The 112,449-nt window shown below is 69.1% G+C and carries 100 protein-coding genes (1 of these 100 only partly in view); 51 read left to right on the forward strand and 49 right to left on the reverse strand.

The features are described from left to right. Window positions 1-271 precede the first annotated feature (271 nt). The 7 genes from gshB to AC3A84_RS11260 form a co-directional block, all read right to left on the reverse strand. Window positions 272-1,222: a glutathione synthase gene (gshB, locus tag AC3A84_RS11230; RefSeq protein WP_487970060.1), complete on the reverse strand. Its 951-nt coding sequence runs from the start codon at window positions 1,220-1,222 to the stop codon at window positions 272-274. Between the two features lie 234 nt (window positions 1,223-1,456). Beyond that, on the reverse strand, window positions 1,457-3,325 hold the full coding sequence (locus AC3A84_RS11235; protein ID WP_487969709.1) for a potassium transporter Kup: 1,869 nt from the start codon (window positions 3,323-3,325) through the stop codon (window positions 1,457-1,459). A 182-nt stretch (window positions 3,326-3,507) separates the two neighbouring features. Further along, a complete protein-coding gene (gene gshA / locus AC3A84_RS11240; RefSeq protein ID WP_487969710.1) occupies window positions 3,508-4,803 on the reverse strand; it encodes a glutamate--cysteine ligase in 1,296 nt (431 codons plus the stop codon). 116 nt (window positions 4,804-4,919) lie between these two features. Continuing rightward, a complete protein-coding gene (locus tag AC3A84_RS11245) occupies window positions 4,920-6,386 on the reverse strand; it encodes a TrkH family potassium uptake protein (RefSeq protein ID WP_487969711.1) in 1,467 nt (488 codons plus the stop codon). Window positions 6,387-6,398: 12 nt separating this feature from the next. Beyond that, on the reverse strand, window positions 6,399-7,856 hold the full coding sequence (trkA, locus tag AC3A84_RS11250) for a Trk system potassium transporter TrkA (RefSeq protein ID WP_487969712.1): 1,458 nt from the start codon (window positions 7,854-7,856) through the stop codon (window positions 6,399-6,401). Between the two features lie 85 nt (window positions 7,857-7,941). Beyond that, window positions 7,942-9,222, reverse strand: a complete 1,281-nt coding sequence (locus tag AC3A84_RS11255; RefSeq protein WP_487969713.1) for a glutamate-5-semialdehyde dehydrogenase — start codon at window positions 9,220-9,222, stop codon at window positions 7,942-7,944. 53 nt (window positions 9,223-9,275) lie between these two features. Further along, entirely contained in the window at window positions 9,276-9,965 is a 690-nt protein-coding gene (locus AC3A84_RS11260; RefSeq protein ID WP_487969714.1) for a dienelactone hydrolase family protein, read from the reverse strand. Between the two features lie 161 nt (window positions 9,966-10,126). Between AC3A84_RS11260 and AC3A84_RS11265 the strand changes: the two genes are divergently transcribed. Together AC3A84_RS11265 and AC3A84_RS11270 are read left to right on the forward strand one after the other, a co-directional pair. Next, window positions 10,127-10,891, forward strand: coding sequence for an SDR family oxidoreductase (locus AC3A84_RS11265; protein ID WP_487969715.1), 765 nt, complete (start codon window positions 10,127-10,129; stop codon window positions 10,889-10,891). Beyond that, window positions 10,891-11,529, forward strand: coding sequence for a MarC family protein (locus AC3A84_RS11270; RefSeq protein WP_487969716.1), 639 nt, complete (start codon window positions 10,891-10,893; stop codon window positions 11,527-11,529). Before AC3A84_RS11265 ends, AC3A84_RS11270 begins: the two co-directional genes overlap by 1 nt. Window positions 11,530-11,543: 14 nt before the next feature. Here AC3A84_RS11270 and AC3A84_RS11275 read toward each other — a convergent pair whose 3' ends face one another. The 4 genes from AC3A84_RS11275 to AC3A84_RS11290 form a co-directional block, all read right to left on the reverse strand. Beyond that, the gene (locus AC3A84_RS11275; protein WP_487969717.1) at window positions 11,544-12,083 is read right to left on the reverse strand and encodes a hemerythrin domain-containing protein; all 540 of its coding nucleotides are present in this window, start codon (window positions 12,081-12,083) and stop codon (window positions 11,544-11,546) included. 426 nt (window positions 12,084-12,509) lie between these two features. After that, the gene (locus AC3A84_RS11280; protein ID WP_487969718.1) at window positions 12,510-13,088 is read right to left on the reverse strand and encodes a hypothetical protein; all 579 of its coding nucleotides are present in this window, start codon (window positions 13,086-13,088) and stop codon (window positions 12,510-12,512) included. Window positions 13,089-13,197: 109 nt separating this feature from the next. Continuing rightward, the gene (locus tag AC3A84_RS11285) at window positions 13,198-13,416 is read right to left on the reverse strand and encodes a CsbD family protein (protein ID WP_487969719.1); all 219 of its coding nucleotides are present in this window, start codon (window positions 13,414-13,416) and stop codon (window positions 13,198-13,200) included. 259 nt (window positions 13,417-13,675) lie between these two features. Beyond that, window positions 13,676-14,296 carry a phosphoadenosine phosphosulfate reductase domain-containing protein gene (locus AC3A84_RS11290; RefSeq protein WP_487969720.1) on the reverse strand — a complete coding sequence of 207 codons (621 nt, stop codon included), beginning with the start codon at window positions 14,294-14,296 and terminating at the stop codon, window positions 13,676-13,678. A gap of 325 nt (window positions 14,297-14,621) precedes the next feature. On the opposite strand from AC3A84_RS11290, the gene AC3A84_RS11295 reads away from it, so the two are divergent. Further along, a complete protein-coding gene (locus AC3A84_RS11295) occupies window positions 14,622-16,784 on the forward strand; it encodes a TonB-dependent receptor (RefSeq protein WP_487969721.1) in 2,163 nt (720 codons plus the stop codon). 105 nt (window positions 16,785-16,889) lie between these two features. Here AC3A84_RS11295 and AC3A84_RS11300 read toward each other — a convergent pair whose 3' ends face one another. The 4 genes from AC3A84_RS11300 to AC3A84_RS11315 are packed head-to-tail and all read right to left on the reverse strand — an operon-like array spanning window position 16,890 to window position 20,614. Continuing rightward, window positions 16,890-17,591, reverse strand: a complete 702-nt coding sequence (locus AC3A84_RS11300; protein WP_487969722.1) for an ABC-type transport auxiliary lipoprotein family protein — start codon at window positions 17,589-17,591, stop codon at window positions 16,890-16,892. Between the two features lie 41 nt (window positions 17,592-17,632). Next, the gene (locus tag AC3A84_RS11305) at window positions 17,633-18,619 is read right to left on the reverse strand and encodes an MlaD family protein (RefSeq protein ID WP_487969723.1); all 987 of its coding nucleotides are present in this window, start codon (window positions 18,617-18,619) and stop codon (window positions 17,633-17,635) included. After that, complete coding sequence (locus AC3A84_RS11310) at window positions 18,619-19,482, reverse strand: ABC transporter ATP-binding protein (protein WP_487969724.1); 864 nt, start codon at window positions 19,480-19,482, stop codon at window positions 18,619-18,621. Before AC3A84_RS11310 ends, AC3A84_RS11305 begins: the two co-directional genes overlap by 1 nt. Window positions 19,483-19,486: 4 nt before the next feature. Continuing rightward, complete coding sequence (locus AC3A84_RS11315) at window positions 19,487-20,614, reverse strand: MlaE family ABC transporter permease (protein ID WP_487969725.1); 1,128 nt, start codon at window positions 20,612-20,614, stop codon at window positions 19,487-19,489. Between the two features lie 308 nt (window positions 20,615-20,922). Between AC3A84_RS11315 and AC3A84_RS11320 the strand changes: the two genes are divergently transcribed. The 7 genes from AC3A84_RS11320 to AC3A84_RS11350 all read left to right on the forward strand — a co-directional run bounded on the left by AC3A84_RS11320 (window position 20,923) and on the right by AC3A84_RS11350 (window position 28,355). Next, window positions 20,923-22,608, forward strand: a complete 1,686-nt coding sequence (locus tag AC3A84_RS11320) for a GMC family oxidoreductase (RefSeq protein ID WP_487969726.1) — start codon at window positions 20,923-20,925, stop codon at window positions 22,606-22,608. A 326-nt stretch (window positions 22,609-22,934) separates the two neighbouring features. After that, window positions 22,935-23,693, forward strand: coding sequence for a sulfite exporter TauE/SafE family protein (locus AC3A84_RS11325; RefSeq protein ID WP_487969727.1), 759 nt, complete (start codon window positions 22,935-22,937; stop codon window positions 23,691-23,693). Window positions 23,694-23,734: 41 nt separating this feature from the next. After that, window positions 23,735-24,658 carry an arginase gene (gene rocF / locus AC3A84_RS11330; protein ID WP_487969728.1) on the forward strand — a complete coding sequence of 308 codons (924 nt, stop codon included), beginning with the start codon at window positions 23,735-23,737 and terminating at the stop codon, window positions 24,656-24,658. A gap of 209 nt (window positions 24,659-24,867) precedes the next feature. Continuing rightward, window positions 24,868-25,632, forward strand: coding sequence for an ABC transporter substrate-binding protein (locus AC3A84_RS11335; RefSeq protein ID WP_487969729.1), 765 nt, complete (start codon window positions 24,868-24,870; stop codon window positions 25,630-25,632). Window positions 25,633-25,698: 66 nt separating this feature from the next. Further along, a complete protein-coding gene (locus tag AC3A84_RS11340; RefSeq protein ID WP_092938047.1) occupies window positions 25,699-26,481 on the forward strand; it encodes an amino acid ABC transporter permease in 783 nt (260 codons plus the stop codon). Continuing rightward, on the forward strand, window positions 26,478-27,230 hold the full coding sequence (locus tag AC3A84_RS11345; protein ID WP_487969730.1) for an amino acid ABC transporter ATP-binding protein: 753 nt from the start codon (window positions 26,478-26,480) through the stop codon (window positions 27,228-27,230). The genes AC3A84_RS11340 and AC3A84_RS11345 overlap by 4 nt, the downstream gene beginning before the upstream one ends. A gap of 228 nt (window positions 27,231-27,458) precedes the next feature. Beyond that, window positions 27,459-28,355: a DMT family transporter gene (locus AC3A84_RS11350; protein ID WP_487969731.1), complete on the forward strand. Its 897-nt coding sequence runs from the start codon at window positions 27,459-27,461 to the stop codon at window positions 28,353-28,355. Between the two features lie 87 nt (window positions 28,356-28,442). Here AC3A84_RS11350 and mrdA read toward each other — a convergent pair whose 3' ends face one another. The 4 genes from mrdA to AC3A84_RS11370 form a co-directional block, all read right to left on the reverse strand. After that, window positions 28,443-30,386 (reverse strand): penicillin-binding protein 2, encoded by a 1,944-nt coding sequence (mrdA, locus tag AC3A84_RS11355; protein ID WP_487969732.1) that lies wholly within the window; start codon window positions 30,384-30,386, stop codon window positions 28,443-28,445. A gap of 116 nt (window positions 30,387-30,502) precedes the next feature. Beyond that, on the reverse strand, window positions 30,503-31,021 hold the full coding sequence (gene mreD, locus AC3A84_RS11360; protein WP_487969733.1) for a rod shape-determining protein MreD: 519 nt from the start codon (window positions 31,019-31,021) through the stop codon (window positions 30,503-30,505). Next, window positions 31,018-31,941 carry a rod shape-determining protein MreC gene (gene mreC, locus AC3A84_RS11365; RefSeq protein ID WP_487969734.1) on the reverse strand — a complete coding sequence of 308 codons (924 nt, stop codon included), beginning with the start codon at window positions 31,939-31,941 and terminating at the stop codon, window positions 31,018-31,020. The genes mreD and mreC overlap by 4 nt, the downstream gene beginning before the upstream one ends. A gap of 134 nt (window positions 31,942-32,075) precedes the next feature. After that, the gene (locus AC3A84_RS11370) at window positions 32,076-33,119 is read right to left on the reverse strand and encodes a rod shape-determining protein (RefSeq protein WP_092938035.1); all 1,044 of its coding nucleotides are present in this window, start codon (window positions 33,117-33,119) and stop codon (window positions 32,076-32,078) included. A gap of 213 nt (window positions 33,120-33,332) precedes the next feature. Here AC3A84_RS11370 and gatC point away from each other — a divergent pair, with 213 nt between their 5' ends. The 3 genes from gatC to gatB are packed head-to-tail and all read left to right on the forward strand — an operon-like array spanning window position 33,333 to window position 36,610. Further along, window positions 33,333-33,632 carry an Asp-tRNA(Asn)/Glu-tRNA(Gln) amidotransferase subunit GatC gene (gene gatC, locus AC3A84_RS11375; RefSeq protein WP_487969735.1) on the forward strand — a complete coding sequence of 100 codons (300 nt, stop codon included), beginning with the start codon at window positions 33,333-33,335 and terminating at the stop codon, window positions 33,630-33,632. A 13-nt stretch (window positions 33,633-33,645) separates the two neighbouring features. After that, complete coding sequence (gatA, locus tag AC3A84_RS11380) at window positions 33,646-35,148, forward strand: Asp-tRNA(Asn)/Glu-tRNA(Gln) amidotransferase subunit GatA (RefSeq protein ID WP_487969736.1); 1,503 nt, start codon at window positions 33,646-33,648, stop codon at window positions 35,146-35,148. Between the two features lies 1 nt (window position 35,149). Continuing rightward, the gene (gatB, locus tag AC3A84_RS11385) at window positions 35,150-36,610 is read left to right on the forward strand and encodes an Asp-tRNA(Asn)/Glu-tRNA(Gln) amidotransferase subunit GatB (RefSeq protein WP_487969737.1); all 1,461 of its coding nucleotides are present in this window, start codon (window positions 35,150-35,152) and stop codon (window positions 36,608-36,610) included. Between the two features lie 65 nt (window positions 36,611-36,675). Here gatB and AC3A84_RS11390 read toward each other — a convergent pair whose 3' ends face one another. Both AC3A84_RS11390 and pyrE read right to left on the reverse strand, forming a co-directional pair. Then, a complete protein-coding gene (locus AC3A84_RS11390) occupies window positions 36,676-37,377 on the reverse strand; it encodes a DUF4124 domain-containing protein (protein WP_487969738.1) in 702 nt (233 codons plus the stop codon). Continuing rightward, on the reverse strand, window positions 37,374-38,078 hold the full coding sequence (gene pyrE / locus AC3A84_RS11395) for an orotate phosphoribosyltransferase (RefSeq protein WP_487969739.1): 705 nt from the start codon (window positions 38,076-38,078) through the stop codon (window positions 37,374-37,376). The genes AC3A84_RS11390 and pyrE overlap by 4 nt, the downstream gene beginning before the upstream one ends. Window positions 38,079-38,088: 10 nt before the next feature. On the opposite strand from pyrE, the gene AC3A84_RS11400 reads away from it, so the two are divergent. Then, window positions 38,089-38,892 (forward strand): exodeoxyribonuclease III, encoded by an 804-nt coding sequence (locus AC3A84_RS11400; protein ID WP_487970062.1) that lies wholly within the window; start codon window positions 38,089-38,091, stop codon window positions 38,890-38,892. A 33-nt stretch (window positions 38,893-38,925) separates the two neighbouring features. Here AC3A84_RS11400 and AC3A84_RS11405 read toward each other — a convergent pair whose 3' ends face one another. Beyond that, complete coding sequence (locus AC3A84_RS11405) at window positions 38,926-40,089, reverse strand: YeiH family protein (protein ID WP_487969740.1); 1,164 nt, start codon at window positions 40,087-40,089, stop codon at window positions 38,926-38,928. Between the two features lie 125 nt (window positions 40,090-40,214). On the opposite strand from AC3A84_RS11405, the gene AC3A84_RS11410 reads away from it, so the two are divergent. Then, window positions 40,215-41,165, forward strand: coding sequence for a LysR family transcriptional regulator (locus AC3A84_RS11410; RefSeq protein ID WP_487969741.1), 951 nt, complete (start codon window positions 40,215-40,217; stop codon window positions 41,163-41,165). A 57-nt stretch (window positions 41,166-41,222) separates the two neighbouring features. Here AC3A84_RS11410 and AC3A84_RS11415 read toward each other — a convergent pair whose 3' ends face one another. Next, on the reverse strand, window positions 41,223-42,143 hold the full coding sequence (locus AC3A84_RS11415; RefSeq protein WP_487969742.1) for an MBL fold metallo-hydrolase: 921 nt from the start codon (window positions 42,141-42,143) through the stop codon (window positions 41,223-41,225). Window positions 42,144-42,226: 83 nt separating this feature from the next. Here AC3A84_RS11415 and AC3A84_RS11420 point away from each other — a divergent pair, with 83 nt between their 5' ends. From AC3A84_RS11420 to AC3A84_RS11430, 3 genes are read left to right on the forward strand one after another with little or no spacing between them, the layout of a single operon-like run. Then, the gene (locus AC3A84_RS11420) at window positions 42,227-42,613 is read left to right on the forward strand and encodes a metalloregulator ArsR/SmtB family transcription factor (protein ID WP_487969743.1); all 387 of its coding nucleotides are present in this window, start codon (window positions 42,227-42,229) and stop codon (window positions 42,611-42,613) included. After that, a complete protein-coding gene (locus AC3A84_RS11425; RefSeq protein ID WP_487969744.1) occupies window positions 42,610-43,062 on the forward strand; it encodes a YeeE/YedE family protein in 453 nt (150 codons plus the stop codon). Before AC3A84_RS11420 ends, AC3A84_RS11425 begins: the two co-directional genes overlap by 4 nt. Window positions 43,063-43,065: 3 nt before the next feature. Next, window positions 43,066-43,512: a DUF6691 family protein gene (locus AC3A84_RS11430; protein ID WP_487969745.1), complete on the forward strand. Its 447-nt coding sequence runs from the start codon at window positions 43,066-43,068 to the stop codon at window positions 43,510-43,512. A gap of 102 nt (window positions 43,513-43,614) precedes the next feature. On the opposite strand, the gene AC3A84_RS11435 is transcribed toward AC3A84_RS11430, so the two are convergent. Continuing rightward, a complete protein-coding gene (locus tag AC3A84_RS11435) occupies window positions 43,615-43,932 on the reverse strand; it encodes a DUF4148 domain-containing protein (protein ID WP_487969746.1) in 318 nt (105 codons plus the stop codon). Window positions 43,933-44,261: 329 nt separating this feature from the next. On the opposite strand from AC3A84_RS11435, the gene AC3A84_RS11440 reads away from it, so the two are divergent. From AC3A84_RS11440 to AC3A84_RS11475, 8 genes are all read left to right on the forward strand, one after another. Then, the gene (locus AC3A84_RS11440; RefSeq protein WP_487969747.1) at window positions 44,262-44,621 is read left to right on the forward strand and encodes a hypothetical protein; all 360 of its coding nucleotides are present in this window, start codon (window positions 44,262-44,264) and stop codon (window positions 44,619-44,621) included. A 91-nt stretch (window positions 44,622-44,712) separates the two neighbouring features. Continuing rightward, the gene (locus tag AC3A84_RS11445) at window positions 44,713-45,993 is read left to right on the forward strand and encodes a TolC family protein (protein ID WP_487969748.1); all 1,281 of its coding nucleotides are present in this window, start codon (window positions 44,713-44,715) and stop codon (window positions 45,991-45,993) included. After that, entirely contained in the window at window positions 45,990-47,285 is a 1,296-nt protein-coding gene (locus AC3A84_RS11450) for an efflux RND transporter periplasmic adaptor subunit (RefSeq protein ID WP_487969749.1), read from the forward strand. The genes AC3A84_RS11445 and AC3A84_RS11450 overlap by 4 nt, the downstream gene beginning before the upstream one ends. A gap of 8 nt (window positions 47,286-47,293) precedes the next feature. Further along, complete coding sequence (locus AC3A84_RS11455) at window positions 47,294-50,461, forward strand: CusA/CzcA family heavy metal efflux RND transporter (RefSeq protein ID WP_487969750.1); 3,168 nt, start codon at window positions 47,294-47,296, stop codon at window positions 50,459-50,461. A gap of 117 nt (window positions 50,462-50,578) precedes the next feature. Continuing rightward, a complete protein-coding gene (locus tag AC3A84_RS11460; protein WP_487969751.1) occupies window positions 50,579-51,271 on the forward strand; it encodes a heavy metal response regulator transcription factor in 693 nt (230 codons plus the stop codon). Beyond that, complete coding sequence (locus AC3A84_RS11465) at window positions 51,271-52,650, forward strand: heavy metal sensor histidine kinase (protein ID WP_487970063.1); 1,380 nt, start codon at window positions 51,271-51,273, stop codon at window positions 52,648-52,650. Before AC3A84_RS11460 ends, AC3A84_RS11465 begins: the two co-directional genes overlap by 1 nt. A gap of 217 nt (window positions 52,651-52,867) precedes the next feature. Next, complete coding sequence (locus AC3A84_RS11470; RefSeq protein WP_487969752.1) at window positions 52,868-53,506, forward strand: MBL fold metallo-hydrolase; 639 nt, start codon at window positions 52,868-52,870, stop codon at window positions 53,504-53,506. A gap of 189 nt (window positions 53,507-53,695) precedes the next feature. Continuing rightward, complete coding sequence (locus AC3A84_RS11475; RefSeq protein WP_487969753.1) at window positions 53,696-55,213, forward strand: SLC13 family permease; 1,518 nt, start codon at window positions 53,696-53,698, stop codon at window positions 55,211-55,213. Window positions 55,214-55,235: 22 nt separating this feature from the next. On the opposite strand, the gene AC3A84_RS11480 is transcribed toward AC3A84_RS11475, so the two are convergent. The 3 genes from AC3A84_RS11480 to AC3A84_RS11490 form a co-directional block, all read right to left on the reverse strand. Continuing rightward, window positions 55,236-56,123, reverse strand: a complete 888-nt coding sequence (locus tag AC3A84_RS11480) for a M48 family metallopeptidase (protein WP_487969754.1) — start codon at window positions 56,121-56,123, stop codon at window positions 55,236-55,238. A gap of 54 nt (window positions 56,124-56,177) precedes the next feature. Next, the gene (locus tag AC3A84_RS11485; protein WP_487970065.1) at window positions 56,178-57,047 is read right to left on the reverse strand and encodes a DMT family transporter; all 870 of its coding nucleotides are present in this window, start codon (window positions 57,045-57,047) and stop codon (window positions 56,178-56,180) included. A 123-nt stretch (window positions 57,048-57,170) separates the two neighbouring features. Continuing rightward, entirely contained in the window at window positions 57,171-57,995 is an 825-nt protein-coding gene (locus AC3A84_RS11490) for a helix-turn-helix domain-containing protein (RefSeq protein WP_487969755.1), read from the reverse strand. A 139-nt stretch (window positions 57,996-58,134) separates the two neighbouring features. Here AC3A84_RS11490 and AC3A84_RS11495 point away from each other — a divergent pair, with 139 nt between their 5' ends. From AC3A84_RS11495 to AC3A84_RS11510, 4 genes are all read left to right on the forward strand, one after another. Beyond that, window positions 58,135-60,273, forward strand: coding sequence for a putative bifunctional diguanylate cyclase/phosphodiesterase (locus tag AC3A84_RS11495; protein WP_487969756.1), 2,139 nt, complete (start codon window positions 58,135-58,137; stop codon window positions 60,271-60,273). 167 nt (window positions 60,274-60,440) lie between these two features. Continuing rightward, complete coding sequence (locus AC3A84_RS11500; RefSeq protein ID WP_487969757.1) at window positions 60,441-61,880, forward strand: AmpG family muropeptide MFS transporter; 1,440 nt, start codon at window positions 60,441-60,443, stop codon at window positions 61,878-61,880. Between the two features lie 140 nt (window positions 61,881-62,020). After that, complete coding sequence (locus tag AC3A84_RS11505) at window positions 62,021-62,737, forward strand: response regulator (protein WP_487969758.1); 717 nt, start codon at window positions 62,021-62,023, stop codon at window positions 62,735-62,737. Continuing rightward, a complete protein-coding gene (locus AC3A84_RS11510) occupies window positions 62,738-63,964 on the forward strand; it encodes an ATP-binding protein (RefSeq protein ID WP_487969759.1) in 1,227 nt (408 codons plus the stop codon). A gap of 18 nt (window positions 63,965-63,982) precedes the next feature. On the opposite strand, the gene AC3A84_RS11515 is transcribed toward AC3A84_RS11510, so the two are convergent. Continuing rightward, a complete protein-coding gene (locus AC3A84_RS11515) occupies window positions 63,983-65,251 on the reverse strand; it encodes a YbfB/YjiJ family MFS transporter (protein WP_487969760.1) in 1,269 nt (422 codons plus the stop codon). A gap of 74 nt (window positions 65,252-65,325) precedes the next feature. Here AC3A84_RS11515 and AC3A84_RS11520 point away from each other — a divergent pair, with 74 nt between their 5' ends. Further along, entirely contained in the window at window positions 65,326-66,195 is an 870-nt protein-coding gene (locus tag AC3A84_RS11520; protein ID WP_487969761.1) for a LysR family transcriptional regulator, read from the forward strand. A gap of 58 nt (window positions 66,196-66,253) precedes the next feature. Next, entirely contained in the window at window positions 66,254-67,348 is a 1,095-nt protein-coding gene (locus AC3A84_RS11525) for an NAD(P)H-dependent flavin oxidoreductase (protein WP_487969762.1), read from the forward strand. Window positions 67,349-67,401: 53 nt separating this feature from the next. On the opposite strand, the gene AC3A84_RS11530 is transcribed toward AC3A84_RS11525, so the two are convergent. Genes AC3A84_RS11530 through AC3A84_RS11545 form a run of 4 tightly spaced genes read right to left on the reverse strand, consistent with a single transcriptional unit; the run spans window position 67,402 to window position 71,947 of the window. Then, window positions 67,402-68,424 carry a glycosyltransferase family 32 protein gene (locus tag AC3A84_RS11530; RefSeq protein WP_487969763.1) on the reverse strand — a complete coding sequence of 341 codons (1,023 nt, stop codon included), beginning with the start codon at window positions 68,422-68,424 and terminating at the stop codon, window positions 67,402-67,404. Further along, a complete protein-coding gene (locus AC3A84_RS11535; RefSeq protein WP_487969764.1) occupies window positions 68,421-69,476 on the reverse strand; it encodes a glycosyltransferase family 2 protein in 1,056 nt (351 codons plus the stop codon). The genes AC3A84_RS11530 and AC3A84_RS11535 overlap by 4 nt, the downstream gene beginning before the upstream one ends. After that, window positions 69,473-70,606 (reverse strand): glycosyltransferase, encoded by a 1,134-nt coding sequence (locus tag AC3A84_RS11540; protein WP_487970067.1) that lies wholly within the window; start codon window positions 70,604-70,606, stop codon window positions 69,473-69,475. Before AC3A84_RS11540 ends, AC3A84_RS11535 begins: the two co-directional genes overlap by 4 nt. A gap of 36 nt (window positions 70,607-70,642) precedes the next feature. Continuing rightward, window positions 70,643-71,947: an O-antigen ligase family protein gene (locus tag AC3A84_RS11545; protein WP_487969765.1), complete on the reverse strand. Its 1,305-nt coding sequence runs from the start codon at window positions 71,945-71,947 to the stop codon at window positions 70,643-70,645. A gap of 170 nt (window positions 71,948-72,117) precedes the next feature. On the opposite strand from AC3A84_RS11545, the gene AC3A84_RS11550 reads away from it, so the two are divergent. After that, window positions 72,118-73,071: a glycosyltransferase family 32 protein gene (locus tag AC3A84_RS11550; RefSeq protein WP_487969766.1), complete on the forward strand. Its 954-nt coding sequence runs from the start codon at window positions 72,118-72,120 to the stop codon at window positions 73,069-73,071. A gap of 46 nt (window positions 73,072-73,117) precedes the next feature. Here the strand turns inward: AC3A84_RS11550 and AC3A84_RS11555 are convergent, their stop codons facing one another. From AC3A84_RS11555 to radA, 4 genes are all read right to left on the reverse strand, one after another. Then, on the reverse strand, window positions 73,118-73,324 hold the full coding sequence (locus AC3A84_RS11555; RefSeq protein ID WP_092937951.1) for a zinc-finger domain-containing protein: 207 nt from the start codon (window positions 73,322-73,324) through the stop codon (window positions 73,118-73,120). Window positions 73,325-73,329: 5 nt separating this feature from the next. After that, window positions 73,330-74,268: a branched-chain amino acid transaminase gene (locus AC3A84_RS11560; protein ID WP_092937949.1), complete on the reverse strand. Its 939-nt coding sequence runs from the start codon at window positions 74,266-74,268 to the stop codon at window positions 73,330-73,332. A gap of 43 nt (window positions 74,269-74,311) precedes the next feature. Next, complete coding sequence (locus tag AC3A84_RS11565) at window positions 74,312-74,758, reverse strand: glycerate kinase (protein ID WP_487969767.1); 447 nt, start codon at window positions 74,756-74,758, stop codon at window positions 74,312-74,314. Window positions 74,759-74,819: 61 nt separating this feature from the next. After that, window positions 74,820-76,196 carry a DNA repair protein RadA gene (gene radA, locus AC3A84_RS11570; protein ID WP_092937947.1) on the reverse strand — a complete coding sequence of 459 codons (1,377 nt, stop codon included), beginning with the start codon at window positions 76,194-76,196 and terminating at the stop codon, window positions 74,820-74,822. A 236-nt stretch (window positions 76,197-76,432) separates the two neighbouring features. On the opposite strand from radA, the gene AC3A84_RS11575 reads away from it, so the two are divergent. Then, window positions 76,433-76,774, forward strand: a complete 342-nt coding sequence (locus tag AC3A84_RS11575; RefSeq protein WP_487969768.1) for a hypothetical protein — start codon at window positions 76,433-76,435, stop codon at window positions 76,772-76,774. A 93-nt stretch (window positions 76,775-76,867) separates the two neighbouring features. Beyond that, the gene (locus tag AC3A84_RS11580) at window positions 76,868-77,488 is read left to right on the forward strand and encodes a glutathione S-transferase family protein (RefSeq protein WP_487969769.1); all 621 of its coding nucleotides are present in this window, start codon (window positions 76,868-76,870) and stop codon (window positions 77,486-77,488) included. A 52-nt stretch (window positions 77,489-77,540) separates the two neighbouring features. On the opposite strand, the gene AC3A84_RS11585 is transcribed toward AC3A84_RS11580, so the two are convergent. Together AC3A84_RS11585 and alr are read right to left on the reverse strand one after the other, a co-directional pair. Beyond that, a complete protein-coding gene (locus tag AC3A84_RS11585; protein ID WP_487969770.1) occupies window positions 77,541-79,139 on the reverse strand; it encodes an ABC transporter substrate-binding protein in 1,599 nt (532 codons plus the stop codon). 205 nt (window positions 79,140-79,344) lie between these two features. Further along, the gene (alr, locus tag AC3A84_RS11590) at window positions 79,345-80,442 is read right to left on the reverse strand and encodes an alanine racemase (RefSeq protein WP_487969771.1); all 1,098 of its coding nucleotides are present in this window, start codon (window positions 80,440-80,442) and stop codon (window positions 79,345-79,347) included. A 142-nt stretch (window positions 80,443-80,584) separates the two neighbouring features. On the opposite strand from alr, the gene lplT reads away from it, so the two are divergent. Then, complete coding sequence (gene lplT / locus AC3A84_RS11595; protein WP_487969772.1) at window positions 80,585-81,865, forward strand: lysophospholipid transporter LplT; 1,281 nt, start codon at window positions 80,585-80,587, stop codon at window positions 81,863-81,865. Between the two features lie 95 nt (window positions 81,866-81,960). Further along, window positions 81,961-82,845: a DMT family transporter gene (locus AC3A84_RS11600; protein ID WP_487969773.1), complete on the forward strand. Its 885-nt coding sequence runs from the start codon at window positions 81,961-81,963 to the stop codon at window positions 82,843-82,845. Between the two features lie 40 nt (window positions 82,846-82,885). Here the strand turns inward: AC3A84_RS11600 and AC3A84_RS11605 are convergent, their stop codons facing one another. Beyond that, window positions 82,886-83,815 carry an N-formylglutamate amidohydrolase gene (locus AC3A84_RS11605; protein ID WP_487969774.1) on the reverse strand — a complete coding sequence of 310 codons (930 nt, stop codon included), beginning with the start codon at window positions 83,813-83,815 and terminating at the stop codon, window positions 82,886-82,888. A 21-nt stretch (window positions 83,816-83,836) separates the two neighbouring features. Then, complete coding sequence (locus AC3A84_RS11610) at window positions 83,837-84,799, reverse strand: Bug family tripartite tricarboxylate transporter substrate binding protein (RefSeq protein ID WP_487969775.1); 963 nt, start codon at window positions 84,797-84,799, stop codon at window positions 83,837-83,839. A gap of 133 nt (window positions 84,800-84,932) precedes the next feature. Between AC3A84_RS11610 and AC3A84_RS11615 the strand changes: the two genes are divergently transcribed. The 4 genes from AC3A84_RS11615 (at window position 84,933) to AC3A84_RS11630 (ending at window position 90,173) form a co-directional block, all read left to right on the forward strand. Further along, complete coding sequence (locus AC3A84_RS11615) at window positions 84,933-85,862, forward strand: LysR substrate-binding domain-containing protein (RefSeq protein WP_487969776.1); 930 nt, start codon at window positions 84,933-84,935, stop codon at window positions 85,860-85,862. Window positions 85,863-85,865: 3 nt separating this feature from the next. Continuing rightward, a complete protein-coding gene (locus AC3A84_RS11620) occupies window positions 85,866-88,037 on the forward strand; it encodes a PAS domain S-box protein (RefSeq protein ID WP_487969777.1) in 2,172 nt (723 codons plus the stop codon). Further along, on the forward strand, window positions 88,034-88,675 hold the full coding sequence (locus AC3A84_RS11625; protein ID WP_487969778.1) for a response regulator transcription factor: 642 nt from the start codon (window positions 88,034-88,036) through the stop codon (window positions 88,673-88,675). The genes AC3A84_RS11620 and AC3A84_RS11625 overlap by 4 nt, the downstream gene beginning before the upstream one ends. A 178-nt stretch (window positions 88,676-88,853) precedes the next feature. Beyond that, window positions 88,854-90,173, forward strand: coding sequence for an MFS family transporter (locus tag AC3A84_RS11630; protein ID WP_487969779.1), 1,320 nt, complete (start codon window positions 88,854-88,856; stop codon window positions 90,171-90,173). 30 nt (window positions 90,174-90,203) lie between these two features. Here AC3A84_RS11630 and AC3A84_RS11635 read toward each other — a convergent pair whose 3' ends face one another. Continuing rightward, entirely contained in the window at window positions 90,204-90,920 is a 717-nt protein-coding gene (locus AC3A84_RS11635; RefSeq protein WP_487969780.1) for a Crp/Fnr family transcriptional regulator, read from the reverse strand. A 92-nt stretch (window positions 90,921-91,012) separates the two neighbouring features. Between AC3A84_RS11635 and AC3A84_RS11640 the strand changes: the two genes are divergently transcribed. The 4 genes from AC3A84_RS11640 to AC3A84_RS11655 all read left to right on the forward strand — a co-directional run bounded on the left by AC3A84_RS11640 (window position 91,013) and on the right by AC3A84_RS11655 (window position 93,973). Next, window positions 91,013-92,185: a 2Fe-2S iron-sulfur cluster-binding protein gene (locus AC3A84_RS11640; RefSeq protein ID WP_487969781.1), complete on the forward strand. Its 1,173-nt coding sequence runs from the start codon at window positions 91,013-91,015 to the stop codon at window positions 92,183-92,185. A gap of 18 nt (window positions 92,186-92,203) precedes the next feature. Further along, the gene (locus AC3A84_RS11645) at window positions 92,204-92,707 is read left to right on the forward strand and encodes an adenylate/guanylate cyclase domain-containing protein (protein WP_487969782.1); all 504 of its coding nucleotides are present in this window, start codon (window positions 92,204-92,206) and stop codon (window positions 92,705-92,707) included. A gap of 132 nt (window positions 92,708-92,839) precedes the next feature. Continuing rightward, window positions 92,840-93,193 (forward strand): DUF4148 domain-containing protein, encoded by a 354-nt coding sequence (locus AC3A84_RS11650; RefSeq protein ID WP_487969783.1) that lies wholly within the window; start codon window positions 92,840-92,842, stop codon window positions 93,191-93,193. Between the two features lie 387 nt (window positions 93,194-93,580). Beyond that, complete coding sequence (locus AC3A84_RS11655; protein WP_487969784.1) at window positions 93,581-93,973, forward strand: DUF4148 domain-containing protein; 393 nt, start codon at window positions 93,581-93,583, stop codon at window positions 93,971-93,973. Window positions 93,974-94,081: 108 nt separating this feature from the next. Here the strand turns inward: AC3A84_RS11655 and AC3A84_RS11660 are convergent, their stop codons facing one another. From AC3A84_RS11660 to AC3A84_RS11670, 3 genes are all read right to left on the reverse strand, one after another. Continuing rightward, a complete protein-coding gene (locus AC3A84_RS11660) occupies window positions 94,082-95,524 on the reverse strand; it encodes a sensor histidine kinase N-terminal domain-containing protein (RefSeq protein WP_487969785.1) in 1,443 nt (480 codons plus the stop codon). A gap of 98 nt (window positions 95,525-95,622) precedes the next feature. Beyond that, the gene (locus AC3A84_RS11665) at window positions 95,623-96,318 is read right to left on the reverse strand and encodes a response regulator (RefSeq protein ID WP_487969786.1); all 696 of its coding nucleotides are present in this window, start codon (window positions 96,316-96,318) and stop codon (window positions 95,623-95,625) included. A gap of 82 nt (window positions 96,319-96,400) precedes the next feature. After that, on the reverse strand, window positions 96,401-96,919 hold the full coding sequence (locus tag AC3A84_RS11670; RefSeq protein ID WP_487969787.1) for a MarR family winged helix-turn-helix transcriptional regulator: 519 nt from the start codon (window positions 96,917-96,919) through the stop codon (window positions 96,401-96,403). Window positions 96,920-97,062: 143 nt separating this feature from the next. Here AC3A84_RS11670 and recA point away from each other — a divergent pair, with 143 nt between their 5' ends. The 3 genes from recA (at window position 97,063) to AC3A84_RS11685 (ending at window position 99,908) form a co-directional block, all read left to right on the forward strand. Then, a complete protein-coding gene (recA, locus tag AC3A84_RS11675; RefSeq protein ID WP_487969788.1) occupies window positions 97,063-98,160 on the forward strand; it encodes a recombinase RecA in 1,098 nt (365 codons plus the stop codon). 121 nt (window positions 98,161-98,281) lie between these two features. Then, entirely contained in the window at window positions 98,282-98,779 is a 498-nt protein-coding gene (recX, locus tag AC3A84_RS11680) for a recombination regulator RecX (protein ID WP_487969789.1), read from the forward strand. A 148-nt stretch (window positions 98,780-98,927) separates the two neighbouring features. Next, window positions 98,928-99,908, forward strand: coding sequence for a tripartite tricarboxylate transporter substrate-binding protein (locus tag AC3A84_RS11685; protein ID WP_487969790.1), 981 nt, complete (start codon window positions 98,928-98,930; stop codon window positions 99,906-99,908). Between the two features lie 22 nt (window positions 99,909-99,930). Here the strand turns inward: AC3A84_RS11685 and AC3A84_RS11690 are convergent, their stop codons facing one another. The 5 genes from AC3A84_RS11690 to AC3A84_RS11710 form a co-directional block, all read right to left on the reverse strand. Beyond that, window positions 99,931-102,291 (reverse strand): DUF1631 family protein, encoded by a 2,361-nt coding sequence (locus tag AC3A84_RS11690; RefSeq protein ID WP_487969791.1) that lies wholly within the window; start codon window positions 102,289-102,291, stop codon window positions 99,931-99,933. Window positions 102,292-102,422: 131 nt separating this feature from the next. Next, a complete protein-coding gene (gene secF, locus AC3A84_RS11695; RefSeq protein ID WP_487969792.1) occupies window positions 102,423-103,376 on the reverse strand; it encodes a protein translocase subunit SecF in 954 nt (317 codons plus the stop codon). Window positions 103,377-103,388: 12 nt separating this feature from the next. Beyond that, entirely contained in the window at window positions 103,389-105,281 is a 1,893-nt protein-coding gene (gene secD, locus AC3A84_RS11700) for a protein translocase subunit SecD (protein ID WP_487969793.1), read from the reverse strand. 140 nt (window positions 105,282-105,421) lie between these two features. After that, window positions 105,422-105,757: a preprotein translocase subunit YajC gene (gene yajC, locus AC3A84_RS11705; protein WP_092938150.1), complete on the reverse strand. Its 336-nt coding sequence runs from the start codon at window positions 105,755-105,757 to the stop codon at window positions 105,422-105,424. A 267-nt stretch (window positions 105,758-106,024) separates the two neighbouring features. Then, window positions 106,025-109,591 (reverse strand): indolepyruvate ferredoxin oxidoreductase family protein, encoded by a 3,567-nt coding sequence (locus AC3A84_RS11710; protein WP_487969794.1) that lies wholly within the window; start codon window positions 109,589-109,591, stop codon window positions 106,025-106,027. A 176-nt stretch (window positions 109,592-109,767) separates the two neighbouring features. On the opposite strand from AC3A84_RS11710, the gene AC3A84_RS11715 reads away from it, so the two are divergent. The 3 genes from AC3A84_RS11715 to AC3A84_RS11725 form a co-directional block, all read left to right on the forward strand. Then, the gene (locus tag AC3A84_RS11715) at window positions 109,768-110,256 is read left to right on the forward strand and encodes an Lrp/AsnC family transcriptional regulator (RefSeq protein WP_092937891.1); all 489 of its coding nucleotides are present in this window, start codon (window positions 109,768-109,770) and stop codon (window positions 110,254-110,256) included. Window positions 110,257-110,365: 109 nt separating this feature from the next. Next, window positions 110,366-111,565, forward strand: a complete 1,200-nt coding sequence (locus tag AC3A84_RS11720) for a threonine ammonia-lyase (protein ID WP_487969795.1) — start codon at window positions 110,366-110,368, stop codon at window positions 111,563-111,565. A 142-nt stretch (window positions 111,566-111,707) separates the two neighbouring features. Next, on the forward strand, window positions 111,708-112,449 hold the start of the coding sequence (locus tag AC3A84_RS11725) for an OpgD/OpgG family glucan biosynthesis protein (RefSeq protein WP_487969796.1). 860 nt of this gene lie beyond the right edge of the window; 742 of the gene's 1,602 nt are visible here — the first part of the coding sequence; its start codon is at window positions 111,708-111,710; its stop codon lies beyond the right edge, outside the window.

The raw sequence follows: 112,449 nt of genomic DNA on the forward strand, positions 1-112,449 counted from the left end.
AGCGAAGCCTTCGATTATAACAGCATTTTTTAAACACCGTCAAGACCGAAGGTCTTTATTTCACTTCACAGAACCGATCGCATCAGCAATCAACCCCGTCCAGCGAAGCCTTGAATTCTACACCGATTTTTCAACCAGTCGCAACTCAAAATCAACCTTTTTTCAGCATTTCCGAAGCTCCTTTCGTTGCCTCGACAGCGTCAAGAGAGCTAGTGTATGACAACTTCAAGACGGTTTCAGCCATCTGGCGCAATTTTTTCGCGTTGTGCCGTCAGGCTCCCTTCAGGGCCTCTTCCAGCGCATCTATATAGAGAGAGGCGACATCGCACCCGGTCTGGTCATGGATCTCCTGGAAGCAGGTGGGGCTGGTGACGTTGATCTCGGTGACGCAGTCGCCGATGACGTCCACCCCCGCCAGCAGCAGGCCGCGCTCCTTGAGAACCGCGCCCAAGGCTTCGCCGATCTCCTGATCGCGTGTAGTCAGGGGGCGTGCCACGCCCTTGCCACCTGCTGCCAGGTTCCCGCGCACTTCGCTGCCCTGGGGGATGCGCGCCAAGCAATAAGGAACCGGCTTGCCGCCGATGATGAGCACGCGCTTGTCGCCCTCGGCGATCGCCGGCAGGAATTTCTGGACCATCACGCTTTCGGCGCCGTCCTTGTTCAGGGTTTCGATGATGCTGCCCAGGTTGAGTCCGTCGGACTTGACCCGGAAGATGCCCATGCCGCCCATGCCGTCCAGCGGCTTGAGGATGATGTCGCCATGTTCGGCATGGAAGCGGCGGATGTCCTGCGCATCCCGCGTGACCAGCGTGGGGCCGATGAATTGCGGGAATTCCATGATCGCAAGTTTTTCGGGATGGTCCCGCAGCGCCCGGGGCTTGTTGAAGACGCGGGCGCCATCGCGCTCGGCCTGCTCCAGCAGATGGGTCGCGTAGAAATACTCGCTGTCGAAAGGCGGATCCTTACGCATCAGCACCGCGCCAAAGTCTGCCAGGGCCGCAGCTTTAGGGGCCTGAGCCGTGTACCACTCGTCAGCCTGGCCGGTGAGCGTGATGTCTCGCACGGTGGCGGTCACACGCCCTCCCCGTTCCCAGTGCAGGTGCCGGGGTTCACACACCGCCAGAGTGTGGCCGCGCCTGTGCGCCTCCCGCATCATGGCAAAGGTCGTGTCCTTGTAGATCTTGAATTGCTCGATGGGATCGGCGATGAAGAGGAGTTGCATGGTCATCCGGAAAGAGGTTCGGGCCGACGCGTCGCGCGCCGCTGGCCCTACTGTTGCACAAGTGGCACCACTTTGCCGGCCAAGGGCTGACCGAGGACCATCATGCGGGATTTGCTACTGAATTGATAGCTGACAGCCTTCATACCATCAGGACTCAAGGCTGAAAACGCCCCAAAACTGCCAGCATGGCACTGAATGAAGAAGGCCCCGCCCCTCGGCGCAAGGGCCTCACATTCAAATTTCGATCTTGGAACCCAGTTCCACCACCGCGTTGCTGGGGAGGTTCAGGAAACTCGCCGCGCCACTGGCGTTGTGGTGCATCTGGGCGAAGAGCTTTTCGCGCCACGGAGCCATGCCGCTGCCGATGGTGGGAATCACAACATCGCGCGACAGGAAGTAGCTGGTGGTCATGGCGTCGAGTTCGCAGCCCCGCCCACGCATGGACTCCAGCGCCCTGGGCAGGTCGGGGTCGTTCTTGAAGCCGTAATGGACGACCACCTGCCAGCAGTCGCTGCCCAACGGCTCGACCTGCAGCCGCTTGTCCAGCCCGACCCACGGGGTTTCGTGGCTGCGCACGGTGACGAAGAGGTTCTGCTTGTGCAACACCTTGTTGTGCTTGAGGTTGTGCAACAGCGCGTTGGGCACGGAGCCTGGTTCGGCGGTGAGGAACACCGCCGTGCCCTCCACCCGCATCGGAGGGCTGATGAATACCGCCGTGAGAAAGTCCCGCAGGTCGAGCGACTCTTCCCGGAGCTTGTCGTTGAGCAACTCGCGGCCCCGCTTCCAGGTCATCATCAGCATGAACAGCACGGCGCCGATCATCAGCGGGAACCAGCCGCCCTGGAACAGCTTGAGCAGGTTGGAGGTGAAGAAGGCGATGTCCACCAGGAAGAAGAAGCCCGTGGAGAGCACGCACAGCGCCAGCGGATAGCGCCAGCCATAGCGGATGACGAAGAAGGTGAGCACGGTGGTGATCAGCATGTCCAGCGTCACCGCGATGCCGTAGGCGGCCGCCAGATTGCTGCTGGAGCGGAACATCACCACGGCCAGCACGATGGCGACGAACAACCCCCAGTTCACGAAGGGCATGTAGATCTGGCCGGTATCGCGCACGCTGGTGTGCTGGATGTTCAGGCGCGGCAGGTAGCCCAGCTGGATGACCTGCTTGGTCACGCTGAAGGCTCCGGTGATGAGCGCCTGGGACGCGATCACCGTCGCCATGGTGGCCAGCACCACCAGCGGGATCAGCGCCCAGTCGGGCGCCATCAGAAAGAAGGGATTGCTCACCGCCTCGGGCTGGGCCAGCAGCAGCGCGCCCTGGCCGAAGTAGTTGGTGACGAGCGCCGGCATGGCGACGCCGAACCAAGCCAGACGGATGGGCTTCTTGCCGAAGTGGCCCAAGTCGGCATAAAGCGCCTCGGCCCCCGTCACGCACAGCACCACGGCCCCCAGGATGATGAAACTGATGCCGGGGTCGTTCCAGATGAAACGCAGCGCATGGTGCGGGCTGACGGCACCCAGGATCTCTGGGTGGCCCACGATGTGCGGAACGCCCAGCGCCGCGATGGAGCAGAACCACACCAGGGTGACCGGCCCGAAGTACCGGCCGATGCCCGCCGTGCCGCGCTTTTGGACCGCGAACAGGCAAAACAGCACGACGAGCGTCAAGGGGATCACCGCCGTGCGGAAGTGCGGCGAGACCACTTCGAGGCCTTCGACGGCCGACAGCACCGAGATCGCCGGCGTGATGACGCCATCGCCATAGAACAGGCAAGTGCCGAAGATGCCCACGCCCAGCAGCACCGCGCGTAGCTGGGGCTTGTCCTTCACCGCCTGGGACGCCAGCGCCAGCATGGCGATCAGTCCACCCTCGCCGTTGTTGTCGGCTCGCAGCACCAGCACCACGTATTTGATGGAGACGATGACGGTGAGCGTCCAGAACAGGATGGACAGCACGCCGTAGACGTTGGCGGGCGTGAATGGCACGTGGCCGGAACCGAACACTTCCTTGACCGCGTAGAGGACGCTGGTGCCGATGTCGCCGTAAACGACGCCGATGGCGCCCAGCGTGAGCGCTGCGAGCGAGGATTTGGAGCTTTGCACTATGGAGACCCGGCCACGCCTGCCGACGCCTCCGGGTTGCTGTTCTTGCGGGGACCGCTATTGTGCGCCGGGTCCCCGGTGGCGCATGGATCGGCGATGGCTTGTTGCACAGCAACAACTACCCACGATTTCCTCTGGCTTGCCGCGCCCGCACGTGGCAGGGGTCGCCGGTTGCGGGTGGCTCAGTCGTACACCTCGGCCTCGGGGTCGGTGGCCTCCAGCTCGTAGCTGGCGGCCAGCATGGCCAGACGCGCGACCACCCCATACATATAGAAGCGGTTGGGTGCGCTGGCCCCGGGGCGGGCGCCAGGCTGGGGCATCTGGGTGCTGTGCTTGAAGGCCAGCGGCACGAAGCTGGCACCAGGGGCATTGAGGTTCTCGTCCACGCCGCGCTCGGCATGCATGCGGTAGAAGCCGCCCACCACGTAGCGGTCCATCATGTACACCACCGGTTCGGCCACGGCCTCGTGCACGCGCTCGCGGGTGAGCACGCCCTCCTGGATGATGAGGTCGTGCACGGTCTGGCCTTCCTTGATGCCGGCCAGCTTGTGGCGGGCCTTGCGGTTCAGACCGTCGAGGTCCTTGGCGTCGCGCACCGTGATCACGCCCATCCCCTGGGTGGCGTTGTCGGCCTTGACGATGACGAAGGGCTTCTCGTTGATGCCGTATTCCTTGTACTTGCGACGCACCTTGGTCAGTTGCGCGTCCACGGCACTGCGCAGCACCTCCATGCTGGCGTCGTCGTCGAAGTCCACGCTCTCGCAGCGGCTGAAGAGCGGGTTGATGAGCCAGGGGTCGATGCCCAGCAGCTTGCCCAGGCGCTTGGACACCTCCTCGTAGCTCTGGAAGTGCCGGCTCTTGCGGCGCACGGTCCAGCCCGCGTGCAATGGCGGCAGCAGGTATTGCTGGTGCAGGTCTTCCAGAATGCCGGGCGCGCCGGCCGAAAGATCGTTGTTCAGCAAGATGGTGCAGGGGTCGAAGTGCTTGAGCCCCAGCCGGCCCTTGGTGCGTATGACCGGCTCGAGCGTCACCGTCTCGCCATGGGGCAGCGTGACCACGGTGGACTTCTTGATCTCGGGGCTGATGGAGCCCACGCGCACGTTCAGGCCGGCCATGTTGAAGATGCGCTGCAACTGCAGCACGTTCGACAGATAGAACGTGTTGTTGCAGCGGCTCTCAGGAATGATGAGCAGATTGCGCGCCTCGGGGCAGATCTTCTCGATCGCGGCCATCGCCGCCTGCACTGCCAGCGGCAGCATCTCATTGGTCAGGTGGTTCCAGCCGCCGGGAAAGAGGTTGGTGTCCACGGGCGCCAGCTTGAAGCCGGCGTTGCGGATATCCACGGAGGTATAGAACGGCGGCGTGTGCTCCATCCACTCCAGACGGAACCAGCGCTCGATAGCGGGCATCGAGTCGAGGATGCGCTGTTCAAGCTCGTTGATGGGCCCCGTGAGGGCGGTGATGAGATGCGGAACCATGGAAGCCCTCGGGGATTGGCGGGGAAATGGATCGATGCCGGGGATTGTAGGGAGGACACGTGGGGCCGGATGCGCAATCCGCAAGCCCGAGCCGCCTCGCCCGCACGGTCACCCCATCACCGCCGCCAGAAGGCGGGCGTGAGCAAGGCCATGAAGCTCAGGATTTCCAGCCGCCCCAGCAGCATGGCGAGGTTGCACACCCAGAGCTGGAAGTCCGTCAGTACGGCATAGGAAGACGCCGGACCCAGCTGGCCCAGGCCCGGCCCCATGCAATGCACGCTGGCCAGGATGGCCGAGAACGCGGTGACCGGGTCCAGGTCGGTCAGCAGCAGCACCATGCTGAGCGTGAGGATGGTGGCGCCATAGACCAGCATGAAGGCCAATACCGAGAAGATCATGCGCGGGTCCACCACCCCATCGCCCAGCCGGACCGGCTGCACGGCGCGCGGATGCACGATGCGGGTGAGCTCGCGCCGCGCCTGCTTGAGCAGGATCAGCATGCGCACCATCTTGATGCCGCCGCCGGTCGATCCCGCACTGGTCGCCACGCCCGAGAGCAGCAGCATGAAGATGGGAGCAAACACAGGCCAGGCGAGGTAGTCGGTAGTGGCAAAGCCCGTGGTGGTGGCCACCGATACAACGTGGAACATGCCGTAGCGCAGCGCGTCGGACAGCGTATAGACGTTCTTGGCCCAGAGCAGAAGCGCCACCACCAGCCCCCCGCCGATCAGCGCCATCATGGTCGCGCGCATCTCCGCGTCACGCCAGAAGCCGCGCAGCGTGCGCTTGCGCACGGCGACGAAATAGAGCGCGAAGTTGCAGCTGGCCAGCAGCATGAACACCACGGCGATGACTTCGAGCAGCGGCGAGCGGAAGTGGGCGAAGCTCAGGTCGTGGGACGACAGCCCGCCCAGGCTGACCGTGGTGAACATGTGCATCAGCGCGTCTTCCGGCGTCATGCCGGCCGCCCAGTAAGCCAGCGCGCAGGCGACCGAGAACAACACATAGACGCCCCAGAGGCCCTTGGCCGTCTCGGTCATGCGCGGAGTGAGCTTGGTGTCCTTCACCGGGCCGGCCGCCTCGGCCTTGAAGAGCTGGCTGCCGCCCACGCCCAGCAGGGGCAGCACGGCCACGGCAAGCACCAGGATCCCCATGCCGCCGATCCACTGCATGAAGGTGCGCCAGAGGTTGACCGAGAGCGGCAGCGTATCGAGATGCGTCATCACCGTGCTGCCGGTAGTGGTCAGCCCCGAGACGGCCTCGAAATACGCATGCGTGAACGATAGCGGCCGGCCCAGCTGGTGCGTGGCTAGCAGCAACGGCAGCGCCGCGAAGAGGGGCAGCACGACCCACACCAGAGACACCAGCATCACGCCGTGCCGCGGCAGCAGCTCGCGGCTGTGGTGGCGGGTCTGCAGCCAGAGCACGCCGCCCGCCAGCCACGTCGCCAGCATCGAGAGCGCGTACAGGCTCCAGAGTCCGTCGTGGCGCCACCACGAGGCGGCCAGCGGCACGGCCATGGAGGCGCCGAACATGCACAGCAGCACGCCGAGCACCCGCAGGACGGGAAAGATGTCTGCCATGGCCCGCCAGATTCAGAAGAAGGTGGCGCTCACGCGGAACACCTTCTCCACGTCGCGCACCAGCCGCTTGTTGGGCAGGAAGAACACCACGTGGTCGTTGCTTTCGATCACCGTGTGGCTGCGCGGGATGATGACCTCGGGCTGCGCATCGCCCACCGCGTCTGCCCCGCCGTCGTCGCGCAGGCCGCGCACGATCAGGCCCATGTGGACCTCGGGCGGCAGGTGGATCTCACTGACCTTGCGGCCCACCACGCGCGAGCTCTTGCGGTCGCCGCGCGCCACGATCTCCAGCGCCTCGGCCACGCCGCGCCGCAGGCTGTGCACGGCCTGCACGTCGCCGCGCCGCACATAGGCCAGCAGCTCGCCCAGCAGCGCCTGCGCGGGCGAGAGAGCGATGTCGATCTGCGTGCCATGCATCAGGTCGGCATAGCTGCGGCGATTGATGAGCGCCAGCACGCGCCGCGCGCCCATGCGCTTGGCCAGCAGGCTGGCCATGATGTTGTCCTCGTCGTCGCCGGTCAGGGCCAGGAACAGGTCCACCTCCTCGATGCCCTCGTCGCCCAGCAAGTCCTCGTCGGTGGCGTCGCCCTGCAGCACCAGGATGTCGGAAGGCAGCTTCGCGGCCAGGCTCAGGCAGCGCTCAGCATTCGATTCAATGATCTTGATGTGAAAGCGCCCCTGCTGCGCGAGTTGCCGTGCCAGGCGCTGGCCCACGCGGCCGCCGCCGGCCACCATGATGCGGCGCACCGGCCGCGCGGGCTGGTCGTCCCGGCGGTGCAGCGCGGCCAGCACCTGCGGAATCTGCTCCCGCGCCGACAGCACGAACACCTCGTCGCCCGGCTCCACCCGCGTATTGCCCTCGCAGGCGATGAAGCGGTCGGGCTCTTCGGGGAAACGGCGGTAGATGGCCACGATGCGCATGGCCACCTCGGGGGCCGACTCGCGCATGGCGGCGATACGCATGCCCACCATGGGCGCGCCGTGCAACGCCCGCACCGACACCAGGCAAGCCAGGCCGCCCGCGAACTGGCGCACCTGCAGCGCTTCGGGGAACTCCACCAGTTTGGCGATGTAGCGGGTGAGCGACTCTTCGGGGCAAATGATGCGGTCCACGCCGAAGCCGTCCTTGCCCAGCAGCAGCTCGCCCTGCTCGGCATCGAAGCCGGAGGAGCGCACCCGCGCGATGCGCGTGGGCACGTTGAAAAGCAGCTGCGCAATCTTGCAGCAGACCAGGTTGGTCTCGTCCTGCGCGGCACAGGCGATCAGCAGGTCGGTATCGCGGGCACCGGCTTCGGCCAGCACCTGCGGGTCGATGCCGTTGCCCACCACACCGCGCAGATCGAAGCGCGACTCCAGATCGAGCAGTCGTTCGGCATCGGTGTCGATGACGGTGATGTCGTTCTGCTCGGAGACCAGGCTCTCGGCCACGCTGTGGCCCACGCGGCCGGCGCCCAGGATGATGATCTTCATGCGCGGACTCCGGCAGGGCGGGCGAACGCCAGCGGCGACTCCCTCGGGAGGACGGCGCACAGCGCCTCAGGAGGGCATTTCACGTTCAAGCGCGCACTTCGCCTTCGCCCAGCACCACCCACTTGAGCGAGGTCAGGCCCTCGATGCCCACCGGGCCGCGGGCGTGGAATTTGTCGGTGCTGATGCCGATCTCCGCGCCCAGGCCGTACTCGAAGCCGTCCGCAAAGCGCGTGCTGGCGTTGACCATCACGCTGGCCGAATCCACCTCGCGCAGGAAGCGCTGCGCGTGCATGTGGTCGCGCGTGAGGATCGCATCGGTGTGGTGGCTGCCATAGCGGTTGATGTGGCGAATCGCTTCGTCGAGGCCGTCCACCACCTTGATGCTGATGATGGGCGCAAGGTACTCCTCGGACCAGTCCTGCTCGGTGGCGGGCGTCAGCAGCGCGCCGGGCACGTCGGTCAGCAGGGCCAGCGCCTCGGGGCAGCCGCGCATCTCCACGCCCTTGGCGGCATAGACCACGCCGATCTGGGGCAGGAATTCGGCGGCCACGCCGCGGGCCACCAGCAGGCCTTCGCTGGCGTTGCAGGGGCTGTACTTGTTCGTCTTGGCGTTGTCGGCCACTTTCACGGCCATGGCCACGTCGCAGGGGTGATCGACATACGTGTGGCAGTTGCCGTCCAGGTGCTTGATGACGGGCACCTTGGCATCGCGGCTGATGCGCTCGATCAGGCCCTTGCCGCCGCGCGGGATGATGACGTCCACGTAGTCGGGCATGGCGATGAGCTGGCCCACGGCCTCGCGATCGGTGGTCTGCACCAGCTGCACCGCGTCTTGGGGCAGGCCGGCCTCGGCCAGCGCCGCTTGCACCAGCAGCGCCAGCGCGCGATTGGAGTCGATGGCCTCGGAACCGCCGCGCAGGATGCAGGCGTTGCCGCTCTTGATGCTCAGGCTCGCGGCCTCGATGGTCACGTTCGGGCGGCTCTCATAGATCATGCCGAACACGCCGATAGGCACGCGCATCTGGCCCACGCGGATGCCGCTGGGCTGCTGCTTGAGCCCCGAGATCTCGCCGATGATGTCCGGCATGGCGGCCAGCTGCTCGCAACCCTGGGCGCAGGTTTCCAGCACCTTGGGGCTGAGCTTGAGGCGGTCCACCATGGGCTCGGCCAGGCCTGCGGCGCGGGCACGCTCCAGGTCGCGGGCGTTGTCCCCCTGCAGCGCATCCACGCTCTCGCGCAGGCGCCGGGCCAGCGCCAGCAGCGCTTTGTTTTTGATAGCAGCAGGCGCCCGTGCCATCAGGGCAGAGGCGGCTTTTGCCTGCAGACCCAGGCTATGGGTGTATTCGGCGATGTTGAGCGCGTTCATGGGCATGATTTTGACGCACTCCGCAGCCGGGCGCCCGGCTGCGGGCTTCTGGCTCAGCGCAGGTGGCGGGACAGGAAGTCCTGCGAGCGCTCGGCGGCCGTGGCGGCGGCGGTCGCTTCGTAGGAGCTGCGCTGGTCACAGTTGAAGCCGTGGTCGGCGTCGTACAGGTGGATTTCGACCTCGGGATGGACGCAGCCGAAGGCCTCGACCGAGTCGAGCGTGATGAAGTGGTCGCGCCGGCCGAAGTGCGCCAGCACCGGGCAGCGTGGCTGGCGCTTGACCTCCTCGCCCATCGTCATGCCGCCGCCGTAGTAGCAGAGCGCAGCCGACAGGCCCTGCAGTTCGCAGGCCGCGCGCCAGGCGAGCAGGCCGCCCCAGCAGAAGCCCACGATGCCCACCTTGCCGCCGCCGAGCTGTGCGGCATGCCCGATGGCGGCCTGGATGTCGGGCAGCACGCCGGCGCCCGGCAGCGCCTCGGCCTGAGCCTTGAGCGCGATGCCGTCTTCCATGTCCTGCGCGCTGTAGCCCAGCTCCACATCGGGCTTGACGCGGGCGAACAGGGCCGGCGCCACGGCGGCGTAGCCCTGCGCGGCCCAGCGCTCGGCCACGCTGCGGATGTGCGAATTCACGCCGAAGATTTCCTGCAGCACCACCACGCCGCCGCGCGGCGTGCCTTCGGGCATTGCGACCCAGGCGGGTACGGTGAAACCATCAGCGGAAGTGAGATCGACGAACTGACCCATGGACTTGGCTCCTTGGAAGGCGGAAATGAGGGAGGAAAAGCAGGGAAGATGGCGGGCGTGGCGGCCAACAGCCGAAGCGCCCGGGCCCGCGATGCTGTAATGCCGTGCAGCACGGCCGGCGCGCCCCGCAGGCCCCTCATTCTTGCAGCAGGAGACGGCACATGAACGACAGCAACCGAATAGCCCTTGTGACTGGCGGCAGCCGGGGCATAGGCGCGGCCACCGCCGTGCTGGCTGCGCGCCAGGGCTGGGCCGTGGCCGTCAACTACGCCCGCAACGCCGAGGCCGCCCAGACCGTGGTGCGGCAGATCACTGCAGCGGGTGGCACGGCCATCGCCGTGCAGGGCGACGTGGCCGTGGAGGCCGACGTGGTGGCGATGTTCGCCGCCGTGGACGAACAACTGGGCCACCGGGGCCGCCTGGGCGCGCTGGTCAACAACGCCGGGGTGGTGGACATGCCCGCCCGCGTGGACGAAATGAGCGGCGAGCGCCTGCGCCGCATGTTCGACATCAATGTGCTGGGCAGCTTCTACTGCGCCCGCGAAGCCGTGCGCCGCATGAGCACCCGGCACGGCGGCGCAGGCGGCAGCATCGTCAACGTCTCCAGCGCGGCGGCGCGGCTGGGCTCGGCCGGGCAGTACGTGGACTATGCGGCGGCCAAGGGCGCCATCGACGTGCTGACCCTGGGCCTGGCGCGCGAGGTGGCGGCCGAGGGCATCCGCGTGAACGCCGTGCGCCCGGGGCTGATCGAGACCGAGATCCATGCCAGCGGCGGCCTGCCCGACCGCGTGCGCGACCTGGCACACCAGGTGCCCATGGGGCGCGGCGGCTCCGCCGAGGAAGTGGCCGAGGCCATCGTGTGGCTGATGGGCGATGCCTCGCCCTACACCACCATGTCCTTCCTGGAAGTCTCTGGAGGCCGCTGATGGACTGGATCAAGCCGCTGATCGCCCTGCTCGCGATCGTGAACCCGCTGGCCATCGTGCCCTTCTTCATCCACTACACCACCGGCTTTTCGGCGGCGCAGCGGCGCCGCACGATCCAGGTGGCGGCCTTCAGCGCCTTCTGCGTGATCGCCGCATGCGCGCTGCTGGGGCTGCAGATCCTGGCGTTCTTCAACATCTCGCTGCAGAGCTTCCAGGTGGGCGGCGGCCTGCTGCTGCTCATCAGCGCGATGAACATGCTCAACGCCCAGCCGGCCGAAGCCAAGCCGATGACCAACGAGCTGGAAGAAGGCGCCGAAAAGGCCGCGCAGGGCGACAGCATCGCCGTGGTGCCGCTCACCATTCCGCTGCTGACCGGCCCGGCCAGCATGTCCACCGTGGTGATCTACGCCGACCGTGCGCAGACCATCTGGCAGCACCTCGCGCTGGTGGGCTACGGCGTGGTCATCGCGGCGGCCACGGCCCTGTGCTTCTCGCTGGCCGAGCCCATCGCCCGCGTGCTGGGCAAGACCGGCATCAACGTGATGACCCGGCTGATGGGGCTGATCCTGGCGGCCCTGGCCGTGGAGGTGATGGCCGACGGCCTGGGCAAGCTGTTTCCGGTGCTGGTCGCGCGCTGACCGAGGCTGCGCGGTCAGGCCGGCACGGCGTCGTGAGGTGCGGCGGCCGCGGCCCCGGTGCGGTGGTGGCCTTCGTCGCCCCCGCTGGAACACGCGCCGCCACAGCCCTCGATCAGCATCTCGGGTAGTTCGGCCGGCGCCGCAACCAACCCAGTGGCAGGGTCGAACCCCACGCGGCGCAGGTGCAAGGCCAGCGCGGCATCCATGCTCTGGGTGTGCTGCGGAAACCAGATCGCCAGTTCCGACGCCATCGCGCGCAGCACGTTGAGTTCGCCGTGCTTCTCGGCCCGCTCGGTGCCCTCTCCCAGCACCTGCAGGATCACGCGGTGCTGCATGGAATGGCAGTTGCCGGATGCGAAGCGGGTGCTCTGCATCCAGCGGTCTTCCTGGCCGAAATGCGCCACCGTGTGTTCGAAAAGCGCATGCCAGGCGGGCAGCAGCGCCGCGTCATCGGCCTCCTGCACGGCTGTCAGCAGTGCGACGAACTCCTGATGGGTCGTATCCATCAGGGGCAGATCCAGCGCCAATCCTTCTGACCATTCCAATCCAGCCATGGCTTTCCCCATCCTTGTTGCAGAGGCCCACCGATGGTGGCGAGACCAGTGCCCCAGCTTAGGGAACAGCCGTGGACGGAGCTTTGATCCAGATCACAAGGTCACCGCCGTTTTCCGCAGGGCGCGCGAGGCGACGACGGTTCAGCGCCTTGGCCCGCCCCCCTGCCAGCTCATGGCCCCAAACCCGGTTCGTATTCGACAGGGACACACCACAAGCCGAGGACGCCTGCCGTAGGGTGGACCGGGCAGCCGCGCGTCGGCCGGCACAGGTGGGGCCCCTCTCACCCGGGCAAAGAAAAAGCCCTGCATCAGCAGGGCCTATCTTCAGGGGACTCAGCGATGTGACAGCCGAGCCCTCTTCACGAGGACCGTCCAGCCAAGCGAATCTCACGGGGTGAGCTATCGCATGGCCGGAACGCTCGGCCATTACTGGCCGTACATGCGCTTGGCGTCAGCCACGCACTTGTCCTTCACGTCGCCCGACATGGTGTCGCAGCGCTCCTTGGCAGCCTTGTACTGGGCTTCGCGCTTTTCTTCGGTGGCTTCCTTCTTCACCTCTGCGACGTTGGCGTCCTTCTTGGTCGCGTTGTCGGAAGGCTTGGCCTGGGCGCGGGCGACCTTGGCGTTTTCCTTGGCGGTCACGTGAGCAGCCTTGGCGTCCTTTTCGCAAATCTTCTTGGCGTCGCCGCTCTGGTCGTCGCACTTTTCCTTGGCGACGGCGTAGTCAGCATCAGCGCGCGCTTCGGCGACCTTGTAGGTGTTCTTGTCGCTGGGCTTGTACTGCGCTTCCAGCTCAGCCTTGGCAACGCTTTCGGCGCCCTTGGCCTCCTTCATGCAGATGTCCTTGGCGTTGGCCGTCAGCGCATCGCACTTGGCCTTGTTGGCCTTGTAGTCGGCCGAGATCCGGGTCTTGGCGGCGCTGTGCTCTTCGCGAGTCATGGCCATTGCGGAAGTAGCCAGCAGGCTGGCGGCGACGATGGCGATCAGGTTACGTGCGTGTTTCATAGGTTTCTCCTCAGGTAAAAAAAGGCTTATCCATTCCGGCTCCCGCTGGTGGTCAGGCGGCCGGACGGTGGTTTGTTGTGTGGGGGGGAAAGAAGATGCGCTCAGGCGCTCAACGGTCGTAGCGGAAGTCGGGGTTGCGCCCTTCCCAGTCCTTCAGCTCCTTTTCGGCGGCATCCTTGGCGAGGCCATGGCGTTCCTGCAGGCGGCCCAGGAGCTGGTCACGTTTGCCGGCTACGACATCGAGGTCGTCGTCCGTCAGCTTGCCCCATTGCTCTTTGATCTTGCCGGTGAACTGCTTCCAGTTGCCCTTGATGGTGTCTTCGTTCATGGTGCTCCTTTGTGCGTTGCCTGGATTCGCTTCAGCCCTTTCGCCCCAGGGAGGAAAGTCCTTGCTGCATGCGATAGACGCACTCTAAAACCCGGTCCTGCCGCGGAGCGTAGGCGCGCCCGCGCACACCGCGTCAGCTCAAGCCTACGGTGGATCCGTGCGAGCGGCCGGTGGGGACGGGGCGAAAAAAAGGCGTGCCCCGGGCACGCCTTGCTATCGAAGGATGGGTGTCAGCCACGCGGCGGTGCGCCGCGCCCGATCAGTGCGAGAGGTGCAGCCCGCATTCGCGGTTGTCTTCGCCCTTGGTGGGGTCCACGTAGTCGAAGTTGTTAGGCAATCCGTGAGCCTGCAGGTATTCGTACAGATCCTTGGACGACCAGTGCAGCAGCGGCGCGACCTTGACGAGGCCGTCGGGGTTGATGCTGACCGGGTCCATCTGCGCACGCACCGCCGTGTCGGTGGCGCGCAGGGCCGTAAACCAGACCTGTGGCGCGGTCTCGCGCAACGCGCGGGCGAAGGGTTCGAGCTTCACCTCCTCGGTAAAGGCGGCGTGGCGCGGATCGTCCAGCGCGGGCACGGGGCCTTCGACGGCCTCGCGGTGCGCACGCGAGCGGCGTGGCAGGTAGATGCTGAGGTTCAGTTTCAGCTGGCGGGTGACTTCGTCGGCGAAGCGGTAGGTGGCCTCGGTGTTGTAACCATTGTCCATCCAGACCACGGGCATGTCCGGCTGGGCGCGCGTGACCATGTGCAGGATCACCGCCTCGAACGGGCGGAAGTTGGTGGTGACGATGGCCGGGCGGCCCAGGCCGACGGCCCAGTCCACCAGGCCCTGCGCGTTGCGGCCCAGTTCGGCGTTGATGCGTGCGAGATCGATGCTCATCGGATGTTTCCCCAAAAGTCGGTGTCTCGGTCCGCCCCGAGGCGGCCGGTGGCCCGCGATTGTGCCCGCCAGCCCCTTCCCTCGCTGCCATAGCGGCATCACCACACCCATTTAATATTTATGAGAATCATTCTTAATACCAATACAATGCAGCCGCTGCGCCACCCAAAACACTAAAAACCATAGCGGCCTACGCTTTCAGCACAAGCGCTTGCGGCGTATTGGGAGGAAATTCCGTGGTGGCCCGGCCAGCGCATGCCGGCGTCCACTGCGGACGGTTGGCGTGCCCTCCAATCCAACGACCTTTCCTTCACGGCACTGCACCATGTCCCGCTCTTTCACCCTCACCGCGCCCCGCAAGCAGCCGCTGCGGGCCCCTCTTCGTCCCTGTGCCCTGGCGGCCCTGTGCCTCGCGGGCGCCGCCGCGTCGGCGCAGCAGACAGCGCCGGCTCCGGTGGCCACGATGCGCGAGGTGCGCGTGCAGGCCGACCGCAGCGCGGACGATGCGGCCTACAACGCGCCCACTTCGGCCAGCGGCACCAAGACCGAGGCCGCCTTGCGCGACGTGCCGCAGACCATCAACGTGGTGCCGCGCCAGGTGCTGCGCGACCAGGGTGCGGCCTCGTTGCAGGACGCGCTGCGCAACGTGGCCGGCGTGGGCCTGTCCACGGGCGACGGCCAGCGCGACCAGGTGAGCATCCGCGGCTTCACCAGCATCGGCGACCAGTTCGTGGACGGCTTCCGCGACGATGCGCTGTATTTCCGCGATCTCTCCAACATCGACCGCGTGGAGGTCATCAAGGGCCCGGCCGCCGTGCTCTACGGGCGCGGCTCCTCTGGCGGGCTGGTCAACCGCGTGACCAAGAAGCCGGGCGTGCATGTCTCCGACGTAGCCCTCACGGTGGGCAGCTGGGCCGACAGGCGCGGCGAATTCGACCTGGGCCGCGCCCCGGCCAGCAGCGACTGGTCGTGGCGACTGACGGGCGCCGCCGAAGACGCCAACAGCTACCGCAGCCAGCAGTTCCTCCAGCGCCAGACGATCGCGCCCTCGGCCCTCTGGAAGCCCGATGCAAGCACCTCGCTGCTCCTGCAGGCCGAATGGCTGCGCGATAAGCGGGTGACGGACTTCGGCATTCCCGCCCTGCGCGGGCGGCCGGTGGATGTGGCGCCCGGCACGTACTTCGGCTCGGCCAACGCGCGCGATGCGGACACCTCCGAATCCACGGTGGGCTCTTTCACCGCCACCTTCGAGCACCGTTTCAACGGCAGCCTGCGCCTGCGCAACGCGCTGCGCTATTACCACTACGAGCTGGACCGGCAGAACACCCTGCCCGGTGGGGCCGTCAACGAGGTCGCCGGCACCGTGGCGCTCACGCGCTCGGGCATCGACCGCTTCGAGCACGGCGTGTTCAACCAGACCGAGCTGATCCAGAACCTGCGCACCGGCAACATCGAGCACGAGCTGCTCTACGGCGTGGAGCTGGGGCAGCAGAACAAGGACGCGCTGAGCTTCTCGGACGGCACCGTCGCCACCGTGAACCTGCTCAACCCGGTGCTGCCCGTGGTGCCGCTCGACGGCGGCGGCAAGCTCAACGGCAGCACGCTCAACCGCTACAAGACGCGCGGCTTCTACGTGCAGGACCAGATCACCGTCACGCCGCAGTGGAAGGTGCTGGCCGGCCTGCGCTACGACCGCTTCGGCCAGTCTTCCGACAACCGCCTGCCGGGCCAGGGCGACTTCGCCCGCACCGACACCACCTGGAGCCCGCGCCTGGGCCTGGTGTGGCAGCCCGACAGCGTGCAGTCGTACTACGCGTCGGTCAGCCGCTCCTACCAGCCCTCGGGCGAGATGTTCGCGCTGACGGCCGCCAACGCCGACGTCGCGCCGGAGCGCAGCACCAACTACGAGATCGGCGGCAAGTTCGACCTGCTGGACGGCCGCGCCACGGCCACCGCATCGCTCTTCCAGCTCGAACGCACGGGCATCAAGTCCACCGACCCGGCCCGCCCAACGGTGCTGATCCCCATCGGCACGCAGCGCACGCGCGGGCTGGAGCTGTTGCTGGCGGGCGAGCTGCGCCCGGGCACGCAGGCCACGGTCAGCTACGCCTACCTGGATGCGCGCGTGACCGAATCCACCACGGTGGACGCAGGCCAGCCGGTGCAGGGCAAGCGCGCCACCATCACGCCGCGCCAGGCGCTTTCGGCGTGGGTGACGCAAGCGCTGGGCGCGGACTGGAGCGTGGGCGGCGGCGTGAGCTACGTGGGCGCGCGCTTCGCCAACCCAGGCAACACCGTCACCCTGCCCGGCTACGCCGTGGCGGACGCCATGGCGCAGTACCGCATCGACCGCGCCACCACGCTGCAGCTGAACCTGCGCAACCTCTTCGACCGGCGCTACATCGTCTCCGCCCACGGCAGCAACGCCAACCTGAACCTGCCGGGCGCGCCGCGCAACGTCGCGCTGACGCTGCGGCACAGCTTCTGAGCGGCAGAGCGGCCGAGCGGCCGAGCGGCGGCCACAATGAAAAGGCAAAAGGGGGCGCCAGTGGCGCCCCTTTTCCTTGATCCATTCGCGGATGCGGCGGCGCGTTCAGCGGCCCAGCAGCTCCAGCCAGCGCTCGACCTCGGCCGAAGCCTGCCGCGCGGCTTCGGCCAGCGCGCGCGTGCCGCCCACCGCATCGGCCGTGGGCGCGGGGCGCTGCACGGTGAAGACGCGCTGGGCCACCAGCTTTTCGCCGGCGGTGGTCGAATCGGCCACCGAGACGCGCAGGCGCACCAGGCCCGCGCTGGTGCCGGGCGCGCTGAAGACCTGGCTGAATTCCTCCAGCTGGGCGCGCACCACGGTGGGTGGGCGGCCGTTGTCCAGCAGCTGGCCCACGCCCGATTCGCCCAGCAGCACGGCGCGGCGCCGGCCCAGCTCGTCGCGCAGCGCCTGCTGCACCAGCTGCGCAGGCGGCTGGCTCCAGCGCGTCTGCGCATAGGGGCGCAGCTGCTGGGCGTTGGCGTAGTCGAGCCGGTAGAGCAGCGCGGTGCTGCCTTCGGGCATGCCGGTGGTGGAGACCTCGGCCAGCGCGAGCGGCGGCAGGGACGCAGGCGTCGCCGTGGCAGCGCCGGCCGATGCGGTGGGCGTGGCCACCGTCGGCAGGCCGGGGCCGAAGTCGTACACCTCGGCGCGCTTGGGTGGATCGGGCAGCACGGAGCAGCCCGCCAGCGCGGCAGCCAGGCCCAGGCAGAAAACGGCCCGGGCGCGCATTCCACCTGCGCTCTTTGCTATGTTTTTGATAGTCAGCATGCCAGTGTCCTCCAAGATGCGGTGCGGGTGTCGGCGGGCGTTCACTGCGCCGGCGCGGCGCGGGTGGGCGCCACGAAGCCGGCCTCGCCCGGGCCGGGCAGCGCGCTGCCGTTGCCGTAGATGAGCGACTGCGGGTTGTCGCTGATGCCGCTGGCCGTGCGGCCCAGGCGGCGGGCGGCGCGGGCGGCCTCATCGGCGGCGTTATTGAGGCGCGGCAGCGAGACGCGCCCGAAGCGGTCGGCCGCGGCCGAGAGCGACTGCGCACCATCGGCGATCTGATCCAGCGGCCCGCCCGTGGCACTGAGCTTGGCCACCGCGCCACGCACTTCGGAGGCCGCGGCGGATGCGTTGTCGCCCGCCACGCGCAGCGACTGCAGCGTGGCGCGCGCGTCCTGCGCCACGGCGGGCACGGTGGCCAGCGCCGGATCGAGCTTGGTGACGACGGTGTTGTCCAGCCGCTGTACCAGGGTGTTGGCGCTGGCGGAGGCCTTGGCGAGGTTGTCCAGCGCCTGCGCGAAGCGGGCCTGGTTCTCGTCGCCCAGCAGCTTGTTCAGGCGCTCGGTGGCGTCCTGCACCTTGGCGAGGATGGCCGGGCCCTGCTCGGCGATCTGGCTGAGCGGCGAACTTTTGAGGGGCAGCCGCGGCAGGCCGCTCTGGCCGGGCGGGGGCGGCTGGGTGGGCGCGTCGGCGTCGTCGAGCTGCACGTGCGCCAGACCCGTCACGCCCTGGTAGCCGAGCGTGGCGACGGTGGTGGGCGAGATCGGCGCAGATTCATTCACTGCGATGCGGATCAACACGTTGCCGGGCACCTGCGGATCGAAACCGATGCGCGTGACCTTGCCCACGGCCACGCCCTTGTAGCGCACGGCGGCCTCAGGCTGCAGGCCACTCACGCTGTCCTTGGTGGAGAGCTCGTAGAGCGTGTAGTCGGTGCGGTCGCGCGTGAGCCAGAGGCCCATGAGCGCCAGCAGGGCCGAGATGACGACGACGAAGAGGCCGGCGGCGAGGGCGTGTGACTTGTTTTCCATCATGCGTCCTTGATGTGGGCGGGCGGCGGTGCCGGTTCGGCGGACGGCACGGGCGCCATGGCGCGCCGGCCGCGTTCGCCGAGAAAGAATTCGTGGATGAAGGGGTGGTCGAAGCGCGCCACCTCGTGCGGCGTGCCGCTGACGATGACGCGCTTTTCGGCCAGCACGGCGACGCGGCTGGAGAGCGCGAAGAGCGTGTCCAGGTCGTGCGTGACCATGATGACGGTGAGCCCGAGCGAGGCGTGCAGCTCACGCAGCAGGTCGCAGAAGTCGTCCGAGCTGTGCGGGTCCAGCCCGGCCGTGGGCTCGTCGAGCAGCAGCAGGGGCGGGTCCATGATGAGCGCGCGCGCCAGCGCCACGCGCTTGATCATGCCGCCCGAAAGATTGGCCGGCATGCGGGTGGCGTGCTCGGGCTTCAGGCCCACCATCTGCAGCTTGACCATGGCGGCGTCGCACACCAGGCGCTGCGGCAGCGTGCCCTGCTCGCGCAGCGCGAAGGCGATGTTGTCGAGCACGCTGAAGGCCGAGAACAGCGCGCCCTGCTGGAACAGCATGCCCACGCGGCTGGCCGCGCCCCGGCCGGTGAGCTGCGCGGCGGGCTCGCCCAGCACGGTCACGCGGCCTTCGGTGGGCCGGGTCAGGCCCAGGATGTGGCGCAGCAGCACCGTCTTGCCGGTGCCCGATCCGCCCACGAGCGAGAGGATCTCGCCGCGCCGCACCGTGAGGTCCAGGTTCTCGTGGACGGCGAAGGTGTCGTCGCCCTTGCCGAAGACGGTCGAAAGGCCTTCGATCTCGACCACCGGGGGCGCCTCCTCCGGCGGGGGTGCGGGAGCGGCGGGCGGGCGATGGGTATCGGAGGTCATCGCGTCAGATTCCCAGATTCTTGAAGCCGATGGCGAAAAGCGCATCGACGACGATGACCATGGTGATGGCGCTCACCACCGAGGCGGTGGTGCCCTGCCCCAGGCTCTGGGTATTGGGCTTGACGCGCAGGCCCCAGTGGCAGCCAATGAGGGCGATGAACACGCCGAACACCACCGACTTGCCCATGGCCATCCACAGGTTGGCGGGCGCCACCGCAGCCGGCAGCGCCTGGATGAAATAGGCGGGCGAAACGCCCATGGCCACGTCGGCGGCGAGCATGCCGCCGGCGAGCGCCGCCAGCGTGGTCCACAGCGCGATCAGTGGCATGGCGATGCCCAGCGCGATCGCGCGCGGCAGCACCAGGCGAAAGCCATGGGCGATGCCCATGACGCGCATGGCGTCGAGTTCCTCGGTCACGCGCATCACACCGATCTGCGCGGTGATGGCCGAACCCGAACGGCCCGCCACCAGGATGGCGCCCAGCATGGGGCCGAGCTCGCGCGTGAGCGAAATGCCCAGGATGTTGACGATGAAGGTGCTGGCGCCGAACTGCCGCAGCTGCAGCCCCATCAGGTAGGCCAGCACGATGCCGATCAGAAAGCCCACCAGCGCCGTGATGGGCAGGGCCGTTGCGCCCATGCTGTAGAGGTGGCCCGAGACATCGCGCCACGGACCCCGGCGCGGGTTGCGCACCAGCCGGCCCAGGTCCAGTACGAGCTGGCCGACCAGGATGAGCATGTCCCGGCCGTGGCCCACGCCATGCAGCACCCGGGCACCCAGCGCGTCGATCTGCTCGGCCACGCTCCAGCGCTCGGCCGGGGGCTCTTCGGTAGCGAATTCGGCGATGCGCCCGAGCATGTCGCGCTGCGCGTCGGTCGCCTGCAGGCGCTCGGGCAGCCCGCGGCCCCAGTGATTCCAGAGCACCTGGGCCCCGACATGGTCGAGCCAGTCCAGTTCGCGCAGGTCCCACGCCAGACCCGCATCGGCGGGCAGCGCGCGCAGCTGGGCGGAGAGCTCACGCCACTGGCGGCGCTCGCCCAGCTCCGCCGCGCCCCAGCGGCCCTGCAGCACGGCACACGGCCCCTCGGGCGCGTCGTCGCGGCGGGTGATGCGGGGCTCAAGATCGCTCATCGGAAAGTCGGTGGCTGCAGGCGTTGTGACCAGGGCAGGATCGGAGGAAGCGGGAAGAAGCCATGCGGCGCGCCCCAGGGCGCCGCAGCGGACGATGGTAGCCGAGGGGGCGCGCGCGCTGCGTCAGACAAATTCGCCCAATGCCTGCGTGCCAAGGCTGCGCGCCGGCCCATGAAAATAGATCAAAACCGCCCTGCAGCCCAGGCGCATGGTGTGCGTCAAGCTACAACAAACATAGCAATCAGCCCTTTCCCTATCGACAGGGCGGGCCCGCTCCGCACAATGGCCCGGCAACTTCCCGGCATTACATGAGCGACACCACTTTCGACTACATCGTCATCGGCGGCGGCACCGCTGGCGCCCTGCTGTGCAACCGGCTCAGCGCCGGCGGCCGGTACCGCGTGCTCCTGGTGGAGGCCGGCCGCAAGGACGACTACCACTGGATCCACATCCCCGTGGGCTATCTCTACTGCATCGGCAACCCGCGCACCGACTGGCTCTACCAGACCGAGCCCGAGCCAGGCCTGAACGGCCGTAGCCTGCGTTACCCGCGCGGCAAGACGCTGGGCGGCTGCAGCAGCATCAACGGCATGATCTATATGCGCGGCCAGGCCCGCGACTACGACCAGTGGGCACACCTCACGGGCGACGACGCCTGGCGCTGGGACAACGTGCTGCCCGCCTTCCGCCGCCATGAAGACCACTGGCGCCTGGACCGGCCCGACACCGCCAGCGAGGCCTTCAAGCGCCTGCACGGCAGCAAGAGCACCGGCGGATCGGGCGAATGGCGCGTGGAAAAGCAGCGCCTGCGCTGGGACGTGCTGGACGCCTTCGCCCTGGCCGCGCAGCAGGCCGGCATCGCGGCCACCGACGACTTCAACGGCGGGGACAACGAGGGCGTGGGCTATTTCGAGGTCAACCAGAAGGCCGGCTGGCGCTGGAACACCGCCAAGGCCTTTTTACGCCCCACCTGCTACGGACGGCCGAACTTCGAGATGTGGACCAGCGCCCAGGCCAGCCGCCTGCTGATCGACACCCTGCCCGACGGCAGCCGCCGCTGCACCGGCGTGCAGGTCTGGACGGGCGAAGAGATGGTCACCGCCCACGCCGAGCGCGAGGTCGTGCTGAGCGCGGGCGCCGTCAATTCGCCGCAGCTGCTGCAGCTCTCGGGCATCGGCCCGGCCGCGCTGCTGCAGGCCCGCGGCATCGCCGTGCAGGCCGATCTGCCCGGCGTGGGAGCGAACCTGCAGGACCACCTGCAGATCCGCGCCGTGTACAAGGTCAACCATGTGCCCACGCTCAACGTGCTGGCCGGCAGCTGGCTGGGAAAAGCCAGGATCGGGCTCGAATACGCGCTCAAGCGCACCGGGCCGATGAGCATGGCGCCTTCGCAGCTGGGCGCCTTCACGCGCAGCAGCCCCGATCAACCGCACGCCAACATCCAGTACCACGTGCAGCCGCTCTCGCTCGACGCCTTCGGCGAGCCGCTGCACGCGTTTCCGGCCTTCACGGCCAGCGTGTGCAACCTCAACCCGACCAGCCGGGGCACGGTGCAGATCAAGAGCGCAGACTTCCGCGAGGCGCCGGCCATCGCGCCCTGCTATCTCAGCACGCCCGAAGACCGCCAGGTTGCCGCCGACAGTTTGCGCGTCACGCGCCGCATCGCCAGCCAGCCGGCGCTCGCGCGCTACCAACCCACCGAATGGAAGCCCGGACCCCAGTACGAAACCGACGAAGACCTGGCAAGGCTGGCGGGCGACATCGCCACCACGATCTTCCACCCCGTGGGCACGACCAAGATGGGGCACGACACCGACCCCATGGCGGTGCTCGACGCCCGGCTTCGCGTGCGCGACGGCCGGGGCGGCACCATTGCCGGGTTACGCGTGGTCGATGCCGGTGCCATGCCCACCATCACCAGTGGCAACACCAACGCTCCGACCCTGATGATCGCGGAGAAGGCTGCCGAGTGGATGCGCGCCGAGGCCCGGTAACGGTGCGGCGTGCACCGACAATGCACCAACCGCCCCAGAAAGGGGGCGGGAAACCCCCTATGCACCAAGCAAGAGCAAGCCATTACAGTGCAGTCACTCGATAGCGAGCCGCTAAGGCCCGCCAGACGAGGGGACTGAGGAGACAAACTCAAGCAACTCTAAAAAATTCCAAGCATCCCCCGTGAGATGCATGCTTCCCAAGCGCCGGTGAACCCGGCGCTTTTTTTTCGTCCCTGCCTGGGCGCTGCACGCGCCCCAGGACGTCGCTGATCCCTGCCCAGGCGCAGCCGCGGCGCGATGCGATGCGATGCGACAATCGCCGCCCTATGGAATGGATCATCGTTTCGCTGGCCTCGCTGCTGGCCGGCTTCGTCGACGCCATCGTGGGCGGCGGCGGCCTCGTGTTGCTGCCCGCCCTTTTCGCCACTTTCCCCACCGCGCCGCCCGCCACCCTGATGGGCACCAACAAAAGCGCTGCCGTCTGGGGCACCGGCATCGCCACCTGGCAATACAGCCGACGCGTGCAGATGCGCTGGCAGGCCATGCTGCCGGCCGCGCTCGCCGGCTTCGCGGGCGCGTTCGCCGGAGCGTGGACGGTGACCATCATCTCGGCCGACTTCCTGCGCAAGCTGCTGCCGCTCATCCTGGTGCTGGTGCTGCTCTACACGCTGGCCAAGAAGGAACTGGGCCGCCACCATGCGCCGCGCCTGGACGGCCGCGCCGAAACCGCCGCGGCCTGTGCCATCGGCCTCGCCATCGGCTTCTACGACGGCTTCTTCGGCCCGGGCACCGGCAGTTTCTTCGTATTCCTCTTCGTGCGCCTGTTGGGCTACGACTTCCTGAACGCCTCCGTCTCCGCCAAACTGCTGAACCTGGCGACCAACATCGCCGCGCTGATCCTCTTCACCCTCAAGGGCCATGTCTGGTGGCACTTCGCCCTGCCGCTGGCCGTGGCCAACGTGCTGGGCAGCGTCCTGGGCGCGCACATGGCGCTCAAGCACGGCACGGGCTTCGTGCGCGGCATCTTCATCTTCGTGGTCAGCGCGCTGATCCTCAAGACCGGCTACGACGCCTTCCTGCGCTGAGCACCGCTTCTCTTTTCAACCCCGCCTGGAGCCTACCGCCCATGACCGCAGCCCCGCCCACCCTGACCCTGATCGGCGCCCCCACGGACGTGGGCGCCAGCGTGCTCGGAGCCAGCATGGGCCCTGACGCCTTGCGCATCGCCGGCATCGCCCGCGCCCTGCGCGCCCGCGGCTTCGAGGTGATCGACCACGGCAATCTGCCCGGCCCGGGCAACCCGCAGGAGCAGCCCGCCAGCGGCTTTCGCCACTTGGCCGAAGTGACCGCCTGGAACGAATCCGTCTATGCCGCCGTGCTGGCCGACCTGCGCGCCGGCCACCTGCCGCTGATGATGGGCGGCGACCACTGCCTGGCCATCGGATCCATCAGCGCCGTCGCCCAGCACTGCCGCGAGAAGGGCCGGCGCCTGAAGGTGCTGTGGTTCGACGCCCACGCCGATGCCAACACGCCCGAATCCACGCCCAGCGGCAACCTGCACGGCATGCCCGTGGCCTGCCTGCTGGGCCACGGCCCGGCGGGCCTCACGGCGCTGGCCGGAACCACCGCCCTGCTGCCCGGCCAGATCAGCCAGGTGGGCCTGCGCAGCGTGGACGACAGCGAAAAGCAGTTCGTGAAGGCGCACGGCATCGAGGTATTCGACATGCGCGCCATCGACGAACTGGGCATGCGTGCGGTGATGGAAGCCGCGCTGCGCGGCGTGGATGCGGACACGCATCTGCACGTCAGCTTCGACATGGACTGCCTGGACCCGTCCGTCGCGCCCGGCGTGGGCACGGCCGTTCGCGGCGGCCCCACCTATCGCGAGACGCAACTGTGCATGGAGATGCTGGCCGACAGCGGCGCGCTGCGCTCGGCAGACCTGGTGGAACTGAACCCGGCGCTCGACATCCGCAACCAGACCGCCGAGCTGGCGGTGGATCTGCTGGAGAGCCTGTTCGGCAAGTCCACACTGATCCGGCGCAGCTGAGCGAGCGGCATCGGGCCCCGAATTTGCATGCGTGCGGTCCAGGGTTTGCGGCAGTGGCCTGCTAAGAGGCGGCTCTCTATAATGTGACCTTCCCGTGACGCCCTGCAGCCACCCCGCTGCGCAGGCGCGCGAACCCCACGCTCCCGGCTTCGCCAACCGCCAAGCCGGTTTTTTTGTACCTGGATCCAACCCCCTCTCAGGAACAGCCAATGAAGATGTTCAAGACGATCGCCACGGCGCTGGCACTGTGCGCCGCGTTCTCCGTGCAGGCCCGCACGATCGATGCCATCAAGCAGGACGGCAAGATCGTCATCGCCACCGAAGGCCAGTTCGCGCCCTTCAACTACTTTGAAGGCACCAAGCTCACCGGCTTCGAGGTCGAAGTTGCCGAAGCCGTGGTCAAGAAGATGGGCCTGAAGCTCGAATGGAAGACGCTGGGCTTTGACGCCCTGCTGACCGGCCTGCCGCAGGACCGCTGGGACGCCGTCATCGCCTCGCACGGCGTGAACGAAGAGCGCTCCAAGGCCGTGACCTTCGGCGAGCCGCACTACTGCTCGGGCGGCATCATCGTCTCCGTTGACGGCAAGACCCGTACCGGCGCAGATCTGGCCGGCAAGGTGGTGGCCGTGCAGACGGGCACCAGCTACCTGGAGCAGGTGAAGAAGGTTGCTGGCGTGAAGGATGTGAAGAACTTCCCGCAGGACACCGACGCCCAGCGCGCCCTGATCTCCAAGCGCGTGGACGCCTGGGTCAGCGACAAGTTCGTGGCCAAGGAAGCCGCCGCCAAGAACCCCAAGGCCGGCTTCAAGATGGGCGACATGCTGTTCATCGAGCGCATCGCCCCGGCCTTCGCCAAGGGCAACACGGGCCTGGCCCAGGCCTGGAACAAGGCCTTCGAACAGATCCTGGCCGATGGCACCTACGCCGCCATCTCCAAGAAGTACTTCAACGAAGACGTGCGCTGCACGAAGTAAGCGCTTTGTGACCACCCCACCGGCGCCCGCGGCTCACGCTGCGGGCGCCGGCCTTATTTGAATCCCATGTTGACCGCAATCTGGCCCCAGCAGTGGAGCCGCCAGCAACGCAGCAATGCGACCCTGGTGACCGCCCTCGTGCTGATGGTGCTCGCCCTGTCCCTGCTGGGCTGGGTGCTCTCCTTCCTCCCCGAGCCCATTGGCAACAACGCGCAGGCGTTTTCGGACGGCGCGCGCACCACGCTTTGGCTCACGCTGGTGAGCGGCGCCGTGGGCCTGGTGCTGGGCACGGCCGCCGCCCTGGCGCGCACCGCGCGCTTCATCGGCCTGCGCTGGCTCGCAGGCATCTACATCTGGGCCATCCGCGGCACGCCGCTGCTGGTGCAGATCCTGTTCGTCTATTTCGCGCTGCCGGTGCTCGTGCCGGGCGCCAACCTGCCCGACTTCGCCGCCGCCGTGGTCGCCCTCGGCCTGAACGTGGGCGCCTACAACGCCGAGGCAATCCGCGCCGGCCTGCTGGCCGTGCCGCGCGGCCAGACCGAAGCGGCCCGTGCGCTGGGCCTCTCGCGCACCTATGTCTTCTTCGACGTGGTGTTCCCGCAGGCCTTCAAGATTTCGCTGCCGCCGCTCGTCAGCAACTTCGTGGCGCTGCTCAAGGACTCGTCCCTGGCCTACGCCATCGGCGTGGTGGAGCTGACCAACGTGGGCAACCGCATCCAGTCGGCCACCTTCCAGCCCATCGCCACGCTGACCACGGTGGCCGTCACCTACCTGCTGCTGACCACGCTGGTCACCCAGGTGTCCAACGCCATCGAACATCGCTTCGACGTGGAAGGACGCGTGCAATGAAGTCTCCTCAGACCGGCAACCACTACATCGTCGCCGACCGGGTGTGCAAGTCCTTCGGCACGCACCAGGTGCTCAAGGAGGTCTCCACGGCCTTCAACACTGGCGAGGTCACCGTCATCATCGGCGCCTCGGGTTCGGGCAAGAGCACGCTGCTGCGCGCCATCAACCGGCTGGAGCCGCACGACAGCGGCACCATCACCATCGGCGGCGTCGAGGTGACGGATGACCAGCGCACGCTGCTGCAGCAGCGCAGCGAAGTCGGCATGGTGTTTCAGCAGTTCAATCTGTTTGGCCACATGAGCGTGCTGGACAACGTGACGCTGGCGCCGCGCCGCATCCGCCGCACGCCCCGCGCCCAGGCCAACGAAAAGGCCATGACCCTGCTGCGCCGCGTGGGCATGCAGGACCATGCACACAAATACCCGTGGCAGCTCTCGGGCGGGCAGCAGCAGCGTGTGGCCATTGCCCGCGCCCTGGCCATGGAGCCCAAGGTGATGCTGTTCGACGAGCCCACTTCGGCGCTCGATCCCGAGATGGTGCAGGAAGTGCTCGACGTCATGCGCGAGCTGGCGCGCGGCGGCATGACCATGATCGTGGTCACCCACGAGATGGGATTCGCCCGCGAGGTGGCCGACCGCGTGATGTTCTTCGACCAGGGCCGCATCGCGCACGATGCGCCGCCTGCCGAGTTCTTCAGCAACCCCGCCAACGACCGCATCCGTGCGTTCATCGGGCGCATGAGCGCGTGAAGGCCTGAACGCCGGCACCGACGGCGCGCGCCGGCCGACACCGCGATCCCGCGCAACGGCCCCCGATACCGATCGGGGCGGGTCGGACCTGGCGCTCCTGAAACAATAGCAGCATGCGCAGGCTTTGCGCGGAATTCCAGCACAAAGCCTCCGCAACCCTGATGGAGCGACGGCACTGCGCTCCATTTTTCATAGCAAGGCTCTGCAGCCCTTTACCCCCGTACCCCTATGCGCGCAGAACGACTGGGCCTGCTGGCCCTGCTGCTGGTGACCCTGGTCTGGGGCACCACCTTCCCGGCCATGAAGCTGCTGTCCGCGCAGCTCGACGCGCTGCAGCTGATCTGGCTGCGTTTCGCTATCGCCCTGGTGGTGCTTGCGCCCGTGTGGCGCGGCCTGCGCCGGGCGGAGCTGCGCTGGGGCCTGCTGCTGGGCAGCCTGCTGTTCCTGGCCTTCTGGCTGCAGATCGAGGGGCTGGCGCGCACCAGCAGCAACCGCAACGCCTTCGTCACCGGCCTCAACGTGCTGGTGGTGCCGTTGCTGGCAATGGGAGTGCTGGGGCGGCGCTACGGCTGGCCGCTCTGGGCCGCCTGTGCCATGGCGCTGGCAGGCATGACACTGATGTTCCACGAGAACGAACCCTGGAACATGGGCGATACGCTGACCCTGGTCAGCACGGTGTTCTACGCCATCTACATCCTGACGCTGGAAGCCTGCGCACGCCGCACGGCGCAGGCACCGCTGCGCGCGACACGCATGGCCGCGGTGCAGGCGCTGATGATGTTCGCAGCCTCGGCGGTGCTGCTGCTGATCCGGCACGGCGGCGTGGCCTCGTCGCTGGACACGCTCGCAGCCCTGCCGGCGGCCTCGTGGGCGGCGCTGCTCTATCTGGGCATGGTGGCCAGCGTGCTGGTGGTGACGCTGCAGGCCTGGGGCCAGCAGCGGGTGGACGCGATGCGCAGCGCCATCGTCTTCGGGCTGGAGCCGGTGTTCGCCGCGCTCACGGCGTGGGCGCTGATCGGCGAGCGCATGGGCCCGGCGGGCATGGCCGGCGCGGCGCTGATCGTGCTGGCGCTGGTGGTGAGCCAATGGCAGCCGGCGGCGCCGCCGATCAGGAGTGGCGGCTAGCAGCGCTCCTTGAAGAAGCGCCCGGCATAGCCGGAACGGGAGCGGGAGCCGCGGCGCAAGGTTGAGCGAGCCGCTCAGACAACCCGCTCAGGGCGCTGCGCCCATCGGCACATCGGCCGCGCGGCGCGGCGTCCCGATGGGCGCGCTGGCCTGGCCCTTGGCCACTGCAGCCATGTCTTCCACGCTGGGATACTGGCCCAGCAGCACGTAGTCGAACACACGGCGCGCGATAGGGCCGGCCGCAGCAGCGCCGAAGCCTGCGTTCTCCACGATCAGGGCCACGGCCACCTGCGCGTTCTCGGCCGGCGCAAATGCGGCGAAGAGCGAGTGGTCGCGCTGGTGCTCTTCCATCGCCTTGGCGTTGTATTTCACGTTCTGGCCCAGGCTCACGGCCTGCGCCGTGCCGGTCTTGCCGGCCGAGGTGTAGGGCGCACCGGCAAAGATCTTGGTGCCCGTGCCGCCCTTGTTCACGGACACCAGCGCATTGCGCACGATCTCCACGTTCTTCCTCGCATAGCCCAGCGGCTGGCCCGGCGGCTGCGGTACCTCGGTGACCTGGCCACTCACCGTGTCTCGAATCGCTTTGACGAGGTGGGGCCGGTAACTCGTTCCGCCATTGGCCAGCGTGGCCTCGGCTCGGGCCAACTGCAGCATGGTGAAGTTGTTGTAGCCCTGGCCGATACCCAGCGACACGGTTTCGCCCGAATACCAGCGCCGCTGCTCGGGGCGCTTGTAGGTATTGCGCTTCCACTCGGTGCTGGGCAGCACGCCGCGCACCTCGCCGCCCAGGTCGATGCCGGTGAGCTGGCCGAAGCCCAGCGGCTTCATGAAGTCGTGGATGGTGTCCACGCCCATGTCCACCGCGAGCGAGTAGAAGTAGGTGTTGCTGGAGAACTGGATGGCGCGCTGCATGTCCACCGCCCCCAGGCCGCCCTCGTGGCTGCGGAAGGTGCGCCCGCCGTAGGTGAAATAGCCAGGGTCGTTGAAGATCGCCGCGGGCGATCGCTTGCCGAGCTCCAGCGCACCCAGCGCCATGAAGGGCTTGTAGGTGGAGCCGGGTGGGTACGTGCCGCGCAGCGCGCGGTTGAGCAGGGGCTTGTCGATGGATTCGTTCAGCGCCTGCCAGTTATCCGAGTCGATGCCTTCGACGAAAAGATTGGGGTCAAACGTGGGCTTGGAGACCAGCGCCAGGATCTCGCCGTTGCGCGGGTCGATGGCCACCAGCGCGCCACGCCGGTCGCCGAAGAGGTCTTCCACCATCTTCTGCAGCTTGATGTCCAGCGACAGCATCACCGTATTGCCCGGCGTGGCCGGATAGCTCGCCAGCCGCCGCACGGCATGGCCACCGGCGGAGGTCTCCATGCGCTCCACGCCAGTCTGCCCGTGCAGCGTGGTCTCGAAGCTCTGCTCCACGCCCAGCTTGCCGATGTGGTCGGTGCCGCGGTAGTTGGCAGCCTCGTCCGAATCCTCGATGCGGGCCTTCTCGCGCTGGTTGATGCGACCGATGTAGCCGATGGCATGGCTGGCCACCTCGCCCATCGGGTAGGTGCGAAAGAGCCGCGCCTTCACATCCACGCCCGGGAAGCGGTACCGCTGGGCGGTGAAGCGCGCCACCTCCTCGTCGGTCAGCCGGGTGCGGATGGGCAGCGACTCGAAGCTGCGCGCGTCCTCCATCAGCCGCTTGAAGCGGCGGCGGTCACGCACGTGGATGTCCACCACCTTCGAGAGCTCGTCGATGGTGCCCTCCAGGTCATCGACCTTGGAAGGCGTGATCTCCAGCGTGTAGGCGGAATAGTTGGTGGCCAGCACCACGCCGTTGCGGTCCACGATCAGGCCGCGATTGGGCACGATCGGCACCACCGCCGTGCGGTTGCTCTCGGCCTGCTCGGCCAGGTCTTCGTGGCGCATCACCTGCAGCACGATCAGGCGCCCGACGATCAGGCTGAAGGCCAGGAAAACCAAGCCCCCCACGGCCAGCACGCGCATCCTGAAGCGGGACGCGTCGGCCTCGTTGTTGCGCAGCTCGGTCATGCAGGCTCAGAAGGTGTGAAGGAGGCAGCCAGGGCGCGGGCCGCGTCGGGCAATGGCAACGCGGCAGGAACCTGTTCTGGCGAGACGGGCGGGCACGGCGGAGCGTTCATGCCCTTTTAGAGGGGCCGGTTCTCATCGGGTTCCGGCGAGCGGCGCTGGGGCGCGAGCAGCACCCAGCTGGCCAGCGGCCAGAGCAATGCCTCCAGCACCGGCGCGGCCAGGCCTTCGATCCCCGGCACGATGCCGCCACTCAGCAGACGCAGCAGCAGCTCGATGGCATGGGCCACCACGAAGAGCGGCAGCACCTGCAGCGCCTGCGGCCACACGCTGAACCACAGCAGGCGGCGGTGGGCGTAGATGGCGCCGTACATCAGCGCGATATAGGCCAGCGCGTGCTGACCCAGCAGCGCCGACTGCACCACATCCATGCACACGCCCAGCGAGAACGCCACGCCCATGCCCACGCGGTGGGGCTGGTGCACGCCCCAGAACGCCAGCAGCACCAGCAGCAGGTCGGGCGTCCAGACCACGCGCCCCAGCGGCAGCATGTTGAAGGCCAGAGCGGCCAGCAAGCTGGCCGCGATGAAGAGCGGGCGTGCCGGCAGCAACAGCTGCTGGCCTTTGGGCATGATCATCGGCGGCCCTTGTTGCTGCGCTTGGGCGCGGGTTCAGGAGGCGCCGGGCGCTCAGGCAGCTCGGCGGTGAGCGGCTGCAGCACCATGACGTGGCGCGCGCCCAGCATCTGCGCCAGCGGCACGCAATAAATGCGTGCAAAGGCGGAATCGGCCCGGCGTTCCACGCGCACCACGCGCGCCACTGGCAGGCCCGAAGGGTACAGGCCATCGACGCCGCTGGTAGTGAGCAGGTCACCTTCCTGCACGTCGGCATTGCCGGGCATGAACCGCAACTCCATACCCCCGCTGTGGGCGGCCACGGGGTCACCGTAGGCCACGCTGCGCGCGCCGGTGCGGACGTTCATCACGGGAATGGCCTGGTCGCGGTCGATCAGCAGCGTGACCTCGCTGACCAGCGGCAGCACCCGGGTCACCTGGCCCAGCACGCCGGCGGCGTCCATCACCGGAGAGCCCAGCTCGACGCCGGCCACCTGCCCGCGGTCGATGACCACACGCCGGGTGTAGGGGTCCGCCGTGTCGTAGATCACCTGGGCGGCGTGCGCGGGCGTGGTGAGGCGCTCGCGCAGTTCGAGCAACTTGCGTAGGCGGGCGTTTTCCTGCTGCAGATCTTCGGCCTGATTGACGCGCTGCGCCATCTCGGCCATCTTGCGCTGTGCCTCGTCACGCGTTTGCTGCGCAGACTCCAGCGTCTGCAGGTATTCCGCGGCATGGTGAGCGACATCCACCGGCTGCAGCATGGCCCACTGCAGCGGATACAGCACGGTCGAGATGGCGTTGCGCAGCAGGCCCGTGACGCCAAAGCGGGCGTCGGCCACCATCAAAAACAGCGCCAGGGCGCTGTAGAGGACGAGACGAGAGAGCGTCGACGGCCCTTGCCGGAAGAAGGAGGGCGCAGACCGCTCAAGGGTGCCGAAGAACATGCGAAGAACCTGTCAGGGCAGGGCTGCAGCAGCAAAATGCGGGCTCAGGAGGTGGCCCGCAAAGCGCCAGCCCGGGCTGGCACGGCGTACCACCCTGCGCAGGAGCCAGCCACCAGGCGCAGGGCCATCTCGCCTCACTCGCTCGTGAAGATGCTGCCCTGGCGATCCATGCGCTCCAGCGCGATGCCGCAGCCCCGCACCACGCAAGTCAGCGGGTCTTCGGCCACCAGCACGGGCAGACCGGTTTCCTCGGCCAGCAGGCGATCCAGATCGCGCAGCAGCGCACCGCCGCCGGTCAGCATCATGCCGCGCTCGGCGATGTCAGCGCCCAGTTCGGGAGGCGTCTGCTCCAGCGCGTTCTTGACGGCCGAGACGATCTGGTTGAGCGGATCGGTCAGGGCTTCCAGCACTTCGTTGCTGGAGATGGTGAAGCTGCGCGGCACGCCTTCGGACAGGTTGCGGCCCTTGACTTCCATCTCGCGCACTTCAGAGCCCGGGAAAGCCGAGCCGATGTGCTTCTTGATGGATTCGGCAGTGGGCTCGCCGATCAACATGCCGTAGTTGCGGCGGATGTAGTTGATGATGGCTTCATCAAACTTGTCGCCGCCCACGCGGACCGAGCCCTTGTAGACCATGCCGCCCAGCGAGATCACGCCGACTTCGGTCGTGCCGCCGCCGATGTCCACCACCATCGAGCCGGAAGCCTCCGACACCGGCAGGCCGGCGCCGATGCCGGCGGCCATGGGTTCCTCGATCAGATAGACGGCGGTGGCGCCGGCGGCCTCGGCCGCGTCCTTGATGGCGCGGCGCTCGACCTGGGTCGAACCGCAGGGCACGCAGATGATGATGCGCGGGCTCGGCGTGAGCAGCGTGCGCGGATGCACCATCTTGATGAACTGCTTGATCATCTGCTCGGTGATGACGAAATCGGCGATCACGCCGTCCTTCATCGGGCGGATGGCTTCAATGTTGCCGGGCACCTTGCCCAGCATGGCCTTGGCCTCGCGGCCGACGGCCTGGATGACTTTCTTGCCGTGCGGGCCGCCTTCGTGGCGAATGGCTACGACCGACGGCTCGTCCAGCACGATGCCCTTGTCGCGGGCGAAGATCAGGGTGTTGGCAGTGCCAAGGTCAATGGCAAGGTCGGTGGAGAAGTACCGACGGAAGGCTCCGAACATTCAATATTCCTCTTGGGCACGACACGCGCTTCGGCTGGCCGTCGCCTTGTTTTACGGGGTGTTAAGTGGCTTTTTTCGCCCAATGACCGGCGTTGGAGAGGCTATTGCGGCAAAGGCGGGATAATACCGCATCCCCTGTGAATAACTTTCAATCGCGCGCGGCTGAATTGGGCTTTACATCCCGTTTCTGCGCGCCGACATCGCCCCCACCCTATGGCACTGACACCCCAGGATATCGACCGCATCGCCAATCTGGCGCGGCTCGAACTCAGCCCAGCCGACAGTGAGCGCATGCTCACCCAGCTCAACGGATTCTTCGGCATCGTCGAGAAGATGCGGGCCGTGGACACCACCGGCATCGCGCCTTTACCCCACCCGGTGGCGGCGATCCAGGACGTGGCGCTACGCCTGCGCGAGGACGTGGCCAGCGAGCCCGACCAGCGAGAGGCCAACCAGCGCAGCGCGCCGGCCGTCGAACGCGGCCTGTTCCTGGTGCCCAAGGTCATCGAGTGAGGAGCGGCACAGCATGACCGACATCAAGAACACCACCCTGCACGACCTGAGCGTCGCCGACCTCGCCCGCCAGCTGGCGACCAAGCAGGTCTCCGCCGTCGAGGCGGCGCAGCACTTTTTGGCCCGCGCCGGCGCCCACCAGCGGCTGGGCGCCTTCGTGGCCGTGAATGAAGAAGCCACGCTGGCCCAGGCACGCGCGCAGGACGCGGCCATCGCCGCCGGCACGGCCGGCCCGCTGGCGGGCGTGCCCATCGCCCACAAGGACATCTTCGTCACACGCGACTTCCCCACCACCGCCGGCTCGAAGATGCTGGCCGGCTACCGCTCGCCCTTCGACGCCACCGTGGTCACGCGCCTGGCCGATGCCGGCGCCGTGACGCTGGGCAAGCTCAACTGCGATGAATTCGCCATGGGCTCGGCCAACGAGAACTCGGCCGTCGCCCCCGTGGGCAGCGATGCGCCCGCCCCGGTGCGCAACCCCTGGGCGACCGACCGCGTGCCGGGCGGCTCCTCGGGCGGCAGCGCCGTGGCCGTGGCCGCGCGCCTGGCCCCGGCCGTGACCGGCACCGACACCGGCGGCTCGATCCGCCAGCCGGCCTCGTTCTGCGGCATCACCGGCATCAAGCCCACCTACGGCCGCGCCAGCCGCTACGGCATGATCGCCTTCGCTTCCAGCCTGGACCAGGCCGGCCCGATGGCCCGCAGCGCCGAAGACTGCGCCCTGCTGCTCTCGGCGATCTGCGGCCCCGACCCGGACCGCGATTCCACCAGCCTGGACGTGCCCGCCGAAGACTTCAGCGCCCAGCTGAACGCCCCCATCGACGGCCTGCGCATCGGCATCCCGGCCGAGTTCTTCGGCGAAGGCCTGGCGCCCGACGTGCGCGCCGCAGTCGATGGCGCGCTCAAGGAATACGAGAAGCTCGGCGCCAGGCTCGTGCCCATCACGCTGCCGCGCACCGAGCTGTCCATCCCGGTGTACTACATCATCGCGCCGGCCGAGGCCTCGTCGAACCTGAGCCGCTTCGACGGCGTGAAGTTCGGCCATCGCACCAAGGACTACACCGACCTGGTGGACATGTACAAGAAGACGCGCGCCGAAGGCTTCGGCGACGAGGTCAAGCGCCGCATCATGATCGGCGCCTACGTGCTCTCGCATGGCTACTACGACGCCTACTACCTGCAGGCGCAGAAGATCCGCCGCATGATCGCCGACGACTTCCAGAATGCCTTCAAGGAATGCGATGTGATCGCCGGCCCCGTGGCCCCCACGGTGGCCTGGAAGCTGGGCGAACACGGCAACGACCCGCTGGCCGACTACCTGGCCGACATCTTCACCCTGCCCGCTTCGCTCGCCGGCCTGCCCGGCATGAGCGTGCCTGCGGGCTTCGGCGAAGGCGGCATGCCCGTGGGCCTGCAGCTCATCGGCAACTACTTCCAGGAAGGCCGCCTGCTCAACGCCGCACACCGCCTGCAGCAGGCGACCGACTTCCACCTCCGCGCGCCAGGAGGCCTGTGACATGACGACGACCCCCAAACTGATCCACGGCTACGAAGTCGTCATCGGCTTCGAGACCCACACCCAGCTCGCCACGCAGTCGAAGATCTTCAGCCGCGCGCCCACGGCCTTTGGCGCCGAGCCCAACACGCAGGCCTGCGCGGTGGACCTGGCCCTGCCCGGCACGCTGCCGGTGATGAACCGCGAGGCCGTGGCCTGCGCCATCCGCCTGGGCCTGGCCCTGGGCTCCACCGTCGCGCCCGAGAGCATCTTCGCGCGCAAGAACTACTTCTACCCCGACCTGCCCAAGGGCTACCAGATCAGCCAGTTCGAGATCCCGGTGGTGCAGGGCGGCGAGGTGTCGTTCTATCTGGGCGACGAGCAGAAGACCGTGCGCCTGGTGCGCGCCCACCTCGAGGAAGACGCGGGCAAGTCGCTGCATGAGGATTTCATCGGCCAGTCGGGCATCGACCTGAACCGCGCCGGCACGCCCCTGCTGGAGATCGTGACCGAGCCCGACATCCGCAGCAGCGAGGAAGCCGTGGCCTACGCCCGCGAGCTGCACAAGATCGTCACCTGGATCGGCATCTGCGACGGCAACATGCAGGAAGGCTCGTTCCGCTGCGACGCCAATGTCTCCGTGCGCAAGCCGGGCGCCCCGCTGGGCACGCGCCGCGAGATCAAGAACCTGAACAGCTTCAAGTTCATGCAGCAGGCGATCGACTACGAGATCCGCTGGCAGATCGAGCAGATCGAGGACGGCCACGCCATCCAGCAGGCCACCGTGCTGTTCGACCCCGACACGGGCGAAACGCGCGCCATGCGCACCAAGGAAGACGCGGCCGACTACCGCTACTTCCCCGACCCGGACTTGCCGCCGCTACGGATTTCGGAGCAGTGGGTGCAGGAAGAACGGGCGCGCATGCCGGAATTGCCGCGCAGCATGGCGGCGCGCTTCGTGGCCGACTACGGTCTGCCGGAATACGACGCGACCACGCTCACGCAATCGAAGGCCATGGCGGCCTACTTCGAAGAAGCCGCCAAGGCGAGCGGCCAACCCAAACTGGCCAGCAACTGGATCATGGGCGAGATCTCGCGCCGCGTGAACGCGAGCGAGATCGACATCGCGGCGGCGCCAGTCACGGCCGCGCTGCTGGCTCAGCTGATCGGGCGCATCGCCGACGGCACCATTTCCAACGCGGCTGCCCGCCAGGTGTTCGAAGTGCTCTGGACGGGCGATGGCCTGGACGTGGATGCGGTGATCGAGGCCAAGGGCCTCAAGCAGATGAACGATTCCGGCGCGCTGGAGAAGATCATCGATGAGGTGATCGCCGCCAACCCCGACAACGTGGCCCAGTTCAAGGCCGGCAAGGACAAGGCGTTCAACGCGCTGGTCGGCCAGGCCATGAAGGCCAGCCGAGGCAAGGCCAACCCGCAGCAGGTCAACGACATGCTGCGCGCCAAGCTGGCTGCAGCCGCCTGACGGAACCCCATCCAGGCGGTGGCGCCTGGGCGCCGCTCTGCGGACAGTGCGCTGCGGTGGGCGGCTCAGCGCTCCGCAGCAGCGGCCTCCGGCACGGCCGGATTCGCCGCCCAGATCGGCTGCAGCACGGCCCGTTCGGCATCGAAGCGCTGGTTCACCCGGCGCTTCTCGGCCTCCTGCGCCGCGACGAAGTGCCTGTGCGTCTCCAAGACCTGGTCCTGCTCGGCCAGCTGCCGGCGCAGGGCCATGGGCGCCTTGCCCGGCGTGCTGGCGTAAGCCGCCAGCTCCGCCTCCAGCTTCTTGCGGTCGCGCAGCAGGTCATCCACATGCTTTTGCGTGACGGCGGTCACATCGTCCACGCGGGCCAGCGCTGAGGCGCGCTCGGCGTCGTGCGCGCTCGGCGTGGGGTAGCGCGCGGCCAGCACGCGTTCGCGCCGGCGCTCTTCGGCCACGCGGGCGCGCTCAGCGGACTCGCGCTGATGCTGGGCCTCGGCCGCGGCGCGCTCGTTCTCGGTGAGCGCTGGACCCATGCGGCGGCGCTCGGCACCCGTCTGGTCCAGCACGCGCTGCTCGCGGTCGTTGCATTCCGGGATTGGCCGATCGGCGGTAAGGCGCCGGCCCAGCCGGTCGATGCAGGTATAGACGCTGCCGCCGGCCGGCGCGGACTGCGCCGCAACGAAGCCGGTACAGCACAGGCCCGCCAGGGCCACGCCAGCGGCCGCGCACGCGCGCTGACCTACGGACGACTGGCGGGCCACCGGATTCATGCAGCGCCTACGCCATAGCGTTCGCGATAGGCCAGCACGCGTCCGTGGTGGGCCGCCATCTCGGCACCCGCGCCGCTCTGCGCCAGGTACTGCAGCAGGTCGGCCAGCGTGGCGATGGTGCAGACCTGCATGCCGAGCTGGTTGCGCACGTACTGCACGGCGCTGTGGTCCACGTCCTGGCCGTTCTCGGTGGCCTTTTCCTGCCGGTCCAGCGCGATGGCGATGGCGTGCGGCACGGCGCCCGCCGCACGGATGAGGGCGATGGATTCGCGCGCGGCGGTGCCAGCGGACATCACGTCGTCCACGATCAGCACACGGCCCTTGAGCGGCGCGCCCACCAGCGTGCCGCCTTCGCCGTGGTCCTTGGCTTCCTTGCGGTTGTAGGCGAAGGGCACGTTGCGGCCCAGGCGGGCCAGCTCGACGGCCACCGTCGCGGCCAGGGGAATGCCCTTGTAGGCGGGCCCGAAGACCATGTCGAACTCGATGCCGCTGGCGACCAGCGCCTTTGCATAGAATTCCGCCAGCCGACCCATCTTGGCGCCGTCGTCGAACAGCCCGGCATTGAAGAAGTACGGGCTCATCCGGCCCGCCTTGGTCTTGAATTCGCCGAAGCGCAGCACGCCGGAGGCCTCGGCGAAACGCACGAAATCCTGCGCCAGGGAGCCTTGCTGCTCTACCGGCTGCGCCTTGTCTGTCACCATGAATGCACCTTTGTTCAAATTAACCAGCCTCAACCTCAACGGCATCCGTTCGGCCGCCTCGAAAGGCGTCGAAGCCTGGATCGCCGCAAACCGGCCGGATTGTATTTGCGTGCAGGAGATCAAGGCACAGTCCGCCGACATGCAGGGCCGCTTCGAGCAGCTCGCCGGCCTCACGGGTCACTTCCACTTCGCGACCAAGAAAGGCTATTCGGGCGTGGGCATCTATACGCGCCACGAGCCTACCGACGTGGTCGTCGGCTACGGCTCGACGGAATTCGACGCGGAGGGCCGCTACGTGGAAGCGCGCTTCGACACGCCCTCGCGCAAGCTATCGATCATCAGCGCCTACTTCCCGAGCGGCTCATCGGGCCCCGAGCGGCAGGAGGCCAAGTTTCGCTTCCTCGCGGAGTTCCACCCACACCTCATGCGCCTGAAGGCCGAGCGCGAGCTCATCCTCTGCGGCGACATCAACATCGCCCACCAGCAGATCGACCTGAAGAACTGGCGCAGCAACCAGAAGAACAGCGGCTTCCTGCCCGAAGAGCGCGCCTGGATGACCCAGCTGCTGCACACCACCGAAGCCACGGGCGGGCTGATCGACGTCTATCGCCGGCTGCAGCCCAGCGCCACCGACACGGCCTACACCTGGTGGAGCAACCGGGGCCAGGCCTATGCCAACAACGTGGGCTGGCGGCTCGACTACCACCTGGCGACGCCGGCCATCGCCGCGCTGGCGCGCAGCGAACATATCTACAAGGATGTGAAGTTCTCGGACCACGCACCGATCACGGTGGAATACGACCTCACCCTGTAAGCACTCCGGCGGCCTGCCGATCCAGCGGACTTCTCAAGCCTGCAGCAGCCAGCTGATGCCCAGGTTGATGGCCAGCCCGCCGCACACCAGCCAGACGAACAGCGTGGCCGCCAGCGCCAGCGGCCGGATGCCAGCGCGGCGGATGGCCGAGGCGTGCGTGGTCAGCCCGAGGCCGGCCATGGCCATGGCCAGCAGCACCGTGTCGATCTCGGTCAGGTGAGCGACGGCTGCGGCCGGCAGCACGTTCAGCGAATGCACTCCCGCGACCCCGACGAAGCCCAGGGCGAACCAGGGAATGGCGATGCCGCCACGCTGCGGGTCACACTGACTGCCTTCGGCCTCTTGCGCAGCGCCTTGCCGGGCGCAGGCCGCTGCATCGCGCGACAGCCATGCCGAGAGGATGAGCAGGAACGGCGCCAACATCATCACGCGGACCATCTTGGCGATCACGGCCGTATCGGCGGAGGCCTCGCCGACGGCGCGGCCGGCCGCCACGACCTGGGCGACCTCGTGGATGGTGGAGCCGGCGAAGACACCGTAGGCCTGGGCGGAGAGGTCGATGAGATGGTGCTGCGCGTTGAGCTCGTAGATCAGCGGGTAGAGGAAGATCGACACCGTGCCGAACACCACCACGGTAGCGACCGCGACGGTCACCTGCTCGGCCCGACCGCGCACGACGGGCTCGGCCGCCATCACGGCCGCGGCGCCGCAGATGGAGCTGCCGGCACCGATCAGCATCGCCGTACGGCGGTCCAGCCCGAACACCCGGGTGCCGAGCAAGCACGCCAGCGCGAAGGTGCTGCCCAGCACCGCCGCATCGATGGCGACGCCTGCCCAGCCGACGTGGCCGATGTCCTGGAACGTCAGCCGCAGGCCGTAGAGCACGATGCCCAGGCGCAGCAGGCGGACCTTGGAGAGATTCACGCCCGCACCGGCCACCGCGCCGACACGGGCATAGACGGTATTGCCGACCACCATGCCCAGCACGATGGCCAGGGTCAGCGCACTGACGCCGTGGGCTGCGAACCACGGGAGATCGCCGAGGTGGATGGCCGCGAACGCCAGCGCGCCCGTGAGCGCCAGGCCCGGCAGCGCCTGTCGTAGCGAATGAGCCAGGGCGGCGCTTGAGCGGACCAGAGAGGCCGAGGTGTGCGCTAAAGGGCTCGAAGCAGGGACTGGCGACGGGGCGGTTTGCATGGTGTTGTTCTCCATCGCATCGTTCTCCGACGCGATGGAAGAACTTTGAACCGCCGCAACCTATCTGACAAACGGATAATTTCGTTATAACCAAATTACTAGGCAGGTAACAAAGAAAGGCCGACATGCGACTCACCCTGCGTCAATGGGCGATCTTTACGGCGGTGGCCGATACCGGCAGCACCACGGCCGCGGGCGAGCGCTTGGCGCTTTCGCAGTCGGCCACCAGCGCCGCGCTCAACGAGCTGGAGGCACTGCTGCAGGCGCAGCTCTTCGACCGCATCGGCAAGCGGCTGCTGCTCAACGACTGCGGCCGGGCCCTGCTGCCCCAGGCACGGGCCCTCCTCGATGCGGCTCAGGCCATCGAAAGCCAGTTCGGACTGGCCGGCCCGGGCGGCCCCCGCACACGGCTGGCCACGCGGCTGCGGATCGGGGCCAGCAGCACGATCGGCAACTACGTCCTGCCCGCGCTCGTGGCCGGGTACCTGCAGGACTGGCCCGGCGCCGCGGTGGACGTGGTCATCGGCAACACGCGGGAGATCGCCGGCGCGGTGGACCGGCTGGAGGTGGACATGGGCCTGATCGAAGGCCCGTGCCACGAGCCCGCGCTGCAGGTCGCGCCCTGGCTGGAGGACGAGCTGGTGGTGGTTGCCGCGCCGACGCATACGCTGGCGCAGGCCCATGGTCCCGAGGCGCGCGTGCCGCTCAAGGCCCTGCGGCAGGCACGCTGGCTGCTGCGCGAGGCCGGCTCGGGCACGCGCGAGGCGGTGGAGCACGCCCTGCTGCCGCATCTGCACCACCTGCAGGCCGATCTGCAGCCCGGCAGCACCGAGGCCATCAAGCAGGCCGCCGTCGCTGGCCTGGGGCTGGCCTGCCTGCCCTGGTGCGCGGTGCAGGATCTCGTGACGCTGGGCCGCCTCGTGGTGCTGCACACCACGCTGCCACGGCTCAAGCGCCGCTTCTACCTGGTCCACCATCGCCAGAAGCGCCTGTCAGGCCCACTGCAGTGCTTCGTCGCGCACTGCGAGCGGCTGGATGGCAGCGCGCTCGCGGCCCCGCTTCCATCTGCCGCCTGACCCGGTGCCGCGCGCTGCGGCGGCACGCCCCTCGCAGGCGATGCCCGCATGCCGGGCCTACAGCGCGTCGAGCGGGATCTTCAGGTAGCGCGTACCGTTCGCCTCGGGCGGCGGCAGCTCGCCCGCGCGGATGTTGACCTGGATGGATGGCAGGATCAGCACTGGCATGTCCAGCGTCGCATCGCGCCGCTCGCGCAGGGTGACGAACGCGGCCTCGTCGATGCCGTCGTGCAGGTGAATGTTGCGCTCGCGCTGCGCGGCCACCGTGGTTTCCCACTGCGGGGCGCGGCCCTCGGGCGGGTAGTCGTGGCACATGAAGAGGCGCGTGGCGGCGGGAAGGGCCAGCAGGCGGCGCACCGAGGCATAGAGCGTGCGCGCATCGCCGCCGGGAAAGTCACAACGCGCGCTACCCACGTCGGGCATAAAGAGCGTGTCGCCCACGAAAGCCATCTGCGCCGTGCCCAAAGCGTCTTCCAGCACATAGGCCATGTCGGCCGGCGTGTGGCCAGGCACGTGCATCGCCCGCAGGCGCAGGGCGCCGACGTGGAACCGCTCGTCGGGCTCGAACAGGTGGCCGAACTGCGCGCCGTCGGCACGGAATTCCGGCTCGGCCAGATGGAAAAGCCGGCCGAACACGCCCTGCACGGTGCGGATGGCCGAGCCGATGGCGATGGTGCCGCCCAGCTTGCGTTGCAGGTAGTGCGCGGCGGAGAGATGGTCGGCATGGGCATGGGTTTCGAGCAGCCATTGCACCTGCAGACCCTGCGCCTGGATGAAGGCGATCACCCGGTCGGCCGACGCGGTGGAGGTGCGGCCGGACTTGGCGTCGTAGTCCAGCACCGGGTCGATCACCGCGCAGGCACCTCCCTGCGCCTCGAACAGCACGTACGTCACTGTCGAAGTGGCGGGATCGAAGAAGGCCTGCACCTGGGCGGCGTGCGATGCAGCAGTGGCGATGGGGGTGGAGCTGTGGGTCATGAAGGATCTCCTGGCCGGCGGCAAGCGCCTCAGCGCGAAAACGATATACAAGCATTGAATATATATTCAAATATAATGATCGCATGAAACGCAACGAACCGCTACCCCCAATCACAAGCCAGGCTCCGCCCTCCGAGGCACTGGAGCAGCTCCGCGCCTCCGCCGGGCGCGCCTGCGCCCTGCTCAAGGCCATGGCCAACGAAGACCGCCTCCTGCTGCTGTGCCAGCTGGCCGAGGCCGGCGCAGAGCGCAACGTGGGCGAGCTGCAGGCGCAGGCCGGCATCGTGCAGCCCACGCTGTCGCAGCAGCTGGGCGTGCTGCGCGACGAGGGGCTCGTGGAAACGCGCCGCGAAGGCAAGTTCGTCTATTACCGGCTGGCCAGCGCCGAGGTGCTGACCGTGATGCAGGCGCTGCACGCGGCCTTTTGCGGCCCTGCGGCATCCCCCCCCACTGAGGAGTTCGCGCAATGAACATCGACTGGACACACTTCACTCCCTGGCGATCGCTCGCCGGCGGCGCGCTGATCGGCTTGGCCGCAGTGCTTTTCATGGCCTTCAACGGCCGCATCGCCGGCATCAGCGGTGTGATGGGCGGCCTGCTGGGGCGCAGCGCGCCGGGCGACCGGCTCTGGCGCGGGCTCTTCATCGCCGGTTTGATGCTGGCAGTGCCGCTCTGGCGCCTGGCAGGCACGCTGCCGCCCTCCACCATCGCAGTGGGAACGCCCGCGCTGATAGTGGCCGGGCTGCTGGTGGGACTGGGCACACGCTACGCCGCGGGCTGTACCAGCGGCCATGGCGTGTGCGGGCTCTCGCGCGGCTCGCCGCGTTCAATGGCAGCTACCGCTGCGTTCATGGCGGCAGGCTTTCTGATGGTCTATGTCCTGCGGCACGTGCTCGCCATTCCGGGCTGGGGAGGCTGATCCATGCAAACCAACGCATTCCTCCGCCTGGGCTTCGCCCTGCTGTCCGGCCTGGTCTTCGGCCTGGGCCTGATGCTGTCGGGCATGACAGACCCGGCCAAGGTACTGGGCTTTCTCGACCTGGCCGGCACATGGGACCCATCGCTCGCGCTGGTGATGGGCGGCGCCATCGCGGTGACAGCCCCGGCCTTCGCCTGGCTGCGGCGCCGCCAGCTCAGCGTGCTGGGCGCACCCCTGCAATGGCCCACGCGCACCACGCTCGACCGCCGGCTGGTATGGGGCAGCCTCGCCTTCGGCGCCGGCTGGGGCCTGGCGGGCTTCTGCCCAGGCCCGGGACTGGTGAGCGCCGCAGCCGGCCATCACGAGGCCTGGTGGTTCGTGGGCGCCATGGCGGTGGGCATGACGGCTTTCTCGCTGATCGAGCAACTGCGGGCAGGGCACAACCGCTGAAGGGGTGGCGGCCGGCGCAGCCCGGAGCCCGGCCCACCTTTCCCCCTCCTCAGCCTCTGCCGGTGTTGAACAGGCAGTGGAATACGCCGCCCCTGGCGGCCTCTATTCGGCAGCCCCGGACTGCGTGGCTCCCGCTGCCTTGCGGGCTGGGGACGGCAGCGTACGCGCGGGCGACACCCGGGGAGGCTCTCCGCTTTCCGTGACCCGCCACATCTCTCCATTGCGCATGGCGGCGATGGCTTCATCGCGGACCTGTTCGCGCGTCATGGCACTCTGGAAATGACCGGGCTCGGTGGTCACACCCGTTTCGCTGGGTGCGGGATGCCAGTAGCCACTGGCGGATGCCGCACCGGACAGCATGAACAGCAGCATTCCGGCTGCGCCCAGGACAATCGGATGGATTCGTTGCGCGTGGTTCATGGAAGCAAGGTCCTTTCATTGGTTGACTTGAACAATCTCCGGGGCCGGATGCCGCGAGAGATGCAGCCACTGTAGGAATCGCATGCCGACACCGAGGCGACGCCGAGGTGACAAGTGCGTCATGCGCAGCGGAGGACCTGCGCGAGACCGCGAAGCCCGACGGCCGCCCCAAGGTGGCCGGCTGCGCACGTCGCCAAAGATGACGGATTTGTCATCTGGCTGTCGGATTCATGACGGAGTCCTCTCCCTAATATCCGCGCCGAGCCGGCCCCATCCACGTCCACCCATCCCGGCCACGCGAACTGTCCAGACCTCACGCCCGCCTCCCGATGCTTCACCGCGCCCTCTTCGTCTTTCTGCTGCTCTTGCTGCCGCTGCAGTGGGCTGCCGCACAGATGCACGAATCGCGTTCAGCCTTTTCGGGAGCGACGGTGCAGGCCCAAGAGTCCGCACAGGACAGCCATGCACAGGAGCACGGTGGCGCTCCATGCCTCTTCCACGCGCTCGCACACCCCTCGGTCCATGGCGGGACGCTGCAGGCACCAGGACTGCCCGGCCAAGCGCGCCGGGCTTGGGACGTGCCTCTGGATCTCGACCACCACGGAACCCGTTCCATCAGCGACATCGACCGTCCCCGCTGGCGCGCCTGCATCGCTCCATCGACGGAGGACTGCACGATGCGCGCCTGAATCGCAAGCGCTGAGCCGGTCCGCCGAAGTTCCCTTGACTTCGGAGATCCAGGTGTTTCATTCACGACCCTTTCCGGGCAGCGCCGGCGCCTTGGCGCTGGCTGGCCTGCTCATTCTCGGAGCCCCGGCCCATGCGCAGGACACCGCTGCTGCGTCCGCCGGGGCACAGGCCGAACCCGCGCCTGCGCCATTGACACTCGCTGAGGCGGTGGCCCTGGCACTGTCCAGGAACCCCGCCATCTCCCTCGCGCAACGCGAGTTCGAAGCGACGGGCGGCAGCGCGCTGCAGGCATCACTGCGGCCCAACCCGGAGCTGTCGATACAGCAAGAAGACTTCACGCGGGGAAGGCAGACCTCCACCGTGCAGCTGACGCAGACGCTGGACCTCGGGGGCCAGCGCGCTGCCCGCGTGACGCTCGCGCAGCGGGTGCGCGAACAGGCGGCAGCCGACATCGATCTGGCACGGGCAGACGTGCGCTTCCAAGCGGTGGTGGCCTTCCATGAGGTGCTGGTGGCGCAGGAGCGTCTGCACCTGGCCCAGTCTTCGCTGGCGCTTGCCCGCGGGGATGCCGAAGCGACGGCCCGGCGGGTTCGCGCGGGAAAGCTGGCGCCCCTGGAAGCAACCCGCGCCATGGTGGCGCAGGCCGCAGCGCAGGCGGCGCTGACCCAGGCCGAGGGCCATCTGCGCGCAGCCCGGCAGAAGCTCTTCGCGCTCTGGGGCGACACGCATCCGCGCGCCACGCCGGTCATCGGCAGCCTGGACCTGCCAAGCGACGGTCTGACCGATGCGGTGGTGGTCGCACGGATGGCGGCGTCACCCGTGCTCCGGCGCGCCCGGCTTGAGCTCGAGCGCGCCCAGGCCGCCGCGGAGCTGGAGCGTAGGCGCCGCGTGGCCGATGTCACGGTGTCCGTGGGCGCGAAACGCAGCCAGGAAAGCGGTATCACCGCGGCAGTCGTGGGGCTGAGCGTCCCGCTCCCGCTATTCGATCGGAATCAGGGCCACCTGGAGGAAGCGCTCCGCCGCGAGGAGAAGGCCCGCGAGGCGCTGGCGGCCACGGAACTTCGGCTGAACGCCGACATGGCGCAGGCACGCGAGCAGCTGCGCTCCGCCCGCACCGAGGCCCAGACCTTGCAGCGCGATGCGATCCCTGGCGCGCGCGATGCCCACCGCGCCGCGTCGAAGGGTTTCCAGCTCGGCAAGTTCAGCTATCTGGAAGCGCTGGATGCCCAGCGCACCCTGGTTTCCACCCAAACGGAGTACCTGCGGGCCTTGCTCGACACGTTCCGCGCCGCCGCAGAGCTGGAACGCCTGCTCAGCATCGCCGAGGCGGCCCCCCCCCTGCTCAACCCCAGCCCAACCTCGCTTCCATGAAAAACATCTTCCCTACCGGCCCTGACCGGATCCGGCTGCGGCACACCCTTCTCATCATCGGCATTCTCGTGGCGGCGATCGTCGCCGGCATGCTCATCCTGCGCGACCCGAGGCCGCAAGGCGAAGCCCGGGCCGACGAACACGGGCACGAGGAAAACACAGGCGCGAAGGAACAGACCTCCGGCCACGCTGGTGAGGCCGCGCGTTCCGGGGCGTCCGGCCATGGACAAGAGGGCGAGGCGGATCACGGCGAGGAAGAAGGCATCGTCGCCTTCACGGAAGAGCAGTTACGCAACGCCGGCGTGGTGATCGAACGAAGCGGGCCAGGCGATATCGCGAGCCGCGTACAGCTGCCCGGCGAAATCCGCTTCAACGAAGACCGCACCGCACATATCGTCCCTCGCGTTGCCGGGGTGGTCGAGAGCGTGCATGCCGACCTGGGCCAGCAGGTGAAGAAGGGGCAGCTGCTGGCCGTCATCTCCAGCCCGGGGCTCTCGGAGCAACGCAGCGAGCTGATGGCCGCGCAAAGGCGCCTGGCTCTGGCGAAGACGACAGCCGAACGGGAACGCCGGCTCTTCGAGGACAAGATCTCCGCACAGCAGGACTTCCTGCAGGCAGAGCAAGTCCAGCGCGAGGCCGAGATCGCCGTGGCCAATGCCAGCCAGAAGCTCAAGGCACTCGGGGCAGCCCCGGGCGGCCCCGCCAGCGATCTCGCGCGGTATGCGCTACGGGCCCCATTCGACGGCCTGGTGGTCGAGAAGCACATCGCTCTGGGCGAGTCGGTCAAAGACGACGCCAACGTCTTCACCGTCTCGGACCTGACGACGGTCTGGGCGCAGATGAATGTCACGGCGTCGCAGTTGCCCCTCGTGCGGATCGGCGAGCCTGCCCTCGTCAAGGCTACGGGCTTTCAACGCGAAGCCTCGGGCAAGGTGTCGTACGTCGGCGCACTCCTGGGCGATCAGACGCGCGCAGCGACGGCTCGGGTGACGCTGCCGAACCCGGAGATGGCCTGGCGTCCCGGGCTGTTCGTGACGGTGGAGCTGATCCACGGGCAGGACAGGCCCGCGATCACCGTGGCCGCCGACGCCATCCAGATGGTGGAGAGCCGGCCGACCGTCTATGTGAAGGTGGCCGGCGGCTTTGCCCCCAGGGTCGTGAAGATCGGCCGCTCCGACGGGCAGCGCACCGAGATCCTGGAAGGGCTGGAGGCCGGCACGGAATACGCCGGCCAGGGGAGCTTCGCCGTGAAGGCGCAGCAGGGCAAGGGCTCTTCGGGCCACGAGCACTGAGGCCCGCCATGTTCGAACGGATCATCCATTTTTCCATCGCCCACCGCTGGCTCGTGATGCTGGCCGTCGCAGGCATGGCCGCGCTGGGCATCTACAACTACCAGCGCCTGCCGATCGATGCGGTACCGGACATCACCAACGTCCAGGTACAGGTCAACACCGCGGCGCAGGGCTATTCGCCCCTGGAAACCGAGCAGCGCATCACCTATCCGATCGAGACGGTAATGGCCGGCCTGCCGGGGCTGAAGCAAACCCGCTCCCTGTCACGCTACGGGCTGTCACAGGTCACGGTGATCTTCGAAGACGGTGTGGACATCTACTTTGCGCGCCAGCTGGTGAATGAGCGCATCCAGGCCGCCCGCGAACAGCTGCCCGATGGAACGAACCCCGTGATCGGGCCGATTTCGACCGGACTGGGAGAAATCTACCTGTGGACCGTCGAAGCGCGGGAAGACGCGCGCAGGCCCGACGGCCAGCCGTACACGCCGGCCGACTTACGGGAGATTCAGGACTGGATCATCAAGCCCCAGCTGCGCAACGTGAAAGGCGTGACGGAGATCAACAGCATCGGCGGCTTCTCGAAGGAATACCAGGTGGCGCCGAACCCGGAGAAGCTCCACTCGCACGGACTCACCCTGGCCGACGTGGTCAGCGCGCTGGAGCGCAACAACGAGAACGTCGGCGCCGGCTATATCGAGCGCCGCGGCGAGCAGTACCTGATCCGCGCTCCCGGCCAGGTCCGCTCGATGGAGGACGTGGGCAACATCGTGGTCAGCACCGCGGCCGGGCTGCCCATCCGCATACGTGATGTCGCAGACGTGCTGCTGGGCCGGGAACTGCGCACCGGCGCCGCCACGGAAAACGGCAAGGAAGTCGTGCTCGGCACCGTCTTCATGCTGATCGGGGAGAACAGCCGCACGGTGTCGCAGGCCGTGGACCGCAAGATGCTGGAGATCAACCGCACCCTGCCGGCGGGGGTGCAGGCCGTCACGGTCTACGACCGGACGGTGCTGGTGGACAAGGCGATCGCGACGGTGAAGAAGAACCTGCTCGAGGGCGCGATCCTCGTGATCGCTGTGCTCTTCGCGTTCCTCGGCAACCTGCGCGCTGCGCTGATCACGGCCATGATCATTCCGCTGGCCATGCTGTTCACCTTCACCGGCATGGTGTCGCAGAAGATCAGCGCGAATCTGATGAGCCTGGGAGCGCTCGACTTCGGCATCATCGTGGACGGCGCCGTGGTGATCGTCGAGAACTGCATCCGCCGCCTGGCGCAGGCGCAGCATGCCGCAGGGCGCGCGCTTTCGCTGAAGGAGCGCTTTTCTGAGGTCTTCGAGGCGGCACGCGAGGCGCGACGCCCTCTGGTCTTCGGCCAGCTCATCATCATGGTGGTGTATCTGCCGATCTTCGCCCTCACCGGGGTCGAGGGCCGGATGTTCCACCCGATGGCGTTCACCGTGGTGATTGCGCTGCTGGGCGCCATGATCCTGTCGGTGACCTTCGTTCCCGCAGCCGTCGCGCTCTTCATCGGCCGGCACGTCGCGGAGAGCGAAAACAGGCTGATGTCCTGGCTGCGCCAGCGCTACGAGCCGCTGCTGGAGCGCGTACTGAGCGCCAAGGCGGTGATGTTGACGGCAGCCCTGGTCGCGGTCGTGCTGTCGGGCCTCATGGCAACCCGCCTGGGCACGGAGTTCGCCCCCAGCCTCAGCGAAGGTGACCTAGCCATTCAGGCCATCCGCATTCCGGGCACCAGCCTGAGCGAATCGGTCGCTATGCAGCAGAAGCTAGAAGCCGCCATCAAGGCGAAGTTTCCCGAGGTGCAGCGTGTATTTGCACGCACCGGTACGGCGGAGATCGCCTCCGATCCGATGCCACCCAACATCTCCGACGGCTACATCATGCTCAGGCCGGTCGACGAATGGCCGCAGCCTCGCAAGACGCCAGCGCAGCTGCTGGAAGCGATCCAGGAAGAGGCCGAGAAGATCTCGGGCAACAGCTACGAGTTCTCCCAGCCCATCCAGCTGCGGTTCAACGAGCTGATCTCCGGCATCCGCAGCGACGTGGCGGTCAAGATCTTCGGCGACGACATGGAAGTGCTGAACAAGGCCGCGGCGGCAGCCGCCGTTGTGCTGCGCAGGCTGGATGGCGCCTCCGAGGTCAAGGTCGAGCAGACCACCGGGCTGCCGGTGCTGACCGTGGCCATCGACCGGGCAGCGGCCGCGCGCTACGGACTCAACATGGCGGACGTGCAGAACACCGTGGCCACGGCCGTGGGGGGGCGGCGCGCAGGCACGATGTACGAGGGCGACCGGCGCTTCGACATCCTGGTGCGGCTTCCCGAAAACATCCGCACCGATCTCGATGCGATTCGCCGGCTGCCCATCGCATTGCCGCGCACCGGCAACGCGGCGCCCTCGTTCATTCCCTTGGGCGAGATCGCTTCGCTCGACGTGTCGCCGGGCCCGAACCAGGTCAGCCGGGAAAACGGCAAGCGCCGGATCGTGGTCAGCGCCAATGTGCGGGGGCGGGATCTGGGCTCGTTCGTCGCCGAGGCGCAGACGGCCATCCAGCAGGTCCCGCTGCCCGCGGGCTACTGGATGGAATGGGGCGGGCAGTTCGAGAACCTGCAGTCCGCTGCGAACCGACTGAAGATCGTCGTGCCGCTGTCGCTGGGGCTGGTGTTCGTACTGCTGTTCGCCATGTTCGGCAACGCCAAGGACGGACTGCTGGTATTCACCGGCATCCCGTTCGCGCTCACCGGCGGGGTCCTGGCGCTGTGGTTGCGCGATATCCCGCTGTCCATCTCCGCCGGTATCGGCTTCATCGCACTGTCGGGCGTGGCAGTGCTCAACGGCCTGGTGATGCTGAGCTTCATCCGGCAGCTGCGAGACGAGGGGATGCCGCTCGCGCAAGCCGTGCGCGCCGGTGCAGTGCAGCGCCTGCGTCCGGTGCTCATGACGGCCCTGGTCGCATCGCTGGGCTTCATCCCCATGGCACTGGCCACGGGAACCGGCTCGGAAGTCCAGCGCCCGCTGGCCACGGTGGTGATCGGCGGCATTCTCTCGTCGACCGTGCTGACCCTGCTGATGCTGCCCCTGCTCTACAGCATCGCACACCGCCGGGCCGATACGCACAGGGAACATCCGTTGCCGCGACGGAGCGCCCCGCATGATTGAAGAGCGACTGCGCTGCGGCCCGGCCGCCGCGCACCGCGCGTCCACTACCATCCCCCCGCTATGGACCGGCCCGGTGGCCCGCCCACACGCACCCTTTGGATGACGACGGTGACCCCCATGAAACTGCTGCTGATCGAAGACGAGACGAAGCTCTCCGAGTACCTGAAGAAAGGGCTGGGCGAGGAAGGCTTTGTCGTGGACACGGCCTTGAACGGCGTCGACGGGCTTCACATGGCGTCGACGAACCCCTACGACCTCATCGTTCTGGACGGGAACCTGCCCGGCATCGATGGCCTGGCCGTACTCACCGCTCTGCGCCAAAGCAGGCAGACCCCCGTGCTCATGCTCACGGCCCGCGTGCAGGTGGAAGACCGGGTGAGAGGACTGCAGAGCGGTGCGGACGACTACGTCCTCAAGCCGTTCGCATTCTCAGAACTCGTGGCCCGCATCCATGTCCTGCTGCGCCGGGCCAACGGGAGCCGCACCGGCGGCGGCGGCGAGGCCACCGTGCTGCGGCTCGGCGACCTCGAGCTGGACCTGATCCGGCGCAGGGCCGTGCGCGCGAGCCAGCGGCTGGACCTGACCGCCAAGGAATTCAACCTGCTGAGCCTGCTGCTGCGGCGCCAGGGCGAAGTGCTGTCGCGCACCGAACTGGCCGAACAGGTGTGGGACATGAACTTCGACAGCGACACCAACGTCGTGGAGGTCGCCATCCGCCGGCTGCGCACCAAGCTGGACCAGCCGTTCCCGCTGCCGCTGCTGCACACCGTCCGGGGCATGGGCTACGTGCTGGAGCAGCGGGCGACATGATGCCCACCTGGTTGTCCCCGAACAGCCTGCGCGGGCGGCTTTCCAGGGGGCTGGCCCTTCAGGCCATCCTGGGCCTGGGCTTCTCATGCGCCGCCGTCTACATCGTGATCGCATGGACCCTGTCCTCCCGGCAGGACGACGTACTCGCGCAGAAGCAGGCCGCCATCCAGCACCTGCTGCAGGAGGGGCGCGGCGCGCATGACCGGCAGTCCGTGCAGCACCTGCTCAACGACTTTCTGGCCGGCCATAGCGAACTGTCCCTTCGCATGGTGGATGGCGCCGGCCAGGTGGTCCACGAAGGCCCGCCACGGGGCCAGCAGTCCGGCGGGGCCGCCAAGCGCGTGGACTTCGAGGTGTCCATGCCGGACGCTGCGGGCGACGATGCGCGGGCCACGCTGACGCTCGACACGCGAAGCGATGACGAACTGCTGGGCCGGTTGGGCTGGACCCTGGCGCTCGCTGCCCTGCTCGGCGCCGGCGCCATCGCGGCAGGCGGGGTCTGGCTGGTGGGGCGCGGGCTGGCGCCGCTGGACCAGCTGGTGGAGCAAACCCGGCAGGTCAGCGCCCTGCGCCTGGACCGCCGGCTGGACGGCAGCGGACAGGCACAGGAACTGCAGCCGCTGATCGCCCAGTTCAATGTCCTGCTGGGCGAGCTGGCCACGGCTTACCGGCAGATGGAGTCGTTCAACGCCGATGTCGCGCACGAACTGAACACCCCCCTGGCCACGCTCATCAGCAGCTGCGAACTGGCGCTGCGGCGTCCGCGCGGCAGGGAAGAGCTGTGCGAGATCCTGTCGTCCAATCTCGAGGAACTGCACCGCATGGCCGGCATCGTGGGCGACATGCTGTTTCTCTCGAATGCCGAGCGCGGCGTGCCGGCCCGCCGGACGGAGCAGGCCAGCCTGGCACGGCTCGCGCAGGAGGTCGTCGAGTTCCACGAGGCCGCTTTGCTCGAAGCCGGGCTCACCGCCGCAGTCGAGGGCGACGCCGCCGCGTGCGTCGATGCCCCGCTGCTGCGGCGTGCGCTCTCCAACCTGCTGGGCAACGCGACGCGCTACGGCTGGCCGGCCTCGGCGGCGACGGTCCAGATCCGGCCACAGGCGGACGGCTCGGTGGAACTGGCTGTGCAGAACGCTGGCGACGCCATAGGCGCCGAGCACCTGCCCCGGCTGTTCGACCGCTTCTACCGCGCCGATCCGGCACGCGCCGATGCGGACCGCAATCACGGACTGGGCCTGTCCATCGTCGCCGCCATCGCGCGCATGCACGGAGGTGCCGCCTTCGCGGAGTCCGGTGCAGGCATCACCCGCGTGGGACTGCGCCTGCCGGCTGCGCCGTACAACGGCCACCATGGGCCGTGCCACGCCGCACGCCAATAGGCGCGTTGACTGTGCAGACGTCAGCCGCACCGCTGAACCGCCCTGCGGCGTCGGACTCCCAGCGAACGGCCCTGACTGGCGGGCGCGGCCCCGCATTCGCAGCCGCGACCGCGAAGCCGGATGCCCCGCCGCCCCCGGCGTGGGATGACACCGCGCAACGTGGCCCCGCAAGCGCCCCGGTCGCCTGGGCCGCCGCTTTGCGCGCCACAATCCGCCCATGCTCCACTACCACACCATTCCCGTCACCGCCTTCCAGCAAAACTGCTCGCTGCTGTGGTGCGACGCCACCCGCGACGCCGCACTGATCGACCCGGGCGGCGACCTGGACCGCCTGCTGGCCGCCGTGGCGGAGCGCGGACTCCAGCTCACTCAGATCTGGCTCACGCATGCCCACATCGACCACGCGGGCGGCGCGGGCGAGCTGGCCGACGAGCACGGCCTGCCGATCACCGGACCGCACCCGGGCGACCAGTTCTGGATCGACGGGCTGCCACAACAGAGCGCGATGTTCGGCTTTCCGCCCGCGCGCGCCTTCACGCCGACCCGCTGGCTGCACGACGGCGACACGGTGCAGATCGGCGAGGAGACGCTGCACGTGCGCCACTGCCCCGGCCACACGCCCGGCCACGTGGTGTTCCACGCGCCGCAGATCGAGCGCTGCTTCGTGGGCGACGTGCTGTTCGCCGGCAGCATCGGCCGCACGGACTTTCCACAGGGCAACCATCAGCAGCTCATCGACAGCATCGTGCAGCGCCTCTGGCCCATGGGCGACCAGACGGTCTTCATCCCCGGCCACGGTCCGGAAAGCAGCTTCGGGCGCGAGCGGCACAACAACCCTTACGTCGGCGGCACCTGACGGACGCGGCGCAGGAGCCCGGGGCCGGCGGGGCTCGTGGGGCGACCATCGACGCGGCCTTGATGGCGATCAACCCGTAAGGACGGCGGTGCGCGCATCCTCACGGACAGGTCCAATGGTGCCGCGCAATCGGTAGTTTCCCGATCCATGGCGGGCCACGGACTTCACCGTGAAAGAAAAGCCTTCGCCATGACGACAACGCCCGTCCCCTCACCCGCTCCCGCAGCGCCGATCACGTCGCAGCCGGAGCCCGACTCCCGCCGCAAGCTCGGCTATCTGCTGCTGGCTCTGGGCCTCTACGCCCTGGTACTGGCCCTGCCCGCCCCGGCGGGCCTGTCTCCTTCGGGCCAGGTCGCCCTCGGGCTGCTGGTGCTGGTCGTCACGCTATGGATCAGCGAATGCGTCTCGCCCGCCAACAGCGCGGTGCTGCTCACCGGCATGGCGGTCGTCGGCCTGATGGGCAAGCCGCTCACGCCGGGCGCCAAGCCCATGGGCTCGTCCGATGCGCTCACCGTGATGCTGGGCGGTTTTTCATCGACGGCCGTGCTGCTGGTGGCCGCCGCACTGTTCCTGGCCGTGGCGCTCAAGCACACGGGGCTGGACCGCCGCGTGGCGCTGCTGGTGATGAGCCGGGTTGGCATCTCGCCCGCACGGCTCACACTCGGAGCGATGCTGGTGGGCTTCGTGCTGGCGCTGTTCATTCCCTCGGCCACGGCGCGCGTGGGAGCGGTGATCCCGATCATGGTGGGCATCACCGCCGCCCTCGGCCTGCCGGTGGGCAGCAGCCTGGGCGCCGCGCTGATGATCGTCACCGCCCAGGCCTGTTCGATCTTCAACATCGCGGTGAAGACCGGCGCCGCGCAGAACCTCATCAGCCTGAACTTCATGCAGGGCGCCTTCGGGCACGGCGTGACCTGGGGGCAGTGGTTCCTGGCCGCCCTGCCCTTCACCGTGGGCATGTCCGTGGTGCTGTTCTTCACCTCGCTCTGGCTGCTGCGCCCGCAGGTGCCGGACGCCGCCAACGCCGCCGGCAGCCTGCGCGATCAGCTGCGCGCCCTCGGGCCCGTCAGCGGCCCGGAAAAGCGCCTGATCGCCGTGGCGCTGCTGCTGCTCGTGCTCTGGTCCACAGAAGGCACGCTGCACCCGTTCGACACGACCACCACCACCCAGCTGGGCATCGCGCTGCTGCTGATGCCGCGCATTGGCGTGATGCACTGGGCGCAGGCCGAAAAGCTCGTGCCCTGGGGAACGGTGGTGCTGTTCGCCGCCTCGATCTCGCTGGGCACGCTGCTGCAGCGCACCGGCGCGGCCGGCTGGCTGGCCCAGCAGACGCTGGGTCAGCTGGGGCTCGCCGGTCTGCCGGTGGTGGCCGTGATCGGCGCGTTGGCCGTCTTCAGCATCGTGCTGCACCTGGGCTTCGCCTCGGCCACGGGGCTGGCCAGCACGCTCATTCCGATCTTCATCGCCTTCACGCAGACGCTGCCGGTGTCGAAGGAAACGGCCTTCGGCATCGTCTTCGTGCAGAGTTTCGTGGTGTCTTTCGGCTTCATCCTGCCCACGAACGCACCGCAGAACATGCTGTGCTACGGCACGGGCGCGTTCGGCACATTGCAGTTCGCCAAGGTCGGGGTGGTGGTGACGCTGGCCGGCCTCGCGCTGATCCTGCTGCTGTCGGTCACCCTGTGGCCGTGGATGGGCGTACTCTGAGGCCGCTGAGGAAAGCGTTGCGTCAACCGCGCCGGGCCGCCTGGTAGAGCCCTTCGACGCGCGGCACGTTGGCTTCCAGCTGGCGGATGCGGTCGGGCCCGCTCGGATGGGTGGAAAGAAAGGCCAGGCCGCCCTGGTTCTTGGTGGCCTCACCCATCTTGCGCCACAGGCTTACCGAGGCGTCGGGGTCGAAGCCGCCGCGCGCGGCCAGCTCCAGGCCCACCAGGTCGGCCTCGGTCTCATCGCTGCGGCTGAACTTGAGCGACAGCAGCTGCGTGCCCAGGTTGGCCGCCACGTTGCCCAGATCGCCCAGGCCCAGCAGTTGCGCGCCCAGCGAGAGGCCCATGCTGGTGGCCTGCGTCTTGGCCAGCCGGGCACGGGCGTGCTCGCGCAGCGCGTGCGCCATTTCGTGGCCCATGACCATGGCGGCCTCGTCGTCGGTGAGCTTGAGCTGGTCGAGGATGCCGGTGTAGAAGGCGATCTTGCCGCCCGGCATGCAGAAGGCGTTGATCTGCTTGCTGCCGATCAGGTTGACCTGCCAGCGCCATTCGCTGGCGCGGCGGTTCCATTGCGGAGTGAAGGGAATCAGCCGCTGCGAGATGCCGCGCAGCTTCTGCAGCTGCGGGTGCCCGTCAGGCGAGAGCGCGCGCTTGGCGCGGGCCTGCTCCAGCAGCTGGCCGTATTGCTGCGTGGCGGCCTGCTCCAGCCCCTCGGCTGGCACCAGCTGGCGCATGGCCGAGGCCGAACCCACATCCACCTGCGCCAGCGCCGGCCCGGCCAGTGCAGCGCCCGCCGCCAGCAGGAAGCCGCGCCGCGCATTCCAGGCGCCGTGGCCCTGGCGCAGGGCGCACAGGCGGCAGCCGGCCCCAGGGTGGGAATCAGGGGAAGCGATAGGGAAGTCGTCTTGCATGGCGCGCAAGTTTAGGGAGAACTCGGCCGCCGCGATGTAAGCAACTTTCTTCTGTCACGAACGTGCCACGCGCAGTTCGGCCCACACCACCAGCAGCAGACCCGACAGCACCGCCACGAGACCGCCCACCGACAGCAGGGTGGCCGGCTCGCCCACCACCACGACCGCCAGCACGAAGGCGGTCACGGGCTCGGCCAGCGCCAGGGTGACGCCGGTGGCCCCCGAGATATGGCGCAGCGCGCTGGTGAAGAGCAGATAGGCCAGGCCCGTAGCCACCAGTCCCAGGTAGGCCACCGTGGCCCAGGTGCCCGCCGTGAGCGAGGGCGTTCCGGCCAGGCCCCATGCCACCGGCAGCGACAGGAAGGCCGCTGTGCCGAAGACGGCCAAATTGACCGTGGGCGCTGGCGCGTTCTGCACCAGCGGCTTGTTGAGCAGCGTGTAGGCCGAGTAACTCAGCCCCGCCAGCAGGCACAACGCGATGCCCAGCGCCTGTGCGCCGCGCTGGCCGGCGCTGCCGGCACCGCCCTCCAGCGCCATCGCCACGCCGCCGGCCACACCCAGCAGCGTGCCGACCCACCACACGGGCGCGGGCATCCGGCGCTGCAGCGCGGTCTGCAGCACCCCCGCCCAGATAGGTCCGCTCCCGATGGCCAGCGCCGTGCCCAGCGCCACGCCGCTGATCTTGATGCCCGCGAAGAAGCTGAGGTTGTAGACGGCCACGCACGCGCCGGCCAGCAGCACCTTGGGCCCAGCCAGCCGGCCCCTCGGGCCGCCGCGCTGTCGCAGAACGCCTGCCAGCACGGCGAAGAAGGCCGTCGCCACGCCCAGCCGCAGCGCGCCCACCCAGTAAGGCGACAGGCCCGCAGGGGCCAGGCTTTGCACCGTGCCGGTGGTGCCCCAGAGCATCGCCGCCAGCAGCACCATGCAGATGCCCCGCGCGCCATGGGAGGACGCGGCCGGGAAAGCGGGGGAAGAAGGAGAGGAAGAGACTTCAGACATGGCGCCCGAGCGTGCCACGGCTCGGGCGCAGGCACTATCGCGCAACGATCAAGGTGCGTGGCTACCGCAGCTTTCACTGCCTGCAGGCCGCGCGCGCCCGCGCAGCTCGCGGGCGCTGGTGCCGCGCTCGCGCCGCAAGGCCGCCGCCAGAGCCGGGCCGGTCGCATAGCCGCAGGCCAGGGCCACGCGCTCCAGCGGCTGGCCGGCGGCCAACTGCCGCTGCGCCGCATCCAGCCGCATGCCACGCAGCCAGGCCTGTGGAGTAGCGCCGCAGAGTTCGGTCCAACGGGTGTGAAAGCGCGGCACGCTCATGTGGCAGAGCGCTGCCATGCGGGCGGTAGGCCAGTCCTCGTGCAGCGCGCCGCGCACGGCCTGCTCCAGCCGCGCGGTTTCCAGGTTGCGCCGGGCCAGCAGGCGCGGCGCCTGCAGCAGCCCAGCCAGTTGCTGCGGCAGGCCCGCACTCCCCAGCCCCGCCTCCTGCGCGGGCCAGGCCTGGGCCACGCCCTCAGGCCAGTGGGCGGCGGCTGCGACCGACTCTCCGGCATCGGTCCAGCCGGTGGCCGCGGAGTCGATCCAGCGGCGCGCCTGGGGCGGCACGGCGAAGCGGCGCACTCGCTCGGTGCCAGCGCCCTCGGGCAGGTCGAGCACGCAAAAGCGCGCCCCGGGCAGCGCGGAAAAGCCATGCCGCACGCCGGCCGGCACGACGATGCCGCTCGCCCGGTCCACCCACAAGGCGCGGCCCGCGACTTCCAGTTCCATGCGGCCGGCCAGCGCGTACACGACCTGCGCATGCGCATGGGCATGCACCGCATATTCACCGCTGTAGGCGCGCACTGAGCAGGCCGCCCGGCTGAAGGAAAAGGATGGCGTCACGGCATCATGGTAGCGAAGGGTGTGTAGGACTACCGCTAAACCTGTGATCCCCCAGGAAATAGCGCCGCTCGCGACCCAGGCAACTCGGGCACAATCAAATGTCAAGTTTTGTATCGGGCCGCTCGACCGCCCCGCTCCCATGGACAGCCCCCTCGTCACGGCGTACCTGATCTCGGTCGGCATCCTTCTCATGGGTGCCGGGTACACCGCTGTGCTGGCCTGGCATAGCAAGATGCCGCGCGTGCTGTGGAGCTACGCAGCGCTGAGCCTGTGCTTCGCGCTGTTCCAGCTCTGCAACGCACTGCAGTATGCGGCCGATGGCCCTGCCTCCGCCCTGCAGGCGCACCGCTGGCTCAACCTGTGGTCGCTGCTAGCGGTTCCGCTGGGTACCTTTTTCTTCGAATCGGCAGGCTCGCCACGGCCCCGCCTGCGCCTGACCGCCGCCGTTAGCGCCCTCACGCTGGTGCTCGCGGCACACAACTTCAGCACGCCTTTCGGCTACCGCTTCAACCAGCCCCCCTCCGCCGAATGGGTGACGCTGCCCTGGGGCGAGTCCATCTACCTGCTCAAAGGCACCACCGACGTGCCCCTGCAGTTGCTGCGCCTGCTGTCGTTCTTGCTGCTCGCCGCCAGCCTGCCCGCACTGCGCAACTTGCAAGGCAGGGCCAGCCTCTGGCGCGTCGCCTCCTATGGGGGCGCCGCACTGCTGTCCGCAGGTGCCGTCATCTCGGTGCTGGCGGACAGCGGCAACATGCACCTGCCGTATCTGGGCGGATTCTCCTTCCTGCTCGTGAGCGCTTTGGTCATCGGCGCGTTGATGCGCGATCTGCGCCGCCAGGGACTTCGGGCGCGCCAGCATGGCTCGGGCCTGCGCTATGGCCCGCCCACCGCGCCGGCGCCGCTCGCGGCAGCGGCGCCACGCTCCGCGCCGCAGGGTACAGCCCCGCCCGGGGACGCTCGCTACACCCAGCTGCCGGACCGTGCCGAGCTGCTGCGTCAGCTCGCGCCGGTGCTGCAAGACCACCAGCGCAAGGCCGAGCCCTTGACCGTGTTCGTCTTCGACATCGATCGCTTCGACCTGCTGTGCGCCACGCAAGGGCGGGCCGCTGGCGACTCCCTCATGGCCCAGCTCGCCGGCCGACTGCAGAAGACGCTGGTGGACGGCGACCTGCTCTCTCGCGGACATGGGGCCGGTTTCACGGTCGTCTGCAAGGGCATTGCGCCCCACGCGATGGCGCAGCGCCATGCACAGCTCGACAGCGCCTTCGCCCTGCCCGTCGCCTTCGCGGGCAAGGTGATGAACGTACGCGCCAGCGCCGGCGTGGCTCGCTTTCCCGATGACGGCCTGACGGCCGAGGCCGTGCTGGACGCGGCCGAACTGGCCCTGCACCAGGCCAAGGCCAACGGCCGCGGCGGCCAGCCGCTCAAGACCTTCACCTCCGCCCTGAAAGACCAGGTACAGGAGCAGCTGGAACTGGAGGACGAGCTGCGCACTGCGCTCGCACGCGGCGAATTCGTGCTGCATTACCAGCCCCAGATCCAGGGCGACACCGGCCAGCTGGTATGCATGGAGGCACTGGTGCGCTGGCAGCACCCGGTGCGTGGGCTGATCTCGCCGCTGCGCTTCATCCCGGTAGCGGAATCGACGGGCCTGATCCACCCCCTGGGCGCCTGGGTGCTGGATAGCGCCTGCGCCCAGTTGGCGCGCTGGCAGGCCCAAGGCCACACGTCGCTGCGCATGGCCGTGAACCTGTCGGGGCACCAGCTCGAAGACGAATCGCTCCAGGCCACCATCGCCGACGCGCTGGCCCGTCACCGCATCCGCCCGGGCGACCTGGAGCTGGAGATCACCGAGTCCGTACTGATGCACCAGCTGGACCTGGTGGCCGCACGCCTGACGGCGCTGCGCACGCTGGGCGTGCGCCTGTCCATTGATGACTTCGGCACCGGGTATTCGTCGCTCAGCTATCTGAGGCGCCTGCCGGTGCATGCGTTCAAGCTCGACCGTTCCTTCATCCGCGACATGGACCTGAGCGGGCGCGGCCAGGCCGTGTGCGCCACCGCCATCGGCCTGGCGTTCGATCTGCAGGTGGAGGTCGTCGCCGAGGGCGTCGAGACCCTGCAGCAGGCGCAGATGCTCAAGCAGTGGGGGTGCCATCTGCTGCAGGGCTTCCTCTTCGCACGGCCCATGCCTGCGGATGCGGCGACGCAGTTCCTGCAAAGCGCCGCCAGCGCGGCCACCGCACCGGACCCGGCGCTACAGACCGCCAGTTCCTGAAGTCGGCGGCGCGACCGCCGGGTGCCGCCCGATAATCCCCGAACACCCGTCCGCCGCAGCCCGCAACCCCTGCCGGCTGAACGGCACCGCCACCAGACCCGCGCCCCCCGACAGCGCAGCCGGGCCGGCAACCGCCGCCCAGGCAGCGCGCCCTCTTTGTGCCCCCCATGACGAATCCAGCGCCCTCCACCCACCCCGCCGCATCCTCCCCCAGCGCCGATCCCGCCGCCACGCCGCCGCAGCCCGCGCCGCGCCGCAGTTGGGGGCAGGCCCTGCGGGTCTATCGTGAGCCGGCCAGCCTGCGCATGCTGGCGCTGGGCTTTTCGGCCGGGCTGCCACTGCTGCTGGTGCTGGGCACGCTGAGCTTCTGGCTGCGCGAGGCCGGCGTGGACCGCACCACCATCGGCTACCTCAGCTGGGTGGGGCTGGCCTATGCCTTCAAGTGGGTCTGGGCGCCGCTGGTGGACCGCATGCCCCTGCCGTGGCTCACGCGCGCGCTGGGCCGGCGGCGCGGCTGGCTGCTGCTGTCGCAGCTGCTGGTGATGGCCGGGCTCGCAGGCATGGCCCTGAACGACCCGCGCGAGGCGCTCGCGCCCATGGTGTGGTGCGCGCTGTTCGTCGCCTTCGGCTCGGCCACGCAGGACATCGCACTCGACGCCTTCCGCATCGAATCGGCCGACGCCGACCGGCAGGCGGCTCTGGCGGCCACCTACCAGACAGGCTACCGCCTGGCGATGATCTGGGCCGGCGCCGGCGTGCTCTGGGTGGCGGCCCGGGCCGAATCACCCACGGCCAGCGGCTACCAGCATGGCGCCTGGCAGGCGGCCTACCTGACCATGGCGGCGTCGATGCTGGTGGGCGCAATCACCGTGCTGCTCTCGCGCGAGCCCGCGCCGCGCCCGCTGCCGCCGGCGCGCAACGCCGCCGAATGGCTGCGCGGCGCGCTCGTCGAGCCCTTTGCCGACTTCGTCCGCCGCTACCGTTGGCACGCCGCGCTGCTGCTGGCGCTCATCGCGCTGTACCGCATCAGCGACGTGGTGATGGGCATCATGGCCAACCCGTTCTACGTCGATATGGGCTACACCAAGGACGAGGTGGCCGCCGTGAGCAAGGTCTTCGGGGTGGTGGCCACGCTGGCCGGCGCCTTCGTGGGCGGCGTGCTGTCCATGCGCCTGGGCGTGATGCGCGTGCTGATGCTGGGCGCGGTGCTCAGCGCGCTGAGCAACCTGCTCTTCGCCTGGCTGGGCCAGCAGGGCCACAGCGTGCCCCTGCTGATGCTGGTGGTGTCGGCCGACAACCTCTCGGGCGGCATCGCCTCGGCCGCGTTCATCGCCTACCTTTCCAGCCTCACGAACGTGCAGTACTCGGCCACACAGTACGCCCTCTTCAGCTCCATGATGCTGCTGCTGCCCAAGTGGATCGCCGGCTTCTCGGGCCGCTTCGTCGATGCCTACGGCTATACCGAGTTCTTCATCGGCACCGCGCTGATGGGGCTGCCGGTGCTGCTGCTGGTGGCGCTGGCATCACGGGTCAACATGGCCCCAGCCCTTGATAAACCACGACACCAAGCTACAACTTCAATAGCAAAAAGCAGGGACCGGCGCTGAGCAGCCGCCGGTCTGAAGCGCTCGTTTACCTAACTTTACGGAGACTTCAACCCGGCGAGATGCCCCGGCGTCACCATGCAGCCTGTGCCCCGTTGTCCCCTCCGTTGCCTCTTCTGTCTTACCTCTTCCGCCCGCCTGCCATGAGTTCCCAACTGCTGATGATCGAAGACGATGCCCGCCTGGCCGAGATGGTGGGCGAGTACCTGGGCCAGTCCGGCCTGCAGGTCACCCACAGGGCAGACGGCGGCAGCGGGCTGGCGCATCTGCAGGGCGAGGGCGGCTATGCGCTGCCCGACCTGGTCATCCTGGACCTGATGCTGCCCGACATGGACGGCCTGGAAGTCTGCCGCCGCATCCGCGCCCTGCCCGGCGCCGCAGCGCAGGTGCCGGTGCTGATGCTCACCGCCAAGGGCGACCCCATGGACCGCATCATCGGCCTGGAGCTGGGCGCCGACGACTACCTGCCCAAGCCCTTCGAGCCGCGCGAGTTGCTGGCGCGCATCCGTGCCATCCTGCGCCGGCGCGAGAGCGGCGCCCAGCCCGCGCCGCAGCTCATGCGCTTTGGCACGCTGGAGATCGACCGCGATGCCCGCAGCGTCACCGTGGGCGGGCAGCCGGCCGACCTCACCTCCTACCAGTTCGACCTGCTGGTCGCGCTGGCCGAGCGCGCCGGCCGCGTGCTCACGCGCGACCAGATCATGGAAGCCGTGCGCGGCCGCGAGCTGGAAGCCTTCGACCGCTCCATCGACGTCCACATGGGCCGCATCCGCGCCGCCATCGAGCAGGACGCCAAGAACCCGCGCCGCATCCTCACGGTGCGCGGCGTGGGCTACGTGTTCGCCAAACAGCAAGACTAGATGTCCCTGGTCAGCCCCTTCTCCCGCCGCCTGTATCTGCGCATCTGGCTCGCCGTGGTGGGCGGGGTGGCGGTGTTCGCACTGCTGGTGGGCTTCGCCTGGCGCATCGCGGCCGAGCACAACTCGCAGCAGGCCGCCTCGCAGCCTCCGGGACGCGAATTCGTGCTGCGCGATGCCCAGGGCCACCCCCGGCTCAAGGGCCAGGCCATGCGCCGGCCCACCGAGCGCGGCGAGGGGATCGAATTCGTGCTCGAAGGGCTCGACGGTGCGGCCTATACGCTGGAGATGTCGCCCCGCCCGCGCCCGCCTGGCCCGGGCCGGCACGACGCCGCCTTCTGGCTGAGCCCGCCCTTCGGCTTCCTCTGGATGCTCGCGCTGGTCGGCATCGCCGTCACCGTGGGCGTCTTCCCCATCATCCGCAAGCTGCTGGTGCGGCTGGAGACGCTGCAGCGCAGCGTGCAGCGCTTCGGTGAGGGTGACCTCTCGGTGCGCGTGACCGAACGCGGGCAGGACGAGGTGGCCGATCTGGCCCGGCAGTTCAACGCCGCCGCCGCGCGCATCGAAACCCTGGTCAAGTCGCACAAGTCATTGCTGGCCAATGCCTCGCACGAGCTGCGCTCGCCGCTCACGCGTATCCGCATGGGGCTGGAGCTGATGCAGGGCAGCGCACCCTCGCCCAACTTTCGTGCCGAGATCCTGCGCAACATCGCCGAGCTGGACCAGCTGGTGGACGAGATCCTGCTCGCCAGCCGGCTCGACGCGCGCGAGGCCGACGTGGGCACCGTCGAGGTGGTGGACTTGATGGGCCTGGCCGCCGAGGAATGCGTGCGCGTGGATGCCGAACTGCTGATCGCCGACGGCACGGCCGCGGACGCGCTGGAAGTGAACGGCATCCCCAAGCTGCTGCGCCGGGCGCTGCGCAACCTGCTGGAAAACGCCCGCCGCTACAGCCAGGGCGACATCACCGTCACCCTGCGCAGCACCGCCACGCATGTGGAAGCCAGCGTGTGCGACCAGGGCCCGGGCGTGCCGGCCGACCAGCGCGAACGCATCTTCGAGCCCTTCTACCGCCTGCCCGGCGCCAGCGAACGCTCCGGCGGCGTGGGCCTGGGCCTGGCGCTGGTGCGCTCCATCGCCGAACGCCACGACGGCCGAGTCTTCTGCACCGACCGGCCCGACGGCGCGAGCGGCGCCAGCTTCGTGCTGCAGCTGCCGCGCTCGGCCTGATCACGGCGCTCGGCGCGCTCAGCGCCCCGCAGGCAGCGGCCAGCGCCGCACCATCGCCCCCAGCACGCATGCCCCCAGCACCAGCGCGCCGGCCGCCATGGCCAGGCCCTGCGCAAAGCCCTGCTGCGGCGTGGCCGCATGGTGCAGCGCCCAGGCCACCAGGGGCGGGCCGGCGATCTGGCCCAGGCCGTAGGCCCCCGTCAGCAGGCCCGCGAAGCTGTCGCCCGCCGCCGGCCAGATGCGCCGCGCTTCCTGCAGCGCATAGAAGGTGATGGCCGTGAACGGCAGCCCCAGCAGCAGGCTGCCCAGCGCGAAGCCCGCCACCCCCGGCCACACCAGCCCCAGGCCGATGGCCAGCGCCTGCAGCGCGTAGCAGCCGGCCAGCAGCCAGCGCCGGTCCCAGCCAGCCGGCGTGCGGGTGGACAGCGCCGCGCCCAGCGCCACGCCCGCACCGAACACCGGCCAGAACAGATCGGGCCAGGGCGAGCCCGCCGGCAGCGCCCCGCGCGCGATCACCGGCAAAAAGGTGGCCGTGACGATGTAGCCCAGCCCCGCCAGGCCATAGGCCAGCGTGAGCAGCGCCCGGGCGCTGCGCTCCCCGCCAAGCATGGGCCCGGGAGCTGGCACGGCGGCGCTGCCGATCCCTGCCTGTTGCGCCGATCCGCGCACCACCGGCCAGACCAGCGCGCACAGCACCGCGCAGAGCAGCCCGAAGGCCGCCCAGCCGGCCGCCGCCGGCCAGTGCGCCGACACCATGGCGCTGGCCGAGAGGCCCGTGAGCACGATGCCCAGGCCCGGCCCGCAGAAGATCAGCCCGCCCAGCGCCGCCTGCCCCGACGCCACCAGACGCGCCATGCACCAGGACGACACGTTGAGGAACACCACCGCGCTCGCCACGCCCGCCGCCGCACGCAGCCACGGCCAGGCGCCGGCCACCGGCAGCGCCATGCCGCAGGTCAGCAGCACCGTGGCCGCCAGGCCCCAGCGCGTGAGCGGCGCGCCCTGCCAGGCCCGGGCGGTGCGCGGCGCCAGCCACGGCAGGGCCATGCAGGCCAGGGCCCCGGCCAGATAGCCCACGTAGTTGACGGTGGCCAGCCAGCTCCCGCCGGCCAGGGTGAGCACGCCATCCCGCAGCATCATGGGCAGCAGCGGGGTGAAGGCAAAGCGCCCAATGCCCATGGCGGCGCCCAGCGCGGCCATGCCGGCCAGGGCGATGGCCAGCGGGCGGTGCGCCAGGACGGGGGGCTGGGCGGCGTCGGCGCCAGAAGGGGCGGAATCATCGGACATGCGGTATCGCCTCGGCTTGTTCATTCTTTTTTTCAGATTAACATTCACACAATCCATCTTCAACAGAGAATTTCATGGATCTGTCCGCCCTGGAAATCTTTCGTGCCGTGGCGGCCGAGGGCAGCATTACCCGAGCGGCCGAACGGCTGGGCCGGGTGCAGTCCAACGTCACCACCCGCGTGCAGCAGCTGGAAGAGCAGCTCGGCGCCACGCTGTTCCTGCGCGAAGGCCGGCGCATGGCGCTGACGCCGGCCGGCACCTCGCTGGTCGCCTACGCCGACCGCCTGCTGGCGCTGGCCGAAGAGGCCCGCCAGGCGCTGCACCCCGCTATCCCCGGCGGCCGGCTGCGCCTGGGCGCCATGGAAAGCACCGCCGCCGCCCGCCTGCCCGCCCCGCTGGCCCGCCTGCATGCGCAGTGGCCCGGCCTGCAGCTGGAGCTGCGCACCGGCGCCTCGCGCGAGCTGGTGGACCAGGTGCTGACCCACACCAGCGACTGCGCGCTGGTCGCCTGGCCGCCGCCGGGCGTGGACCCGGAGGCGGCAGTGGACATCACGCCTGTTTTCACCGAATCGCTGCTCATCGCCCTGCCGGCCAGCCACCCGCCAGCGGAGCGCCCCGGCGACCTGCAGGTGGACATGCTGGCCGCCTTCGGCCCCGGCTGCACCTACCGCCGCATGGGCGAGGACTGGATGCGCGCGCAGCGCCACGGCGCCGCGCCCCAGGTGCTGGAGCTGGCCTCCTACCACGCCATCCTGGCCTGCGTGGCCGCCGGGCGCTGCGCCGGCGTGGTGCCGCAGTCCGTCATCGACCTGATGCGCGAGCCGCCCGCGCTGCGCTGGGTGCCGCTGGCCGAACGCGAAACCGTGCTGGTGCGCCGGCGCGGCTGGCACACACCGGCACTCGATGCCCTGCTGCAGGCGCTGCAGGGCGCGGCCTCCGCCTGACCCGCTCCGCCTGCCACCCCATCCACGGCCTCGCCCTCCCCCTCGACGAAAGCCCGCCATGCCATCTGCGCCCGCCACGCCGCCCGCTCGCCCGGCCCCGCTGTTCAGCCGCCTGGGCATCGCCCTGCCCATCGTGCAAGGCCCCATGACCGGATCGGACACGCCGGCCCTGGCCGCCGCCGTCTCCGAAGCCGGCGGGCTGGGCATGCTGGGCTGCGGCATGCGCTCGCCCGCCGCCATGGCCGAGGCCGCGGCCGAGGTGCGCCGCCGCACGGGGCGCCCCTTCGGCATGAACCTCTTCGTGCAGGCCACGCCCTCGCCCGATGCGGACACGGTGCGCGAGGCGCTGGACCGGCTGGCGCCGCTTTACGCCGAGTTCAGTCTGGAACCCGCCGTGCCCGCGCAGTGGTGCGAGGACTTCGCGGCGCAGTTCGAGGCGCTGCTCGCGGCGCGCCCGGCCGTCGCCAGCTTCACCTTCGGCATCCTCGATGCGCGCCAGGTGGAGCGGCTGCACGCGGCCGGCTGCACCGTCATCGGCACCGCCACCACCGTGGCCGAAGCCCGCGCCTGGGCCGCCGTGGGCGCCGATGCGGTCTGCGCCAGCGGGCTGGAGGCCGGCGGGCACCGGGGCACCTTCCTGGCCGACTTCGAATCCAGCATGGTGGGCACGCTGGCGCTGGTGCCGCAGTGCGTGGATGCGCTCGCCGGCCTGCCGGTGATCGCGGCTGGCGGCATCATGGACGGGCGCGGCATCGCCGCCGCCCAGGCCCTGGGCGCCGAGGGGGTGCAGATGGGCACGGCCTTCCTCGCCTGCCCGGAATCGGCCATCGGCCCGGCCTACCGCGCCGCGATGGCCGCAGCGGGCGAAACCGATACGCGCATCACCCGCGTGTTCTCCGGCCGGCCGGCGCGCGGCATCGTCAACGCCACCATGGAGCGGCTCGCATCCGTCGAGGCCGCCGTGCCGGCCTACCCGGTGCAGAACGCGCTGATGGGTCCGGTGCGCAAGGCGGCGGCTGCGCAGGGCCGGGCCGATGTGCTGGCGCTCTGGGCCGGCCAGGGCGTGGCGGCGGCGCGGCCGATGCCGGCCGGGGAGCTGGTGGCGCTGCTGGCGCGGGAATGGCGGGCAGCCAGCGCCAAAATCAAGGCCTGATGGCCCTGCAGCGCAGGCGAATCAAGCGCCCATAGCTATTCTTTTTATAGCAATCAGCGCGCAGTGCCCTTGCCCGTTCCGGCCATGAGCTGCTGTCCGGCGATGCTGTCCGGCAGGTAGAGCCCGCGCTCCAGGTAGTCGTCCAGCCGCCGGCGGTCTGGCGAGCGCAGCTTGATGAGCGGCGGCAGCGCGCCCGTGGGCCGCGAGAACAGCAGCCGCAGCTTGAGCGGCGTGCGGCCCCAGCGCCCGAGCACGTGGTAGTAGAACGGCCCGTCTTCGGCGCGGGCCAGCGCCAGCCGGTAGCCGCCGCGCGTGCGCAGCACGAACTGCAGCGCCAGGTGCATGCTGAGGTAGTCGGGCGCGTCGATATGCTGGCGCACGTCCTCGTAGATACCCAGCGACTGCAGGTGGGCGATGTACTCGTGGCCCGTGCGGTGGATGACCTGAGTGGTGAATTCGTGCTGCAGATCGGCGATGAAGCGGCTGCCCGGCGGCGCGGCCATGAACCAGTTCTCGACCACCGGATAGGCGGCGTCGCGGGTGTGGCGCTCCAGGTAGAAGCCCACGAAGTCGGCCGGCGTGCGCGCCTGCTGCTCCAGCACCCAGTCCAGCGGCGCGGTGAGGATGCTGCTGGCATCCACCCAGATGCCGCCGTGCAGGCGCAGCAGCTCCAGCCGGATCCAGTCGGCGCGCTTGGCGGGCGAGACCTGGTCGAGCACGGCCGGGATCTCCGGCAGCCAGGCGCGGGCGGAGACGTCGTCCAGCAGGCGGATCTCGTAGCCCGGGCTCATGCGCCGCCAGTTGGCGAAGCAGCGCTGGATCAGCAGCGGCGGCGCATCGCCCTTCCAGTAGGCCCAGATGACGCGGGGAATGGGGCGCGGCGCGGCGCCATCGTCGCCAGCGGCCGGCGAAGGCACACCCGCAGCGGGCGCGATGGCATGCAGCGCGAAGGCCGGCGGCGGGCAGGTTTCGAGCCGGCGCGGCCACAGGCCGTAGAACCGGCGCAGGCCGCGTGCCAGCCAGAGTTCGCCGCGCGTCTTGAGCGAGGGGCGGCGGGAAGGAGCGGAAGAAGTCATCGGGGTCGCAGCGCGTGGGCGCGCAGGAATTTCAGGCGCCGCAGCCACCAGCCGCGCAGCAGATAGGCCTGGGCCAACGCCTCGGCGGGCAGCGGCGAGGCGGCGGCGAAGTCGGCGCGGATGCGGCCGGCCGCGGCGTCCAGCGCCGCCGCATCCGCGCCGGGCTGGGCGGCGGCGCGGGCCACCACGCGCATGGCGCCCATCAGGCTGCGGGCGCACTGGTGGGCCAGGGCGAAGCGCAGGGCGGGGTCTGCGGCCTCGGGCCGGCCGCGCAGCGCATCGCCGAAGGGCCGCAGCGCGGCGGACTGGTCCATGGCCTTGGGCAAGGTCATGGTGGACAGGATGCTGCCGCCGCGCTGGCGGTAGGCCACCCAGGGTTTCGGCACATGCCAGTAGCTGCGCGCGCCCAGCAGGGCCAGCGGCATGGTGGCCATGTCCTCGAAATAGCGGCCGGGCGGAAAGCGCACCGAGGCCGGCCAGAGGGCGCGGCGCGTGATCTTGGACCAGGCATGCAGCTGGCCCGTGGCCAGCAGGCCAGCCAGCAGCTCGGGGCCGCCGGGGCGCAGCGCGGCGTGCGGGCCCGCGAAGGTGTTGCGATGGCGTTCGCCGCGCAGGCGGTGCTTCAGGCGCGGGCGCTCGCGCCAGACGGCGAAGTCGCAGAGCACGGCATCGGGCGCGTGCAGGCCCACCACCTCGCGCAGGCCGGCGATGGCGCCGGGCAGCAGCTTGTCGTCGGAGTCGAGGAACCAGAGGTAGTCGCCCCGCGCCGCGTCGATCATGGTGTTGCGCGCGGCGCTCAGGCCGGCATTGCGTTCATGCCGCAACAGCCGCAGGCGGCCGGGCCAGCGGGCATCCAGCGCGGCCATGACCTCGGCCGAGCCATCGGTGGAGCAGTCGTCGAGCAGCAGCACTTCGACGCCCGCATCAGCCGGCGCCTGGGCCAGCACGGATTCGACGCATTCGGCCAGGTAATCGCGAACGTTGTACACGGGCACGAGCACGCTGAGCCAGGGTGTGGCGGCGGCCGGCGCCGCGGAAGCGAAAGGACTCATGGCGTGGCGGGCTCCGCCGGCAGCAGGCCGAGCAGCAGCGCTTCGTAGCGCGCCGTCGTGGTGGGCAGGCCGTAGTGCGCCACGGCGTCTTCGCGGGCGGCGGCGGCCATGCGGGCGGCGGCGGGGGTGTCGGTCAAGAGGCGCTGCAGCGCATCGGCGAGCGAGGCGGCATCGCCGGGCTCGGCCAGCAGGCCGGTGCGGCCGGGCGCGATCACCTCCTGCACGCCCACCACGCGGCTGCCCACCACGGCGCAGCCGGCGGCCATGCCTTCGATGAGCGAGAGCGGCATGCCCTCGTAGTGGGTGGAGAGCACGCAGATCTGCTGGCCCATCAGCAGCCCGGGCACGTCGGCGCAGTGGCCGATGAACTGCACCTGGGGCAGCAGGTCCAGCTCCTGCGCCAGCCGCTCGGCCGCCTGCCGGGCGCTGGCCTTGCCGCCGCCGGCCAGCCGCACGGGCGGGGTCAGGCCGCGATCGCGCAGCAGCGCCACGGCGCGCAGCAGCGTGGCATGGTCCTTCTGGCGGGCGAAGCGCGCGGCCATGACGATGCCCGGCTCGCGCGCGGCGAACGGCCTGGCTTCGGCCTGGGCGAAAGGCTCAAGGCGCACGCCGTTGGGAATGGCATGGATGCGGTCGGCCGGAAAGCCGCGCTCCAGCAGGGTGCTGCGCACGCCTTCGGACACGCCCACGATGGCCGCCGTGCGCCGCGCCAGCCAGCGCGCCTGCGCCAGCCGCCAGGCGGTGTAGCGCTCGCGGGAGTTGTGCTCCACATGCACCAGCCGGGGCACGCCCGCCAGCAGGCCGGCATAGCGGCCCCAGAGGTGTTCGCTGAAACCGTGCGCGACCAGGATGTCGGGCTGCCAGCGCCGGCACAGCGCCGCCAACTGCCACACGGTGGCGGCATGCGCCCAGCCGGGCACCAGTTCTACCGCCAGCCCCTCGGCGCGCAGCGCGGCCACGCGCTCGGGCGTGGTGGTGCGGCGCTTGGCGCGCAGCGCGAGCAGCGCCTCGAACCGGCCCGATGCGGCATGGGCGCGCACCAGATCGACGGCCACCTGCGTGGCGCCCGAGAAGCCGCCAGTCACGAAGTGCAGCACGCGCGGCCGGCGTGCAGCGGAGAGCGGGGGCATCGTGCTCATGGAAGCATCATGACGGCCACCGGGGCCTCAGGTGCGGGCAGCGGATGCGCGCAAGGCCGGGTCCGCGCCCAGCAGCGCGGACCATACGATCATGTTGGAGAAGAGATAGAACATGATCCCGCTGTTGTGCGCGAAGAAGACCTGCGTGAGCCCGAAGCCCACGTAGAGCACGGGAATGCACACGCCGGTGAGCCGCAGCGCCACGACCTGAGCGCGCTCGGCCTCGGGCAGGCTGTCCAGCGCCGCCAGCCGGCGCCGGCTGGGCCAGAAAAGGAAGAAGGGCACGCCGTAGAAGCACAGCAGCAGGGCCACGCCGCCGATGCCGGTCTTGACGAAGACGTCCAGCGGCTCGTTGTGGACGTAGATGTATTCGGTGATGGACTTCTGGTAGAGGCCGGCCGCGACGCGCTTGTCCTTCTCGCGCATGTAGCCGGCCAGGCCCCAGCCCGTCAGCGGCCGTTCACGGCCCAGGTCCCAGGCGAAGCGCCAGTGCTCCAGCCGCTGGCCCACCGAGCTTTCGGCGCCCGCGCGGGCGTTGTCGTCGTACTGCGTCACCTCCTGGTGCATCAGCTCCCAGCGCTGCTCGATCAGGCGCCAGTTCATCGCCGTCAGCACCACCAGCGCAGCGAGCAGCGCCCCCGCGATGCGCAGCACCCGCCCGGGGTGCAGGCGATGGAAGAGATAGATGCCCAGCGGCAGCGCCAGCAGAAGCGCCAGCCAGCCGCCGCGCGACTGCGACAGCACCGAGGCGTTGAGCGCCATCAGGGCCGCCGCCACGCCCACCCAGGGCACGGCACGCGGCAGCTGGCGCCAGAGCGCCACCAGCTGCATCGCCAGCATGGCGCCCAGGAGCAGCGCCAGGTTGCCCCACTGGATGGCATTGGTGTGGTTGGACGGAAAGCCCGAGGCGCGCGGCGCGCCTTCCACGCGCACCTGCCAGAGCGCCACGCAGCCCGCGCCGATGCAGCCCAGCAGCAGCCCCCAGAAGAGCGCCCGGGGGCGCGGCGGGAACTTGGCGATGAACAGCAGGCACACGGTGCCGAGCAGGAACTTGGTGGAGCGGTCCCACTGCGCCATGCCTTCGCGCGCATCCGACATCACGCACCACAGCAGCCCCATGGCGAAGAAGATGGCGGCCAGCGCCAGCGTGCCGCGGTCGGGCCGGTGCCGCACCCAGTGCGGCAGGCTGGCGACAGCGCCCAGCAGCAGCATCACCGCGCCGTAGGAATAGCCCGAGGCAGCGGTCAGGGACAGCGCCAGCACGAGAAAGGCCGCAGCGGTGTTCCACTGGCGCTGCCAGGGCGACGGGCCCAGATAAGACGAAATTTGCATCGAAAAAAAATTCTTAGGGAATTCCTGGCGCCGCGCCCGAGATCGGTTCGCACCAGCCGCTATCGTTTCATGCGAACGATTGGCGCGGATCGTAACCCGGTGGCCGGCGTGCAGAATGCCGCCGTCGCGTATCCGCGCGCTTTCGTGCATTTCGGTGCTGCTCTGACTCCATGACACATTCCCTCCCCGCTGCCGCCTTCCGCACCGTGTATGCCTTGCTGGCCCGGCTGCGCCCGCGCATGGCAGCGGCCTATGCCGCCGCGGCGCCCCAGGTCGCCGCCCCGGGCGACGGAGCAGCGGCCAGCGCCGCCATTCCGCGCCGCATCTGGAGCTACTGGCACAGCGTGCAGCCCGACGCCTTCGTGGAGCGCTGCATCGCCAACTGGCGCGCGCAGTGCCCGGGCTTCGAGGTGCAGGTGCTCAACCAGCAGACGGTGCGCGAGCACGTGCCGCCGGCCGACTGGCCCGAGGGCTTCGAGCGGCTCGACCCGGTCAAGCAGTCGGACTGGATCCGGCTCTATCTGGTGAGCCGCTTCGGCGGCTACTGGCTGGATGCGACCGTGCTGCTGACCCGGCCGATCGACTGGCTGGAGGCGATGCGCCAGGCGCAGGGCGCAGACTTTGCGGGCTTCTACCTGCAGGGCTACACGCACGACGCGCAGTTCCCGGTGGTGGAGAACTGGACCTTCGGCGCGCCCGCCGGCGGCGCCTTCGTCACCGCATGGCAGCGCGAATTCCACCATGCGCTCTTCGAGGTAGGCACGGCGGCCTATCTGGCCGCACGGCAGGCGGAGCCCGGCTGGACGCAACTGCTGCAGGGCATTCCCGATCCGGTCTATCTGCTGGGCCACGTCACCGCGCAGCGGGTGCTGCGCCGGGATGGCGCGGCGCACCGCCTGGCACTCGCTCAAGCGGAAGACACGGCTTTCTTCTACCAGAAGGCCGTGGGCTGGAAGTGGTATTTGCTCTACCCGCGCCTGTGCCTCGTTCCGGCGGACGCGCAGGTGCCGCCGCTGGTCAAGCTGCGCGGAGGCGAGCGGCGGCATTTCGCGCGCCTATTCGCGCGGCATGGCGAGCCCCGGCCGGGCAGCCTTTGGGGCCATGCCTGCAGCGGGCATCGCTGAGGCGGGGGAATGAACAGGCCGGCAGTCTCCTACCGGCCTGCGGAGATCAGTGGCCCGCGTGGACCACTTCGCCCGCCTTCAGGCGGTACACCGTGCCGCAGTACGGGCACTTGGCTTCGCCCGTGTGGGCCACGTCCAGATAGACCTTGGGATGGTTGTTCCAGATCTTCATGTCGGCCTTGGGGCTCGGGCAGAAGACGCCGCCCTGGGGGTTGAGATCCTTGGCGAGCAATTCGATGACGGCTTGGGACATGGCGATCAGACCTTGGTGAGCCAGTGGGCGTATTGGGGGTTGCGGCCGTTGACGATATCGAAGAAGGCCTTCTGGATCTTCTCGGTGACCGGGCCGCGGCTGCCGGCGCCGATGGCGATGCGGTCCAGTTCGCGGATGGGCGTGACTTCGGCGGCAGTGCCGGTGAAGAAGGCCTCGTCAGCGATGTACACCTCGTCGCGCGTGATGCGCTTTTGCACCAGCTCGATCCCCAGATCCTTGCAGATGTGGAAGATGGTGTTGCGGGTGATGCCGTTGAGCGCGCCGGCCGACAGGTCGGGCGTATAGACCACGCCGTTCTTCACGACGAAGATGTTTTCGCCCGCGCCTTCGGACACGAAGCCCGACGCGTCCAGCAGCAGCGCCTCGTCGTAGCCGTCGTCCAGGGCTTCCATGTTCGCGAGGATGGAGTTGGTGTAGTTGCTCACCGCCTTGGCCTGCGTCATGGTGATGTTGACGTGGTGGCGCGTGTAGCTGCTGGTCTTGACGCGGATGCCGCGCTGCATGCCTTCCTCGCCCAGGTAGGCGCCCCAGGCCCAGGCCGCGACCATCAGGTGGATCTGGTTGCCGCGGGGCGACACGCCCAGCTTCTGCGAACCGATCCAGGTCAGCGGGCGCAGGTAGCAGGATTCGAGCTGGTTCTCGCGCACCACGGCCTTCTGGGCCTCGTTGACTTCTTCCTTGCTGAAGGGGATGGCCATGCGCAGGATCTTGGCGCTGTTGAAGAGGCGCTCGGTGTGTTCCTGCAGGCGGAAGATGGCCGTGCCCTGCTCGGTCTTGTAGGCGCGCACGCCTTCGAAGGCGCCGCAGCCGTAGTGCAGCGTGTGGGTCAGCACGTGGATCTTGGCATCGCGCCAATCCACCATCTGGCCGTCCATCCAGATCTTGCCGTCACGGTCGGCCATCGAGGGAACTACGGGGCTCATCGTCATCCTTGTGTGGTTGCGGGAAGTCGCAAAACCCGTGATTTTACGTTTCGGCGGCCGGTTGCGCCTGCTGCTGGGGCGTCTGCGGCGCGGCCTCGTCCGCAGCCGGGCGCACCAGCTCCCAGCGCACCAGCCGGCCGCGGCGGAACTCGCAGGTCACGTGCGACTGCGTGCCGTCCGTCCAGCGGAAGATCTCCGGGTCTTCGCCCTCGGGCGACTGCGGCTGGCCGAGCGAGCGCGTCATCGCCACCACGTGCATCAGGTTCACGCCCTCGCGCAGCCGGGCGTTCAGCATCACGGCGCTGCCCACATGGCCGATGGGGCGCTGGGCCGCCTTGTTCATCACGTTCATGAGGCGCGTGAAATGCAGCAGCGCCCACATCATCAGGCCGCCGCCTACGGCGAAGACGCCCTGCCAGCCGTAGCTGCGCCAGGCCAGGCCCACCAGCACCAGGATGCCGGCCGGAACGAGGTATTTGCGAAAATTCATGGCGCGCATTGTCCTATGGCGATTCCGCTGCGCCGGTGTGGAAGCTGCGTAGGCGAAGACCCTAGAGCCCGCGCACGACCTCCATGGCCTGCTCCACCCGCTCCACCGCATGGATGGTCAGCCCCTCGATCGGCTTCTTGGGCGCATTGGCCTTGGGCACCACGGCCACGGTGAAGCCCAGCTTGGCGGCCTCTTTCAACCGTTCCTGGCCGCGCGGAGCGGGGCGCACCTCGCCCGCCAGCCCCACTTCGCCAAAGGCGAGGAAGCCCTTGGGCAACGGCTTGCCGCGCAGGCTGCTGGTGATGGCCAGCATCACCGCCAGGTCGGCCGCGGGCTCGCTGATGCGCACGCCGCCCACGGCGTTGACGAACACGTCCTGGTCCATGCAGGCCACGCCGGCATGGCGGTGCAGCACGGCCAGCAGCATGGCCAGGCGATCGCGATCCAGGCCCACCGACAGGCGGCGCGGGCTGGGCCCGCCCTCGTCCACCAGCGCCTGGATCTCCACCAGCATGGGCCGCGTGCCTTCCAGCGTGACCAGCACGCAGCTGCCTGGCACGGGCTCGCTGTGCTGGCTCAGGAAGATGGCGCTGGGGTTGGTCACGCCCTTGAGGCCCTTCTCGGTCATGGCGAAGACACCGATCTCGTTCACCGCGCCGAACCGGTTCTTGATGGCGCGCACCAGCCGGAACTGGCTGTGGGTGTCGCCTTCGAAGTACAGCACCGTGTCCACCATGTGCTCGAGCACGCGCGGGCCGGCCAGGGCGCCTTCCTTGGTCACATGGCCCACGAGGATGATGGAGACGCCCGAGGTCTTGGCCGCCCGCGTGAGGTGGGCCGCGCATTCGCGCACCTGGGCGACCGAGCCCGGCGCGCTGGTGAGCTGGTCGGAATAGACGGTCTGGATGGAGTCGATCACGGCCACCGCGGGCTGCGTGCTGTCGATGGTGGCGAGGATCTTCTCCAGCTGGATTTCCGCCAGCACGTTGACCTGGCTGTGGTCCAGCCCCAGCCGGCGCGAGCGCAGCGCCACCTGCGCGCCGCTTTCCTCGCCCGTCACGTAGAGCGTGGGCAGGCCCAGGCGCTGCAGCGCATCCAGCGCCTGCAGCAGCAGGGTGGACTTGCCGATGCCCGGGTCGCCGCCGATCAGCACCACGCCGCCTTCGACGATGCCGCCGCCCAGCACCCGGTCCAGCTCGTCCAGGCCGCTGGGCGTGCGCGCCACGTCGGTGGCCTCGATGGCGGCCAGCGGCGTCACCGCCTGCGCCTGCGCCAGGCCCGCGTAGGCCGGCGCGCTCAGCCGGTTCTTGCCGGGGCCGGCTTCGGCCACAGTCTCGACCAGCGTGTTCCAGGCACCGCAGGAGGGGCACTTGCCCAGCCAGCGCGGGCTGGTGCCGCCGCAGGCGGTGCAGGTGTAGAGGGTCTTTTCTTTGGCCATGGGAACGCAGCTCGAAAGGGGGTCGGCGCGGGCGGGCCGGGGCCGGCCGCGCAAAGGCGGCATTGTCGGGGATGCGGCGCGCAGGCCACCGCGCAAGGGCATGGGGCGTTCCCACAGGTCAACGGAGGTAAGCCATTGCAATGTCAGCCGCCTCCTACCCGAGGGGCCTGCCCGCGCACCGAGCATCTCCGCTCCAGCGGCGGTTCGCCGCGCCACGTTGAACCAAGGAGCCTTCCATGACCTCTTCCCGACTGTCCCGCACCTCCACGCGCTGGTGGATCGCAGCCCCCCTGGTCGTCGTGTCCGCACTGGCCCTGAGCGCCTGCGACCGCACCAAGCCCGGCGAGCCGGCCAACAGCTCGGCGCCCATGACGCCGTCGCCCTCCGCCCCGACCACGCCCGCACCGGACGCCGGCACGGGCACGACGGGTTCCGGCATGGGCTCCAGCTCCAGCATGGGCACGGGTTCCGGCACCAGCACGGGCGGCATGGGTTCGACCGATTCCGGCACGGGCAGCTCCATGCCGCCGGCCGCTGCCGCATCGGATGCGGCCAGCATGCCGCGCACCACGAACTGAGCGCTGGGGGCGACTGGCGATGGGCTGAAGTAGCGGCCCGGGATTAGCATCAGGGCACCCTCAGCTCTGGTGCGCCCCCGGCGCCTTGAACCCATGTCCTCGTCCGAACTCACCCTCTACTACGCTGCCGGCACCTGCGCACAGGCCGTGCGCATCGCGCTCGAAGAAGCACAGGTGCCCTACCGCCTGGAACGGCTCGATTTCTCCGCGCGCCAGCAGCAGTCGCCTGAATACCTCGCCATCAACCCCAAGGGCCGGGTGCCGGCGCTGGTCACCGAGCACGGCGTGCTGACCGAAACGCCGGCGCTGCTGGCCTACATCGCCCAGCGTTTTCCGCAGGCGCAGCTGGCGCCCACGGACGCATTCGGCTTCGCGCGCATGCAGGAGGTGCACAGCTACCTGGCTTCCACCGTTCACGTGGCCCATGCCCACCGCCCGCGCGCCAGCCGCTGGGCCGACGAGCCCGAGGCCATCGCCGCCATCCAGCGCAAGGTGCCGCAGAACATGACGGACTGCTTCACGCTGATCGAGGACCACTACCTGCAGGGCCCCTGGGTGCTGGGCGATGCCTATTCGGTGGCCGACGGCTATCTGTTCACCATCGCCGGCTGGCTGAAGAGCGACGGCGTGGACATTGCGCGCTTTTCCAAGGTGCATGCGCACTTCGAGCGCGTGGGCGCCCGCGCGGCGGTGCAGCGGGCGCTGGCCGACTGAGCGGGCGGCCCGGCGCAATCCCCAGCACCGTCCGCCCGCGGCTTCGGCCACCTCAGTTCACCTTGAGCTGGCGCCAGTCGATGCGGTTGTCGGCGCGGTGGGTGATCTCCACCTTCTTGGACGCGGCCCACGGAATGATCTGGTTGTAGAGCGGGATGTGCGAGATCAGCGCATGGTCCTTGACCAGCGCCTGCTCGATCAGGCCGTTGCGCGTGGCGGGGTCGGTTTCCTTCTTGATGCGCTCGATCAGCGCGTCCTGCTGCGGATTGCTGAACCGGCCCAGGTTGAAGTTGCCGTCGCCGCCCGCGCCGGGCGAGCGCACCAGCGACTGCAGCGTGTAGAACGCGTCGAAGGTCGGCACGCCCCAGCCCAGCAGGTAGATGCTGGCCTCGTTGCGCTGGATCATCGGGAAATAGGTGGCGAAGGGCAGCGTGCGCAGCTTGGCCTTCACGCCCACCTTGGCCCACTGGGCGGTGATGGCCTGGCAGAGCTGCTCGTCGTTGATGTAGCGGCCCGCGCTGCAGGCGAAGTCCACCTCGAAGCCCTGCGGGTAGCCCGCGTCGGCCAGCAGCTTCTGCGCGGCGGCGGCGTCGTACGGCCAGCGCACGTCGGCCTTGGGCGTCCAGCCGTTGACCTGCCGGGCGATGAGCGTGCCGGTGGGCTGGGCCAGGCCGCGCAGCACCACGCGCTGGATGGCGTTGATGTCGATGGCCTGGTAGAGCGCCTGGCGCACGCGCACGTCCTTGAGCGGGTTCTTGCCCTTCACGCTGGAGCCGGGCAGCTCGTCGCGGAACTGGTCCATGCCCAGCAGGATGGTGCGGTTCTCGGCGCCGTCCAGCACCTTCAGGTTGGGCTGCTGGCGGATGCGCGGCACGTCCTGCAGGCTGGGATCGATCACGAAGTCCACCTCGCCCGAGAGCAGCGCAGCGGTGCGCGTGGCGTCGGACTTGATGGGCGTGTAGACCACCTCGGTCACGTTGCCCGGGAACTTGCCGCGGCCCCACCACAGCGGGTTGGCCGTCAGCACCACGCGCTGGTCGGGCGACCACGACTTGAGCACGAAGGGGCCGGTGCCCAGCGCGTTGCGGTGGGCGTAGTTCTCTTCGCTGACCTTGATGTCCTTCGGAATCGTGGTGTTGTTCTTCTCGGCCCAGGGTTTGCTCATGATGCGCAGCTCGGTCAGCTGGTTGACCAGCACCGGGTTGGGCAGGTCCGAGAAGATGTCGATGGTCTGCGGGTCCACCACCACGACGCGGTCGATACCCAGGGTGAAGACGGCGTAGTTGGAGCTCTTGGCCTTGGCGCGCTCCAGCGAGAACTTCACGTCATCCGCCGTGAGCGGCGAGCCGTCGCTGAACTTCACGCCCTGGCGCAGGCTGACGCGCAGCTGCGTGGGGCTGACCTGCTTCCAGCCGGTGGCCAGCTGCGGCTCGGGCTTGAAGGTCTTGCTGTTGTATTCGACCAGCGTTTCATAGACGGCCGAATGCAGCGCGTTGTTCGTGCCCACGTTCTGCGCGTGGATGTCCCACGAGGTCAGGTCGGCCGAGCGCGCATAGCGGAAGGTGGCGGCATCGGCCGTGGCCGGCAGGGCCGCAGCGGCGAAGACCGCCACGGCGGCGGCGATGGCAAGCAGGGGGGTGGGGGCGCGCATGGTGTGTCGGGTCCTCTCGGTGGCGTCGTCGCCGGGTTCATCGTTCCGGGGCGGCCGGCTCTCTGGCGAAGCCGGGCCCACGGGGGCAAGAACACCACTATGCCGGGCCTGCGCCCGGCAATGAAAGAACCATTCGTGTTAACCATATGCACTGCCGGTGCTTGCTTGCACACCGGGCAGCGCCACCGCACGTGCCCCGGGGGGGTCAATCGGCCATGGCCACCGGCACGCGCTGCGCCAGCGCGCACATCAGCTCGTAGCCGATGGTGCCGCCGGCGCGTGCCACCTCGTCGATGGGCTGGATCGTGCCGCTGGAAGAACGCCCCCAGAGCGTGACCTCGCTGCCGATGCCCGCGCCGGGAACGCCGGTCAGGTCCACGTTCAGCATGTCCATGCTGACGCGGCCCACCAGGCGCGTGCGCGTGCCGTTCACCAGCACGGGCGTGCCGGTGCCACAGTGGCGGGGATAGCCGTCGGCATAGCCGCAGGCCACGATGCCGATGGTCATGGCGCGGTCGGCCGTGAAGCTGGAGCCATAGCCCACGGTATCGCCCGGCTGCAGATGCTGCACGCCGATGATGCGGGACGACAGCGTCATGGCGGGCTGCAGGCCCCAGTCGGCCGCGGTGCGCTCCGGATGGTCGGGGGCGCTGCCGTAGAGCACGATGCCGGCGCGCACCCAGTCGCCGCGCACGGTGGCGTCCGTGCCCTGGCGCAGGGTGGCGGCGCTGTTGCACACGCTGCGCTCGCCGGGCAGGTCCTGCGTGGCCTGGCGGAACACGGCCATCTGGTGGTCGGTGCCGCGCGGGCCGTCAGCGTCGCTGAAGTGGGTCATGAACGAAATCTCATCGACCTGCGTGAGCGCGTTGAGGCGCGCCCAGGCGGCGCGGTAGCGCTCGGGCGTGAAGCCCAGCCGGTTCATTCCGGAATTCATCTTGAGGAACACGCGGTGCGGCGCCTGCGTCTTGTGCGCGGCCAGCCAGTCGATCTGCTCGTCGCAGTGCACCGCGTGCCAGAGGCCCAGGCGCGAGCACAGCTCCAGGTCGCGCGGCTCGAACACGCCTTCGAGCAGCAGGATGGGACCGCGCCAGCCCAGGGCGCGCACGCGCTCGGCCTCGGCCAGGTCCAGCAGCGCGAAGCCGTCGGCCGCGCGCAGCGCGTCGAACACGCGCTCAATGCCATGGCCGTAGGCATTGGCCTTGACGACGGCCCAGACCAGCGCATCGGGCGCGGCCTGGCGGGCACGTGCCAGGTTGTGCTGCAGCGCAGCGGAATGGATGGTGGCCAGGATGGGACGCGGCATGACGGAGTTTCCACGGGGAACAAGCATGGAATTCTGGCACTGCCCCCCTGGGGGTGCGTGATATAACCGCCGGTCCCTGCAGCAGTTCTGCAAGATTTAACAGGACATCAGTCCAACTGATGCACGACGCCCCAGCCATCCGATGAAGCGCGGTTTCTACACCATCATGTCGGCGCAGTTCTTCAGCTCGCTGGCCGACAACGCGTTGTTCGTCGCCGCCGTGGAGCTGCTGCGCACCAGTGGGGCCCCCGAGTGGCAGCGCGCTGCCCTGGTGCCCATGTTCGCGCTGTTCTACGTGGTGCTGGCGCCCTTCGTGGGCGCCTTTGCGGACGCCATGCCCAAGGGGCGGGTGATGTTCATCAGCAATGCCATCAAGGTGGTGGGCTGCCTGATGATGCTGTTCGGCTCGCACCCGCTCATCTCCTACGCGGTGGTGGGCCTGGGCGCTGCGGCCTACTCGCCGGCCAAGTACGGCATCCTCACCGAACTGCTCCCCGCCTCGCAGCTGGTCAAGGCCAACGGCTGGATCGAGGGGCTGACCATCGCCTCCATCATCCTGGGCGTGCTGCTGGGCGGCCAGCTGATCGGGCCGGTGGTGTCAGGCCATCTGCTGGCCTTCGACATGCCGCTGATCGACACCGGCGTGAACACCGCCGCCGAAGCGGCCATCGCCTCGATGATCGCGCTCTACCTGGCCGCAGCCTGGTTCAACACGCGCATCCCCGCCACCGGCGTCGAGATGCGCCCCATGCCGAGCAACCCGCTGGCCATGCTGCCGGACTTCTGGACCTGCAACAACCGGCTGTGGCGCGACAAGCTGGGCCAGATCTCGCTGTCCACCACCACCCTCTTCTGGGGCGCGGGCGGCAACCTCAAGTTCATCGTGCTGGCCTGGGCGGCCGCGGCCCTGCACTACAACACCACGCAGGCCTCGGCGCTCACGGGCGTGGTGGCCATCGGCACGGCCGTGGGCGCGGTGGTGGCTTCCATGCGCATGCGGCTGGACGCGGCCACCAAGGTCATTCCGCTGGGCATCGCCATGGGCCTGCTGCTGATCGCGATGGTGTTCATCAAGAGCATCTGGGTCGCCGTGCCGTTCCTGATCCTGCTGGGCGGGCTGGGCGGCTACCTGGTGGTGCCCATGAACGCGCTGCTGCAGCACCGCGGCCACAACCTGATGGGCGCGGGTCGCTCCATCGCCGTGCAGAACTTCAACGAGCAGGCCTGCATCCTGGGCCTGGGCGCGTTCTACAGCCTGTCGCTCAAGATGGGGCTGTCGGTGTTCGGCGCCATCACGGCCTTCGGGCTGGTGGTGGCGGGGGTGATGTGGCTCATCAAGCGCTGGCACATCCACAACTGCCAGGCCTACCCGGACGAGGTGGAGCACCTGCTGCACCTGGCCCGGCACGACCACCATCACTGAGCCGGTCCGCGCCCGGCCTGCGCTCTCTTTTGCTCCTTTATTGATAGCTGCACGCGGAGGTGGAAAGCGCGCCGCAGCCGCTTTTTGCCTTGGACATGCCGTTGCCATCCTCCCTGCTGCCCGCCCTGGCCCTGCTGCTCAACGCCCTGGTCTGGGGGCTGGCCTGGTGGCCGTTCCGGCTGATGCACGGCGCGGGGCTGCACCCGCTCTGGGCCACGGCGGTCATGTACTTCGGTGTGCTGGTCGCGCTGCTCGCGCTGCGCCCGGGGATCGTCGCCCAGCTGCGCGCGCACCCGCAGCTCTGGCTGCTGGCGGTGTGCTCGGGCCTCAACAACGTGGCCTTCAACTGGGCGGTGACGGTGGGCGACGTGGTGCGCGTGATCCTGCTCTTCTACCTGATGCCCGCCTGGGCGGTGTTGCTGGCCTGGCGCATCCTGGGCGAGCGGCCCACGCCCATGGCACTCGCGCGGCTGCTGCTGGCTTTCGGCGGCGTGCTGCTGGTGCTGGTGCCGGCGGGCGCATCGCCCGGGCAGCTGCTGCACGGCCTCTCGATGGCGGACGGGCTGGCGCTGCTGGGCGGCTTCATGTTCGCCATGACCAACGTGACGCTCCGCCGCCTGAGCGCCGCGCCCGGCCAGGCGCGCATGTGCGCCATGTTCGGCGGCTGCCTGCTGATGGCGCTGGCGGCGGCCAGCATCGGTAGCCGAATCGGCGTGGTCGAGCCCTTTCCGGCCTTCAACGCGACCTGGGCGGTGACGGCCGCCGTGCTGGCGGCCTTGCTGCTGCTGGGCAACTGGGCGCTGCAGTTCGGCGCCGCGCGCCTCGCAGCCGGCACCACGGCGGTGGTGCTGCTGTCGGAGGTGGTGTTCGCCAGCGTCTCGTCGGTGCTGCTGTCGGCCGCGCAGCTGCAGCCGCGCACGCTGCTGGGCGGCGGGCTGATCGTCACGGCCTCGCTGCTGGCGGCGCTGCAGCGGCGCTGAGCCGCCGCGCGCGGAGCCAGAGCGGAGCTGCGCCGGTCCGTCAGCTGCGCGGGTCGGTGGCCAGCAGCATCTCCACCATGGCCTTCAGGTCGGCCTGCAGGCGGGCGAAGCCGGCCTCTTCGATGGCCAGGGTCTGCTCGTCCATGTAGAGCCGGCGGTTGATCTCCACCTGGATGCTGTGGCGCTGCGCGGCCGGGTCGCCGTAGCGGCGCACCAGCTCCACGCCCTTGTAGGGGTGGTTGTAGTCCACGCTGTAGCCGCGCTCCTTGAGGAAGGCGCAGAGCTTTTTCGAGAGCGCCGGGCTGGCGGTGCTGCCGTCGCGATCGCCCACCACGAAGTCGGCATGCACCAGGCCCGGATGCAGCGTGGCATGGCTGGCGGCCACGGCGGGCATGGAGTGACAGTTGATGTGGATGCAGTAGCCGTGGCGCGCATGGGCCGCGTCGATCTCCCGCGCCACCGCCTGGTGGTAGGGGCGCCAGCAGCGGTCGATGCGCGCGCGGATCTCGTCCACGCCCAGCTTGCGGCCGTAGATGGGCACGCCCTCGTCGGTGAACTTCCAGATCAGGCCCTTGCCCAGCCGCACCTTCTGCAGTACGACCGGGTCGGTGGTGACGGGGTCGGTCCACTCGCCGTCGAGCAGATCCACGTCCAGCTCGGTGGTGTCGCGGTTGGCGTCCAGGTAGATGCGCGGGAAGTGCGCCTCCACCCAGCCCACACCCAGCGCCGGCGCGAAGGCGTAGAGCTTCTCGACATGCGTGTCTTCAGCGCGGCGCAGCACGGGCAGGGCCAGCGCGGCGCGGAAGTCTTCGGGATAGACCGTGCCGCTGTGCGGCGAGTCGAGCACCACCGGCGTGCGCCCCGGCACGGTGCTGACCATGCGCTGGGCGGACGGCGCGCAGGGTGCGCCCGCCGCACCGGGCTCGGCCTGCTGGTACTGGCTGTGGATGATCTTCAGTACGGCTTGCATAGGCACATCGCTCCGGCGTGTTTACTCGATCTTGATCTTGGCATAGGCCGCCACCTTTTTCATCTTCTCGATCTCTCGCACGATCTGCTGGGAGAACTGCGCCGGCGTGGTGCCTGAGGGGTACAGCCCCTGCCCGGCGAGCCGATCGCGCACCGCCGGCTCCTTGAGCGCCGCAGCCACGGCCTGCTGCACATGCAGCACCTGCGCGGCGGGCGTCGATGCGGGCGCCACCAGGCCGAACCACGACGGCTCGTTGGCCTGCGGATAGCCCAGCTCGGCGTAGGTGGGCACGTCGGGCAGCACCTCAAGCCGCTGCGGCCAGGACACGGCCAGAGCCTTGAGCTTGCCGGCCTTCACATGGGGCAACGACGAGGCCACCTGGTCGAAATACACCGGCACCTGCCCGCCCAGCACGTCATTGATGGCCGGGCCTGCACCACGGTAGGGAATGTGGACCATGGCCGTGCCCGTGCTGCTCTTGAACAACTCGCCCCACATATGGCCGATGGTGCCGTTGCCGGGGGTAGCGTAGGAGATCTTGCCGGGGTTGGCCTTGAGGTACTTCACCAGGTCCGCGAAGTCCTTCACGGGCAGCACCTGCGGGTTGATCACGATGACGCCTGGCGCCTTGACGATCTCGGTGACACCGGCGAAGTCCTTCACGGGGTCGTAGGGCAGCTTGGCATAGACGGCGGGATTCACGCCATGCGTGGACAGCGTGGCCACGCCGAAGGTCAGGCCGTCGCCCGGCGCACGGGCCACTTCGGCCATGCCGATGGAGCCGCCCGCGCCGGCACGGTTGTCGATGACGACCGGGTGGCCCAGCAGGCGCTGCAGCGGTTCCTGCAACGCGCGGCCAGCGATGTCGGTAGCACCGCCTGGCGGGAAGGGCACGACGATGCGCAGGGGCTTGTCTTGCGCGAAGGACATTCCAGGAGCGACAGAAACAGCAGCCGCAGCTGCCAGCAGATGACGACGTTGCATGGAGACTTTCCCTTTGAAGATGTAGTCAGATTACCGGAATAGGCAGACCATAAAAAGCAATGCCTGTGCCTGATAACATTCCAATTCAGAATGTATTGAATCTGCAGCGTTCTTCCACACACCCCGCAGCACCATGTCCTTGCGCCGCCTCAACCCGCCCCTGCACCTGCTGCGGGCCTTCTGCACCGTGGCCCGTTTCGGCGGCGTCTCGCGCGCCGCCGAGGCCCTGCACCTGACGCAGAGCGCGGTCAGCAAGCAGGTACAGGAGCTGGAACGCTGGGTGGGCATCAGCCTCTTCGAACGCAGCCGCAAGCGTCTGTCGCTCACCCCGGCCGGCGAGCGCTACGAAAAGGCGGTGAGCGCGCTGCTGGCGCGGCTCGAAGCGGCAACGCTGGAGCTCATCACCAGCGGCGGCGACGGCGGCAGCGCGCTGCACCTGTCGGCCCTGCCCACCTTCGCGGCCAAGTGGCTCATTCCGCGCCTGCCGCAGCTGCAGCAGCTGCACCCGCAGCTCACGCTGCACTTCGTGCCCTACGTGCATGGCTACGACTTCTCCGACCCCGAGCTGGACTGTTCCATCCTCTTCGGCGACGGCCACTGGCCAGGCGCGCGCTCGCACTATCTGGCGGGCAACGACGTGGTGCTGATCGCGCCGCGCGACGGCGTGGGCGAGCTGGACGTGCGCAGCCTCCGCGACGTGGCGCGCTGCACCCTGCTGCGCCACGTGACCGTGCCTGAGGCCTGGCAGCGCTGGAGCGAGACCCACGGCGTGCCGGTGGCCGACACGCTTTCGGGCCCGCAGTTCGACCAGTTCCAGACCATGATCCGCGCCGTCTCGGTGGGCATGGGCGTGGCCCTGGTGCCGCGCTGCCTGGCGCAGGACGAGATCACCGCCGGCACGGTGGCCGAGCCCCTGCCGCAGGGCGGCTACACCAGCGACGTGGGCTACTGGCTCTGCTACCCAGAAGCCCGCGCCCACCTGGCGCCGCTGGTGCGCTTCCGCGACTGGCTGCTGGGCCTGGCTCCGCTGCCGGGCGCGGCGGGCGACAGCGGCGGGGCCTGAGCCATGGTGCCTGCGCCATCCCTCGATCCCGCAAGCCGTGCCCCGCGCCGCCGCGCTACGCTGGCCTGGGCCGCCGCCCTGGCCCTGGCACTGCTGCTGATCGGCCTGGCCGCGCAGTGGGCCGAGCGCCGCGAGGCGCGCCTGCAGGCCGACACCATCCGCCGGGCGATGGAAGTGCATGCGCTGGCCCTGCGCGATGCGGCCGGCAAGTACCGCTACCTGCCCTTCACGGCCGGCCTGCACCCCGACCTGCGCGCCGCGCTGGCGCGCCCGCACGACGCCGCCGCGCTGGCCCGCGCGAACCGCTACATCGCCCAGGTCAACCGCGAGGCGGGCTCCGATGCGCTCTACCTCATCGGCCCCGACGGCATGACCCTGGCCGCCAGCAACTGGGACACGCCGCAGAGCTTCGTGGGCGAGTCCTACGCCAACCGGCCCTACTTCACCGAAGCGCGCGACGGCCAGAACGGCATGTTCTACGGCGTGGGGCAGACCACGGGCGAGCCGGGCCTCTTTCTCTCCGCGCCGGTGCGCGCCGAGGGCAGCGGCGCCGTGCTGGGCGTGGTCGCCGTCAAGCTCAGCCTGCAGCCGCAGCAGCAGGCCTGGGCCTTCGTGCGCGCGCCCATCGCGCTCTCGGACGCGAGCGGCGTGGTGTTCCTCAGCTCGGTACCCGAATGGCTCTACCGCACCACCCGCGCCCTGCCGCCGGCCGAGCGCGAGCGCATCCGGCACGAGCAGCAGTACGGCGCGCGCAGCGAGCTGGCCACCGTGCCCTGGCGCGTGGAGCGCGAAGCGGGCCAGCCCGGCTACTACCTGCTGCACACGCGTATCGACGGCCGGCCCCGCCGCCTGCTGGCCGTGGACGAAGCCCTGCCCGACCTGGGCTGGACGCTCACGGTGACGTCCGACGACACCGAGGTGGCGCAGGCCGCCCAGCGCGCCTGGATGCTGGGCCTGCTGGTGGCCGCCGTGCTGCTGCTGGGAGGCCTCTACTGGCGGCTGCGCGAGCGCCGCTTCGCCGAGCAGCGCGATGCCCGGCAGGACCTGGAGCGGCGCGTGCGCGAGCGCACCCAGGCGCTCGACGAAGCCCACGCCTTCCGTAAGGCGATGGAGGATTCGCTGCTGGTGGGCATGCGCGCGCGCGACGCCGAAGGCCGCATCACCTACGTCAACCCCGCCTTCTGCGCCATGACGGGCCATGCCGCCGAAGAGCTGCTGGGCCGGCTGCCGCCCTACCCCTACTGGCACCCGGACGACGTGCCTCAGCACTGGCAGCGCTACGAGGCCATGATCCGCGGCGAGCCCGCGCGCACGGGCTTCGAATCACGTCTCAGGCACCGCGACGGACACGAAGTCATCACCATGGTCTACACCGCGCCGCTGGTGCGCGCCGACGGCACGCACGCGGGCTGGATGAGCTCGGTCGTGGACATCACCGAGCAAAAGCGTGCCGAGCAACGCCAGCGCCAGAACGACGAGCAGCTGCAGCACGCGCAGCGCCTGGCCAGCCTGGGCGAGATGGCCTCCACCCTGGCGCACGAGCTCAACCAGCCGCTGATGGCGCTCAGCAGCTTCGCCAGCGCCGCCAAGGCTTTCGCGCAGCAGGGCAACCAGGCGCTGCTGGCCAGCAGCCTGGACGAGACCATGGCGCAGGCTCAGCGCAGCGCCGAGATCGTGCGCCGCATCCGCGGCTTCGTGCGCCAGCACACCCCCGGCACCGAGGACTGCGCCGTGCCCGCCCTCATCGCCAACGCGCTGGCGCTGCTGCGCGGCGAGATGCGCCAGCGCCAGGCGCGCGCCATGGTCCAGGCGCCCGCCGGCTTGCCGCCCGTGCGCGGCGACCGCGTGCTGCTGGAACAGGTGCTGCTCAACCTCGTCTCCAACAGCCTGCAGGCCATGGAGGCCACGCCGCCCGAAGAGCGCGTGGTGGAGATCGGCGCCCAGGTGCAGGACGGGCGCATGCACATCCGCGTGGCTGACCGGGGCGCGGGCATCGACGCGGCGCTCACCGAGCGTGTCTTCGCGCCCTTCTTCACCACCAAGCCCGCCGGCCTGGGCCTGGGCCTGAACATCTGCCGCACCATCGTGGAGGCCCACCGGGGCCGCCTGGGCTTCGCCGCCCGCCCTGGCGGGGGCACCACCTTCACCCTCGAGCTGGAGATCGCATCGCCGTGAACAACGCCAACACCCCCGCCGCGACGGCAGCCCTCGCCAACAACCTCTGCGTGGTCGATGACGACGAGGCCGTGCGCCGCTCGCTGGGCCTGCTGCTGCTCTCGCGCGGCCATGCGGTGCAGACCTTCGCCTCGGGCGAGGACTTCCTTGCCGGCGCCGACCTGCAGCGCCCCGGCTGCGCCATCCTCGACCTGCGCCTGGGCGGCATGAGCGGGCTGCAGGTGTTCGACGCGCTGCGCGCGCAGGACAGCCCGCTGGTGGTGGTCTTCCTCTCGGGCCACGGCGACATTCCCATGGCCGTGGCCGCCGTGCAGCAGGGCGCCTTCGACTGGCTGGAAAAGCCCTGCAACGACGAGCGGCTGCTGGAGACCATCGGCCGCGCGCTGCGCCGCGCCGGCGAGCTCGCCGCACGCCAGCAGGCCCGGCGCGCCGCCCAGGCGCTGTGGGACAAGCTCACCCCGCGCGAGATGCAGGTCGCCCGGCTGGTGGCCGAAGGCAAGCCCAACAAGCAGATCGCGCAGGAACTCGCCCCGCTGGAGCAGCGCACGGTGGAAACGCACCGCGCCCACGCCTTCGCCAAGCTGGGCCTGGCCAACAGCCACCAGCTCGACCGCTTCCTGCGCGAGCACGGGCTGTAGCGGGCGGACTGCGCGAGGGGACCTGCGCCCGGGATCTCGGTATTAACCCTTGCGTATCGCTACGCAGGCGCCCTGCGGGCGGCTACGGACGACATGCGCGAGCGCACCGCGCAGACTCGGCGCACGGGCTGCCCCTGCGCGGCCCAGGCCCCGAGAGACCGAGACAAGGACCGCATCCATGAGCACTGCCACGGCGCCCGCCGATACGACCGACCACACGCCCTACACCTTCGAGGAAAAGAAAAAGCGCATCTTCGCCATCTTCGCCGCCTCGTCCGGCAACCTGGTGGAGTGGTTCGACTTCTACGTCTATGCCTTCTGCGCGATCTACTTCGCGCCGGCGTTCTTCCCCAAGTCCGACCCCACGGTGCAGCTGCTCAATACGGCCGGCGTGTTCGCGGCCGGCTTCCTGATGCGGCCGGTGGGCGGCTGGCTGTTCGGCCGCCTGGCCGACCGCAAGGGCCGCAAGACCTCGATGGTGGTGTCGGTCACCATGATGTGCGCGGGCTCGCTGATCATCGCCTGCCTGCCCACCTATGCGCAGATCGGCGCCGCCGCGCCCGCGCTGCTGCTGGCCGCACGGCTGCTGCAGGGCCTGTCGGTGGGCGGCGAGTACGGCACCACGGCCACCTACATGAGCGAAGTCGCCATGCGCGGCCAGCGCGGCTTCTTCTCGTCGTTCCAGTACGTCACGCTCATCGGCGGCCAGCTGCTGGCCGTGCTGGTGGTGGTGCTGCTGCAGCAGGCGCTGGACGACGCCGAGCTCAAGCGCTGGGGCTGGCGCATTCCCTTCGTGCTGGGCGCGGTCGCGGCCGTGGTCGCCCTGGCGCTGCGCCGCACGCTGACCGAGACGGCCAGCAAGCAGCACCGCGCCACGCAGGGCGCGGGCACGCTGCGCCATCTGTTCGCCCACCACAAGCGCGCGTTCTTCGTGGTGCTGGGCTACACGGCCGGCGGCTCGCTGGTCTTCTACACCTTCACCACCTACATGCAGAAGTACCTGGTCAACTCGGCCGGCATGTCGATCAAGACGGCCAGCAACGTGATGACCGCGTGCCTGTTCCTCTACATGTGCATGCAGCCGCTCTTCGGCGCGCTCTCCGACCGCATCGGCCGGCGCAACAACATGCTGCTCTTCGGCGCCCTGGGCGCGCTGATGACGGTGCCGGTGATGAGCCAGCTGCAGCAGGTGGGCAGCCCGCTGGTGGCCGGCGTGCTCATCACGCTGGCGCTGGCGGTGGTGAGCTTCTACACCTCGATCAGCGGCGTGGTGAAGGCCGAGATGTTCCCGCCCGAAGTGCGCGCGCTGGGCGTGGGCCTGTCGTACGCGGTGGGCAACGCGATCTTCGGCGGCAGCGCCGAGTACGTGGCCCTGGGCCTGAAGTCGCTGGGCCACGAGTCGTACTTCTACTGGTATGTGACCGGCATGCTGGCCATCGCCTTCCTGGTCAGCCTGATGCTGCCCAAGCAGGCGAGCTACCTGCACCACGACAAATAGGCGCGGCTCGCAGAGCCGCACCACGGGCCGTCAGTCGCCGCGCACGGCGGCGACCAGCGCTTCCAGGGCGCGCACATCGGTGATCCGCACCGCGTGCGCGCCTTCTTTCTTTAGCACGCCGCGCCGCGTCAGCGCGCCCAGCTCGCGCGTGACCTGCTCGCGGTTGGTGCTGATCCGGCCAGCCAGGGCCACGTGCGGCGGCATGGGGTCGATGAGCGCGCTGTGGTCATCGGCAACGCCGGCCTCGTGCGCCATGCGCAGCAGCTCGGTGTGCAGCCGCGTGTGCACGCCCAGCGTGCTGAGGTCGATCACCCGCTCCGTCAGGCGCCGCACCAGCAGCGTCAGGTTGCGCATCATCCGCATGGCCAGCGCGGGCTCTCGCTCCAGCAGCGCCACGAAGGCCTGCGGCGCCATGCAGGCGAGCAGCGAAGGCTCAAGCGTCACCACATCGGCCGAACGCGGCTGCCCGTCCAGCGCCGACAGGTCACCGAAATGCGCGCCGGCATCGCAGTCGCGGAAGGCCACCTCGCGCCCGTTGGCCGAGTACGTTGTGATGCGGGCCCGGCCGGAGACGAGGAAATACACCTCGCCGCCCACGGACGCACGCGTGAACAGGGGGCGGCGCGCCTCCAGCATGCGCCAGTCGCAGGCCGCGGCGATGCGGTCCAGGCAGGCATCGCCCAGCCCCTCGAAGAGCGCGATGCGGCGCAGGGCCAGGCTGGAGCGTGCGGGGGCGGAGTCATGCATGGAACGGGGCGCTGCTAGGAAGGACGGGGCGCGGATTATGCTCAGCCCCCGCCGCGCGCGCAGCCGCCCGGCGCTACAGCCCTGCTCGCCACATGCCCACACCGCCCACCCCAGCCCATCGCCCCGCCTGGCCCACCGCGCGCAATCTGCGCTGGACCAGCGGCCTGGTGCTCTGGACGTATGTGGCGCTGCACCTGGCCAACCATGCGGCGGGGCTGGTGTCGCTGGACGCCGCCGAGGCCCTGCGCCGCAGTCTGCACGGCGCCTGGGCGACGGTGCCGGGCACGGCGCTGCTCTACGGCGCCTTCGCTACCCACCTGGCCATGGCCTGCGTCGCGATCTGGCAGCGCCGCAGCCTGCGCATGCCCGCCATCGAGGCCGCGCGGCTGGCGCTGGGCCTGGCGTTGCCGCTGCTGCTGGCCGCGCACGCGGTGGGCACGCGCTGGACGGACGACTGGCTCGGCGTGGAGCCCAGCTATGCGCGTGTGGTGCGCGCCATCTGGACGCCCGGGGGTCTGAGCCTGCAATGGCTGCTGCTGGCCGCGACCTGGGCGCACGGCTGTCTGGGCCTGCACCTGGCGCTGCGCAGCCGGGCCGGATGGCAACGCTGGCAGCCGCTGCTGCTCGCCGGCGCGGTGCTGCTGCCGGTGCTCGCCGCGCTGGGCGTGGTGGCGATGGCACGCGAGCTGCAATGGCGGGGCCTGCCCACTGCGCCCGCCCCGACGGAAGCCGGCGCTGCCGCCGCCCGCGCCCTCGCCGAACAGTTGCGCCTGGGCTGGCTGCTGGCCCTGGCCGCACTGCCGGCGCTGCGCTGGGGCTGGAGCGCCGCGCGCCGCCGGCACTGCCAGGCCGGCCGCACCGTCACGCTGCGCTACCCGGACCGCACGGTGCAGGTGCCGCGCGGCTTCACCGTGCTGGAGGCCAGCCGCGAGCACGGCATCGCCCATCTCTCGCGCTGCGGCGGACGGGCGCGCTGCTCCACCTGCCGCGTGCGCGTGCAGGCCGCTCCCGGCGCCTTGCCCCCGCCGGGGCGCGACGAGCGCCAGACCCTCGCGCGCGTGCAGGCGCCGCCGGACGTGCGGCTGGCCTGCCAACTGCGGCCGCAGGGCGATGCCGCCGTGACGCCGCTCTTTCGCGCCCAAGGCGCCGACGGGGCCGACGCCGCTGCGGCGCCGCTCGCTTCGCCGGCGGCCTACGAGGAGCGGCCGGTGGCTATCCTGTTCGTGGACCTGCGCCGCTGGTCGGGCCTGGCCGAGCGGCAGTGACCGTTCGACCTGGCCTGGGTGCTGGACCAGTATTTCGCCCATGTCGGCGCGGCGGTGCAGGCCAGCGGCGGCCTGGCCAACCAGTTCATCGGCGACAGCGTGATGGCGATCTTCGGCCTGCGCACCGACCTGCCCACGGCCTGCCGGCAAGCGGTGCAGGCCGCCGCGCTCGTCGAGCAGCGCATGGACGCCTGGAACGCGGAGAGCTTCGCCGCGCAGTTCGGCCATGCGCTGGACTTCGGCATGGGCCTGCATGCGGGCCGGGTCGCGCTGGGACGCGTGGGCTGGGGCGACACCACTACGTTCAGCGCCGTGGGCGAGGTGGTGAACACCGCCAGCCGGCTGCAGGACCATTCCAAGCAGGCCGGCTCTCGCCTGGTGCTGTCGCTGGAAGCGGCCTGCCTGGCCGGCGTGGCGGACTCGCTGGGCCATCCCCTGCCGGCGGCGGTGCGCGGGCGCTCGCAGCCGCTCGACGTGCTGCACGTGCCGCACCCCGCGCTACAGTGGCCACCGGCAGGCTAAGCATTCATCCATCGAACCAATTGAAGAAAAATTGTGCGTTTAGGCACATACAAAGATACGGGAAAACCCCAAACTTCCTCCCATGCAGCCGGCAATCCCGCCACTGCAGCAGACCTAGAAGGAAGAACTCTCATGAACCGCCATACCCAGCACCTGATCGCCATCGCCGCCGTTGCCGCCGCCGCTTTCGCGGGCTCCGCATCCGCAGCCACCACGTCGCAGGAAGAGTGGTTCGGCGCTCAGCCCGTCGCCCAGGGCGCCCCGCTCTCGCGTGCAGAAGTGCAAGCCGACCTGAATCTGTGGAACCGCGCCGGCCTGGGCTCGATCAACTCGGGCGAATACAGCGACGTGACCAACCCCATGTATGCCCAGCGCCTGGCCACCTACCAACGCCTGCGCAGCGGCCCTGAATACGTGGCTGAAGTGCAGCGCCTGGGCGGCAGCGTGAGCACGGCCGGTGCCGCAGCGCAGCACAGCGTGAACTGAAACGCAGCGGCGCGCGCGGGCATTGCCTTCGGAGTGCAAGCGCGGTAAGCCGCTGTAAGAAACAGAGTGGAAATAGCCTGTGTGCCATCCATGGCGCCGCCGGCGCGGCCTTGAGCGACATCGCCAGGGCCGCGCCGGCGGCGCTGCTGTCTGCATGCGGTTTTCAGAGGGAGAACCGGCAGAAAGCCCACAGCGGCGAGCGCATGGGAGCACACGTCCGTCGGATGGGACCTGACACGAATACCTGCGTTTTCGTACACGTGCGGTCCCCGACCGAGCGCGACACTGAAGTCCCTGCAGCGAAAGAAGCTGCCGCGGCAAACCCGCTGGCAACACCCTCTTTTCCTTTCACTGCATCCCTCTCACGTGTCATTCGAAAGGAACAACATGAACCGCAAGCAACTCATCGCCGCCGCCACCCTGGCTTTCGCCGCTACCGGCGCAGCCGTCGCAGGCCCCATGGGCAGCGCGACCGTGTCGCAGGAAGTCTGGGCCGGCCCCGCGCCTGCACCCATCGTCTCGGTTACGAACCGCCCGGTGACCACTGCAGAAGTGATGGCTGACTGGAACCTGTGGCAACGTGCCGGCCTGGGCAGCTACCAGGTGGGTGAAGGCTCTGCCGCCAATGACCCGATGTACCCCCAACGCCTGGCCGAGTACCAGCGCCTGCGCAGCGGCCCGGAATTCGTGGCTGAAGTCCGTCGCCTGGGCGGCGAGCCCAGCACCTACGCATCGGTCTATGAAACCCGCACCTGGCCGACCGCCGGTACGGCGGAATAATCGGTCGTAGCCCGGCCGAGCCGACCGCACCCGTGCGGTGCGGCACCGCCAGAGTCCGACCTGAAACCCGCGCCCTACGGAGCGGGTTTTTTCTTGTCTGCTGCGAGTTCAATGCGCGGGCGAGCGCCCCGTGAAGCGCACGGTGAACCGTGCGCCGGGCGGCAACTGCCCCGGATGGGCATCGTCCAGCTGCACGCTGGCGCCGTGCTGGCGCGCAATCTCCAAGACGATGGGCAGGCCCAGCCCGGAGCCATCGGCTTCGGTACCGAGCGCCCGGTAAAAGGGCTGGAAGATCAGTTCGCGCTCGGCATCGGGCACGCCGGGGCCGGAATCCTCGATCTGGATCAGCACCACATGGCCGAAGGTGTCGGCCAGTACGCGCGCCGTGACCACGCCGGGATGTTCGGCACTGGAGGGCGTGTAGTTCATGGCGTTGTCCAGCAGATTGCGAGCGAGTTCCTTGAGCAGCGTGGCGTTGCCCTCCACCCAGACGCCGGGCGCACCAGGCTGCTCGCCTTCGTAGCCCAGGTCGATGTGGCGGTCCAACGCGCGCGGCACGCAGTCGCGCACCACCTCGATGACCAGCCGCGCCAGGTCCACCGGCTGGCGCACCAGCACGCCGCCGCCTTCGGCGCGGGCCAGCGCCAGCAGCTGGTTGACGGTGTGCGTCGCGCGCATGCTGCTGCGGCCAATCTGCTGCAGCGAGCGGCGCAGCGCTTCGGTGTCGGAGCCCTCGCGCTGGGCCAGGTCGGCCTGCATGCGCAGCCCGGCCAGCGGCGTCTTGAGCTGGTGCGCCGCATCGGCGAGAAAGCGCTTTTGCGTGGCGATGGATTCGTTGAGCCGCCGCAGCAGGTCGTTGACCGAATCCACCAGCGGCGCGACTTCCATGGGTACGGCCTTGTGGTCGAGCGGCGAGAGGTCGTCCAGCTTGCGCGCACGGATGCGCTCTTCGAGCTGCGAGAGCGGCTTGATGCCGCGCGCCAGCGCCAGCCATACCAGCAGCACCGCCAGCGGCAGGATGGCGAACTGCGGCAGCATCACGCCCTTGATGATTTCGGTCGCCAGCATGCTGCGCTTCTCGCGCGTTTCGGCCACCTGCACCAGCGCGGCGGGCGCGCCCGGCAGCGGCACGCGCACCCACAGATAGGCGATGCGGATGTCAATGCCGCGCAGCTCCGCATCGCGCAGCCGCACCTCGGCGGAAAAGGGCTTCTCGTCGTCGGGCGGCGGGGGCAGTCCGCGCTCGCCAGAAAGAAAGCTGCCGTCCGGCGCCAGCACCTGGTAATAGACGATGTCGGATTCGTCGGCGCGCAGGATCTCGCTGGCCGGCTGCGGCAGGTTGAACTGCACGCGCTCGCCCTGCACGGTGACCAGCTGCGCGAGCGCGTGGGCGTTGTATTCCAGCGCCCGGTCGAACGGCTTGTTGGCCAGGCCCTGCGCCACCAGCCAGGTCAGCGCCAGGCTGACGGGCCACAGCAGCAGCAGCGGCGTGAGCATCCAGTCGAGGATCTCGCCGAAAAGGGAGCGCTGTTCACGCTGGAAGATCTTCATGGCGCACGCCGCAAATACTTGAAGCAAATAGCGCCCTGGCGCAGGTGGATCAAGCGCATATAGCTATTGAAAACATAGCAAATGCGCTACTTCGCGCATCAGGCGGCCGGCCGATCGGCGGGTGCCGCCACCTTCTCGAGGCAGTAGCCCAGCCCGCGCACGGTGGCGATGCGGATCGGGCCGCGCTCGATCTTCTTGCGCAGGCGGTGGATATAGACCTCGATGGCGTTGTTGCTCACCTCTTCGCCCCATTCGCAGAGGCGCTCGACCAGCTGCTCCTTGCTGACCAGGCGGCCTGCGCGCTGCAGCAGCACCTCCAGCAGGCCCAGCTCGCGCGCCGACAGCTCCACCATGCGCCCGTCGATGGTGGCCACGCGGCCGGCCTGGTCATAGACCAGCGGGCCGTGGCGGATGACGCTGGTGGTGCCGCCCATGCCGCGCCGCGTCAGTGCACGCACGCGCGCTTCCAGCTCCTGCAGCGAGAACGGCTTGGCCATGTAGTCGTCGGCGCCGAAGTCCAGGCCTTTGACGCGCTCGTCCACGCTGTCGGCGGCGGTGAGGATCAGCACCGGCATGGCCGATCCCCGGCCGCGCAGGCGCTTGAGCACCTCCAGCCCGTGCAGGCGCGGCAGGCCCAGATCGAGGATGAGCAGATCGAATTCGCTGTTAGCCATGAGCGCGGCGTCGGCCTCGGCGCCGCTCGCCACATGGTCCACCGCCGCGCCGGAGCCGCGCAGCGTGCGCAGCAGTCCATCGGCCAACACCTGGTCGTCTTCGGCGATGAGGATGCGCATGGGAATGTCTCCTGGATTCTTCTGTGGGGCACAGCGGGGGGCGTGCAGCGATTCTAGGAGCGGGCCGGCCGCACGGGGGCGTTCACGCCGCGCTGCCGTCGCCGCCGGCATAGGCCTCCAGGCCCAGCGCGACCACGGCCGCCACCTCGGCGCCCACGGCGTCTCGGAACTCCACCTCGGCCCGCGCCACCGCGCGCTGGAAGGCCTGCAGCCAGGCCCGCCCCGTGGCCGTGAAACGCACGCGCCGTGCGCGCGCATCCAGCGGATCGGGCTCGCGCACCACCAGGCCCCAGGCCTCGCACTGCTCCACCAGCGCCGCCATGGACTGCTTGGCCATGCCCGCCCGCGCGGCCAGGTCGGTCAGCCGGTCGCCCTGCAGCGAAAGGTGCCGCGTGATGTGGATGTGCGCCGCGCTGACCTGCTCGCGCGCGGCGAGGTTGGAAAGCGCCAGCGGCACCTGCACGTCGTGCGCCATCAGCTCCAGCACGCGCGCATCGAAGCGGCGCATGGCGTGGCCCAGCAGCCGGCCCAGGTGGGTGAGGCGCCAGGCGTCGTCGCGCAAGTCGGCGGGCGAAGGATTTGCAGGGTCGGTGGAAACCATCCGGATATTGTCAGGCAAACTGACCATTTGATGCATTGCAGAGCAGATACACCACCCCTACACTACTGTTCAAGCATCCAGCCTGTGCTTAACAGCAGACAGTCCTGGAACCCCGCACCTCACCGTTTCTCAAGGAGTTTTCCATGGACGTCGCCGTCAAGAACCCCAACCCCGCCCAACCCGTCAACGCCGAAAAGGCCAAGGCCCTGCAGGCCGCGCTGGCCCAGATCGAGAAGCAGTTCGGCAAGGGCACGATCATGCGCCTGGGCGAAGGCGAGGTGATCGAAGACATCCAGGTCGTCTCCACCGGCTCGCTGGGCCTGGACGTGGCCCTGGGCGTGGGCGGTCTGCCGCGCGGCCGCGTGGTCGAGATCTACGGCCCGGAAAGCTCGGGCAAGACGACGCTCACGCTGCAGGTGATCGCGCAGATGCAGAAGCTGGGCGGCCAGTGCGCCTTCGTCGATGCCGAACATGCGCTCGACGTGCAATACGCCCAGAAGCTGGGCGTGCAGCTCTCCGACCTGCTCATCAGCCAGCCCGACACCGGCGAACAGGCCCTGGAGATCGTGGACAGCCTGGTGCGCTCCGGTGCCGTCGATCTGATCGTGGTGGACTCGGTCGCCGCGCTCACGCCCAAGGCTGAAATCGAAGGCGAGATGGGCGACGCCCTGCCGGGCCTGCAGGCCCGGCTGATGAGCCAGGCGCTGCGCAAGCTCACCGCCACGATCAAGAAGACCAACTGCATGGTCATCTTCATCAACCAGATCCGCATGAAGATCGGCGTGATGTTCGGCAGCCCCGAAACCACGACGGGCGGCAACGCGCTGAAGTTCTACGCCTCCGTGCGCCTGGACATCCGCCGCACCGGCACCATCAAGAAGGGCGACGAAGCCATCGGCAACGAAACCAAGGTCAAGGTGGTGAAGAACAAGGTGAGCCCGCCCTTCAAGACGGCCGAGTTCGACATCCTCTTCGGCGAAGGCATCAGCCGCGAAGGCGAGATCATCGACATGGGCGTGGAAGCGCGCATCATCGAAAAGAGCGGCGCCTGGTACGCCTACAACGGCGAGAAGATCGGCCAGGGCCGCGACAACGCGCGTGAATTCCTGCGCGAGAACGCCGACCTCGCCATCGAGATCGAGAACAAGGTCCGCGAAGGTCTGGGCATCGCCCTGCTGCCCGGAGGCGCACCGGCCGAAGGCGCGGGCAAGACCGAAAAGGCCGCCAAGGCCGAGAAGTAAGCCGCAGCCCAACAGCAGCCCGCCCGGCGACGGGCGACGGGCTTGGGGGCCCCAACAGCGCCAGGCGCCCTGCGAACGGGCGCCTGGCGCTTCCATTTCGATAGCATCCGCCACATCCACCATGGGTTTCGCCAGCCTCTCCCTCAAGGGCCGCGCCCTGCGCCTGCTGGCGCAGCGCGAGCATTCGCGCAGCGAGCTGCAGACCAAGCTGGCGCGCCACGTGCAGGAGGGCGATGACCTCGCCGCCGTGCTCGACGAGCTGGAGGCCAAGGATTTCATCAACGCCGAGCGCGTAGCCGAATCGGTGGTGAACCGCCGCGCTGCCCGCCTGGGCACCCAGCGCGTGGTGCAGGAGCTGCGCAGCAAAGGGCTGGACGACGCGCTCGTGCGCGCCACGGCCGAGCGCCTGAAGGACACCGAGTTCGAGCGTGCCCGCGAGGTCTGGCGCCGCCGTTTCGGCAGCCCGCCTGCCAGCCTGCAGGAGCGCGTGCGGCAGACCCGCTTCCTCGTCGCGCGCGGCTTCGGCGGCGACACGGTGCGCCGCGTGCTGGGCAGCGCGGCGGACGACGCCTCCGAAGGCGACGCCGGAGACCAAGGCGGCTGGGACGACGAGGCCTGACGCACAGGCGCCCTGCTGTCCATCCGGCTCATGCCGGCACGGCATAGCAGCCAGACCGCGCAGCCCTCTCGCCATACCGGACGGCAGCGGGCATAGTGGCTCCCCGCCGCTCGCCCCGCAGGGCGGCGAGCGAGAGGAGACATTCCGCATGCAGAGAAGACAACTGGCTGCCGCGCTGATGGCGCTGGGCACGGCCCCCCTTTCCACCCTGGCACGGGCGCAGGGTGCGCTGTCCTCCCGCCCCATCCGCATCGTCGTGCCCTTCAGCCCGGGCGGCGTGGCCGACCTCACGGTGCGCAGCGTGGCGCAGAAGATGGCCGCCTCGATGGGCCAGAGCATCGTGGTGGACAACAAGCCGGGCGCCGGCGGCATCGTGGCGGCCGACGCCGTGGCCAAGGCCGCACCCGACGGCCACACGCTGCTGCTGATGTCCAATGGCACGGCCGTGAGTGCCGGCCTCTTCGCCACCCTGCCCTATGACACGCTCAAGGACTTCGCGCCCATCTCCACGCTGGGCTATTTCGATCTGGCCGTGCTGGTACCCGCGGGCAGCCGGTTCGCGTCGATGCAGGCGTTGATTGCGCACGCACGCGCCCATCCCGGTCAGCTCAACATCGCCACCATCAACACCGGCAGCACCCAGCATCTGGCGGCCGAGCTGCTCAAGAGCATGCTGGGCATCGACGTGCAGGTCGTGCCCTTCAACGGGACACCCGCTGTGGTGACGGCGCTGCGCGGCGGACAGGTGGATGCGGCGGTGGAGATCCTCGCGCCGGTGATGGCCCAGGTCACGGGCGGCGCCCTGCGCGCGCTGGCCGTGCTGGGCGCCCGCCGCGCCCCCGCGCTGCCGAACACGCCCACGGTGGCCGAAAGCGATGCCGCCGGCCGGGGCCTGGACGTGGCCTCGTGGAACGCGCTGGCAGCACCCGCACGCACGCCGCTCGAGCTCATCGCCCGGCTCAACGCCGAGGTGCAGAAGGCCCTGGCCGCACCCGATCTGAAGCAGACCCTGCAGGGATTCGGCGTACAGGCGCGCGGCAGCACGCCCGAGCAACTGGCGGCCTTGCTGGCAAGCGAAGTGCAGCGCTGGTCCGCCGTGATCCAGCGGGCGGGCATTCCGAAACAGTGAGTTGCGCCGTTGCGGGCCCGGCTCAGCCCAGCAGGCGCTCCGGGTTGGCGCCGATCTTGGCCAACGCATCGCGCGTGGCCCGGGTGGTGATGCCCTCTTCGTCCTGCGCCACCAGCAGCCCCGCCTGCAGGTAGGCGCCCAGGCGGCGCAGCTGGATAAGATAGTTGCGGCCATCAGGCGCAGCGAACAGGTGCAGCTGCCGGCGCTCGCTACGCCAGGCATATTGCACCTGCGAGGAGGAGCCGTTGTGGTCCAGGGTGAACCACTGGCCCGGCAGCAGCTCCTGCGCCGCTGCCAGCGCCTCGGCCGACACGGGAACATCGTTGTCTGCCACCACGTGGATCGAGGAGGCGTCGATGCCCAGCAGCATCTCGATGCTGTCGGCATTGAGCGGCATGTCGCCCAACATGTCCTCGGACAGATAGTCCTCCAGCCGATCCAGCCGCTGCACCAGGGCGTCGATGTGGGCCTGCGGAATGGCCGCGGTCTTGGACAGGAAGGCGTCGGCCAGCGTGTCGGTCAGCACCTTCATCTGCGCGTCCTGGGCGGCATCGTGGACGCCCACCAGCGCCAGGCCCTGGCGCACGCGCTGCAGCAACGCCGGCAGGCTCTGGATGACCTGCGCCCGGTCGGTGCGATTGGGCTTGGCGCTGGCAGCCCAGACCAGGTCGGCGGCCGTGCGCTTGAGCGCGGTGGTTTCCGCGTGCCTCGGGCCGTCACGCACGGCAGACAGGGCCAGCACCTCGGCCCAGGTCTTGAAGAGGAATTCGCGGATCTCGTCGCGCACCGGCATGTCCTTGAGCAGGGAACGCAGCTCGATGGTGTACTGGATGGCAAGGGTCTCGCGCTGCTCCACCTGCTGCGCCACCGTCACCAGGCGCGCCGTATCGGAACGCTCGGTGAGGAAGCCGGCGAGGAATTTCTCGAATTCGTCGTAAACCAGCTGGAAGACGCGCTGCCCGGTTTCCGGATATTGCTCGATCACTTGCACCACGCGGCGGATCTCTCGTTCGATGGCACTGCCACCAATGACCGACGGATCGAAGCCCAGCACCACCGCGCCCATGCGGTCGATGAGCAGGCGCGCGGGGTGATTCATGTCTCCGAAGAACTTGGGCTCGGCCAGTGCCACGCGCAGCACCGGCACCTGCAGGCGGGCGAACCACACACGCACCGAGGGCGGAATGCGGTCTTCGCTCAGGATGCTCTGAAACATCAGCGCCACGACCTCGATGACGGCCTTCTCGCTCGGGTTGGAAGCCTTCTCCTTGAGCTCGGCGGCCCGATCGCGCAACTGGCCGGCCAGTTGCATGATCGACGCCGGGCTGTAGTCCTCGACCATGCTGGCCAAACCGCTGACATAGAAGCTATCGGCCTGCACACGCTGAGCCGCCAGCGCCTGAGCCAACGCCGAAGACGGTGCAGCGACAGGTGCCGGGGCAGAGCCCGCCCCGGTGTCCGGCACGGGGCCGTCGGAGGCGAAGCCCCCGCCGGTTTGACCCAGCAGGCGCCACAGCTGCCCCATCACGCCCTGCGCCCGCATGCGCGCCCGCCCCATGGGCGTGGCCGGCGCGGTGCCGTCGTGCTCTGCCTCATCGCCGCTCCAGGCGGCTCCCGGCTGCGGGAAGGCCTGCTGCCCCTGGCCGGCGGAGCCCCCGGGACCACGCCCCGGGCCCTGGCCCCGGCTGGAGTTTGCAAAGCCCTTGGGCACGCCCGCGCTACCGCTGGTGCGGCGCACCCGGGAGCGCAGGTCATTCATCGCCTGCACACCCTGCGCCTCCAACAGCGTTATCGCCTGCTGGTACTGCGCCTCGACCAGCCGGGAGAGTTCTCGCTGCAAAGTGTCCAGGGGCAACTGCAGGTCGGCGCGTGGCAGGCCCGCATGCACCCATTGATCCACCAGCATGAGGCACAGGGCCTCGGGCCGAAGCACATCGCCGCTTTCCAGCTCCATGCCATCGAGCTGAAGCATGCGCTGTCGCAGCCCCTCATAGGCGAGATCGGACTGCTCGGCCACCGTGAGGGCCAGGCGGGATGCGACGATCTTGCTCTCGACCACGTCGTCGCTCAGCAGCTCGAAGCCGTCGAAAGACCCAGACAGCGCGCTGCGTGCGGTATTGACCACCGGCGCTAGGCTGCTGCGCCAGGCGAGGGCCAGGCCCTCGATCCAGGTATGGCGGTATTGCTGGTAGCGCGTGAAGGCGTCACGCCAGGCCTGCATCTCCCGCTGGGTGGCCGTCTTGCCCGTCAGTTCGAGCAGGTATTCGTGCAACTGCGCATCCAGCGCTGGCAGGCCCGCGCACAGCCCTTCCACGAACCGGTGCCGCACGACACGGCCGAGCCGGCGGTGGGAAGGGGATGACGGGGAGGCTGCGCTTTGCATGGTTGCAGGATCTTAGCGGCACCCTCGGCGCCTGCCGTAGGGGCAAACCGACACCCTTTGACGCCGAGAGCCCTCTTTGCCGGGCCGGTGCCTGGGTACGCGGCCGCCGACCCGGCGGCCGCGCCGAATCTTCAGACGGTGGCCCCTGCGTTGGGATCGTTGGGATCGCCTTCCTTGCGGGCCGGCGCCTTGACCAGGTCCTCGCGCTTGACACCCAGCCACATGGCGATGGCCGCGGCCACGAACACCGACGAATAGATGCCGAACAGGATGCCGATGGTCAGCGCCAGCGCGAAGTAGTGCAGGCTGGGGCCCCCAAAGAAGAACATGGAGAGCACCACCGCCTCGGTGGAGGCGTGGGTAATGATGGTGCGGCTCATGGTGCTGGTGATGGCGTGGTCGATGACCTCGCGCGTGTCCATCTTGCGGTACTTGCGGAAGGCCTCGCGGATCCGGTCGAAGATCACCACCGATTCGTTCACCGAGTAGCCCAGCACCGCGAGCACGCCCGCCAGCACGGCCAGCGAGAACTCCCACTGGAAGAAGGCGAAGAAGCCCAGGATGATCACCACGTCGTGCAGGTTGGCGATCACCGCGGCCACGCCGAACTTCCATTCGAAGCGGAAGGCCAGATAGATCACGATGCCCAGCACCACCACGCCCAGGGCCATCAGGCCGCCGTGGACCAGTTCCTCGCCCACCTGGGGGCCGACGAACTCGGTGCGGCGCAACGTCACGCCAGGGTCGGATGCCTTGAGCGCGCCCAGCACCTGCTCGCTCTGCTGAGCCGAGGTCACGCCCTTTTGCACCGGCAGGCGGATCATCACGTCGCGCGAGGTGCCGAAGTTCTGCACGACCACGTCGGCATAGCCCAGGCCGGCGACGGTGTCGCGCACCTTGCCGATGTCGGCGGTCTGGGTGTAGGCCACCTCCATGACCGTGCCGCCCGTGAATTCGACCGACAGGTGCAGCCCGCGCGTGAGCAGGAAGAACACCGCGAGCGCGAAGGTGATGAAGGACACCGCGTTGAGGACCAACGCGTACTTCATGAACGGGATGTCTTTCTTGATGCGGAAAAATTCCATGATCCGCTCCCTTTATTGGTTCTTGCCGGCCACCGGGCGCGTGGCAGCGCTCTCGGGTTTCCAGACCTGGCCGATGGACACGCTCTTGAGCTTCTTCTTGCGGCCATACCAGAGGTTGACCAGGCCGCGCGAGAAGAACACGGCCGAGAACATGCTGGTCAGGATGCCGATGCAATGCACGACGGCGAAGCCGCGCACCGGGCCGGAGCCGAAGGCCAGCAGCGCCAGGCCCGCGATCAGCGTGGTGACGTTGGAGTCCAAGATGGTCGCCCAGGCGCGCTCATAGCCCGCGTGGATGGCCGCCTGAGGCGAAACGCCCGCGCGCAGCTCCTCGCGGATGCGCTCGTTGATCAGCACGTTGGAGTCGATGGCCACGCCCAGCGCCAGCGCCATGGCGGCGATGCCGGGCAGGGTCAGCGTGGCCTGCAGCATGGACAGGATGGCCAGCAACAGCAGCACGTTCACCGACAGTGCGATGGAGGAGATCACGCCGAACAGCGCGTAGTAGATGCACATGAACACCGAGATGGCGACGAAGCCCCAGACCACGCTGTGGATGCCGCGCTGGATGTTGTCCTCGCCCAGGCTCGGGCCGATGGTGTATTCCTCGATGATCTCCATGGGCGCGGCCAGCGAGCCGGCGCGCAGCAGCAGCGCGGTGTCATTGGCTTCGGCGGTGCTCATGCGGCCGGAGATCTGCACGCGGCCGCCGCCGATCTCGCTGCGGATCACGGGTGCCGTGACGACCTCGCCCTTGCCCTTTTCGAAGAGCACGATGGCCATGCGCTTGCCGATGTTGTCGCGGGTGATGTCGCGGAAGATGCGCGAGCCCTTGGCGTCCAGCGTCAGGTTGACGGTGGGCTCCTGGGTCTGGCTGTCGAAGCCGGGCTGCGCGTCGGTCAGGTTGTCGCCGGTCAGGATGACCTGCTTCTTGACGATGATGGCCTGGCCGTTGCGGTCGAGGTACTTCTCGGAGCCGAAGGGCACGGGGCCGGAGCCCATCTCCGCGGAGCGGGCGTCGGAGCCCTCGTCCACCATGCGCACTTCCAGCGTCGCGGTGCGGCCCAGGATGTCCTTGGCCTTGGCCGTGTCCTGCACGCCGGGCAGTTGCACGATGATGCGGTCCAGGCCCTGCTGCTGGATCACCGGCTCGGCCACGCCGAGTTCGTTGATCCGGTTGTGCAGCGTGACCATGTTCTGCTTGAGCGCCTGCTCCTGCACGCGGCGCACGGCCTCGGGCTTGATGGTGGCGCGCAGGCGGAAGCCGTCGCCGTCGGGCGAGCTGGTGGTCTGCAGGTCGGCGAACTGGTCGGCGATCAAGTTGCGCACGGCCGTCAGCGTGGCGTCGTCGCGCACGCGGATGTCCACCGCATCGCCGTCGCGGGTGATGCCTCCGTGGCGGATGTTCTTGTCGCGCAGCGTGGTGCGCAGATCACCGGCCAGCGATTCGGCCTTCTTGGTCAGGGCCGCGGCCATGTCCACCTGCAGCATGAAGTGCACGCCGCCGCGCAGGTCCAGCCCCAGGTACATGGGGCGCGCGTGCAGCGCCGTCAGCCACGCGGGCGAGCGCGAGACCAGGTTCAGCGCCACGATGTAGGAAGGATCGTTTGCGTCGGTGACCAGGGCGCGCTGGATGGCGTCCTTGGCCTTGAGCTGGGTGTCGGGCGTGTCGAAGCGCGCGCGCACCGAGTTGCCTTCGAGCACGACCTGATCGGCGTTGACGCCGGCCGCCTGCAGCGCGGTCTCGACCCGCTGCAGCGTGGCCGTGTCCACCTTGACGGTGGACTTGGCCGAGGAAACCTGCACCGCAGGCGCCTCACCGAAGAAATTGGGCAGGGTGTAGAGCACCCCCACCAGCAGGACGATCACCAGGATCGCGTACTTCCAGACCGGGTAACGGTTCATGTTCGCGCTCTTCTATCAGTTATGGACCCAGGCCAGCAGACGCCGCGCAAGGGCCGCCCCGCAGCGCTGGCGTCGCCCCCTTCTCCCATCGCGTGGCGATGGGATGGGGTGCGCGGCGCAGCCGCTCCGGGGGTTGTCCTTTACTTGACCGTGCCCTTGGGCAGCACCTGCGCCACGGCGCTGCGCTGGATCTGCACTTCCACGCCCGAGGCGATCTCGAGGTGCAGATAGCCTTCGGACAGGCGCGAGACGCGGCCCAGCAGGCCGCCGGAGGTGACGATCTCGTCGCCCTTGGCGATGGCTTCGATCATGGCGCGGTGCTCTTTCTGGCGCTTCATCTGGGGGCGGATCATGATGAAGTACAGCACCACGAACATGAGCACCAGCGGCAGCATGCCGGTGAGCGAGCCCATCAGGCCGCCTCCGGTGGCGGCAGCGGCAGGAGCGGTTTGGGCGAATGCGGAAGAGATGAACACGGCGGGAAACTCCACGAAAGTGAGAGAAAGGGTCGATTCGGCAGCCCGCCCGGCAGCTTGCGCGGCCGGGCGGACGTAACCGCGCATTGTATTCGTGGCCCATGCCGGGGCTGCGCCATACCCCGGCCCCTACCGGGCCATGGTGGCCGGCAGCGCCGGCGGCGGCCCCTCACCAAGCAATCAAAGCCCGGAAGCGCCCGTTGAACGGGCGCATGCAGCTATCAAAAGTGGAGCGCACCATCACCCACCGGACCGAGCACCGCCGCTTCAGGCGCTGCGGCGGCCGGCCTGGGGGTCGCGCCATTGGCCTAGCAGCGCCTCCCACTGCGGCCGCACGCTGGCCAGGTGGCGGGCCTTGACGTGGCCGTAGCCGCGGATGCCTTCGGGGATGCGGGCAATCTCCACCGCCAGCGGCAGGCGGGCGGCGTCCAGCCCGGCCAGCAGCTCTTCGATGCAGGCGCGGTATTGCTGGATCAGCGCGCGCTCGGTGCGGCGCTCCTCGGTGCGGCCGAAGGGGTCGAGCGCCGTGCCGCGCAGGCCTTTGCAGCGGGCCAGCACGGCGAAGGCGCGGCGCATCCAGGGCCCGAAGGCCTGCTTGACCGGCTCGCCGCGCGCGTTGGTGCGGCCCAGCAGCGGCGGCGCCAGGTGATGCACGACGCGGTAGTCGCCCTCGAACATGCCGTCGATGCGGGCGGCGAAGGCGGCGTCGGTGTGCAGGCGCGCGACCTCGTACTCGTCCTTGTAGGCCATCAGCTTGAAGAGGTAGCGCGCGACGGCCTCGGTCAGGCGCGTGCCGCTGCCCAGCCGGGCCTCGGCCGCCTGCACCTGGCCCACGAAGGCCTGGTAGTCGGCGGCATAAGCTGCGTTCTGGTAGGCGGTGAGGAAGTCCACGCGCTTGGCGATCATCTCGCCCAGCCCCGGCTGCTTCACGAACTGGATCACCTGCGCGGCCCGGAAGAGCGCCTGCACCGCGGCCAGGTCGTGCGCGCAGCGGCGGCCCCATTCGAAGGCGGCCTGGTTGTTCTCGACCTGCACGCCGTTGAGCGCCATCGCCCGCATCAGCGCCGCATGCGAGAGCGGCACGCGGCCCTGCTGCCAGGCGTAGCCCAGCATCAGCGGGTTGGTGTAGATGCTGTCGCCCAGCAGCTGGGTGGCGACCTGCTCGGCGTCGAAGGCGCCCAGCCCGGCCTGCCCCACCGTGGCGGTGATGGCGGCTTCGCAGCTGCCGGTGGGAAACTGCCAGTCCGGGTCGTTCACGAAGCTGGCCGAGGGCGTGCCGTGCGTGTTGAGCACCACGTAGGTGCGCCCGGGCTGCATGGCGGCCAGCGTGGTGCGGGTAGCGGCCACGATGGCGTCGCAGCCGATGACCAGGTCGGCCTTGGCCGTGTCCACCTTGGTGGTGTAGATGGCCTCGGGCCGGTTGGCGATCTGGATGTGGCTCCAGGTGGCACCGCCCTTTTGCGCGAGGCCCGCGGAGTCCTGCGTGATGACGCCCTTGCCGTCCAGGTGCGCGGCCATGCCCAGCAGCGATCCGATGGTGATCACGCCCGTGCCGCCCACGCCCGCCACGACGATGCCCCAGGCCGCCTCGGCCACCGGCAGCACCGGCTGCGGAAGGGGCGGCATGGCGGAGAGGTCGCCCTTCTTTTCCGTCCTGGGCTTCTTGAGCTTGCCGCCTTCGACGGTGACGAAGCTGGGGCAGAAGCCCTTCACGCAGGAATAGTCCTTGTTGCAGCTGTTCTGGTTGATGCGGCGCTTGCGGCCGAATTCGGTCTCCACCGGCTCGACCGAGAGGCAGTTGGACTGCACCGAGCAGTCGCCGCAGCCCTCGCAGACCAGCTCGTTGATGACCACCGTCTTGTCGGGCGTGGCCAGCGTGCCGCGCTTCCTGCGGCGGCGCTTTTCGGTGGCGCAGGTCTGGTCGTAGATGATGGCGGTGCAGCCGGGAATCTCGCGGAACTCGCGCTGGATCGCGTCCAGCTCGTCGCGGTGATGCACGCTGACACCCGCGGCCAGCGGCGCGCCCTGGTACTTGGCCGGCTCGTCGGTCACGATGACCAGCTTCGCCACGCCCTCGGCCGTGAGGCTGTTCATGATCTGCAGCACCGAATGGCCCTCGGGCCGCTCGCCCACCTGCTGGCCGCCGGTCATGGCCACCGCGTCGTTGTAGAGCACCTTGTAGGTGATGTTGGCGCCCGCGGCGATGCTCTGGCGGATGGCCAGGAGCCCGCTGTGGAAGTAGGTGCCGTCGCCCAGGTTGGCGAAGACGTGCTTTTCCCGCGTGAACGGCTGCTGGCCCACCCAGGTCACGCCCTCGCCGCCCATCTGCGTGAAGGTGGAGGTGTGGCGCCCCGGCATCCAGTTGACCATGTAGTGGCAGCCGATGCCGGCGACGGCGCGTGAACCGTCAGGCACGCGGGTGCTGGTGTTGTGCGGGCAGCCGCTGCAGAACCAGGGCGTGCGATCGCCCGTCTCCACCTTGAGCTCGGCCATGCCGCGCTCGCGCGCATCGATCACGGCCAGGCGCTCGTCCATGCGCGCCGCCACGTCGGCCGGCACGCCCAGCTTCTTCAGGCGCTTGGCGATGGCACGGGCGATGATGGCCGGCGTCAGGTCGGCCTTCGGGCGCAGCAGCCAGTTCTGGCTGGGGTTGGGCATGCTCCACTCGCCGCCGGAGTTGTCGCCCTCCACCTCGTCGAACTTGCCCAGCACGTTGGGGCGCACGTCGGCGCGCCAGTTGTAGAGCTCTTCCTTGATCTGGTATTCGATGACCTGGCGCTTTTCCTCCACCACCAGGATCTCCTGCAGCCCCTCGGCGAAGTCGCGGGTGATGGTGGCCTCCAGCGGCCAGACCACGTTCACCTTGTGCAGGCGCACGCCCAGCTGGTGGCAGACGTCTTCGTCCAGCCCCAGGTCGATCAGCGCCTGGCGCGTGTCGTTGAAGGCCTTGCCGCTGGCGATGATGCCGAAGCGGTCCTGCGGGCCGGCGATGACGTTGTAGTTGAGCCGGTTGGCGCGGATGTACGCGAGGGCCGCGTACCACTTGTAGTCCATGAGCCGCGCCTCCTGCTCCAGCGGCGCGTCGGGCCAGCGGATGTGCAGGCCGCCGGGCGGCATGGCGAAGTCCTCGGGCAGCACGATCTTCACGCGGCCCGGATCCACCGAGATGCTGCTGGACGACTCCACCACCTCCTGGATGGTCTTCATGCCCGCCCACACGCCCGAGAAGCGGCTGAGCGCGAAGGCGTGCAAGCCCATGTCCAGGATCTCCTGCACGCTGCTCGGGAAGAACACCGGCAGCCCGCAGGCCTTGAAGATGTGGTCGCTCTGGTGCGGCGCGGTGCTGCTCTTGCTGATGTGGTCGTCGCCCGCGATGGCGATCACGCCGCCGTGCCGGGCCGTGCCGGCCATGTTGGCGTGCTTGAACACGTCCGAGCACCGGTCCACGCCCGGGCCCTTGCCGTACCAGATGCCGAACACGCCGTCGTACTTCTTCTGCTCAGGGTAGAGGTCCAGCTGCTGCGTGCCCCAGACCGCCGTGGCGCCCAGCTCCTCGTTCACGCCAGGCTGGAAGACGATGTGGTTGTCGGCCAGATGCTTCTTCGCAGCCCAGAGCGCCTGGTCGTAGCCGCCCAGGGGCGAGCCCCGGTAGCCGCTGATGAAGCCGGCCGTGTTCAGCCCGGCCACCGCGTCGCGCTGGCGCTGCAGCATGGGCAGGCGCACCAGGGCCTGCACGCCGCTCATGAAGGCGCGGCCTTCCGGCAGGGTGTACTTATCCTCCAAGGACACCGTCTCAAGGGCGCGGCGGATGTGTTCGGGCAGCGGGGCGTTCATGGTCTTGTCTCTCCATCGTCGTGGGGCCGCAGCCTCGTGGGTACGGCGTGTCGGCGCGCCCGGTGGGGCGGGGGCCTTTTCGGTCCAGTGTAGGGACGCAGCCCCGATATGTCCTTTCTCGTTCATGCCGTGTTTACCCTCGTTTCAGAAAGATCCTTTCTCGAAACAATCGGTCTATGGAAGAACTGGACAGATACGACATCGCCATCCTGGGCGAGCTGCAGGCCGACGCGCGCCTGACCAATGCCGAACTGGCCCAGCGCGTGGGCCTGTCGGCGGCGCCGTGCTGGCGGCGGGTGCGGGCGCTGGAGCAGGCCGGCTTCATCAAGGGCTACCGGGCGGAGATCGACCGCCACCGGATCGGTCTGGGCGTTCTGGCCTTCGTGCGTCTCGACGCCGACCGCAGCACCGGCGGGCTCACGCGCGAGATGGAAGAGGCCATCGCGCAGATTCCCGAGGTGATCGCCTGCCACTACATCAGCGGCACCGGCACCTTCGAGCTGCAGGTGGTGGCGCGCGACCTGGACAGCTTCTCGCACTTCGCCCGCAACGTGCTGCTGAACCTGCCCAACGTGAAGGACATGCACACCAGCTTCTCGCTGGGCGAGGTCAAGGCCGGCGGCGCTCTGCCGCTCGCGCATCTGGAGCGTGCCGTGCGCAAATGAAATGAACCGGCAATCGCCCTGGCAGGCTGCCGCGCAGCCAATACCTGGGCATGCCGCTATGTATTTGATAGCATCCATATCGCCATGGAGCTGCGCCACAATCACGCCCATGCTGCAACTCCAAGACATCCGCGACGCCGCCACCCGCCTGCAGGGCCAGGTGCTGGCCACCCCTTGCGTGGAATCCCAGACGCTCTCGCACATCGTCGGCGCCCAGGTGTTCCTCAAGTTCGAGAACCTGCAGTTCACCGCGTCCTTCAAGGAACGCGGGGCCTGCAACAAGCTCAGCCAGCTCTCGGCCGAAGAGCGCGCCCACGGCGTGGTCGCCATGAGCGCCGGCAACCATGCGCAGGGCGTGGCCTACCACGCGCACCGGCTGGGCATCCACGCGGTCATCGTCATGCCGCGCTTCACGCCCGGCGTGAAGGTGGAACGCACGCGCGGCTTCGGCGCCGAGGTGGTGCTGCATGGCGACACGCTGGAAGAGGCCCGTGCCCACGCCTACGCACTGGCCGACGAACGCGGCCTGACCTTCGTGCACCCCTACGACGACGAGGCCGTGGCTGCCGGCCAGGGCACGCTGGGCCTGGAGATGCTGCAGGCCGTGCCCGATCTGGACACGCTGGTGATCGCCGTGGGCGGGGGGGGCCTCATCTCCGGCGTGGCGACGGCCGCCAAGGCGCTCAACCCGGCCATCGAGATCGTGGGCGTGCAGACCTCGCGCTTTCCGGCCATGGTCAACGCCGTCAAGGGCACGCAGCACCCGCAGGGCACCTCCACCATCGCCGAGGGCATCGCCGTGGGCCGCCCGGGCAAGATCACGCAGGAGATCATCACCCACCTGGTGGACGACCTGGTGCTGGTCGAGGAGGGCGACATCGAGCAGGCCGTGCTGATGCTGCTGGAGATCGAGAAGACCTTGGTCGAAGGCGCGGGCGCCGCGGGCCTGGCCGCGCTGCTGCGCTACCCGGAACGCTTCAAGGGCCGCAAGGTGGGCCTGGTGCTCTGCGGCGGCAATATCGACCCGCTGCTCCTGGCCGCCATCATCGAGCGCGGCATGGTGCGCTCCGGGCGCCTGGCGCGCATCAAGGTCGGCGTGCGCGACGTGCCCGGCGCGCTGGCGCGCATCACCGCCACCGTGGCCGAGGCCGGCGCCAACGTGGAGGAAGTCCACCACCAGCGCGCCTTCACCATGCTGGCCGCGCAGAACGTCGAGGTCGAGCTGGTGCTGCAGACGCGCGGCCACGAACATGTGCAGCAGGTGCTGCAGCAGCTGCGCAGCGCGCAGATGCAGGCCGACCTGATCTGATCGAACGGCCCCGCCCTGGGCAGCCCGGGCGGCCCCGGGGCACGCGATTTTTGTAGGAGAACGCGCCCATCGCGCGTCCCAAACGCCTGCATTCACACCCGGTTGCAGGCTGCGGCGCCGGTTGTCGGCACACTGCGATGCCATGCAGAAACCGCAACGACGCCACTTTCTCCGCACCCTCGGCCGCGGCGCCGCGCTGGCCTCCGCCGGCAGCCTGGGCCTGAACTGGACGCAAGCCTTCGCCACGCTCAAGCCGCTGGGCAAGCCCCGGCCCTTCGACTTCGCCGCGCTCAAGGGCCAGGCCCGCACCCTGGCCGGCAAGCCTTACGTGCCGCCTCCCGCCACGCTGCCCCCTTCGGTCTCGGCGCTGGACTGGGACCAGTACCAGTCGGTCCAGTTCCGGCCCGACCACGCCCTCTGGGCCGACGAGCACCTGCGCTTCCAGGCCAAGTTCTTCCACCTCGGTCTCTTCTTCAAGAAGCCCGTCCACATGTACGAGCTGGCGAACGGCCAGGCCCAGGAACTGGCCTATGACCCGGCCATGTTCGACCACGGCAAGAGCGGCCTGAAGGCCGGCGATCTGCCGCCCGACCTGGGCTTCGCGGGCTTTCGCCTCAACTTCCACACCGACCCGGTGCGCGACGTGGCCGCCTTCCTGGGCGCAAGCTACTTCCGCGCCGTGGGCGGCGAATGGCAGTACGGACTCTCCGCCCGGGGCCTGGCCATCGACACCGGCATGCAGCAGCCGGAAGAGTTCCCCGACTTCACCGCTTTCTACCTGGAACGCCCCGCGCCCGGCTCCAACACCGTGGTCGTGCTGGCGCTGCTGGATTCGCCCAGCATCAGCGGCGCCTACCGCTTCGCCATCACGCCCGGCGACGTGC

It is taken from the genome of Paracidovorax sp., assembly GCF_057642795.1.

Excerpts from the sequence above, each read along its gene's own strand:
- AC3A84_RS11555 (WP_092937951.1), bottom strand. The coding sequence starts at position 73,324 with ATGTCCCAAGCCGTCATCGAATTGCTCGCCAAGGATCTCAACCCCCAG.
- AC3A84_RS11325 (WP_487969727.1), top strand. The coding sequence starts at position 22,935 with ATGGAATGGATCATCGTTTCGCTGGCCTCGCTGCTGGCCGGCTTCGTC.
- AC3A84_RS11630 (WP_487969779.1), top strand. The coding sequence starts at position 88,854 with ATGAGCACTGCCACGGCGCCCGCCGATACGACCGACCACACGCCCTAC.
- AC3A84_RS11245 (WP_487969711.1), bottom strand. The coding sequence starts at position 6,386 with ATGGCAGACATCTTTCCCGTCCTGCGGGTGCTCGGCGTGCTGCTGTGC.
- AC3A84_RS11310 (WP_487969724.1), bottom strand. The coding sequence starts at position 19,482 with ATGACCTCCGATACCCATCGCCCGCCCGCCGCTCCCGCACCCCCGCCG.
- AC3A84_RS11460 (WP_487969751.1), top strand. The coding sequence starts at position 50,579 with ATGAAACTGCTGCTGATCGAAGACGAGACGAAGCTCTCCGAGTACCTG.
- AC3A84_RS11425 (WP_487969744.1), top strand. The coding sequence starts at position 42,610 with ATGAACATCGACTGGACACACTTCACTCCCTGGCGATCGCTCGCCGGC.
- AC3A84_RS11470 (WP_487969752.1), top strand. The coding sequence starts at position 52,868 with ATGCTCCACTACCACACCATTCCCGTCACCGCCTTCCAGCAAAACTGC.
- AC3A84_RS11575 (WP_487969768.1), top strand. The coding sequence starts at position 76,433 with ATGACCTCTTCCCGACTGTCCCGCACCTCCACGCGCTGGTGGATCGCA.
- trkA (WP_487969712.1), bottom strand. The coding sequence starts at position 7,856 with ATGAAGATCATCATCCTGGGCGCCGGCCGCGTGGGCCACAGCGTGGCC.
- mreD (WP_487969733.1), bottom strand. The coding sequence starts at position 31,021 with ATGATCATGCCCAAAGGCCAGCAGCTGTTGCTGCCGGCACGCCCGCTC.
- AC3A84_RS11610 (WP_487969775.1), bottom strand. The coding sequence starts at position 84,799 with ATGCAACGTCGTCATCTGCTGGCAGCTGCGGCTGCTGTTTCTGTCGCT.
- AC3A84_RS11255 (WP_487969713.1), bottom strand. The coding sequence starts at position 9,222 with ATGAACGCGCTCAACATCGCCGAATACACCCATAGCCTGGGTCTGCAG.
- AC3A84_RS11620 (WP_487969777.1), top strand. The coding sequence starts at position 85,866 with ATGGTGCCTGCGCCATCCCTCGATCCCGCAAGCCGTGCCCCGCGCCGC.
- AC3A84_RS11545 (WP_487969765.1), bottom strand. The coding sequence starts at position 71,947 with ATGCAAATTTCGTCTTATCTGGGCCCGTCGCCCTGGCAGCGCCAGTGG.
- radA (WP_092937947.1), bottom strand. The coding sequence starts at position 76,196 with ATGGCCAAAGAAAAGACCCTCTACACCTGCACCGCCTGCGGCGGCACC.
- AC3A84_RS11260 (WP_487969714.1), bottom strand. The coding sequence starts at position 9,965 with ATGGGTCAGTTCGTCGATCTCACTTCCGCTGATGGTTTCACCGTACCC.
- AC3A84_RS11635 (WP_487969780.1), bottom strand. The coding sequence starts at position 90,920 with ATGCATGACTCCGCCCCCGCACGCTCCAGCCTGGCCCTGCGCCGCATC.
- AC3A84_RS11670 (WP_487969787.1), bottom strand. The coding sequence starts at position 96,919 with ATGGTTTCCACCGACCCTGCAAATCCTTCGCCCGCCGACTTGCGCGAC.
- AC3A84_RS11665 (WP_487969786.1), bottom strand. The coding sequence starts at position 96,318 with ATGCGCATCCTCATCGCCGAAGACGACCAGGTGTTGGCCGATGGACTG.
- AC3A84_RS11505 (WP_487969758.1), top strand. The coding sequence starts at position 62,021 with ATGAGTTCCCAACTGCTGATGATCGAAGACGATGCCCGCCTGGCCGAG.
- AC3A84_RS11435 (WP_487969746.1), bottom strand. The coding sequence starts at position 43,932 with ATGAACCACGCGCAACGAATCCATCCGATTGTCCTGGGCGCAGCCGGA.
- AC3A84_RS11600 (WP_487969773.1), top strand. The coding sequence starts at position 81,961 with ATGCCGTTGCCATCCTCCCTGCTGCCCGCCCTGGCCCTGCTGCTCAAC.
- AC3A84_RS11535 (WP_487969764.1), bottom strand. The coding sequence starts at position 69,476 with ATGAGTCCTTTCGCTTCCGCGGCGCCGGCCGCCGCCACACCCTGGCTC.
- AC3A84_RS11510 (WP_487969759.1), top strand. The coding sequence starts at position 62,738 with ATGTCCCTGGTCAGCCCCTTCTCCCGCCGCCTGTATCTGCGCATCTGG.
- AC3A84_RS11335 (WP_487969729.1), top strand. The coding sequence starts at position 24,868 with ATGAAGATGTTCAAGACGATCGCCACGGCGCTGGCACTGTGCGCCGCG.
- AC3A84_RS11655 (WP_487969784.1), top strand. The coding sequence starts at position 93,581 with ATGAACCGCAAGCAACTCATCGCCGCCGCCACCCTGGCTTTCGCCGCT.
- AC3A84_RS11685 (WP_487969790.1), top strand. The coding sequence starts at position 98,928 with ATGCAGAGAAGACAACTGGCTGCCGCGCTGATGGCGCTGGGCACGGCC.
- gatB (WP_487969737.1), top strand. The coding sequence starts at position 35,150 with ATGACGACGACCCCCAAACTGATCCACGGCTACGAAGTCGTCATCGGC.
- AC3A84_RS11515 (WP_487969760.1), bottom strand. The coding sequence starts at position 65,251 with ATGTCCGATGATTCCGCCCCTTCTGGCGCCGACGCCGCCCAGCCCCCC.
- AC3A84_RS11550 (WP_487969766.1), top strand. The coding sequence starts at position 72,118 with ATGACACATTCCCTCCCCGCTGCCGCCTTCCGCACCGTGTATGCCTTG.
- AC3A84_RS11530 (WP_487969763.1), bottom strand. The coding sequence starts at position 68,424 with ATGACTTCTTCCGCTCCTTCCCGCCGCCCCTCGCTCAAGACGCGCGGC.
- AC3A84_RS11690 (WP_487969791.1), bottom strand. The coding sequence starts at position 102,291 with ATGCAAAGCGCAGCCTCCCCGTCATCCCCTTCCCACCGCCGGCTCGGC.
- AC3A84_RS11415 (WP_487969742.1), bottom strand. The coding sequence starts at position 42,143 with ATGACCCACAGCTCCACCCCCATCGCCACTGCTGCATCGCACGCCGCC.
- AC3A84_RS11475 (WP_487969753.1), top strand. The coding sequence starts at position 53,696 with ATGACGACAACGCCCGTCCCCTCACCCGCTCCCGCAGCGCCGATCACG.
- AC3A84_RS11430 (WP_487969745.1), top strand. The coding sequence starts at position 43,066 with ATGCAAACCAACGCATTCCTCCGCCTGGGCTTCGCCCTGCTGTCCGGC.
- AC3A84_RS11580 (WP_487969769.1), top strand. The coding sequence starts at position 76,868 with ATGTCCTCGTCCGAACTCACCCTCTACTACGCTGCCGGCACCTGCGCA.
- AC3A84_RS11480 (WP_487969754.1), bottom strand. The coding sequence starts at position 56,123 with ATGCAAGACGACTTCCCTATCGCTTCCCCTGATTCCCACCCTGGGGCC.
- AC3A84_RS11465 (WP_487970063.1), top strand. The coding sequence starts at position 51,271 with ATGCCCACCTGGTTGTCCCCGAACAGCCTGCGCGGGCGGCTTTCCAGG.
- AC3A84_RS11295 (WP_487969721.1), top strand. The coding sequence starts at position 14,622 with ATGTCCCGCTCTTTCACCCTCACCGCGCCCCGCAAGCAGCCGCTGCGG.
- AC3A84_RS11715 (WP_092937891.1), top strand. The coding sequence starts at position 109,768 with ATGGAAGAACTGGACAGATACGACATCGCCATCCTGGGCGAGCTGCAG.
- AC3A84_RS11650 (WP_487969783.1), top strand. The coding sequence starts at position 92,840 with ATGAACCGCCATACCCAGCACCTGATCGCCATCGCCGCCGTTGCCGCC.
- AC3A84_RS11275 (WP_487969717.1), bottom strand. The coding sequence starts at position 12,083 with ATGGCTGGATTGGAATGGTCAGAAGGATTGGCGCTGGATCTGCCCCTG.
- AC3A84_RS11285 (WP_487969719.1), bottom strand. The coding sequence starts at position 13,416 with ATGAACGAAGACACCATCAAGGGCAACTGGAAGCAGTTCACCGGCAAG.
- mreC (WP_487969734.1), bottom strand. The coding sequence starts at position 31,941 with ATGTTCTTCGGCACCCTTGAGCGGTCTGCGCCCTCCTTCTTCCGGCAA.
- AC3A84_RS11605 (WP_487969774.1), bottom strand. The coding sequence starts at position 83,815 with ATGCAAGCCGTACTGAAGATCATCCACAGCCAGTACCAGCAGGCCGAG.
- AC3A84_RS11280 (WP_487969718.1), bottom strand. The coding sequence starts at position 13,088 with ATGAAACACGCACGTAACCTGATCGCCATCGTCGCCGCCAGCCTGCTG.
- AC3A84_RS11290 (WP_487969720.1), bottom strand. The coding sequence starts at position 14,296 with ATGAGCATCGATCTCGCACGCATCAACGCCGAACTGGGCCGCAACGCG.
- AC3A84_RS11270 (WP_487969716.1), top strand. The coding sequence starts at position 10,891 with ATGGACTGGATCAAGCCGCTGATCGCCCTGCTCGCGATCGTGAACCCG.
- rocF (WP_487969728.1), top strand. The coding sequence starts at position 23,735 with ATGACCGCAGCCCCGCCCACCCTGACCCTGATCGGCGCCCCCACGGAC.
- recX (WP_487969789.1), top strand. The coding sequence starts at position 98,282 with ATGGGTTTCGCCAGCCTCTCCCTCAAGGGCCGCGCCCTGCGCCTGCTG.
- AC3A84_RS11305 (WP_487969723.1), bottom strand. The coding sequence starts at position 18,619 with ATGGAAAACAAGTCACACGCCCTCGCCGCCGGCCTCTTCGTCGTCGTC.
- gatA (WP_487969736.1), top strand. The coding sequence starts at position 33,646 with ATGACCGACATCAAGAACACCACCCTGCACGACCTGAGCGTCGCCGAC.
- gatC (WP_487969735.1), top strand. The coding sequence starts at position 33,333 with ATGGCACTGACACCCCAGGATATCGACCGCATCGCCAATCTGGCGCGG.
- mrdA (WP_487969732.1), bottom strand. The coding sequence starts at position 30,386 with ATGACCGAGCTGCGCAACAACGAGGCCGACGCGTCCCGCTTCAGGATG.
- AC3A84_RS11300 (WP_487969722.1), bottom strand. The coding sequence starts at position 17,591 with ATGCTGACTATCAAAAACATAGCAAAGAGCGCAGGTGGAATGCGCGCC.
- recA (WP_487969788.1), top strand. The coding sequence starts at position 97,063 with ATGGACGTCGCCGTCAAGAACCCCAACCCCGCCCAACCCGTCAACGCC.
- AC3A84_RS11640 (WP_487969781.1), top strand. The coding sequence starts at position 91,013 with ATGCCCACACCGCCCACCCCAGCCCATCGCCCCGCCTGGCCCACCGCG.
- AC3A84_RS11500 (WP_487969757.1), top strand. The coding sequence starts at position 60,441 with ATGACGAATCCAGCGCCCTCCACCCACCCCGCCGCATCCTCCCCCAGC.
- AC3A84_RS11440 (WP_487969747.1), top strand. The coding sequence starts at position 44,262 with ATGCTTCACCGCGCCCTCTTCGTCTTTCTGCTGCTCTTGCTGCCGCTG.
- AC3A84_RS11520 (WP_487969761.1), top strand. The coding sequence starts at position 65,326 with ATGGATCTGTCCGCCCTGGAAATCTTTCGTGCCGTGGCGGCCGAGGGC.
- AC3A84_RS11390 (WP_487969738.1), bottom strand. The coding sequence starts at position 37,377 with ATGAATCCGGTGGCCCGCCAGTCGTCCGTAGGTCAGCGCGCGTGCGCG.
- AC3A84_RS11455 (WP_487969750.1), top strand. The coding sequence starts at position 47,294 with ATGTTCGAACGGATCATCCATTTTTCCATCGCCCACCGCTGGCTCGTG.
- AC3A84_RS11525 (WP_487969762.1), top strand. The coding sequence starts at position 66,254 with ATGCCATCTGCGCCCGCCACGCCGCCCGCTCGCCCGGCCCCGCTGTTC.
- AC3A84_RS11315 (WP_487969725.1), bottom strand. The coding sequence starts at position 20,614 with ATGAGCGATCTTGAGCCCCGCATCACCCGCCGCGACGACGCGCCCGAG.
- AC3A84_RS11540 (WP_487970067.1), bottom strand. The coding sequence starts at position 70,606 with ATGCCCCCGCTCTCCGCTGCACGCCGGCCGCGCGTGCTGCACTTCGTG.
- gshB (WP_487970060.1), bottom strand. The coding sequence starts at position 1,222 with ATGCAACTCCTCTTCATCGCCGATCCCATCGAGCAATTCAAGATCTAC.
- AC3A84_RS11565 (WP_487969767.1), bottom strand. The coding sequence starts at position 74,758 with ATGAATTTTCGCAAATACCTCGTTCCGGCCGGCATCCTGGTGCTGGTG.
- secD (WP_487969793.1), bottom strand. The coding sequence starts at position 105,281 with ATGAACCGTTACCCGGTCTGGAAGTACGCGATCCTGGTGATCGTCCTG.
- AC3A84_RS11420 (WP_487969743.1), top strand. The coding sequence starts at position 42,227 with ATGAAACGCAACGAACCGCTACCCCCAATCACAAGCCAGGCTCCGCCC.
- AC3A84_RS11710 (WP_487969794.1), bottom strand. The coding sequence starts at position 109,591 with ATGAACGCCCCGCTGCCCGAACACATCCGCCGCGCCCTTGAGACGGTG.
- alr (WP_487969771.1), bottom strand. The coding sequence starts at position 80,442 with ATGCCGCGTCCCATCCTGGCCACCATCCATTCCGCTGCGCTGCAGCAC.
- AC3A84_RS11660 (WP_487969785.1), bottom strand. The coding sequence starts at position 95,524 with ATGAAGATCTTCCAGCGTGAACAGCGCTCCCTTTTCGGCGAGATCCTC.
- AC3A84_RS11585 (WP_487969770.1), bottom strand. The coding sequence starts at position 79,139 with ATGCGCGCCCCCACCCCCCTGCTTGCCATCGCCGCCGCCGTGGCGGTC.
- AC3A84_RS11495 (WP_487969756.1), top strand. The coding sequence starts at position 58,135 with ATGGACAGCCCCCTCGTCACGGCGTACCTGATCTCGGTCGGCATCCTT.
- secF (WP_487969792.1), bottom strand. The coding sequence starts at position 103,376 with ATGGAATTTTTCCGCATCAAGAAAGACATCCCGTTCATGAAGTACGCG.
- AC3A84_RS11485 (WP_487970065.1), bottom strand. The coding sequence starts at position 57,047 with ATGGTGCTGCTGGCGGCGATGCTCTGGGGCACCACCGGCACGGTGCAA.
- lplT (WP_487969772.1), top strand. The coding sequence starts at position 80,585 with ATGAAGCGCGGTTTCTACACCATCATGTCGGCGCAGTTCTTCAGCTCG.
- AC3A84_RS11340 (WP_092938047.1), top strand. The coding sequence starts at position 25,699 with ATGTTGACCGCAATCTGGCCCCAGCAGTGGAGCCGCCAGCAACGCAGC.
- AC3A84_RS11720 (WP_487969795.1), top strand. The coding sequence starts at position 110,366 with ATGCTGCAACTCCAAGACATCCGCGACGCCGCCACCCGCCTGCAGGGC.
- gshA (WP_487969710.1), bottom strand. The coding sequence starts at position 4,803 with ATGGTTCCGCATCTCATCACCGCCCTCACGGGGCCCATCAACGAGCTT.
- AC3A84_RS11410 (WP_487969741.1), top strand. The coding sequence starts at position 40,215 with ATGCGACTCACCCTGCGTCAATGGGCGATCTTTACGGCGGTGGCCGAT.
- AC3A84_RS11450 (WP_487969749.1), top strand. The coding sequence starts at position 45,990 with ATGAAAAACATCTTCCCTACCGGCCCTGACCGGATCCGGCTGCGGCAC.
- AC3A84_RS11405 (WP_487969740.1), bottom strand. The coding sequence starts at position 40,089 with ATGCAAACCGCCCCGTCGCCAGTCCCTGCTTCGAGCCCTTTAGCGCAC.
- AC3A84_RS11265 (WP_487969715.1), top strand. The coding sequence starts at position 10,127 with ATGAACGACAGCAACCGAATAGCCCTTGTGACTGGCGGCAGCCGGGGC.
- pyrE (WP_487969739.1), bottom strand. The coding sequence starts at position 38,078 with ATGGTGACAGACAAGGCGCAGCCGGTAGAGCAGCAAGGCTCCCTGGCG.
- AC3A84_RS11345 (WP_487969730.1), top strand. The coding sequence starts at position 26,478 with ATGAAGTCTCCTCAGACCGGCAACCACTACATCGTCGCCGACCGGGTG.
- AC3A84_RS11560 (WP_092937949.1), bottom strand. The coding sequence starts at position 74,268 with ATGAGCCCCGTAGTTCCCTCGATGGCCGACCGTGACGGCAAGATCTGG.
- AC3A84_RS11320 (WP_487969726.1), top strand. The coding sequence starts at position 20,923 with ATGAGCGACACCACTTTCGACTACATCGTCATCGGCGGCGGCACCGCT.
- AC3A84_RS11615 (WP_487969776.1), top strand. The coding sequence starts at position 84,933 with ATGTCCTTGCGCCGCCTCAACCCGCCCCTGCACCTGCTGCGGGCCTTC.
- AC3A84_RS11350 (WP_487969731.1), top strand. The coding sequence starts at position 27,459 with ATGCGCGCAGAACGACTGGGCCTGCTGGCCCTGCTGCTGGTGACCCTG.
- AC3A84_RS11370 (WP_092938035.1), bottom strand. The coding sequence starts at position 33,119 with ATGTTCGGAGCCTTCCGTCGGTACTTCTCCACCGACCTTGCCATTGAC.